General features: G+C 67.6%; 100 protein-coding genes, 2 tRNA genes and 5 pseudogenes (1 of these 107 only partly in view). 45 read left to right on the top strand and 62 right to left on the bottom strand.

From position 1 onward, the window contains the following. Both pth and ACQ860_RS21510 read right to left on the bottom strand, forming a co-directional pair. Positions 1–502, bottom strand: partial view of an aminoacyl-tRNA hydrolase gene (pth, locus tag ACQ860_RS21515; RefSeq protein WP_431305801.1) — the 5' portion only. It extends 71 nt beyond the left edge of the window; 502 of the gene's 573 nt are visible here — the first part of the coding sequence; the start codon lies at positions 500–502; its stop codon lies off the left edge, out of view. A gap of 12 nt (positions 503–514) precedes the next feature. Further along, positions 515–1,186, bottom strand: coding sequence for a 50S ribosomal protein L25/general stress protein Ctc (locus tag ACQ860_RS21510; RefSeq protein WP_431305357.1), 672 nt, complete (start codon positions 1,184–1,186; stop codon positions 515–517). A gap of 202 nt (positions 1,187–1,388) precedes the next feature. Between ACQ860_RS21510 and ACQ860_RS21505 the strand changes: the two genes are divergently transcribed. Both ACQ860_RS21505 and ACQ860_RS21500 read left to right on the top strand, forming a co-directional pair. Next, on the top strand, positions 1,389–2,558 hold the full coding sequence (locus ACQ860_RS21505) for a zinc-dependent alcohol dehydrogenase (protein ID WP_431305356.1): 1,170 nt from the start codon (positions 1,389–1,391) through the stop codon (positions 2,556–2,558). Positions 2,559–2,573: 15 nt separating this feature from the next. Continuing rightward, on the top strand, positions 2,574–3,356 hold the full coding sequence (locus ACQ860_RS21500; RefSeq protein ID WP_431305355.1) for an SDR family NAD(P)-dependent oxidoreductase: 783 nt from the start codon (positions 2,574–2,576) through the stop codon (positions 3,354–3,356). Here the strand turns inward: ACQ860_RS21500 and ACQ860_RS21495 are convergent. Together ACQ860_RS21495 and ACQ860_RS21490 are read right to left on the bottom strand one after the other, a co-directional pair. Beyond that, positions 3,353–4,246, bottom strand: coding sequence for a hydroxymethylglutaryl-CoA lyase (locus tag ACQ860_RS21495; RefSeq protein WP_431305354.1), 894 nt, complete (start codon positions 4,244–4,246; stop codon positions 3,353–3,355). The two genes, ACQ860_RS21500 and ACQ860_RS21495, sit on opposite strands and share 4 nt — an antisense overlap. Beyond that, complete coding sequence (locus ACQ860_RS21490) at positions 4,243–5,412, bottom strand: CaiB/BaiF CoA transferase family protein (protein WP_431305353.1); 1,170 nt, start codon at positions 5,410–5,412, stop codon at positions 4,243–4,245. Before ACQ860_RS21490 ends, ACQ860_RS21495 begins: the two co-directional genes overlap by 4 nt. A gap of 263 nt (positions 5,413–5,675) precedes the next feature. Between ACQ860_RS21490 and ACQ860_RS21485 the strand changes: the two genes are divergently transcribed. The 4 genes from ACQ860_RS21485 to ACQ860_RS21470 are packed head-to-tail and all read left to right on the top strand — an operon-like array spanning position 5,676 to position 8,848. Continuing rightward, entirely contained in the window at positions 5,676–5,852 is a 177-nt protein-coding gene (locus ACQ860_RS21485; protein WP_431305352.1) for a hypothetical protein, read from the top strand. After that, complete coding sequence (locus tag ACQ860_RS21480; protein ID WP_431305351.1) at positions 5,849–7,213, top strand: amidase; 1,365 nt, start codon at positions 5,849–5,851, stop codon at positions 7,211–7,213. The genes ACQ860_RS21485 and ACQ860_RS21480 overlap by 4 nt, the downstream gene beginning before the upstream one ends. After that, complete coding sequence (locus tag ACQ860_RS21475) at positions 7,206–7,859, top strand: hopanoid-associated phosphorylase (RefSeq protein WP_431305350.1); 654 nt, start codon at positions 7,206–7,208, stop codon at positions 7,857–7,859. Before ACQ860_RS21480 ends, ACQ860_RS21475 begins: the two co-directional genes overlap by 8 nt. Positions 7,860–7,885: 26 nt before the next feature. Further along, positions 7,886–8,848, top strand: a complete 963-nt coding sequence (locus ACQ860_RS21470) for a Bug family tripartite tricarboxylate transporter substrate binding protein (RefSeq protein WP_431305349.1) — start codon at positions 7,886–7,888, stop codon at positions 8,846–8,848. Positions 8,849–8,924: 76 nt separating this feature from the next. Here the strand turns inward: ACQ860_RS21470 and ACQ860_RS21465 are convergent. From ACQ860_RS21465 to thrS, 11 genes are all read right to left on the bottom strand, one after another. Then, positions 8,925–9,000, bottom strand: a tRNA-Arg gene (locus tag ACQ860_RS21465). A gap of 113 nt (positions 9,001–9,113) precedes the next feature. Then, positions 9,114–10,226, bottom strand: coding sequence for a 3-isopropylmalate dehydrogenase (gene leuB / locus ACQ860_RS21460; RefSeq protein ID WP_431305348.1), 1,113 nt, complete (start codon positions 10,224–10,226; stop codon positions 9,114–9,116). Beyond that, positions 10,223–10,849: a 3-isopropylmalate dehydratase small subunit gene (leuD, locus tag ACQ860_RS21455; RefSeq protein WP_431305347.1), complete on the bottom strand. Its 627-nt coding sequence runs from the start codon at positions 10,847–10,849 to the stop codon at positions 10,223–10,225. Before leuD ends, leuB begins: the two co-directional genes overlap by 4 nt. 1 nt (position 10,850) lies before the next feature. Further along, positions 10,851–12,281 carry a 3-isopropylmalate dehydratase large subunit gene (gene leuC / locus ACQ860_RS21450; protein WP_431305346.1) on the bottom strand — a complete coding sequence of 477 codons (1,431 nt, stop codon included), beginning with the start codon at positions 12,279–12,281 and terminating at the stop codon, positions 10,851–10,853. A 66-nt stretch (positions 12,282–12,347) separates the two neighbouring features. Further along, positions 12,348–12,749 carry a 50S ribosomal protein L19 gene (gene rplS, locus ACQ860_RS21445; RefSeq protein ID WP_431305345.1) on the bottom strand — a complete coding sequence of 134 codons (402 nt, stop codon included), beginning with the start codon at positions 12,747–12,749 and terminating at the stop codon, positions 12,348–12,350. Positions 12,750–12,775: 26 nt separating this feature from the next. Next, positions 12,776–13,489, bottom strand: a complete 714-nt coding sequence (trmD, locus tag ACQ860_RS21440) for a tRNA (guanosine(37)-N1)-methyltransferase TrmD (protein WP_431305344.1) — start codon at positions 13,487–13,489, stop codon at positions 12,776–12,778. Further along, positions 13,486–14,013, bottom strand: a complete 528-nt coding sequence (gene rimM, locus ACQ860_RS21435; protein WP_431305343.1) for a ribosome maturation factor RimM — start codon at positions 14,011–14,013, stop codon at positions 13,486–13,488. Before rimM ends, trmD begins: the two co-directional genes overlap by 4 nt. An 8-nt stretch (positions 14,014–14,021) precedes the next feature. Further along, positions 14,022–14,354 carry a 30S ribosomal protein S16 gene (rpsP, locus tag ACQ860_RS21430; protein WP_431305342.1) on the bottom strand — a complete coding sequence of 111 codons (333 nt, stop codon included), beginning with the start codon at positions 14,352–14,354 and terminating at the stop codon, positions 14,022–14,024. 48 nt (positions 14,355–14,402) lie between these two features. Then, positions 14,403–15,776, bottom strand: coding sequence for a signal recognition particle protein (ffh, locus tag ACQ860_RS21425; RefSeq protein ID WP_431305341.1), 1,374 nt, complete (start codon positions 15,774–15,776; stop codon positions 14,403–14,405). Between the two features lie 212 nt (positions 15,777–15,988). After that, positions 15,989–16,513, bottom strand: a complete 525-nt coding sequence (gene infC / locus ACQ860_RS21420) for a translation initiation factor IF-3 (RefSeq protein WP_318648093.1) — start codon at positions 16,511–16,513, stop codon at positions 15,989–15,991. A 72-nt stretch (positions 16,514–16,585) separates the two neighbouring features. Further along, entirely contained in the window at positions 16,586–18,544 is a 1,959-nt protein-coding gene (gene thrS, locus ACQ860_RS21415) for a threonine--tRNA ligase (RefSeq protein ID WP_431305340.1), read from the bottom strand. A 103-nt stretch (positions 18,545–18,647) separates the two neighbouring features. Here thrS and ACQ860_RS21410 point away from each other — a divergent pair, with 103 nt between their 5' ends. After that, positions 18,648–19,472 carry an NYN domain-containing protein gene (locus ACQ860_RS21410; protein ID WP_431305339.1) on the top strand — a complete coding sequence of 275 codons (825 nt, stop codon included), beginning with the start codon at positions 18,648–18,650 and terminating at the stop codon, positions 19,470–19,472. Here the strand turns inward: ACQ860_RS21410 and ACQ860_RS21405 are convergent. Further along, positions 19,442–20,356: a glycosyltransferase family 9 protein gene (locus ACQ860_RS21405; RefSeq protein WP_431305338.1), complete on the bottom strand. Its 915-nt coding sequence runs from the start codon at positions 20,354–20,356 to the stop codon at positions 19,442–19,444. The two genes, ACQ860_RS21410 and ACQ860_RS21405, sit on opposite strands and share 31 nt — an antisense overlap. Beyond that, complete coding sequence (locus tag ACQ860_RS21400) at positions 20,353–21,462, bottom strand: glycosyltransferase family 4 protein (protein ID WP_431305337.1); 1,110 nt, start codon at positions 21,460–21,462, stop codon at positions 20,353–20,355. Before ACQ860_RS21400 ends, ACQ860_RS21405 begins: the two co-directional genes overlap by 4 nt. A gap of 59 nt (positions 21,463–21,521) precedes the next feature. Between ACQ860_RS21400 and ACQ860_RS21395 the strand changes: the two genes are divergently transcribed. Next, the gene (locus ACQ860_RS21395) at positions 21,522–22,289 is read left to right on the top strand and encodes an alpha/beta hydrolase (RefSeq protein WP_431305336.1); all 768 of its coding nucleotides are present in this window, start codon (positions 21,522–21,524) and stop codon (positions 22,287–22,289) included. Here ACQ860_RS21395 and ACQ860_RS21390 read toward each other — a convergent pair. Together ACQ860_RS21390 and ACQ860_RS21385 are read right to left on the bottom strand one after the other, a co-directional pair. Then, positions 22,230–23,090: an SDR family NAD(P)-dependent oxidoreductase gene (locus ACQ860_RS21390; RefSeq protein WP_431305335.1), complete on the bottom strand. Its 861-nt coding sequence runs from the start codon at positions 23,088–23,090 to the stop codon at positions 22,230–22,232. The two genes, ACQ860_RS21395 and ACQ860_RS21390, sit on opposite strands and share 60 nt — an antisense overlap. Positions 23,091–23,112: 22 nt before the next feature. Then, positions 23,113–23,601 (bottom strand): VOC family protein, encoded by a 489-nt coding sequence (locus tag ACQ860_RS21385; RefSeq protein ID WP_431305334.1) that lies wholly within the window; start codon positions 23,599–23,601, stop codon positions 23,113–23,115. Between the two features lie 239 nt (positions 23,602–23,840). On the opposite strand from ACQ860_RS21385, the gene ACQ860_RS21380 reads away from it, so the two are divergent. Then, the gene (locus ACQ860_RS21380; protein WP_431305333.1) at positions 23,841–24,143 is read left to right on the top strand and encodes a hypothetical protein; all 303 of its coding nucleotides are present in this window, start codon (positions 23,841–23,843) and stop codon (positions 24,141–24,143) included. Between the two features lie 81 nt (positions 24,144–24,224). Further along, on the top strand, positions 24,225–24,431 hold the full coding sequence (locus ACQ860_RS21375) for a hypothetical protein (RefSeq protein ID WP_431305332.1): 207 nt from the start codon (positions 24,225–24,227) through the stop codon (positions 24,429–24,431). A 50-nt stretch (positions 24,432–24,481) separates the two neighbouring features. Here the strand turns inward: ACQ860_RS21375 and ACQ860_RS21370 are convergent, their stop codons facing one another. Continuing rightward, a complete protein-coding gene (locus ACQ860_RS21370) occupies positions 24,482–25,357 on the bottom strand; it encodes a DMT family transporter (RefSeq protein WP_431305331.1) in 876 nt (291 codons plus the stop codon). Between the two features lie 86 nt (positions 25,358–25,443). On the opposite strand from ACQ860_RS21370, the gene ACQ860_RS21365 reads away from it, so the two are divergent. Further along, entirely contained in the window at positions 25,444–26,166 is a 723-nt protein-coding gene (locus ACQ860_RS21365; protein ID WP_431305330.1) for a M48 family metallopeptidase, read from the top strand. Between the two features lie 31 nt (positions 26,167–26,197). Here the strand turns inward: ACQ860_RS21365 and rpoH are convergent, their stop codons facing one another. After that, complete coding sequence (rpoH, locus tag ACQ860_RS21360) at positions 26,198–27,079, bottom strand: RNA polymerase sigma factor RpoH (RefSeq protein WP_318648103.1); 882 nt, start codon at positions 27,077–27,079, stop codon at positions 26,198–26,200. Positions 27,080–27,306: 227 nt separating this feature from the next. Then, on the bottom strand, positions 27,307–28,320 hold the full coding sequence (locus ACQ860_RS21355; RefSeq protein ID WP_431305329.1) for an RluA family pseudouridine synthase: 1,014 nt from the start codon (positions 28,318–28,320) through the stop codon (positions 27,307–27,309). Between ACQ860_RS21355 and ACQ860_RS21350 the strand changes: the two genes are divergently transcribed. The 3 genes from ACQ860_RS21350 (at position 28,321) to ACQ860_RS21340 (ending at position 28,878) form a co-directional block, all read left to right on the top strand. Continuing rightward, positions 28,321–28,611, top strand: a complete 291-nt coding sequence (locus ACQ860_RS21350) for a DUF6476 family protein (RefSeq protein WP_431305328.1) — start codon at positions 28,321–28,323, stop codon at positions 28,609–28,611. It begins immediately after the preceding gene. Continuing rightward, positions 28,611–28,784, top strand: a complete 174-nt coding sequence (locus ACQ860_RS21345) for a DUF2256 domain-containing protein (RefSeq protein ID WP_431305327.1) — start codon at positions 28,611–28,613, stop codon at positions 28,782–28,784. The genes ACQ860_RS21350 and ACQ860_RS21345 overlap by 1 nt, the downstream gene beginning before the upstream one ends. Before the next feature lie 18 nt (positions 28,785–28,802). Beyond that, positions 28,803–28,878, top strand: a tRNA-Glu gene (locus tag ACQ860_RS21340). A 391-nt stretch (positions 28,879–29,269) separates the two neighbouring features. Here the strand turns inward: ACQ860_RS21340 and ACQ860_RS21335 are convergent. The 8 genes and pseudogenes from ACQ860_RS21335 to ACQ860_RS21300 form a co-directional block, all read right to left on the bottom strand. Beyond that, the gene (locus ACQ860_RS21335; protein WP_431305326.1) at positions 29,270–29,554 is read right to left on the bottom strand and encodes a hypothetical protein; all 285 of its coding nucleotides are present in this window, start codon (positions 29,552–29,554) and stop codon (positions 29,270–29,272) included. 20 nt (positions 29,555–29,574) lie between these two features. Continuing rightward, positions 29,575–29,973 carry a hypothetical protein gene (locus ACQ860_RS21330; RefSeq protein WP_431305325.1) on the bottom strand — a complete coding sequence of 133 codons (399 nt, stop codon included), beginning with the start codon at positions 29,971–29,973 and terminating at the stop codon, positions 29,575–29,577. Next, entirely contained in the window at positions 29,970–30,536 is a 567-nt protein-coding gene (locus ACQ860_RS21325) for a hypothetical protein (RefSeq protein WP_431305324.1), read from the bottom strand. The genes ACQ860_RS21330 and ACQ860_RS21325 overlap by 4 nt, the downstream gene beginning before the upstream one ends. After that, positions 30,533–32,974 carry a DUF927 domain-containing protein gene (locus ACQ860_RS21320; RefSeq protein WP_431305323.1) on the bottom strand — a complete coding sequence of 814 codons (2,442 nt, stop codon included), beginning with the start codon at positions 32,972–32,974 and terminating at the stop codon, positions 30,533–30,535. The genes ACQ860_RS21325 and ACQ860_RS21320 overlap by 4 nt, the downstream gene beginning before the upstream one ends. Further along, on the bottom strand, positions 32,964–33,422 hold the full coding sequence (locus ACQ860_RS21315) for a hypothetical protein (RefSeq protein ID WP_431305322.1): 459 nt from the start codon (positions 33,420–33,422) through the stop codon (positions 32,964–32,966). Before ACQ860_RS21315 ends, ACQ860_RS21320 begins: the two co-directional genes overlap by 11 nt. Next, complete coding sequence (locus tag ACQ860_RS21310; RefSeq protein WP_431305321.1) at positions 33,419–33,562, bottom strand: hypothetical protein; 144 nt, start codon at positions 33,560–33,562, stop codon at positions 33,419–33,421. The genes ACQ860_RS21315 and ACQ860_RS21310 overlap by 4 nt, the downstream gene beginning before the upstream one ends. A gap of 130 nt (positions 33,563–33,692) precedes the next feature. Continuing rightward, the gene (locus ACQ860_RS21305; protein WP_431305320.1) at positions 33,693–33,860 is read right to left on the bottom strand and encodes a hypothetical protein; all 168 of its coding nucleotides are present in this window, start codon (positions 33,858–33,860) and stop codon (positions 33,693–33,695) included. Between the two features lie 866 nt (positions 33,861–34,726). Next, positions 34,727–35,242 (bottom strand): annotated as a pseudogene (locus ACQ860_RS21300) (integrase core domain-containing protein); the annotation flags it as partial. Between the two features lie 90 nt (positions 35,243–35,332). Between ACQ860_RS21300 and ACQ860_RS21295 the strand changes: the two are divergent. Continuing rightward, a protein-coding gene (locus tag ACQ860_RS21295; RefSeq protein WP_431302838.1) for an IS630 family transposase occupies positions 35,333–36,291 on the top strand; the annotation gives its coding sequence in 2 pieces (ribosomal slippage) (positions 35,333–35,684 and positions 35,684–36,291; 960 coding nt in all). A gap of 18 nt (positions 36,292–36,309) precedes the next feature. Here the strand turns inward: ACQ860_RS21295 and ACQ860_RS21290 are convergent. Both ACQ860_RS21290 and ACQ860_RS21285 read right to left on the bottom strand, forming a co-directional pair. Next, positions 36,310–36,927, bottom strand: a complete 618-nt coding sequence (locus ACQ860_RS21290; RefSeq protein WP_431305319.1) for a hypothetical protein — start codon at positions 36,925–36,927, stop codon at positions 36,310–36,312. A 59-nt stretch (positions 36,928–36,986) separates the two neighbouring features. After that, entirely contained in the window at positions 36,987–38,369 is a 1,383-nt protein-coding gene (locus ACQ860_RS21285) for a tyrosine-type recombinase/integrase (protein ID WP_431305318.1), read from the bottom strand. A 364-nt stretch (positions 38,370–38,733) separates the two neighbouring features. Between ACQ860_RS21285 and ACQ860_RS21280 the strand changes: the two are divergent. The 3 genes and pseudogenes from ACQ860_RS21280 to ACQ860_RS21270 form a co-directional block, all read left to right on the top strand. Beyond that, a pseudogene (locus ACQ860_RS21280) lies at positions 38,734–38,784 on the top strand (hypothetical protein); the annotation flags it as partial. A 58-nt stretch (positions 38,785–38,842) separates the two neighbouring features. Beyond that, positions 38,843–39,067, top strand: a complete 225-nt coding sequence (locus ACQ860_RS21275; protein ID WP_431305814.1) for a hypothetical protein — start codon at positions 38,843–38,845, stop codon at positions 39,065–39,067. Positions 39,068–39,085: 18 nt separating this feature from the next. Continuing rightward, positions 39,086–39,580: a DNA methyltransferase gene (locus tag ACQ860_RS21270; protein ID WP_431305317.1), complete on the top strand. Its 495-nt coding sequence runs from the start codon at positions 39,086–39,088 to the stop codon at positions 39,578–39,580. Between the two features lie 208 nt (positions 39,581–39,788). Here ACQ860_RS21270 and ACQ860_RS21265 read toward each other — a convergent pair whose 3' ends face one another. Beyond that, positions 39,789–40,160: a hypothetical protein gene (locus tag ACQ860_RS21265; protein ID WP_431305316.1), complete on the bottom strand. Its 372-nt coding sequence runs from the start codon at positions 40,158–40,160 to the stop codon at positions 39,789–39,791. 574 nt (positions 40,161–40,734) lie between these two features. Here ACQ860_RS21265 and ACQ860_RS21260 point away from each other — a divergent pair. The 5 genes and pseudogenes from ACQ860_RS21260 to ACQ860_RS21240 all read left to right on the top strand — a co-directional run bounded on the left by ACQ860_RS21260 (position 40,735) and on the right by ACQ860_RS21240 (position 49,269). Beyond that, positions 40,735–41,713, top strand: a pseudogene (locus tag ACQ860_RS21260) (transposase). Between the two features lie 18 nt (positions 41,714–41,731). Then, positions 41,732–41,956: pseudogene (locus ACQ860_RS21255) on the top strand (transposase); the annotation flags it as partial. A gap of 166 nt (positions 41,957–42,122) precedes the next feature. Then, positions 42,123–42,693: pseudogene (locus ACQ860_RS21250) on the top strand (IS3 family transposase); the annotation flags it as partial. 318 nt (positions 42,694–43,011) lie between these two features. Then, entirely contained in the window at positions 43,012–48,633 is a 5,622-nt protein-coding gene (locus ACQ860_RS21245) for a peroxidase family protein (RefSeq protein WP_431305315.1), read from the top strand. A 453-nt stretch (positions 48,634–49,086) separates the two neighbouring features. Beyond that, positions 49,087–49,269 (top strand): hypothetical protein, encoded by a 183-nt coding sequence (locus tag ACQ860_RS21240; protein ID WP_431305314.1) that lies wholly within the window; start codon positions 49,087–49,089, stop codon positions 49,267–49,269. A gap of 11 nt (positions 49,270–49,280) precedes the next feature. On the opposite strand, the gene ACQ860_RS21235 is transcribed toward ACQ860_RS21240, so the two are convergent. From ACQ860_RS21235 to ACQ860_RS21205, 7 genes are all read right to left on the bottom strand, one after another. Then, a protein-coding gene (locus tag ACQ860_RS21235; protein ID WP_431305313.1) for an IS630 family transposase occupies positions 49,281–50,308 on the bottom strand; the annotation gives its coding sequence in 2 pieces (ribosomal slippage) (positions 49,281–49,862 and positions 49,865–50,308; 1,026 coding nt in all). Between the two features lie 208 nt (positions 50,309–50,516). Then, positions 50,517–56,474, bottom strand: a complete 5,958-nt coding sequence (locus tag ACQ860_RS21230; protein WP_431305312.1) for a beta strand repeat-containing protein — start codon at positions 56,472–56,474, stop codon at positions 50,517–50,519. Positions 56,475–56,484: 10 nt separating this feature from the next. Beyond that, a complete protein-coding gene (locus ACQ860_RS21225; protein ID WP_431305311.1) occupies positions 56,485–57,141 on the bottom strand; it encodes a hypothetical protein in 657 nt (218 codons plus the stop codon). A 10-nt stretch (positions 57,142–57,151) separates the two neighbouring features. After that, entirely contained in the window at positions 57,152–57,475 is a 324-nt protein-coding gene (locus ACQ860_RS21220) for a hypothetical protein (protein ID WP_431305310.1), read from the bottom strand. Between the two features lie 10 nt (positions 57,476–57,485). Next, complete coding sequence (locus tag ACQ860_RS21215; RefSeq protein WP_431305309.1) at positions 57,486–57,809, bottom strand: hypothetical protein; 324 nt, start codon at positions 57,807–57,809, stop codon at positions 57,486–57,488. 10 nt (positions 57,810–57,819) lie between these two features. Beyond that, entirely contained in the window at positions 57,820–71,301 is a 13,482-nt protein-coding gene (locus ACQ860_RS21210) for an Ig-like domain-containing protein (protein ID WP_431305308.1), read from the bottom strand. A 29-nt stretch (positions 71,302–71,330) separates the two neighbouring features. Continuing rightward, positions 71,331–71,888 carry a transposase domain-containing protein gene (locus ACQ860_RS21205; protein WP_431305307.1) on the bottom strand — a complete coding sequence of 186 codons (558 nt, stop codon included), beginning with the start codon at positions 71,886–71,888 and terminating at the stop codon, positions 71,331–71,333. Here ACQ860_RS21205 and ACQ860_RS21200 point away from each other — a divergent pair. Then, positions 71,847–72,386, top strand: coding sequence for a hypothetical protein (locus tag ACQ860_RS21200; RefSeq protein WP_431305306.1), 540 nt, complete (start codon positions 71,847–71,849; stop codon positions 72,384–72,386). The genes ACQ860_RS21205 and ACQ860_RS21200 overlap by 42 nt on opposite strands. A 304-nt stretch (positions 72,387–72,690) precedes the next feature. On the opposite strand, the gene ACQ860_RS21195 is transcribed toward ACQ860_RS21200, so the two are convergent. The 10 genes from ACQ860_RS21195 to ACQ860_RS21150 all read right to left on the bottom strand — a co-directional run bounded on the left by ACQ860_RS21195 (position 72,691) and on the right by ACQ860_RS21150 (position 82,464). After that, positions 72,691–73,200 (bottom strand): DUF4167 domain-containing protein, encoded by a 510-nt coding sequence (locus ACQ860_RS21195; RefSeq protein WP_431305305.1) that lies wholly within the window; start codon positions 73,198–73,200, stop codon positions 72,691–72,693. A 149-nt stretch (positions 73,201–73,349) separates the two neighbouring features. Then, positions 73,350–74,183: a peptide chain release factor N(5)-glutamine methyltransferase gene (prmC, locus tag ACQ860_RS21190; RefSeq protein ID WP_431305800.1), complete on the bottom strand. Its 834-nt coding sequence runs from the start codon at positions 74,181–74,183 to the stop codon at positions 73,350–73,352. Between the two features lie 178 nt (positions 74,184–74,361). Continuing rightward, on the bottom strand, positions 74,362–75,414 hold the full coding sequence (gene prfA, locus ACQ860_RS21185; protein WP_431305304.1) for a peptide chain release factor 1: 1,053 nt from the start codon (positions 75,412–75,414) through the stop codon (positions 74,362–74,364). Beyond that, positions 75,411–76,664, bottom strand: coding sequence for a histidine--tRNA ligase (gene hisS / locus ACQ860_RS21180; RefSeq protein WP_431305303.1), 1,254 nt, complete (start codon positions 76,662–76,664; stop codon positions 75,411–75,413). The genes prfA and hisS overlap by 4 nt, the downstream gene beginning before the upstream one ends. Before the next feature lie 47 nt (positions 76,665–76,711). Next, positions 76,712–77,206 carry a VOC family protein gene (locus ACQ860_RS21175; RefSeq protein WP_431305302.1) on the bottom strand — a complete coding sequence of 165 codons (495 nt, stop codon included), beginning with the start codon at positions 77,204–77,206 and terminating at the stop codon, positions 76,712–76,714. Next, complete coding sequence (locus ACQ860_RS21170) at positions 77,206–77,871, bottom strand: glutathione S-transferase family protein (RefSeq protein WP_431305301.1); 666 nt, start codon at positions 77,869–77,871, stop codon at positions 77,206–77,208. The genes ACQ860_RS21175 and ACQ860_RS21170 overlap by 1 nt, the downstream gene beginning before the upstream one ends. Before the next feature lie 23 nt (positions 77,872–77,894). After that, positions 77,895–79,040 (bottom strand): flavodoxin-dependent (E)-4-hydroxy-3-methylbut-2-enyl-diphosphate synthase, encoded by a 1,146-nt coding sequence (gene ispG, locus ACQ860_RS21165; RefSeq protein ID WP_213612565.1) that lies wholly within the window; start codon positions 79,038–79,040, stop codon positions 77,895–77,897. A gap of 88 nt (positions 79,041–79,128) precedes the next feature. Then, positions 79,129–80,100: a helix-turn-helix domain-containing protein gene (locus ACQ860_RS21160; protein WP_431305300.1), complete on the bottom strand. Its 972-nt coding sequence runs from the start codon at positions 80,098–80,100 to the stop codon at positions 79,129–79,131. Positions 80,101–80,200: 100 nt separating this feature from the next. Continuing rightward, a complete protein-coding gene (locus ACQ860_RS21155; protein WP_431305299.1) occupies positions 80,201–81,244 on the bottom strand; it encodes an NAD(P)H-dependent flavin oxidoreductase in 1,044 nt (347 codons plus the stop codon). After that, entirely contained in the window at positions 81,244–82,464 is a 1,221-nt protein-coding gene (locus ACQ860_RS21150; RefSeq protein WP_431305298.1) for an aspartate kinase, read from the bottom strand. The genes ACQ860_RS21155 and ACQ860_RS21150 overlap by 1 nt, the downstream gene beginning before the upstream one ends. A gap of 72 nt (positions 82,465–82,536) precedes the next feature. Here ACQ860_RS21150 and ubiG point away from each other — a divergent pair, with 72 nt between their 5' ends. Continuing rightward, positions 82,537–83,250, top strand: a complete 714-nt coding sequence (gene ubiG, locus ACQ860_RS21145) for a bifunctional 2-polyprenyl-6-hydroxyphenol methylase/3-demethylubiquinol 3-O-methyltransferase UbiG (protein ID WP_431305297.1) — start codon at positions 82,537–82,539, stop codon at positions 83,248–83,250. 2 nt (positions 83,251–83,252) lie between these two features. Further along, positions 83,253–84,032: a fumarylacetoacetate hydrolase family protein gene (locus ACQ860_RS21140; protein WP_431305296.1), complete on the top strand. Its 780-nt coding sequence runs from the start codon at positions 83,253–83,255 to the stop codon at positions 84,030–84,032. 58 nt (positions 84,033–84,090) lie between these two features. On the opposite strand, the gene ACQ860_RS21135 is transcribed toward ACQ860_RS21140, so the two are convergent. Next, entirely contained in the window at positions 84,091–84,495 is a 405-nt protein-coding gene (locus ACQ860_RS21135) for a RidA family protein (RefSeq protein ID WP_431305295.1), read from the bottom strand. 248 nt (positions 84,496–84,743) lie between these two features. Here ACQ860_RS21135 and rplU point away from each other — a divergent pair, with 248 nt between their 5' ends. The 3 genes from rplU to obgE all read left to right on the top strand — a co-directional run bounded on the left by rplU (position 84,744) and on the right by obgE (position 86,514). Beyond that, complete coding sequence (gene rplU, locus ACQ860_RS21130; protein ID WP_431305294.1) at positions 84,744–85,058, top strand: 50S ribosomal protein L21; 315 nt, start codon at positions 84,744–84,746, stop codon at positions 85,056–85,058. A 15-nt stretch (positions 85,059–85,073) separates the two neighbouring features. Beyond that, positions 85,074–85,343 (top strand): 50S ribosomal protein L27, encoded by a 270-nt coding sequence (rpmA, locus tag ACQ860_RS21125; protein WP_431305293.1) that lies wholly within the window; start codon positions 85,074–85,076, stop codon positions 85,341–85,343. A 178-nt stretch (positions 85,344–85,521) separates the two neighbouring features. Further along, positions 85,522–86,514, top strand: coding sequence for a GTPase ObgE (gene obgE / locus ACQ860_RS21120; RefSeq protein ID WP_431305292.1), 993 nt, complete (start codon positions 85,522–85,524; stop codon positions 86,512–86,514). A 68-nt stretch (positions 86,515–86,582) separates the two neighbouring features. On the opposite strand, the gene ACQ860_RS21115 is transcribed toward obgE, so the two are convergent. From ACQ860_RS21115 to ACQ860_RS21105, 3 genes are all read right to left on the bottom strand, one after another. Continuing rightward, positions 86,583–87,335 (bottom strand): hypothetical protein, encoded by a 753-nt coding sequence (locus ACQ860_RS21115; protein WP_431305291.1) that lies wholly within the window; start codon positions 87,333–87,335, stop codon positions 86,583–86,585. 67 nt (positions 87,336–87,402) lie between these two features. Beyond that, positions 87,403–88,134 carry an ABC transporter ATP-binding protein gene (locus ACQ860_RS21110; RefSeq protein ID WP_431305290.1) on the bottom strand — a complete coding sequence of 244 codons (732 nt, stop codon included), beginning with the start codon at positions 88,132–88,134 and terminating at the stop codon, positions 87,403–87,405. Between the two features lie 5 nt (positions 88,135–88,139). Continuing rightward, on the bottom strand, positions 88,140–88,973 hold the full coding sequence (locus ACQ860_RS21105) for an ABC transporter permease (RefSeq protein ID WP_431305289.1): 834 nt from the start codon (positions 88,971–88,973) through the stop codon (positions 88,140–88,142). Between the two features lie 130 nt (positions 88,974–89,103). Here ACQ860_RS21105 and rfbB point away from each other — a divergent pair, with 130 nt between their 5' ends. From rfbB to ACQ860_RS21070, 7 genes are all read left to right on the top strand, one after another. Then, positions 89,104–90,210, top strand: a complete 1,107-nt coding sequence (gene rfbB / locus ACQ860_RS21100; protein ID WP_431305288.1) for a dTDP-glucose 4,6-dehydratase — start codon at positions 89,104–89,106, stop codon at positions 90,208–90,210. A 139-nt stretch (positions 90,211–90,349) separates the two neighbouring features. Continuing rightward, positions 90,350–91,231: a glucose-1-phosphate thymidylyltransferase RfbA gene (rfbA, locus tag ACQ860_RS21095; RefSeq protein ID WP_431305287.1), complete on the top strand. Its 882-nt coding sequence runs from the start codon at positions 90,350–90,352 to the stop codon at positions 91,229–91,231. Then, positions 91,228–91,794: a dTDP-4-dehydrorhamnose 3,5-epimerase gene (gene rfbC, locus ACQ860_RS21090; protein WP_431305286.1), complete on the top strand. Its 567-nt coding sequence runs from the start codon at positions 91,228–91,230 to the stop codon at positions 91,792–91,794. Before rfbA ends, rfbC begins: the two co-directional genes overlap by 4 nt. Continuing rightward, entirely contained in the window at positions 91,794–92,684 is an 891-nt protein-coding gene (gene rfbD / locus ACQ860_RS21085) for a dTDP-4-dehydrorhamnose reductase (protein WP_431305285.1), read from the top strand. The genes rfbC and rfbD overlap by 1 nt, the downstream gene beginning before the upstream one ends. A 34-nt stretch (positions 92,685–92,718) precedes the next feature. Next, entirely contained in the window at positions 92,719–93,753 is a 1,035-nt protein-coding gene (locus tag ACQ860_RS21080) for a hypothetical protein (protein WP_431305284.1), read from the top strand. 96 nt (positions 93,754–93,849) lie between these two features. Further along, positions 93,850–95,586: a glycosyltransferase family 2 protein gene (locus tag ACQ860_RS21075; protein ID WP_431305283.1), complete on the top strand. Its 1,737-nt coding sequence runs from the start codon at positions 93,850–93,852 to the stop codon at positions 95,584–95,586. A 171-nt stretch (positions 95,587–95,757) separates the two neighbouring features. Next, a complete protein-coding gene (locus ACQ860_RS21070) occupies positions 95,758–97,803 on the top strand; it encodes an FG-GAP-like repeat-containing protein (protein ID WP_431305282.1) in 2,046 nt (681 codons plus the stop codon). Positions 97,804–97,910: 107 nt separating this feature from the next. On the opposite strand, the gene ACQ860_RS21065 is transcribed toward ACQ860_RS21070, so the two are convergent. The 4 genes from ACQ860_RS21065 to trpD all read right to left on the bottom strand — a co-directional run bounded on the left by ACQ860_RS21065 (position 97,911) and on the right by trpD (position 101,566). Then, a complete protein-coding gene (locus ACQ860_RS21065; RefSeq protein ID WP_431305281.1) occupies positions 97,911–99,113 on the bottom strand; it encodes a molybdopterin molybdotransferase MoeA in 1,203 nt (400 codons plus the stop codon). Beyond that, positions 99,110–99,592 (bottom strand): cyclic pyranopterin monophosphate synthase MoaC, encoded by a 483-nt coding sequence (gene moaC / locus ACQ860_RS21060; protein ID WP_431305799.1) that lies wholly within the window; start codon positions 99,590–99,592, stop codon positions 99,110–99,112. Before moaC ends, ACQ860_RS21065 begins: the two co-directional genes overlap by 4 nt. Positions 99,593–99,725: 133 nt before the next feature. Next, positions 99,726–100,547: an indole-3-glycerol phosphate synthase TrpC gene (gene trpC / locus ACQ860_RS21055; protein ID WP_431305280.1), complete on the bottom strand. Its 822-nt coding sequence runs from the start codon at positions 100,545–100,547 to the stop codon at positions 99,726–99,728. Next, on the bottom strand, positions 100,544–101,566 hold the full coding sequence (trpD, locus tag ACQ860_RS21050; RefSeq protein ID WP_431305279.1) for an anthranilate phosphoribosyltransferase: 1,023 nt from the start codon (positions 101,564–101,566) through the stop codon (positions 100,544–100,546). Before trpD ends, trpC begins: the two co-directional genes overlap by 4 nt. Positions 101,567–101,775: 209 nt before the next feature. On the opposite strand from trpD, the gene ACQ860_RS21045 reads away from it, so the two are divergent. Beyond that, positions 101,776–102,624, top strand: a complete 849-nt coding sequence (locus ACQ860_RS21045) for a tetratricopeptide repeat protein (RefSeq protein ID WP_431305278.1) — start codon at positions 101,776–101,778, stop codon at positions 102,622–102,624. Positions 102,625–102,683: 59 nt separating this feature from the next. Here ACQ860_RS21045 and moaB read toward each other — a convergent pair whose 3' ends face one another. The 3 genes from moaB to ACQ860_RS21030 form a co-directional block, all read right to left on the bottom strand. After that, positions 102,684–103,211: a molybdenum cofactor biosynthesis protein B gene (gene moaB / locus ACQ860_RS21040; RefSeq protein WP_431305277.1), complete on the bottom strand. Its 528-nt coding sequence runs from the start codon at positions 103,209–103,211 to the stop codon at positions 102,684–102,686. 5 nt (positions 103,212–103,216) lie between these two features. Beyond that, positions 103,217–104,851: a transglycosylase SLT domain-containing protein gene (locus tag ACQ860_RS21035; protein ID WP_431305276.1), complete on the bottom strand. Its 1,635-nt coding sequence runs from the start codon at positions 104,849–104,851 to the stop codon at positions 103,217–103,219. Between the two features lie 269 nt (positions 104,852–105,120). Continuing rightward, positions 105,121–105,936 (bottom strand): uracil-DNA glycosylase, encoded by an 816-nt coding sequence (locus ACQ860_RS21030; RefSeq protein WP_431305275.1) that lies wholly within the window; start codon positions 105,934–105,936, stop codon positions 105,121–105,123. Positions 105,937–106,027: 91 nt separating this feature from the next. Between ACQ860_RS21030 and ACQ860_RS21025 the strand changes: the two genes are divergently transcribed. From ACQ860_RS21025 to ACQ860_RS20995, 7 genes are all read left to right on the top strand, one after another. Then, positions 106,028–107,632, top strand: a complete 1,605-nt coding sequence (locus ACQ860_RS21025; RefSeq protein WP_431305274.1) for a 4Fe-4S dicluster domain-containing protein — start codon at positions 106,028–106,030, stop codon at positions 107,630–107,632. 3 nt (positions 107,633–107,635) lie between these two features. Continuing rightward, a complete protein-coding gene (locus ACQ860_RS21020; RefSeq protein ID WP_431305273.1) occupies positions 107,636–107,911 on the top strand; it encodes a hypothetical protein in 276 nt (91 codons plus the stop codon). Further along, complete coding sequence (locus ACQ860_RS21015) at positions 107,911–108,291, top strand: DoxX family protein (RefSeq protein ID WP_431305272.1); 381 nt, start codon at positions 107,911–107,913, stop codon at positions 108,289–108,291. The genes ACQ860_RS21020 and ACQ860_RS21015 overlap by 1 nt, the downstream gene beginning before the upstream one ends. 10 nt (positions 108,292–108,301) lie before the next feature. Further along, positions 108,302–108,505: a hypothetical protein gene (locus ACQ860_RS21010; RefSeq protein ID WP_431305271.1), complete on the top strand. Its 204-nt coding sequence runs from the start codon at positions 108,302–108,304 to the stop codon at positions 108,503–108,505. After that, a complete protein-coding gene (locus tag ACQ860_RS21005; protein ID WP_431305270.1) occupies positions 108,502–109,113 on the top strand; it encodes a glutathione S-transferase family protein in 612 nt (203 codons plus the stop codon). Before ACQ860_RS21010 ends, ACQ860_RS21005 begins: the two co-directional genes overlap by 4 nt. After that, complete coding sequence (locus ACQ860_RS21000) at positions 109,110–109,733, top strand: class II aldolase/adducin family protein (RefSeq protein ID WP_431305269.1); 624 nt, start codon at positions 109,110–109,112, stop codon at positions 109,731–109,733. The genes ACQ860_RS21005 and ACQ860_RS21000 overlap by 4 nt, the downstream gene beginning before the upstream one ends. A gap of 102 nt (positions 109,734–109,835) precedes the next feature. Then, on the top strand, positions 109,836–110,174 hold the full coding sequence (locus tag ACQ860_RS20995; protein ID WP_431305268.1) for a hypothetical protein: 339 nt from the start codon (positions 109,836–109,838) through the stop codon (positions 110,172–110,174). 43 nt (positions 110,175–110,217) lie between these two features. Here the strand turns inward: ACQ860_RS20995 and ACQ860_RS20990 are convergent, their stop codons facing one another. Continuing rightward, positions 110,218–111,300 (bottom strand): alpha-hydroxy acid oxidase, encoded by a 1,083-nt coding sequence (locus ACQ860_RS20990; RefSeq protein ID WP_431305267.1) that lies wholly within the window; start codon positions 111,298–111,300, stop codon positions 110,218–110,220. 114 nt (positions 111,301–111,414) lie between these two features. Here ACQ860_RS20990 and ACQ860_RS20985 point away from each other — a divergent pair, with 114 nt between their 5' ends. Further along, positions 111,415–112,272 (top strand): isocitrate lyase/PEP mutase family protein, encoded by an 858-nt coding sequence (locus ACQ860_RS20985; RefSeq protein WP_431305266.1) that lies wholly within the window; start codon positions 111,415–111,417, stop codon positions 112,270–112,272. Positions 112,273–112,277: the final 5 nt, after the last annotated feature.

The raw sequence follows: 112,277 nt of genomic DNA, 5'->3' as shown, positions 1-112,277 counted from the left end.
GCGCGGCATCGGCCAGCGCATCAAGCAGTGGGCCGACCCAGTTCTCGTCCTTGGCGAAGCCGCCCAGCACGTAGCCGCTCACGCGGTCCTTGTGGCCCGGATGGCCGATGCCGAGGCGCACGCGGCCGAATTCCGGCGTACCGAGGGCGCGCTGCATGTCGCGCAGGCCGTTGTGACCGGCCGTGCCGCCCCCCTGCTTCACGCGCATCTTGCCGGGCGCGAGGTCGAGCTCGTCATGCCAGGCGGTGATGGCCGCGGCGGGGATCTTGTGGAAGGCGCTGGCGGGCTTCACCGCCTCGCCACTCAGGTTCATGTAGGTCTGCGGCTTGAGGAGGAAGACCTTCTCGCCGCCGAGATTGCCCTCGGCCAGCTCCGCCTTGAATTTGGACCGCCACGGGGAGAACCCGTGGCGGCGCTGAATGGCGTCGAGCGCCATGAAGCCGATATTGTGGCGCTGCCTTGCGTGTTCGGGGCCGGGATTGCCGAGCCCCACCCAGAGCAGCGCCAAGCCGGCTTACTTCTTCTTCGCAGGGGCCTTGGCGGCGGCAGCGGCGGCGGGCGCCTTCTGCTTGGTCGCCTGCACCTCGGCCGGAGCCGCGGCCACCACATCCTCGACCACGGTCGGCGCGGCGATGGTCGCCACCACGAAGTCGCGGCCGGTGATCACGGGCTTGGCGCCGAAGCTGTCCTTCACGGCGGACCAGCGCAGGCTGTCACCGATCTTGGCTTCCGCCAGGTCCACTTCGAAGCGCTCGGGCACCGTGTCCACGTCGGCCATCACCTCGATCTCGCGGCGGACGACGTTGAGCACGCCACCCGCCTTGATGCCGGGGCAGGTCTCTTCGTTGAGGAAGCTGACGGGCACCTTCACGCGGATGCGGGCGCCGGGGGCGAGACGCTGGAAATCGATGTGCAGCGGGCGATCCGTCACCGGATCGAACTGCACATCGCGCATCAGCGCGCGTTCCGTCGGGCCATCCTTCACCGCCACCTCATAGAGGTGCGACTGCCAGCCGCCCTTGTGCATTTCCTTCATGATGTCGCGGGGATCGAAAGCGACCAGCGTCGCCTCCTGCTTCGCCCCATAGACAACACCGGGGACCAGCCCCTCTCGCCGGGTCGCGCGCGCCGCCCCCTTACCGGCACGCCCGCGCGCCGCGGCCTCGATCCTGATGGTTTGGACCATGCCACTTGCTCCTTAACGGGTGTGATTCCACGCGGCGCGATGGGCGCGCGCATGGAGGCGGCCTCCAGGGGTGCCACCGTGCGAGGGGGTTTAGGGGATGCGCGGCCCGCCGCCAAGCCCTGATGGGCCGCGATTTGTGGTGGGGCACGCAACCCAGCCATCCACCGCGCGCTCCCCCAGCAGGAACAGGGGAAGCACGACCATGAAGGCCCTCACCTGGCACGGCAAGAGCGACATCCGCTGCGAGAGCGTGCCCGACCCGCGCATCGAGGATGCGCGCGACGCCATCATCCGCGTCACCGCCTGCGCCATCTGCGGCTCGGACCTGCACATCTTCAACGGCGTGATGCCGGGCATGCAGCGCGGCGATGTGCTGGGCCACGAGACGATGGGCGAGGTGGTCGAGCTCGGCAGCGGTGTCGGCAACCTCAAGGTGGGGGACCGCGTGGTCGTGGCCTTCACCATCTCCTGCGGCGAGTGCTTCTTCTGCCAGCGCGGCCAGTATTCCGGCTGCGAGCGCAGCAACCCGGACCACAAGGCGGCCGAGAAGCTCTGGGGCCATTCGCCCGCCGGGCTCTTCGGCTACACGCATCTGCTGGGCGGCTATGCGGGCGGCCAGGCGGAATATCTCCGCGTGCCCTTCGCGGATTTCGGCCCGATCAAGATCCCCAGCCACATCCCGGACGAGCAGGCGCTCTTCCTCTCCGACATCTTCCCCACCGGCTACATGGCGGCCGAGTTCTGCGACATCCAGCCGGGCGACACCATCGCCATCTGGGGCTGCGGGCCGGTCGGCCAGTTCGCCATCCGCAGCGCCTTCCTGTTGGGTGCCGAGCGCGTCATCGCCATCGACGCCGTGCCGGAGCGCCTGGCCATGGCGCGCGAGGCCGGTGCCGAGACGCTGAACTTCCGCGAGGAGGACATCTTCGACCGGATCCAGGACCTCACGCAGGGGCGCGGCGCCGATGCCTGCATTGATGCGGTGGGCACCGAGCCCGACACGACCTCTGGCTTCGATGCAGTGGTGGACCGCGTGAAGGTCGCGACCTTCATGGGCACCGACCGGCCGCATGTGCTGCGCCAAGCCATCCATTGCTGCCGCAACTTCGGCACCGTCTCCATCGTGGGCGTCTATGGCGGGCTGCTGGACAAGATCCCGATGGGCTCGGCCATCAATCGCGGCCTCACCTTCCGCATGGCGCAGACGCCGGTGCAGCGCTATCTGCCCGGCCTGCTCCGCCGCATCGAGGAGGGCGAGATTGATCCCTCCTTCGTCATCACGCACCGCGCCTCCCTCAGCGAGGGCCCGGGTCTCTACAAGACCTTCAGGGACCGCAAGGAGGGCTGCGTGAAGGTCGTCCTGAAACCCTGAGCGGGAGTGCTTCCCATGCCCACCAAAACGCTCGCGCTGGTCACCGGCGCCTCCTCCGGCATCGGCTATCACCTGGCGCGCCTCTGCGCCGAGGACGGGCATGACCTGCTGGTCGCGGCCGACGACGCGGACATCCACGACGCCGCCGAGAGCTTCCGCCGCGAGGGGCAGCGCGTGGATGCGGTGGAGGTGGATCTCTCGACGACGGAGGGCGTGGACGAGCTGCTGTCCGAGCTGGAAGGCCGGCCCGTCGGCCTTCTCTTCGCCAATGCCGGGCGCGGCCTGGGGCGCGCCTTCCTGGACCAGCCCTTCCGCGAGATCCGGCATGTGATGGACACCAACATGCTGGGCACCATCTACCTGCTGCATCGGGTGGTAGGGCAGATGCGAGAGGCGCGGCAGGGCCGCGTGCTGATCACCGGGTCCGTCGCCGGCTTCACGCCCGGCGCCTACCAGGCGGTCTACAACGCGAGCAAGGCCTTCCTCGACAATTTCTCCTTCGCGCTGCGGCATGAGGTGAAGGAGCACGACATCAGCGTCACCTGCCTGATGCCGGGTGCGACGGAGACCGAGTTCTTCGACACCGCGCATCTTCAGGACACGAAGATCGGCCAGTCGAAGAAGGCTGACCCGGCCGAGGTCGCGCGCGCGGGCTATGACGCGATGATGCGCGGCGATGGCGACATCGTCACGGGCTGGATGAACAAGCTGCAGTCCGCCATCGCCAACATCACGCCCGCGCAGTGGCTCGCCGCCGGGCATGCGAAGGGTGCCGCGCCCGGCAGCGGGAAAGCCTAGGCCGCGGCCCGCGCCCCCGGCACGCCGCGCACGCGCCCGCCCGGCAGCGCGCCCGCGATGCCGGCGGCGAGGTCGGCCGCTTCCAGCAGCTTGCCCCACTGGATGCCGGTCTCCACACCCATGCGGTGGAACATCCAGACCGCATCCTCCATCGCCGTGTTGCCCGTGGCCCCCGGCGCATAGGGGCAGCCGCCGATGCCGCCCGAGCCCGCGTCAAACACCCGGCAGCCCGCCTCCCAGGCGGCGGCCATGTTGGCGAGGCCGAGGCCATAGGTGTCATGACCGTGATAGGCGAAGCGGTCGCCGAAATTTGCGATGGCCTGGCGCATCATCCGGCGCACCTGGTCGGGCGCGGCATTGCCCGTGGTATCGCAGAGCGAGATCTCCATCTCCGGGTTCAGCGCGGCGACCCGCTCCACCCAGGAGAGCGCGTCAGCCTCATCCACCACGCCCTCGAAGGGGCAGTGGAAGGTGCAGGAGAGGTTGAAGCGGATTTTCTGGCCGCGCGGCGCATCGCGCACGATGGCGGAGAGGTCATCGAAGCTCGCCTGGCGCGAGCGGTTGAGATTGGCCTGGTTGTGCCCCTCGGTGAGCGACATGAAGAGGCCGAGGCGATCCGCACCCGCCGCGATCGCCGCGTCGAAGCCGCGGCGATTGGGCACCAGCACGGTGCATTCCAGGCCGTCGAGCTGCTTCGCAGCCTGCAGCACCTCGCCCGTATCGGCCATTTGCGGGATGGCCTTGGGGCTGACGAAGCTGCCCACCTCCATGCGGCGGATTCCGGCGGCGTGCAGCGCGCGGACGAGGGCGATCTTCGTCTCGGTCGGCACGAATTGCTTGATGGGCTGCAGCCCGTCGCGCGGGCTCACCTCGGAGAGGGTGACGTTCATCGGGCTTCTCCCAACAATTCGTGGAACACGTGGTCATTATCGGCGCCGGCCGCGCGGCCCGTCCAGCGCACCATCTCCGCCGGGCTGACACCATCCAGGCGGAAGGGCGGCGCGGGGTGCAGCACCTCGCCCAGCAGCGGGTCCTGCACCGGCAGCACCGTACCGCGCGCGCGGAAATGCGGGTCATTCGCGCAATCGGCCATGTCGTAGAGGCGCGAGCAGGGAACCTCGGCCTTCTCCAGCAGCGCCTCGGCCTCGCGCGCGGGCAGCGTCTTCGTCCAGGCGGCGATGGCGGCGTCGAGCTCGGCCGCATGTTCGCAGCGGCCACCATTGGTGGCCATGCGCAGATCGGCGGAGAGATCCTCGCGGCCGATCAGCGTCATCAGCCGGCGGAAGATCAGGTCCGAATTGCCGGCGACGCACAGCCATTTCCCGTCGGCGCAGGGGTAGGTGTTGGTGGGCGCGGCGGTCGGGATCGCGGCCCCCGCCGGCTGCCGGATGGCGCCGGTCAGGCCGTATTCCGGCAGCATGCCCTCCATCAGCGAGAAGACGCTGCTGACGAGGTCGAGATCGAGGATGCGCCCCTTCCCGTCGGGGCTGCGGTCGCGCCCCCAGCAGGCGGAAACCAGGGCGAGCGCGGCATACATGCCGGCCAAATCATCGCTGATGGAAACGCCGCAGCGCGGCGGCGGATATTCGCTCTGGCCGGGGTTGGCCGTCAGGTGGCGCAGGCCGCCCATCGCCTCGCCGATGGCGCCGAAGGCTGGCTTGTCGCGATAGGGCCCGTCCTGCCCATAGCCGCTGATGCGCGCAATGGTGAGGCGCGGATTCTCCGCCTGCAGCACGGCGGGGCCGAGGCCGATGCGCTCCAGATAGCCAGGGCGGAAATTCTCCACCATCGCATCGGCGCGCGCGCAGAGCGCCTTCACGCGGCGCTGCCCCTCGGCGCTCTTCAGGTCGAGTGTCACGGAGAGCTTGTTGCGGCCATGCACGCTGAACCAGACGGAATGCCCGTCCTTCTTCGAGCCCCAACCGCGGAAGGGGTCGCCATCGGGCGGCTCCACCTTGATCACCTCGGCGCCGAGATCGGCCAGCAGGCGGGTGCAGAAGGGGGCGGCGATGTAGTGCCCCAGCTCGACGATCTTCAGGCCTTGCAAGGGCAGCATGCGTATTCCCCGTGATGACGGGTGTGGGTGTAGCGCGGGCCGGTGCCGGGGCGGAACCCGGGCAAGGGTTTGTTCACCGGTGGGGCTTATGCCTGGGTTTCGGGAGCGGTTCCCCTGACCCTCCCGTCTCTCCCGGATGCCGCCTGCCCCCCGCGGGCGCGCGACCCAACTCCGGGGGCGGGTGCTGCCGCATCCGCCCCCATCTTTGCCCCGCTTCCGGCTTGCGCCACTCTCGCGCGCATCACGCTGGAGGAATCCCCCACATGGATGACCGTACCAAGACCCTGGCCGAGGCCGCCGGCCTCGCCGCCACGGCCGCCCGCTTCCCCGCCGATGTGGAGGAGGCGCTGGCAACGCTCGCCAAGCACAAGGCCGCCCTGCCCCGCACGAGCGACCCGGCGCTGGAGCCGACGCCCGCCTATCAGGGACCGCGCGCATGACCGCGCCGCATGAGATGACGCTGGCCGAGGCCTCGGGCCTCATCGCGGCCGGCAAGCTCTCGCCGGTGGAACTGCTGGCCGATTGCGCGGCACGCATCGCGGCGCTGGAGCCGCGCATCAACGCCTTCATCCGCCAGACCCTGCCCGAGGCGGAGGTTGCGGCGCGCGAGGCCGAGGCCGAGATCAGGCGCAATGGTCCGCGCTCGGCGCTGCATGGCATCCCCATCGGCATCAAGGACATCATCGATCTGGCGGGGCATCCCACGACCTGCCATTCGCGCCTGCGCCTGGATCATATGGCCAAGGAGGATGCGGCGGTGGTGGCGCTGATGCGCGCCGCGGGCGCGGTGTTCCCGGGCAAGCTCGCCACGCATGAATTCGCCATCGGCGGGCCCGCCTTCGACCTGCCCTTCCCGCCCGCGCGCAATCCCTGGAACACGGCGCACCACCCGGGCGGCTCCTCCTCGGGCTCGGGTGCGGCCGTCGCCGCACGCATGCTGCCGGCCGCACTTGGCACGGATACGGGCGGCAGCGTGCGGCACCCGGCATCCCATTGCGGCATCGTCGGCCTGAAGGCGACCTATGGCCTCGTGCCTCGCGAAGGCGTGTTTCCGCTGGCCTTCTCGCTCGACCATGTGGGCCCGCTGACGCGCACCGTGCGTGACGCCGCACTGATGCTCAACGTGATGTCGGGCGGGCGCGAGGACTACACGCGCGATCTGGGCCTCGGCCTGAAGGGCCTGCGCATCGGCTTCGTGCGGCATTTCCACGAGACCGACATGCCGGCCGATCCGGAGATGGCGGCGGCGCTGGAGGAGGGTGCCCGCCTGCTGGCCGCCGAGGGCGCCATCGTCACCAACGTGACCCTGCCGCGGCTCTCGGAATTCGCCGCCGTGAATCGCACCGTGCTCTACGCCGAAAGCTCGGCCGTGCATGAGGAATGGCTGACCACACGGCCGGATGAATACGCGAACGTCACGCGCCGTCGCCTCCTGCCCGGCCTCTTCCTGCCGGCGGTGGACTACATGCACGCCGCCCGGCGCCGCACGCAGCTCATCGCCGCCATCAACGCCGCCTTCGAGGAGGTGGACGTGCTGCTGACGGCAAGCAGCATGGACCCCGCCTGCCGCATCGACGACACGGAGGCGGTGGAGCGCACCTATCCGCGCCAGGCGCGCACGCCCTTCAACGTGAGCGGCCATCCGGCCATCACGGTGATGTCGGGCCTGTCCTCCGGCGGCCTGCCACTCTCGCTGCAATTCGTCACACCCGCCTTCACCGAGGCGCTGCTGCTGCGCGTCGCCCATGGCTTCGAACGCGCGGCGCCCTGGAAGGACCGCGCGCCGCCGCTGGATGGTTGAGGCGATCTTCCCGCCCGGCTGCGTCGTCGTCGTCGGGCTGAAGAGCGAGGCGGCGCTGCTGCCGCCGGCGGTGCACTGCGTGGTCTCGGGCGGCGATCCTGCGCGGCTCGCGGCGCTGTGGCCGGAGGATGCGACGGCCGTGCTCTCCTTCGGCATTGCGGGCGGGCTCGCGCCCGATGTGACGACGGGCCAGGTCATGGTGGCCTCCGCGCTCTGGGAGGCCGGCGTGGCGCGGCCGGTGGATGCGGGATGGGCCGCGCTGCTGCGATCGCGCTTTGGCGCGCGTGGCGGCGTGCTGGCGGCCAGCGACGCGCTGCTGGCCAGCGCCGCCGCCAAGGCCGCGCTGCACCGCGCGTCCGGCGCGCTGGCGGTGGATATGGAAAGCGGCGCGGCCTGGCGCTTCGCCCAGGCGCGCGGCCTGCCCTTCGCCGCGCTGCGCGCCGTGGCCGACGGGCCAGAGGACGTGCTGCCCGAAGCCGCTTCCGTGGGGCTCAATCCGGATGGCTCACCCGCGCCCTGGCGCGTGCTGGCGGCGCTGCTGCGCCGCCCGCAAGACCTCCCTGCCCTGCTGCGCCTGGCACGCGCCAGCGCCGCCGCCCATGCCGCGCTGCGCCGCGCGCTTGCCTCGGCCGCCCCCCCACTCTAAGTGCCGCGCAAACTGGAGGACCCCTCATGCTTCGCCGCACGCTTCTCACCGCAGCGCCCGCCACTCTCGCGCTCCCCGCAACCGCCCAGGAGTGGCCGACCGGGCCGATCCGCGGCGTCGTTCCCTTCGCCGCCGGAAGTGCCACCGACATCGTAGCCCGCCTCTTCGCCGAGCGCATGCGCGAAGGGCTGGGTCAGCCCGTCGTCGTCGAGAACCGGGCCGGCGCTTCGGGCCTGATCGGCGCCGAGGCGGTGGCACGCGCCACGCCCGACGGCAACACGGTGCTCTTCGGCACCAACTCCACCAACGCCGCCGCCAATGCGCTGTTCCGCCGCGTGCCCTTCGACATGGAGCGTGACTTCGCGCCCATTTCCCTGCTCGCTTCCGTGCCGCTGCTGGTCGCCGTCGCGGCCAACAGCCCGCACCGGACGCTGAATGACCTGTTGACGGCGGCGCGCGCGCGGCCCGAGGCGATCACCTTCGCCTCCGCCTCCTCCTCGCAGCGTGTGGCCACCGAGATGCTGGCCAGCATGGCGCAGGCGCGCATGTTGCATGTGCCGTATCGTTCCTCGCCGGCGGCGGTGCAGGACCTGATCGCGGGCCGGGTGGACCTCTTCGTGGCGGACCAGGCGGTGATCCTGCCCGCGGCTCAGGCCGGCCAGCTCCGCGTGCTGGGGGTGACGACGCGCGGCCGCTCGCCGCAGCTGCCCGAGATCCCGACAGTGGCCGAGGCCGGCAACCTGCCGAATTACGAGCTCTTCGCCTGGTTCGTGCTGGTGGCGCCGGCCGGCACGCCCGCGCCGCATATCGCGCGCCTCAACGCCGCGGTGCGCCAAGCCACCGCGAATCCGGAGCTGCGCCAGCGGCTGGAGCAGGTGCTGGGCATGACGGTCACGCCCTCCACGCCGGAGGAGGCGCAGGCCTTCATGCGCAGCGAGACGGTGAAGTGGACCAATGCGATCCGCGCCGCCGGCATCGAGCCCGAGTAAGGCGCGCATGGCGCCAGACGCGAAAAGGGCGAGCCGCGAGGCTCGCCCTTTTTTCGTGCCTGATGATCAGGAAAAGTGGCGCACCCGGAAGGACTCGAACCTCCAACCCCCAGATTCGTAGTCTGGTGCTCTATCCATTGAGCTACGGGTGCTTGCCGTGGGCCGGGAGATACCCTTCGCGGCGGTGCCGCGCAACCCCCCGTCCCTCAGCTTTATGACGATCCCGTTCAGCGTTGCGTCGGGGCCGCCATGCGTGCCGCGCGGATCAACCGGCGAGCTTGTTCAACTCCCGCACCACACTCTCGCCCATCACGGAGCAGCTGATGCGCGCCATGCCGGGCTGCATGATGTCGGCCGTGCGCAGGCCGCCGGCCAGCACGCGCTCCACCGCCTGCTCCACCAGCTTCGCCTGCTCTTCCATCCCGAAGGACCAGCGCAGCAGCATGGCGAAGGAGAGGATCTGCGCCGACGGATTCGCGATGCCCTTGCCCGCGATGTCCGGCGCCGAGCCATGGATCGGCTCGTAGAGCGCATGGCGGCGGCCATCGGGCTGCACGGCGCCGAGCGTGGCCGAGGGCAGCATGCCGAGCGAGCCGGTGAGCGCCGCCGCGAGGTCGCTCAGCACATCGCCGAACAGGTTGGAGGCGAGGATCACGTCGAACTGCTTGGGCCGCGAGCAGAGCTGCATCGCCGCATTGTCGGCGTACATGTGCTCGAGCTCGACATCCGGGAATTCGGCCTTGTGGACCTCGCTCACCACGGCGCGCCAGAGGCGGCCGGACTGCATGACATTGGCTTTCTCGGTGCTCGTCACCTTGTTGCGGCGCTTGCGGGCCAAGTCGAAAGCGACGCGCGCGGCGCGGGCGATCTCCTCTTCGGAATAGACCTCGGTGTCGATGCCGACGCGCTTGCCATTCGCATCCGTGTGGATGCCGCGCGGCTCGCCGAAATAGATGCCGCCGGTGCTCTCACGCACGATCATGATGTCGAGGCCGCGCACCACGTCGGGCTTGAGCGAGGAGGCGTCCACGAGCGGATCGAGCACGATGGCCGGGCGCAGATTCGCGAAGAGCCCCAGCTCCTTGCGCAGCCGCAGGATGCCGAGTTCGGGCCGCTGCTCGAAGGGCAGCTTGTCCCATTTGGGGCCACCCACGCTGCCGAAGAGCACGGCATCCGCGTCGCGCGCAGCTTCCAGGGTGCGGTCCGGGCAGGGCACGCCCTCGGCGTCGATCGCCGCACCGCCCACCAGGCCCTCGCCGATTTCGAAGCGCACCATGCGGCGGCTTTCCATCCAGTCGATGACGCGGCGGACCTCGTGCATCACCTCGGGGCCGATGCCATCCCCCGGCAGGACGAGGAGCTTCTTGTTGGCGATCACAGGCGGTTCTCCGCGGCATGCAGCCAGGGCTGGGCCTGGCGCTGCTTGTCTTCGTAGCTGTCGATGGACTGGGTGTGCTGCATGGTCTGGCCGATGTCGTCCAGGCCGTTCAGCAGGCAGTGGCGGCGGAAGGGGTCGACGGAGAAGGGGATCTCCTCGCCATTGGGGCGCACCACCACGTTGCGCTCCAGATCCACCGTGATGCGCGCATTGCCGCCAAGCTTGGCGTCTTCCATCAGCTTCTCGCAGATCTCGCGCGGCAGGCGGATGGGCAGCAGGCCGTTCTTGAAGCTGTTGTTGTGGAAGATGTCGGCGAAGTCGGGCGCGATGACGCAGCGGATGCCGAAATCCAGCAGCGCCCACGGCGCATGCTCACGCGAGGAGCCGCAGCCGAAATTCTCGAAGGCGATGAGGATCTCGGCCTTGCGATAGGGCTCCTGGTTCAGCACGAAATCCGGCTGCTCGGAGCCATCCGGATTGTAGCGGAAATTGGCGAAGAGGTTCTTGCCGAAGCCCGTGCGCGCGATGGACTTCAGGAAGCGCGCAGGGATGATCTGGTCGGTATCCACATTGGCCTTGGGCAGGGGGGCCGCGATGCCGGTCAGCATGGTGAAGGCTTGCATGTCACAGGCTCCCCTTGGGCTGGTAGTCGCGCACATCGGCCAGATGGCCGGCGATGGCGGCCGCCGCCGCCATGGCGGGCGAGAGCAGGTGCGTGCGCCCACCCGGGCCCTGGCGCCCTTCGAAATTGCGGTTGCTGGTGCTGGCGCTGCGCTGGCCCGGCGTCAGCTTGTCCGGGTTCATGCCGAGGCACATCGAGCATCCCGCCTCGCGCCATTCAAAGCCGGCTTCCTGGAGGATGCGATCCAGCCCCTCCTCCTCGGCCTGCGCCTTCACGAGGCCGGAGCCCGGCACCACCATGGCGCGCACGCCATCGGCCACGCGGCGGCCCTTGGCGATGGCGGCGGCGGCGCGGATATCCTCGATGCGACTGTTGGTGCAGCTGCCGATGAAGGCGACGTCGATCTTGAGGTCCGTCAGCTTCTGCCCCGGCGTCAGGCCCATATACTCGACCATGCGGCGGAGCTGGGCGCGGCGCGCCTCGTCCTTCGCCTCTTCCGGGTTGGGCACCACGCTGGTGATGGGCAGCACATCCTCGGGGCTGGTGCCCCAGGTGACCTGCGGCGCAATCTCATGCGCGGCGAGCTTCACCACCGTATCGTAATGCGCGCCGGCATCCGTCGGCAGCGTGCGCCAATATTCGATGGCGCGCTCCAGCGCCTCACCCTTCGGCGCCAGGGGGCGGCCCTTGATGTAGTCGAAGGTCGTCTGGTCGGGCGCGACCATGCCGGCGCGCGCCCCACCCTCGATGGACATGTTGCAGAGCGTCATGCGCCCGGCCATGTCCAGCGCGCGGATGGTGTCGCCGCAATACTCGATCACGTGCCCCGTGCCGCCCGCCGTGCCGATCTTGCCGATGATGGCGAGGGTGATGTCCTTGCCCGAGCAGCCGATGGCGAGGTTGCCCTCGACCAGCACCTGCATGTTCTTGGCCGGCTTCTGCAGCAGCGTCTGCGTCGCCAGCACATGCTCCACCTCGGAGGTGCCGATGCCGAAGGCGAGCGCGCCCATCGCGCCATGCGTCGAGGTGTGGCTGTCGCCGCAGACGATCGTCATGCCCGGCAGCGAACGGCCCAGCTCCGGCCCGATGACGTGGACGATGCCCTGGCGCTGGTCGAGCAGCGGGATGAGCGGCATGCCGAATTCGGCCGCGTTCTTCTCGAGCGTCTCCACCTGCAGGCGGCTCTCGGGGTCCACGATGCCGGTGTAGCGCGAGGCGTCGGTGGCGATGTTGTGATCAATCACGCCGAGCGTCAGATCCGGGCGGCGGATCTTGCGGCCGGCCATGCGCAGGCCCTCGAAGGCCTGCGGCGTCGTCACCTCATGGGTGAGGTGAAGGTCGATGTAGAGAAGGGCCGTTCCGTCCGGCAGTGTCTCGACCACATGCGCGGCCCAGATCTTGTCGAACAGCGTGCGCGGCTTTCCAGCGCTCATTGGCGGCTTCTCCCTCTTGGTCGTGATAGTCAGGCGGGGGGCCGAAGAGCCCCCCGCAACCGGGCTTCAGGCCTCGGCGGCGTCCTTCGCGGCGCCGGCCGGCGCACGCAGGCCGAGCTTCTCGGCGATGCGCGCCGACTTGCCCGTGCGGCCACGCAGGTAATAGAGCTTCGCGCGGCGCACCTTGCCGCGACGGACCACGGAGATCTCCGCGATGGCCGGGGAATGCAGCGGGAAGACGCGCTCCACGCCCTCGCCGTAGGAGAGCTTGCGCACCGTGAAGTTGCTGTGCAGGCCGCGGTTGGACCGCGCGATCACCACACCCTCATAGGCCTGGACGCGCGTGCGCTCGCCTTCCACCACCTTCACCATGACGCGCACGGTATCACCGGCGGCGAATTCGGGAACGGGGCGCGCCTCGGTCAGGCGGGCCTTCTGGTCGGCGTCGAACTGCTGCAAGAGGTTCATGGTCAAGTCCTTTCGAAGAAATTGCTTTAGGCCGGGGCTTGCGCGCCCGCAACCTGCATGCGGTTCCAGAGATCGGGCCGCCGCTCGCGCGTCGCGGCCTCGGATTGATTGCGCCGCCAGCGCGCCACCTCGGCATGGTGGCCCGAGAGCAGCACGGGCGGGACGGCGCGGCCCTGCCATTCGGCCGGCCGCGTGTAATGCGGGTATTCGAGCAGCCCCGCGCTGTGGCTTTCCTCCACGGCGCTGTCAGCACCCCCCATGACGCCCGGCAGCAGCCGCACGCAGGCATCGAGCAGCGCGAGAGCCGCGACCTCGCCCCCCGAGAGGACATAGTCGCCGAGGCTGACCTCGCGCATGCCGCGCGCCTCGATCACGCGCTGGTCCAGCCCCTCATAGCGGCCGCAGAACAGCACGATCCCGGGCCCGGCCGCGAAGTCGCGCACCATCGCCTGGTCGAGCAGACGGCCGCGCGGCGTGAGATAGATCAGCGGGCGCTGATCCCCCTCCGGCATCGCGGCCGAGATGGCCGTATCCGCCACATCGGGGCGCATCACCATGCCGGCGCCGCCGCCGAAGGGCGTGTCATCCACCGTGCGGTGCTTGTCCGTCGCGAAGCTTCGGATATCCAGCGCCTCGCAGCGCCAGATGCCCTCGCGCAGGGCGCGACCCGCCAGCGAGACGCCGAGTGGCCCCGGGAACATCTCCGGGAAGAGGGTCAGGATGGTGGCGTGCCAGCTCATGCCGCGCCCGCCTCCTGCTCGCCCGGCTGGGGTTCCACCAGGATTTCCTCGGGCAGCACCACGGTGATGCGGCGGGCAGCCACATCCACCGCCGGCACAGCCGCGCGCGTGAAGGGCACCAGCCGCTCGGGCGGCCCCTCCAGCACGAGGAAAGCCCCCGCCCCGTGATCCTCGACCGAGCGCACACGACCCAGCGCCTCGCCCGCCTCGGTCAGCGCCGCCATGCCCTCGAGGTCCGAGAGGTAGAACTCCTCCGGGTCCTCGGGCGGCGGCAGGGCTTCGCGCGGCACGTAGAGCTTCGTCCCGGTCAGGCGCGCGGCCTGGTCGCGGTCAGTGACACCTTCGATGCGGGCCAGGTCGGGCGCCAGCATCTCCAGCACGAAGCGCTGCGTGCCCGAATGGTCGCTCAGCGGGCCATAGGCGGTCAGATCCTCGGGCTCGGCGGTGAAGCTGCGGACGCGCACCAGGCCCCGCACACCGTGCGGCCTCCCGATTTCGCCCAGCAGGATCATCGCCGAGGACATGGATCAGCTCAGCGCGCGGCGGCCGCGGCGCGTTCCTGCGCCTTCTTCTTCGGCGCGGACTGGACCGGCTGCGTCGGGATCGCGGGCATCGCGATCAGGCCGGCGCGGCCCAGGAACTTCGCCACGCGGTCAGTCGCCAGCGCGCCCTGGGAGAGCCACTCCTTGATGCGCTCCTCCTGCAGGCGGATGCGGTCGGCGTGCTCGGCCGGCAGCATCGGGTTGTAGCTGCCCACCTTCTCGATGAAGCGGCCATCGCGCGGCGAACGGCTGTCGGCCACCACGATGTGGTAGTAGGGGCGCTTCTTCGCACCGGCGCGGGCAAGGCGGATCTTCAGGCCCATCGGGCTCTCTCCTTCACTGAAGTCAAAAGGGTCTACGGTTGGAAGCCATCAGAACGGCCTCCGGCCTTGGGGGAGGAGGCTGGCGAGGCCACCGCGCATCATCCCCTTCTGGCCCATCTTGTTCATGCGCTTCATCATGTCGCGCATGTCCTCGAACTGCTTGAGCAGGCGGTTCACCTCCTGCACGGAGGCGCCGGAACCGGCCGCGATGCGCCGCTTGCGCGACGCCTTGATGATGTCGGGCTGACGGCGCTCCTGCACCGTCATGCTGCCGATGATGGCGGCCTGCTTCTTCAGGATGCCCGTATCCAGGTTGGCGTCCTGCAGCTGCGCCTTCACCTTGGCCACACCAGGCAGCATGCCCATCAGCCCGGTCATGCCGCCCATCTTGCCGATCTGCTTGAGCTGCTGGGCATAGTCCTCCAGCGAGAACTGGCCCTTCTGCATGCGCGCGGCGAGCTTCTCGGCCTCCGCCTGGTCGATATTCTCGGCCGCGCGCTCGACGAGCGAGACGATGTCGCCCATGCCGAGGATGCGGTTGGCGATGCGGTCCGGGTGGAAATCCTCGAGCGCATCGAGCTTCTCACCCGCGCCGAGCAGCTTGATCGGCGCGCCGGTGACGGCCCGCATGGAGAGCGCCGCGCCACCGCGCGCATCGCCGTCCACGCGCGTCATCACGATGCCGGAGATGCCCACGCGCTCGTTGAAGATGCGCGCCGTGTTCACCGCGTCCTGGCCGGTCATGGCGTCCACGACCAGCAGCGTCTCATGCGGCGTCACCGCCTGCTTCACGGCCGCGACCTCGGCCATCAGCGCCTCGTCGATCGAGAGCCGACCGGCGGTGTCGAGGATCACCACGTCATAGAGTTCGCGGCGGCCCAGATCCATCGCACGCTCGGCGATCTGCAGCGGCGTCTGGCCGGCGATGATGGGCAGGCTCGTCACCTCCGCGCGCTCGGCGAGCTGCGCCAGCTGGAGCTGCGCGGCCGGGCGGTGCACGTCGAGGCTGGCGAGCAGCACCTTCTTGCGCTCGCGCCCCTTGAGGCGCAGCGCGATCTTGCCCGAGGTGGTGGTCTTGCCCGAGCCCTGCAGGCCCACCATCAGGATGGCGACAGGGGCGGCGGCCTCCAGGCTGATGCCGCGGGGGCCCGGATCATTGCCGCCCAGCGCCTCGACCAGCGCGTCATTGACGATCTTGACGACCTGCTGCCCGGGCTGGATCGAGCGGATCACCTCCTGCCCCACGGCGCGCTCGCGCACGCGGGCGGTGATGTCCTTCACCACGGGCAGCGCGACATCGGCTTCGAGCAGGGCGACGCGGACCTCGCGCAGCGCGTCGGAGACATCGGCCTCGGACAGGGCGCCGCGGCCGCGCAGGCGGTCGAACACTCCCTGCAACCTGTTGCCCAACGTCTCGAACACGAAAAACCCTCTCCAACGTAAAATGCGCCGCTGCGCGAAACTCGCGGAGCGACGGAGATCCCACAGATCGCGGGACCCATGTCAGAGGCGCCTGACGGCCCTGCCTTTAGGCCTTCGCGCCCGGGGCGTCAATCATCCGGGACGCCGCCCGCCCGCCCGACATGAAAATGGCGGCTCGCGCCGCCATTTCTGCTCAGCTCTGGAGGCCGGCGCTATTTCGGCGCCAGCACCATGATCATCTGGCGGTTTTCCAGGCGCGGCATCTGCTCGACCTTCACGAGTTCGACCAGCTCGGTGCGGATGCGCTCGAGCAGCTTCACGCCAAGTTCCTGGTGCGCCATCTCGCGGCCGCGGAAGCGAAGCGTGACCTTCACCTTGTCGCCCTCGCCGATGAAGCTCTTCGCCTGGCGCATCTTCACGTCGTAGTCGTGGTCATCAATGTTCGGACGAACCTTGATTTCCTTGATCTCGACGACCTTCTGCTTCTTGCGGGCCTCGTTGGCCTTCTTCTGCTGCTCGTACTTGAACTTGCCGTAGTCGGTGATCTTGCAGACAGGCGGGACGGCGTTCGGGCTGATTTCCAGCAGATCGAGCCCCGCCTGGAACGCCTTGTACAGGGCGTCGCGGATGCTCATCACGCCAAGCATTTCGCCATTCTCGTCAATCAGACGAACCTGCGGAACGCGGATCTCCTCGTTCACGCGCGGCCCCTCGCGGGAGGGGGGCGAAGGGGGCATGGGGCCTCGTGCTATGGTCGTCTCCTGTCTCAGTTCCAGTAGGCTTCAGCCCGTCTTATGGGGCGGTCTGCGTCAGGCCGCAACTGTCTGCAACGATTCCGTCCGCATGTCGGGGGGCGTTGCCTCTTTTGCAAGCAGGGCGACCGCCTCGGCGAGCGGCAGGGTCTCCTGCTCGCGGCCCGGCAGGCGGCGCAGCACCAGCATCCCCTCCTCCGCCTCGCGCCGGCCGACCACGGCCAGCACCGGCACCCGGGTCTCGATGTGGTCCACCACCTTGCGGTTGATCTTCTCGTTGCGGATATCGGCTTCGGCACGGATTCCCGCGGCCTTCAGCGCGGCCACCACCTGCTCGGCATAGGGGGCCGCGTCGTCCACGATGCTGGCCACCACCACCTGGCGCGGGGCGAGCCAAAGCGGGAATCGGCCGGCATATTGCTCGATCAGCATGCCGATGAAGCGCTCGAAACTGCCGAGGATCGCCCGGTGCAGCATGACGGGGCGGCGGCGCGTGCCGTCTTCGGCCGTGTATTCGGCGTCCAGCCGCTCGGGCAGCACGAAATCCACCTGCAGCGTGCCGCATTGCCAGTCGCGGCCGATGGCGTCGCGCAGGACGAATTCGAGCTTGGGGCCGTAGAAGGCGCCCTCGCCCGGGTTCAGCTCATACTCGACGCCGGCGATGGCGCAGGCCTCGCGCAGCGCGCCCTCGGCGCGGTCCCAGGTGGCGTCGTCTCCGGCGCGCGTCTCGGGCCGGTCGGAGAACTTCACGCGGAATTCGGGGAAGCCGAGGTCGCGGTAGATGTCGGAGAGCAGGGCCACGAACTTCACCGTCTCGTCGGCGATCTGGCTCTCCTCGCAGAAGATATGCGCGTCATCCTGCGTGAAGGCGCGCACGCGCATGATGCCGTGCAGCGCGCCAGAGGGCTCGTAGCGATGGCAGGCGCCGAATTCGGCCATGCGCAGCGGCAGGTCGCGATAGGAGCGGATGCCCTGGTTGAAGATCTGCACGTGGCAGGGGCAGTTCATCGGCTTCAGCGCGTTGATCTTGTCCGCCTCGGCCTTGTCCTCGACGGAGGCGAGGAACATGCCCGCGCGGAACTTCTCCCAGTGGCCCGATGCCTCCCAGAGCTTACGGTCCACGAGCTGCGGCGTCTTCACCTCCTGGTAGCCCGAGGCATCCAGGCGGCGGCGCATGTAGTCCTCCACCGTGCGGTAGAGCTTCCAGCCATTGGGGTGCCAGAAGACGGAGCCCTGCGCCTCTTCCTGCATGTGGAAGAGGTGCATTTCGCGGCCGATGCGGCGGTGGTCGCGCTTCTCGGCCTCTTCCAGCATGTGCAGGTGGGCGTCCAGCTCCTTCTGGTCGCGCCAGGCGGTGGCGTAGATGCGGCTCAGCATCGCGTTGCGGTGGTCGCCCCGCCAATAGGCGCCGGCGACCTTCATCAGCTTGAAGGCGGCGCCCACGCCGCCCGTGGTCGGCATGTGCGGGCCGCGGCAGAGGTCGAGCCAATCGCCCTGGCGGTAGATGGAGATGGGCACGTCCACCGGCAGGTCGCGGATGAGCTCTGCCTTGTAGCGCTCGCCCTTCTTCTCGAAGAATTCGATCGCCTGCTCGCGCGGCCAGACCTCGCGCGTGAAGGCCGCGTTGCGCGCGATGATCTCGCGCATCTTCGCTTCGATCTTCGGGAAGTCCTCCGGCGTGAAGGGCTCGTTGCGCGCGAAGTCGTAGTAGAAACCGTTCTCGATGGCGGGGCCGATCGTCACCTGCGTGCCGGGGAACAGCTCCTGCACGGCCTCGGCCAGCACATGGGCGGCGTCGTGGCGGATCAGCTCCAGCGCCTCGGGGTCCTTGCGGGTGATGAAGCGGAGATTGGCATCGGCCGTGATCTCGCGGCTCAGGTCCATCGTCTCGCCATTCACCACCATGGCGAGCGCGGCCTTGGCCAGGCCCGGGCCGATGGAGGCGGCCACCGTCGAGCCGGTCACCGCGCCGTCGAACTGGCGAAGGGAACCGTCAGGGAGGGTGATCGCGGGCATTGCATTCTCGTGCTGCTGAAAGGGAGGCGGACCATGGGCAGCGCGCCCGCGCCGGTCAAGCGCTTCCCTTTGCACAGCTGGGCCGCGCGGGCCAATATATGTCATGTCCGAGCTTCGCAGCGCGATCTTCCTCGATTTCGACAACCTCCTCTCCGGCCTGCGCGACGGGGCGGGCCCCGAATTCGCGCTGCGCTTCGCCGAGCAGCCGGAGCTCTGGCTCACGCCGCTCCTGGCCGATCGCCCGCGCCGCGCCCTGCTGCGCCGCTGCTACCTGAACCCGGCCGGCGCGCTGGAGGATGGCGCCGGCTCCCGCCTGCGCTTCGCGGAGTTCCGCTGGGCCTTCATGGCGGCGGGGTTCGAGGTGGTGGATTGCCCGCGGCTGACGCGCCTCAAGAACGCGGCCGACCTCAGGATCGCGCTGGATGCGATGGAGGCCATGCTCTCGCCGCTGGCGCGGCTCGACGAGTTCATCCTGCTCTCCACCGATTCCGACTTCGTGCCCCTGCTCCAGCGCCTGCGCGCGGCGGACCGGCGCACGCGCCTGGTGGCGCATCCCGAGGTGGGACGCGTGGTGCGCGCCGCGGCGGATGAGGTGATCGGGCTGGATGAGCTGGCCGGCTGGCTGGGCTGGCAGCCGGCGCGGGAAGCCGGCGAGGCCTTTGGCGCACCGGACGCGGCCGATCTGCTCGCCGTGGTGCGGGACATCCTGCTGGAGGCCGAGGCGCCGGTGCATGTGCCGCATCTGGGCCAGATGCTGCGCAACCGCACGGGGGCCACGCTGCGGGGCAGCGATTTCGCGGGGACGGGTTCGCTCGATGCGCTGCTGACGGCCGCCGGCGGCTTCATCCGGCGCGAGGGGCCGGGCGGCGGGCATGTCTGGCGCCCGGAATGGCTTGATCAGCCGCCGGCCAGCGCCGAGGCCTCCTGAAGCACGGCATCCACGGGCAACGCCGCCAGGGGGTGGTGGCGCAGCACCCGCACGGCCTGGCCACGCGGGGCGCAGAGGGCGGGGTCGCTATCATCGCCGAAGAGGGCGAGCGTCGGGCAGCCGGCGGCGGCGGCCATGTGGGTCGGCCCGCTGTCATTTCCGATGCAGAGCGCGGCCCGGCGCGCCACGGCCGCCAATTGGCGCAGGTCGGTGCGCCCGGTGAGGTCGAGCGCGCCGGGCAGCCGCGCCTGGATCTCCCGTGCCAGCGGCGCTTCCGCCGGGCCGCCGCCGATCACGATGGGCCGGTCCAGCGCGGCGGCGAGTTCGGCGAAACGCGCGATGGGCCAGCGCTTTGCCGGGCGCAGCGGCGAGGCGCCGGGCAGCAGCAGGGCGAAGCCCTCCGGCAGGCCGAAGCCCGCGACATCGGAGTCCAGCCAATCCAGCGCGGGCGCGGGGAAGTCCGCGATCCCGGCGGCGCGCAACTGCCCGCGCTGGCGCTCCACCGTGTGCAGGAAATCCCGCCGCGGATCGGCATCGGGGTGCGAGGCGCCGCGCGCGATGCCGGACCATTCGGCCGCCGCGCCCACGAACCAGCGATAGCGCGAGGAGCGTGAGGAGGTCTGCAGGTCATAGACCCGCGCGAAGCCGGCGCGCCGCAGCCGAAACGCGAGGCGCAGTACGGCGGGGATGTTCGTCCAGTCGGGGCGGCCATCGCTCCAGACCTCGTCGAACCAGGGCGCGGCCTCGGCCAGCGCGCGGAAGGGCGGCGTGGTCAGCAGGGTGATGTGCGCGCCGGGGTGATGCGCCCGGATGGCGGCGAAGGGGCCGAAGGCCTGCACGACATCGCCCAGGGCCGCGAGCTTGATGACCAGGATGCGCGTCACGCCAGCAGCTCGCGATAGACGCCGAGGGTCGCCGCCTGCATCGCCTCCATGGTCGGCACATGCTGGCGCGCCGCCGCGCCCAGCGCGGCGCGCGCCTCGACCGGCAGGGCCAGCGCCGCGCGGATCTGCGCGGCGAGCGCGGCGGCGTCGCCGGGCGGTGTCAGCCAGCCGGTCACGCCATGCTCCACCGTCTCCCGCGGGCCGCCCAGTTCGGCGGCGATGACGGGGCGGGCCATGGCCTGGGCTTCGATGACGCTGCGGCCGAAGGCCTCGGGCTCGACGCTGGCATGCACCACCACATCGGCGGCCAACAGCGCGGCGGGCATGTCGGCGACATGGCCCGGGATGCGCAGACGGTCGGCCACGCCCTGCGCCTCAGCCAGGCTTCGCAGCTCGGCCACATAGGCGTCCCTGCCCTGCGGGTCGCCGGCCAGCACGGCGATGGTGCCGGGGAGCGCGGCCAGCGCCTTGATCAACACCGCCTGGCCCTTCCAGCGGGTGAGGCGCGCGGGCAGCAGGATCACGGGCGCGCCCTCGGGCACCTCCCATGCGGCGCGCAGGGCGGCGACGCGCCCCGGCGGGACCAGGGAGGGCTCGAAACGGCGCAGATCCACGCCGCGCGGGATCACCCGGCTCTCCACCCCATGCGTCGCGCGGATGTGCTCCGCGATATGGCGGCTGATGGCGATGACACGGTCGCCGCGGGCCATGATGGAGTTGTAGAGGCGCTTGCCCGGGAACCCTTCGCCATAGGTGCCGTGATAGGTGGTGACCAAGGGCACGCCGCGGCGCCGGGCGGCGAGCCAGGCCGACCAGGCCGGCGCACGGGACCGCGCATGCAGGATGGAGACCTGCTCGCTTCGCACAAGATCGGCCAGCGCCGCCGCGTTGCGCCAGATGCCCAAGGGCGCCTTGGTGGCGAGCGGCAGGGTGATGTGGCGCGCGCCCAGCGCCTCCAGCGCCGGCACCAGCCGGCCACCGGCGGAGGCGACCAGCGCGCGCCAGCCCGCCGCCTGGATGGCCTCGGCGATTTCCAGCGTGCCGCGCTCCACGCCGCCCGCATCAAGGGCGGGCAACACCTGGAGGATGGCGGGCGGAAGCGGCATGGGCCTCCCTGCTATCCTTCCGCATGGACGGCGTCCACTCCGCGTGCGATTCTGGGGGGATGAACGAAGAACACGGCACCATCGGACACCTGGCGTATCGGCGGCTCAACGGGCGCGGCCCCAAGGCGGGACCGGGCGTCGTCTTCCTGGGCGGCTTCAACAGCGACATGACGGGCAGCAAGGCGGAATACCTCGCCGCCTGGTGCGCCGCGCGGGGCCAAGCCTTCCTGCGCTTCGACTATAGCGGGCACGGCGCCTCGGGCGGGCGCTTCGAGGAGGGCTCAATCGGCCAATGGGCGGCGGATGCGGAGCGCGTGCTGCTGGAGCTGACCACCGGGCCGCAGATCCTGATCGGCTCCTCCATGGGCGGCTGGATCTCGCTGCTGCTGGCCCGCCGCCACCCGGAGCGGCTGGCCGGCCTGATCGGCATCGCGGCCGCGCCGGATTTCACCGAGGATCTGATGTGGGCGCAGTTCCCGCCCGAAATCCGCGCGCAGATCGAGCGCGAGGGGCAATGGCTGCGACCGTCCGAATACGGCGCCCCCTACCCCATCACGCGCCATCTCATCGAGGATGGGCGGCGGAACCTGGTGCTGCGGGAGCCACTGCCGATCGCGGCTCCGGTGCGGCTGCTGCAGGGCCAGGCGGACCCGGATGTGCCCTGGGAGACGGCGATCCGCCTCGCGGCCCACATCACCGGCGAGGATGTGGAGGTGACGCTGGTGAAGGCGGGCGACCACCGCCTCTCCAAGCCTGCCGAGCTGGCGCTACTCGGCCGGACGCTCGGCGCGCTCCTCGCCCCCTTCTGCGGCGAGAATGCCGGCTAGCCCCTCGCGGTAGCTGGGATAGGCCCATTCGATTCCCAGCGCCTGCCTGGTGCGGCGGCTGGAGACCAGGCGGCTTTCGTCCCAGAAGCTGCGGCCCATCTCGCTCATCCGCGCATAGGCCTCGGCGAAGGGCGTGGGCGGCGGTGGCGTCATGCCCAGCAGGCGGCAGGCCTCCAGCGTGACATCGGCCTGGGTGCTGGGCGTTTCATCCACCAGATGCAGCACGCGCACGCCCGGGCCGGGCGGGCGCGCGGCGGCGGCCAGCACCGCGCGGGCGATGTCGTCGCGATGGATGCGGCTGAAGCTATGGCCGGGCTTCACCACGCGGCGCGCGGTGCCGGCGCGGACGTCATCCAGCGCCGAACGGCCGGGGCCATAGATGCCGCCGGTGCGGAACAGGTCCACCGCCGCGCGCGGCGAAAGCTCACGCCATTGGTTTTCGGCGTCGAGGCGGCGCTGGCTGCGCTCCTGCCCTGGCGCGGGGGGCGTGTCCTCCTCCACCCAGCCGCCCTGGCGGTCGCCATAGACGCCGGTGGTGGAGATGTAGCCGACCCATTGGAGGGGGGCGGCGCGCAGGGCTTCGGCATGCCGCGCCCAGACCGGATCGCCCGTCGGGCCGGGCGGCGCGGTGATGGCGAGATGTGTGACGCCGTCCAGCAGCGCCGGGTCGTCGAAAGCGACGACATTGGGGCCGCCTGCCTTGCGCGAGGTGATGCGGGCGCGCCAGCCCGCGCGGCAAGCGAGGTCCAGGATGGCCTCGCCTGTGTAGCCCTTGCCGATGATGAGGAGGTTGCGATTCATGGGGCTCATTCTGCCCCGCGGCTCACGCCTCGGCCAGAAGGGCGGCGACGTCGAGGCGGCGGGTGAACATGGTCATCGCGCCCGCCTCGTCGCGCGGCCACTCCTCGCGCGGGCGGTCGCGATAGAGTTCGACGCCATTGCCGTCCGGGTCGCGCAGGTAGATCGCCTCGCTCACGCCATGGTCGGAGGCGCCGTCGATCCGCATGCCGGCCTCCACCACGCGCTTCAGCACGGCGGCCAGCGCCGCGCGGTCCGGATAGAGCAGCGCCACATGATACAGGCCCGTGTGGTGCGCCGGCGGGGGCGAGCCGCCCTCGCTCTCCCAGGTGTTGAGGGCGATGTGGTGGTGGTAGCCGCCGGCCGAGAGGAAGGCGGCGCCGGGCCGCTCCAGCATCACGGCCAGGCCCAGCACGTCCCGCCAGAAGGCAAGCGCGCGGGGGATGTCGGCCACCTTGAGGTGGACATGGCCGATGCGGGTTTCGGCTGGGGCTGTGTAGGGGTTCGGTTCCATGGGCGCATCCTGGCAGCCTGCCCCGCCGCCGCGCCAATCACGATGCGCAATGACGCTCATCAGGGCGGCGCCAACTCTCCAGCCTCCCGTGTCGAAGGATTTGATATCTGATGGAGCGCATGCGGCATCACGGCAAATAGTTCAATAAAAACAATATTATGATCCATGTCACGTTTCATGCTCAGCGTCCTGGGAGGCACAGCGCATCACAGTTCCTCGCCAACACGGGAACACAAGCCATGCAGCTCAAGACCCTTCTCCTGGCCGCGGTCGCGACCGTAGCCCTCGCCGCCCCCTCCATGGCGGTGCCGATCACCGATGGCAGCCGGATCAACATCGGCGGCTTCGTCCGTGGCAGCGGCGGCCAGATCTCCACTGCCACGTCGGTCGACTTCACCTCCGGCGCGGGCCCGACGCCGGGCACCCCCGGCGTGCTCGAGACGGCGAATGGCACGGGCTCCTTCGCGGGCCTCGCCTGCGTCGGCAATTACGGGACCATCAACGGCATCCCGAACCTCGCCACCTTCACGGGCACGGTCTAACCGCTGACCAGCGGCCTTTCCTTCGCGCTGAGCAGCCCGGCCACCATCACGCGGATCGCCCAGACGCCGACCACGCTCTCGATGCTGATCCTGAGCGGGACCGCCACCTTGCCCGGCGGCGGCTTCGACTTCACCTCGGCGGTCTTCACGCTGACGGCCCAGGGCAACAACGTGACCACCTTCTCGGCCTTGACCATCGGCACCGTGCCGGTGCCGGTCTCGGCCGCGCTGTTCGGGATGGGGCTGCTCGGCCTCGGCCTGGCGCGCGCCCGGGGCAAGGCGGCCTGAGGGCGAGGCAAAACGCGCGAGCGGCCGGAGGTGCCGGCCGCTCGCGTCCCTCACCGCCGCGCCGTCACCAGCCACAGCCCGGCGAAGACGAGCAGCGCGGCGGGCAGCGCGAGCCAGCCCATGCGCTCGCCGAAGAGAGCGGCCCCCCAGAGCACGCCGGCGATGGTGACGATGTAGCCCGTCTGGCTCGTGATCACGCTGCCGGTCGCCGCGATCAGGCGGAAATAGAGCAGGTAGGCGAAGGCGGTGAGCGCGGCCTGGAAGGGCATGAGCCACTCCACGCGCCAGCCGATGGCACCGGGCAGATGCACCTGCCCCATCAGCCCGCCGAAGATGGCGATGAAGAAGGCGGCCGCGTAGAGCGCCCCGGTCGCCAGCACCAGCGCATCCGTGCCGCGCGGCGCCAGGCGCGAGGCCACGATGTTGGAGATGGCGAAGCCGACCGGCGTGATGGCCGCGAGCAAGGCCCAGCCCAGCAGGCTGGGGTCTGGCAGCGCGGCCCCCGGCGCCATGGCGAGTGCCACGCCCGCGAAGCCCAGCAGCGTGCCGGCGATGCGGCGCGGCGTCAGCCGGTCCATCCCCAGCACCGCCGCCCCGAGGACGGTGAGGATGGGCGAGAGCGGCACCAGCAGCGCGAAGAAGCCGGCCGGGATGTATTGCAGCGCCGTGTAGCCGGCGAAGTTCGCCAGCGCGAAGCCGGAAAAGCCGGAGGCCGCGTATTGGATGAGGTGTGGCCGGTCGAGCGGAATGGCCAGCCGCCGCTTGGCACAGAGCACCGAGAGGATCAGCGCCGAGCCGAAGGCGCCCCAGAAGGCGAAGCCGAGCGGGGCGAAGCCGCCGGCCATGGCCGCCTTCACGATGGAGGGCGTCAGCCCCCAGACCACGCCGAGGATCAGCAGCGCGGGAATATGGCGGGCGAGCGACATGGGCGGCAAAGGCGATAAGCCGCACACTCTGTCAACCAGGGGTGGCAGACGTTGAACCGCGCCGCGGAATCCCGACATGCTGCCCCATGCCGGAACTGCCCGACTCCGAGATCATCCCGCTGCGGCGCGACCCGCTGCTGCCGCCCGAGCCCTGCCCGGTGCGCTGGCGGCGCTCACCCCGCGCGCGGCGCGTCTCGCTGCGGATCGACCCCGCGCGCGGCGATGTGGTGGTGACGCTGCCCAGCCGCGCCGCGAAGCGGCATGGCGTGGCCCTGCTGACCGAGCATGCCGGCTGGATCATGCAGAAGCTCGGCAATCTCGCGCCCGAGCGGCCCTTCGAGCCGGGCGGCAGCGTGCCGATCGGCGGCGTGGAGCACCCGATCCGACACGAGCCCGGCCGCCGCGGCGGCGCCTTCCTGGAAGAAGGTGCGGTGGTGGTGACGGGCGAGGCGCCCTTCGTGGCGCGCCGCGTGCGCGATTTCCTGAGGGCCGAGGCGCTGCGCCGGATCGTCGCCGCCGCCCGCCCGCATTGCGAGGCGCTGGGCGTCGCCCCCAGCGCCATCCGGCTGAAGGACACGAAGAGCCGCTGGGGCAGCTGCGCGCCCAACCGCACCCTCGCCTTCTCCTGGCGGCTCGTGCTCGCCCCCGACTGGGTGCTGGACTACGTGGTGGCGCATGAGGTGGCGCATCTGCGCGAGATGAACCACTCCGACCGCTTCTGGGCGCTGGTCGAAAGCCGCTCGGAACACCGGCACGCCGCAACCGAGTGGCTGCGGCGGCACGGGCCGTCCCTGCAACGGATGGGATGAGGGCGGCCTACACCAGCCGCCCCCTGGGCCCTTAGCCGACGCTGAGGCGCCGCTCGGTGATCTGCTGCTTCATGCTCTTCTGCAGCTTCTCGAAGGCGCGGACCTCGATCTGACGGACGCGCTCGCGGCTGATGTTGTATTGCTGCGAGAGCTCCTCGAGCGTGGTCGGCTCGTCCTTCAGGCGACGCTCGATCAGGATGTGGCGTTCGCGCTCGTTCAGCGTGCGCAGCGCGCCGTTCAGCATGTCCTTGCGGTTGGACATGTCCTCGCGGTCGGCGAGCTCCGTCTCCTGGCTCTCGGCGTCATCCACCAGCCAATCCTGCCACTCGCCCTCGCTGTCGGCGCGGACGGGGGCGTTCAGGCTGTTGTCCGGGCTGGCGAGGCGGCGGTTCATGCTCACCACGTCCTGCTCGGGCACGGCGAGCGTCTTCGCGATCTTCGCCACGACCTCGGGCTGCAGGTCGCCATCCTCCAGCGCGCCGATCTGCCCCTTGAGGCGGCGCAGGTTGAAGAAGAGCTTCTTCTGCGCGGCGGTCGTGCCCATCTTCACGAGCGACCAGCTGTGCAGGATGTATTCCTGGATGGCGGCACGGATCCACCACATGGCGTAGGTGGCCAGGCGGAAGCCACGGTCCGGATCGAACCGCTTCACCGCCTGCATCATGCCGACATTGCCCTCGGAGATGAGCTCACCCACGGGCAGGCCATAGCCGCGATAGCCCATCGCGATCTTCGCCACGAGGCGCAGATGCGAGGTGACGAGCTTGTGCGCGGCGGCCTCATCACCGGCATCGCGCCAGCGCTTGGCGAGCTCCAGCTCCTCCTCGGGGGCGAGCATGGGGAATTTCCGGATGTCCTGGAGGTAGCGCGACAGGTTGCCTTCAGGGGCAAGCGGGATACTCAAAGACGCCATCGGATTCGACGAGCCTTCCATTTGCGCCGTGCCCCACCCCGTGACGGCGGCGGGCACACGGCCTTTCTGGCCTAACGCGTCCAGGGCCCTCCCGGATGCATCCGCCCCGGTCACGGAAGGGGCGGTGGCAGCAGCCGGGGGTGTAGCGGCACCCCGTAGCGAAGTTCCAGCGAGAAATTACCGAAGCGAACAGGTTTGCGCAAGCAAAACCGACCAAACTGGTCCGGTTACTCGGTGTTACAGGCCAGCAGCGCCTGGAGTTTCCGGAAATCCTCCGGCGGGTCGGATCGGAAGGAGAGATGTTTCTTGGTGATCGGGTGCGCGAAGCCCAGGCTCGCGGCATGCAGCGCCTGGCGCGGGAAGGCGAGCAGGGCTTCGCGGAGCCCCTCCGGGAGGGTCCGGCTGACCGCCGGGATACGTCGCAGATACACGGGATCCCCCACCAGGGGGTGGCCGATATGGGCCATGTGGACTCGGATCTGGTGCGTGCGGCCCGTCTCCAGCTTGCAGCGGACCAGGCTGACCGCGCCGTGGAAGACCTGTTCCGTGCGGTAATTCGTGATGGCGTGCTTGCCGGCGCTCGCACCCGCCATCGCGCCGCGCTGCACGCCGCGGCTGCGGCTTTCCACCACGGCCATCCGCTTGCGGTCGGTGGTGTGGCGGCCGATCGCGGCGTCGATCACGCCCGCGGCCGGGTTGGGCACGCCCCAGGCCAGGGCCAGGTATTCGCGGTCGAGGTCGCGCGTGACAAAGGCGTCGGAGAGGATGCGGTGCGCCTGCTCGCTCTTCGCCACCACCATGATGCCCGAGGTGTCCTTGTCGAGCCGATGGACGATGCCGGGCCGCTTCTCGCCGCCGATGCCCTCCAGCTCCTCCCCCGCATGGGCCAGGAGGCCGTTGACCAGCGTGCCTTCCATATTGCCCGGCGCCGGATGGACGACGAGACCCGCAGGTTTGTCGAGCACGATGAGGTGCTGATCCTCGAAGAGGATGTCGAGCGCCATCGCCTCGGCCTGGGGCTTGGCGGGCGCGGGCGGCGGGGGGGCGACGCAGTAAAGGCTGCCGGGGCGGACGGGCTGGGCGGGTTCGGTCAGCGGCGCGCCGTCGCGCGTGACGTGGCCTTGCTCGATCAGCGCCTTGACGCGGGAGCGCGAGAGACCGCCTATCCGCTCCGCGAGGAATCGGTCCACGCGCTGTCCGTGATCGGCTTCGGTCGCGGTGATCTCATGGGTCTGGGGCAAATGCAGGCACTCAAGTTCCTGGTTGTGGCGATGGGCGTGCTGATCGTGGCGGGCACCGTGACGCTGGTCGTGCTCCTCGTCCAGCGCGCCGGGGGGCGGGGCGAGGCGCCGCTGCCCGCGATGAGCCTGAACCTGCCCGCCGGCAGCCGCATCATGGGCGTGGCCGGCGCGGGCGACCACTTCGCCGTGCATGTGCAGCGGCCGGATGGCGACCGCATCCTGCTGCTGGATTCGCGCAACGGCCGCGTGGTGGGCGAGGTGATGCCAGGGGCGGCCGTGCCGGTCCGTTGATGGCGCACAAGAAGCCGAACCTGCCCGAGAAGACCTGCGCCGCCTGCGGGCGCCCCTTTGCCTGGCGCAAGAAATGGGCGCGAACCTGGGACGAGGTGCGCTTCTGCTCCGATGCGTGCCGGGATGGGAGATATGCAAAGGCCCGGCTTGCCCTCCCCCGCCGGGGCGGCTAAGACCGCCGCACTGGCCACGTCCCTTTCGTCTAGAGGCCTAGGACACCGCCCTCTCACGGCGGCAACAGGGGTTCGAATCCCCTAAGGGACGCCAAAATTTGGCGCCAAGAACTTGATTTAGCGCAATTTCTTCGCCGCTAAATTTCCCATCCCCCACGATATCCCCCACAGTCGGCAAAGGCTTCGGCCAATCGAGGGTCGCGCCGCGGCCCCCGGCTAGACACGCCCCCGGTGGCGATACCTACCCCATCCGACAGGCCGCGGCGGCCGCAACCATGCCAAGACGTTCGGGGCCACCTTCCCACCCCTACCGCCGTCGAGCACATCCAGAACGCGCATCAGGCAGCGCACCTCGCGCGCTTGCTGAACGCCCTCGCGGCTCCGCCCCCCATGCCTCCAATTTCCGTGCAGCTTCGGTCGGTGCGGGGTGGGTGTCTGGCGCAAAGCGCGGAACGCGGCCCACCCGGCTGGGACGTTGGGCCTTGTCACTCGGCAGCCTCCGGCCAAATGGCATCTCCCACCGCGGCCAACGGCGCGGCAGCCTGAACGAAGCGCGCCACCGCCTCCGAAACAGCCTCAAGGCCACGCTCGCCCGGCGGCAGCAGCGCCAGCCGCTCCAGCCCAGCCAAGGCGCGTGGCTCAATCTCAATCCAAGCCCACACCACACCGCGCCGCCGCCGGCTCCGATAGGCACGGGCGCGCTCCCGGTTCCGCGCCCGCCGTTCCTCCGCACGCTCCGCTGCCGTCATCGGCTCATGCATATCCGTCATTTCCGCCCCTGTTGCTCCGTTCAGCGTGACGCGCCGCCACCAAAGGCCCGGCGCCAAAGATCATCGAGGAACGCGACACACTCTGCCGGAAGGCGCGCCGCCACCGGCCTGCCGTGGAGCCATTCGCGCATCTGTTCCATGCGGGTGCGCTGCGCTGGCGTCAGTTCCAGCGACCGCGCCAGCAACGCAATTTGCTTGCGTGCCGTCCGCGGCGGCAGGCTCCCAAAGGTGAAGGCCGGCGCGGCCTGTCGCTCTGCCTCTGACGCCACCGCCGCGGCCAGCGCGTGCCAATCAAGCCCCGCGCCCTTGAGCGTCCGCGTGATGGCGGCGGCGGCGGCAGTCACTTCGCCCGGCCGGTCGCTCGCCAACACCGGCAGCAGCTTGGCGAGACGCCCCCCAATCCGGGAAAGCTCGCTCATGTCCGCACCTCATGAATGTTATCGGTCGCCAAATGCACCGGAGGATGACAAGCCCAGCAGCGCCAGCCGGTCGGCTCCTTCGCCTCCCGCCACCACCGCCCCCCGCTTTGCGGCGTGTGCCGCCCACAGCAGCCACACCAGGCACCGGGCGGCGGCGCCCATGTCACGTCCGACCATGCGGGCGGCCTTTGCAAACCGGAGAGGCGCAGAGCGGCCAAATGCGCCCGGTGCTCGGCCTCCGGCTTGATGGGATATTCGCCGCGCGCTTCCGCCTCACGCGCGGCCTGGATTTCCGCACGCTCCGCGGCGAGGTCGGCATCTGGCGCAGCAAGTGCCTCTAGCGCCCGCTCAGATGCGGTGACGTAAAAGGCCACCCGCGCCGCCATATCATCGCCAAGGCCGGCATTTTCATTGGCAACGGTGGCGACGCTGGCAACCTCGGCGGACTTCCGCGGCTCACCCGCGGTTGCCACCACCGCCGCCGCATCGGCAACGGTGGCGACGTTCAGGGCAGCGCGGGTCGCGCGCCACCCGGCCAGCCGGTCGGCACGGGCGCCACTCATTGCAGCATCTCCCCGGCCAGGATGGTGTCGCGGATGACATAGACCCGCACCGGTTTTGACAGCCCCACCCGCTCGGCACGCTGCAACCGGCCATGCTCCTGCGGGATGAGAAAGTCGGCGCGCTTGAGCGCATTTGCGGCCGCCTGCGGGTCCATGCCCGGCACCACCTCGCTGCGCCACGCCTCCGGCAAGATCAGGAATTGCCAGCCGGTGCCGTCGCGCTTGCGCCACCCGGCGCGGTTTACAACAAGCCCCGCTGCCGCATCCCCTTCGGTGCCGAGTGTCTGGAAGCGGCTCTCTGCATGCGCCCCGATAAAGGCACGCACAGCAGCCACCGCCGCGGCATCCTCAGCAGCACCATCCCCACCCTGCCGCGCGCCGCGCCATGCTGCGAAGCAAGCCGCCGCGGCCTTCTCGGCCTCACCCGGCGGCCAGGGCAGCAAGTCGCTCGCAGCGGCGAGTTCTCCGGCTGCCGCCGCCAGCGCGAAGCGCCCGGCCGCCCGCCGCACTTGCCCGGCAGCGTCCTTCGGCACGTTCGCGGCCAGGAAGGCGGCCACCACCTCCCGCGCATCCCGCGCCATGCCCTCAGGGTCATCGGCCAGGATTTGCAACCAAGCCCGGCCCGCAGTGCCGTAGCAGCGCGCCACCGCCGCCTTGAGCGCATCCGCCAAGGCACCCGCGCCCGGATGGTCATGCAGCGTCTCAAACAATCCGTGCGGCCCGGCTGCCGCGGGAATGTCGAGCACCCGCACTTCCTGCCCGGCCCGCGTTCGCTTGGCACCGCCGCGCGCCTCGGCCATTCGGTCGGCAATGCCTTCCTCGCCCGTCGAGAGGAAAAGCGTCCGCCACTCCGCCACACGCCGCGCGCTGCCATCCCGCCCGGCTCGGCCTTTGCCGGCACCGTTCGCCAGCATGTAGGCCGCACTCGCCACCGTCTCGGCTCCGGCCTCGCCCATCTCATCGAGGCACAGCAGCAAGTCGCAATGCGCTGCGGCCACCGCTTCCAGGGAATTGTCGGTGGTGCGCCAGCTTCGGCACCACCCACGCAAACCGCCACCGCCCCACACGCTGCCGGCCACGTGCAGCGCCGTGGATTTGCCGACACTGGAAGGCCCGCGCAGATGAAAGCCGCCACCTTCGGCACCGATGAGTGCGGCCAGCGGTGCGGCAAAGGCCACCGCCAGCGAGAAGCCCAAGCGAGAGTTCCCCACCGCCAAAGCGGCCAGTTCGCTTTGCCATTCGGCCAGCGTGCCGGATTGATGGAGCGGCGGCAGCGCGTCGGGGCGCTCGGTTTGGAGCATCACACGTTCGCCGACGAGGCGCCCCATGGTCGCATCGGGCAGCACAAACACGCGGCGGCCTTCGGCACCGTGCCAGCCGATGCGCGAAACTACCCGCACCCGGTCGGGCGGATTGGCGCGGGTCAAATACTCGGCCAGCTTCTCGCGGGCCTTGCGTCCGGAACCCAGGAACAAGCCACCGTCGAGAAGATGGGAGCGCACCTCCTTCCCATCGCCCGCCAGCATGGCGCGCGGCATCGCCCATTGGTGCTGGCGACCGTCCGCGTCCTCCCATTCCAGCAAGGCGCCCCAGGCTTGCCCGCTCCCGTTATTGGTGGCGGCCACCACGCGGAGCGGCCCGCAGACATGCACGGGCGGCGGCGGTTCCCGGCCGCCTTCCGTCGCCTCCGCCTGCCACCACACGCCACTGTCGCGCATGTGGAAAGGCCGCGGCAGGCTCGGCACATCGGGCGCCTTCATCTCCGCCGCAGCATCGGCCAGCATCAGCCGCAGCGTCTCTGCCGTCGCGGCGGGCGGCAGCGCATCGGCTAAGTCCCATTTCTCGGGCCAGTCGGCCGGGATAACCACCACCGCCACAGAGGCCGCTCCGGCCTCCACCAGCGCCTTGCGGAGTTTGCCGGCTGCCTCCGCACCCGGCGCGTCATGATCGGGCCAGATAGCGACGCGGCGGCCTTCCAGCGGGCGCCAATCCACCTTGTCGGTCGCGCCGCTGCCACCCTGCCAACTCACGGCGACATGCTCCGGGAAAAGCGCCGCAGCAGCATCCGCGGCCTTCTCGCCTTCGCAGATGATAACAGGCGCCTCAGGCCGCGCGGCAAGTTCCGCCAAGCCATAGAGCGGGCGCGGTGCCGCTGGCGCCTTCCAGTGCCAGCGCCGTTGCCCTTTTGAGGTGCCGTATGTCAGCGGCAAAAACTCTTTGCCGCCATCGGTCGCATTGAAGCGGAAAACGCGGCACAGCGGGCGCCCCGCGGCATCTCGATACGTCCACCCGCAGACGGGCAAGCCCAGCCTCGGATGCCGCCACACCTTCGGCGGTTCCTCCGGTGCCGGCATTTCCGGTTGCCAAGTCGCCGCGGCCTCCGGCACGTCCTGCACCTCAGGCGCATCACCAAGCGGAGCAAAGGGATTAGCGGCCATGGTGCGCGCCTCCCATGCCAAGCATCTGCGCCACCCGCTCGGCCGCCTCGGCTTGCGTCAACCGATGGATCGCCGCAGCCAGGCTCACCACATCGCCGCCCTTGGCGCCCGTTGCGAAATCCGCCCACTCACCCGTGCGGAGGTTGATCTTGCAGGACGCGCCCGCCTCGCCGGCCAGGCTGCCGCAGACCCATTCGCGCCTGATCTCTTTCCCGCCCGGCAACCACCGCCGGCAGAGTTCCGGCAGATGCGGCAGCGCAGCCCGCGCCACCGCGGGAATATCCGGCGCTTGGGCGATGCGCTGCACTGCCTCCCGCTGCCGCGGCGTCAGCGCCCAATGGGCGGCCTTTCGCTGCACATCGAGAAGGAAAGCACGGGCGCCCAGCGAGAGGTCCGGGCGAGCGAGTGCCGCCTTGAGCATGTCGAGTTCGTCTTGCGGTGCACTCATCGCTGCACCTCCGGCCGCAGCGCGGCGGCAAGAGTGCGGGCGGCCAGAACGGCAGCGAGTTCAGCGGCTAGCGCAGCCGCCAAGTCGCCACGGCGGCGCGCCTCGGCCGCCTCACTGAGAAGATTGAGAATGTCAGTCATCGTTTGGTTCCTTCTCGGAACCGGGCGATTGGTGCTGGCGTCGGGCACGCTGGCGCATTATTTTGCGGGTGTTGAGAGGCCGCTTTTTCCTGCACCGCCGCCGGGCCGCACACGCTGCGCCCGGCGGTTTTCATTCAGCGCCCAGCATCCGACGCAGGGATGCGCCATCGGCCAGGGTGCGCCCGCCACAGCGGAACAGCCGGAGCGCACCATCCGCAGCTCGGCGCCGCAGTGTGGCAACGCTCAGGCCGCTCAGGCGCGCGGCATCGGGCAGGGTGTAGGACAGCGCATGGCGCATCGGCGCGGGCCGCTCATCGGGGCGCCGCTTCCGGCGCGGTTCGGATTTCTGGGAAGCCAAGGTGGCACCTCATGACGCTCGGCGGAGCGGGATGCTCGGCCGTGCGTCAGGGGGTGCCGGACTGGAATTTCGCGGGCCAAATCCGCGTGTATTGCGGCTGCCGCCTGAATTACCGCTTCGGCCTAGGCCCGCGTTTCCGCCAGCTTTCAGGCGTCTTCTGTTGGCGAATTTCGCGGATTACGTCGCGGCCCGGCGGGTCCGCGAAATAGAGTTTTGCGGCGGCGATGCATTCGGCCTCGCTCGGCGGCGGCTCACCCTTCGGCCAAGTCTTCACACGTAGGTAGAACCATCCCCCAAGTGCTTCGCGGCTGTAAGCTTGCCCAGGACCGGCGCTGCCCTGAAGTCGTTCGGGAGCCATTGCAGGCTCAGCCGACATGGGAGGCGCGGGTCCAGGCTCGCCCGGTTCCGCCAAATCGAAAGGCGGCCACTCCCGCGCCACGTCATCCCGCGCCCGCTCAGCCGGCTCAGGCTCCGGCGGTCCGCCGCACCATCGAGCAAGATCAGCGCGGGCAATGATGGCACGCCCCCAGGCGGTGGGAGTGCCGCTCCCATTGGCAGTTGTCGGCACCGTCCGGTCTTCCAGCGCCTCCACGAACGGATCAAGGCCCGCGACGCGCGGCCGCTCGAAAGTCGCCCGCCACCGCGCGGGCAGCATGGTAACGAGGTCGCCGTCTTCCCCAATCGCAGTCGCGCGGACACTGCCAGAAACGAGTGCCCGGCGAAGATCAGAACGGGCGCCGTCCCGCGCTGCGGCCAATTTCTGCCGCGCCTCGGTCCACAGCCTCAATTGGGCGTCGGCTTTCGCCTTAGCTTCGGGTGACAGTTCGACGGGCGCGGAACCCGCTGGCGCCGCGGATGTTTAGTCCCGGCATTTGGTGGTGCGGATTTTTGTTGAATCGTTCGGGCGTTTCTGCCCACGTCCTGCAGATGAACTCGTAGGGTGTGAGGCCGCGGAGGCGCTTAAGGCGGCGGGCGAAGTTGTAGGCGGCGACGAAGTCGTCGAGGTGTCGTCGCAACTGCTCGTGGTTGTCGTAGTGGAAGCGCTTGACTGTGGCGTCCTTGATGGTGCGGTTCATCCGCTCGACCTGACCATTCGTCCAAGGATGATTGATCTTGGTGAAGCGGTGCTCGATGCCGTTTTCCTGGCACCGCATGGCGAACATGTGGGTCATGTAGCGCGCCGTCGGGCCGTCGGCGTAGCGCGGGGCAAAGCGGAATTGGATTCCGTTGTCGGTGAGTACCGTATGGATGCGGTAGGGCACGGCGGCGATGAGGGCCTCTAGGAAGGCGGATGCCGTGACGCGCGTGGCGCTCTCGACTAGAGCGTCATCCGGTCTGACTGAATCGTGGGGATTCCCGGAACGGCTGTTTTCTGATTCACGCTGTCTTCCGGAGCGTGGAGGCCGGGCTGGATGTCGAAGGCGCTCTCACTGGATCTACGGCAGCGCACGCTGGCTGCGGTGTTGGAAGAAGGCCTCACGCACCGCCAGGCGGCCGAGCGGTTCAAGGTCAGCGCAGCCAGCGTCAGCCGCTGGCGTACCCTTGCCGCCGAGGGTGCGGTGCCGATGCACGGTCCGCTTGGTGGTGATCGGCGCAGCCATGTTGTGGAGGCCGAGGCTGAGACGATCCTCGAAGTGTTTCACGCGCAGCGCGACATGACGCTGCTGGAACTGCGCGTAGCCCTTGCCGAACGGGGCCTGCGCTTCGGCTACGGCACGCTTTGGCGCTTCTTCGACCGTCGCGGCTACACGCGCAAAAAAAGACCGCGCACGCAGCCGAGCAGCAACGCCCCGACGTCCTGAGCCGGCGCGAAGCCTGGTTCGAGGCGCAGCTCGACCTCGATCCTGAGCGCCTGATCTTCGTCGACGAGAGCTGGGCCAGCACCAACATGGCCCGACGCCATGGCCGCTGCCCGCGTGGCGAGCGCCTGCGCATGGCAATCCCCCACGGCCATTGGAAAACCACCACGCTGATCGCCGGGATGCGCAGCAGCGGCGTGGTCGCGCCCTTCGTGATCGACAGCCCAGTCAACCGGCTCATCTTCGAAGCCTGGGTGGAGCAAGCGCTCGTGCCGGAACTGCGGGCCGGCGACATCGTGGTGATGGACAACCTCAGCAGCCACAAAGGCCCGGCCGTGCGGGCCCTCATCGAGGCCAAGGGTGCGCATCTGCTCTACCTGCCGCCCTACAGCCCGGACTTCAATCCAATCGAGAACCTGTTCGCCAAGCTGAAGGCGCTGCTGCGCCGCGAGGCTGCGCGGACCATCGACACCCTGTGGAACGCCATCGGGCGCATTCTCGACCGCGTCACCCCGCGCGAGTGTCAGCGCATGTTCGCCGCAGCAGGGTATGATCCAGATGGATGGGATTAAGCTCTAAGTGGCGCAGTTTCACGTACCAGCAATTTTGGCGGCGGCAGCCGCCCTCAACTTCTCCACACCCTCGGCGAATTCGGCCTTGCTGATCTCTTCGTAAAGCGCGTCGCTGAAAGGCGGGAGCTCTACGCCCGCGATCTCAAAATAATGTCGATCTGACTTCGTTATAGTGCTGTAAACGTCCGACGCTCGCATCTCAACGTAATGATCACCAGGGCGATTATACCTCAAGTGCATAGGACGACCCTTGTCAAAATTTTGCCAGTCAGTCGCCCTTCGACCAATCACAGCAAGAAGCCTACGAGCAGCGTGCCGTTCAAACTCATCCTTTGCATCAACCAGAAGCTTGACGAGAATAACTCCCTCCCTCAACACTTCTCTACACTCAATCAAGTCTGCACGTGCGATGGATGCAAGCGGCTCATGTAAAAGGTACCAAATTTTTTCTTCATAAGACCACCACCACACAAGACCTTCGTCCGATATAGAGTGCATGGTGAAATTGGCACATCTCCACGTGATGCTCTCAAGCCCTTCCTCATCCTTATTCCAGCGATCAATACCATAAAGATATCTCTTATCTGGATCTCTAGAATTTTCTGTGGCGTTTGAATTCTGCAATTTATTCTCCATTATTTTATTTTTTCAGATTGCTGACAAAAGAGTACTTCGCAGCTGAGAGCTCTCACTAGTCAAAGTCGCGCGGCGCGGGCTCCAGCCTTGGCCTCAAGCTGAGCGCGCCCTTTACATATCGGCGTGACGGCCCCGACCCGGCAATGCTCCGCCCAATCACGCATGAGAGGCTGCCGCCGATCAAACAAATCGGAGCGCCGATAGGCACCGCTCACCTTGTTCGCCACCTCATGCGCCAGCGCCTTCTCGGCCGCCTCACGCTCATGCGGCCGCGTGTCATCCACCCACGTCGAGAAGGTCGCGCGAAATCCGTGCGGCACCGCCACGCGCCCGTCAGGATCACGCCAGGGTGCCGGCGCATCCTCCGGCTTGTCGGCATTCATGCGCCGCATGACAGCGCTCAAGGCCATATCGGAAAGCGGCGTGGTCCGCGTGGCACTCGGGAATATCAGCGCCTCTCGCGCCAGCGCTGCCAGCTTCGGAAGATCGGCCACGGTGGCGGTGGTGCCGTTCGCCTCGGCATAGGCCCGCGCCAGCGCCTCAAGAGCGGCAGCAGAAAGCGGCACGCGATGCGGCAGCACCTCGCCCGTCTTTTTGCCTTTCATCACTTCGCCCGGAACCGTCAGCGTCGGGACACCATCGAAGGAAAGCCAGGACCAACGCGCATTCCGCACCTCACCGGAGCGCAGCGCCGTCAGCACCACAAGGCGCAGTGCCAACGCCCCAAGGCCCGGCATGGTATCGAGCGCCGCCATGAAGGCCGGCATCCGCGCCCAGGGGAGAGACGGTTGCTTGCGGCCACCCGGCAGCGCGGGCAGGCCCAAATGCCGGAGCATCTTCACATCGGCAGCATTGTCATTCGCACGCCAGCCATGGGCGGCGGCATAGCGGAGAACGGCGGCGATGCGGCGCAGCACCTTGCGGCCGGTCGCCGGCCGGGTGCGCCACACCTCTCCGATTGCACGATGCACCGCAGCCCGGTCCACCTCCGCCACCGGCATCTTGCCGAGTTCCGGGAACGCCCACCGCTCAAGGGACTTTTGCCAGAGAAGCGCCGTCCGCTCATTCTTCCAGCCCGGCGCCTCGGACTTGATGCAGTCCAGTGCCACCGTGCGGAATGTCCGCGTCTGCGCCTCCGCGGCCGCCTTCCGCTGCGCCGCCTGTTCCCGCTCAAGCCGCTCGCGCTCGACGACGGGATCACCACCGCCTTTTGCAATCTTGCGCGCTGCGGCCGCCTTCTCTCGCGCTTCCTTGAGGCTCACAGCCGGATACCCGCCCAGGCCCACATCGCGGCGCTTACCGTCCACCGTCACCCGGACCAGCCACATACGGGCGCCGCTCGGCCTCACTTCCAACAGAAGGCCATCACCATCCGAAAGGCGATAAGGCTTGGCGCGCTTCTTGGCAGCTTCCACCGTCTTCGCATCGAGATTGCCAGCCATTGCCGCAGCTCCATGTGAGGTTGCAGGGGAAGCACATCCCCCACAGTCCCCACACTATCCCCCACACTCGGCAGTCGCAATGTCATTCTGGATCAAGACGGAGCATATGAGCCAAAACGTAGGTTTTATCAGGCTTTTCTGGCGCATTATAAACTCGTCTTGCGCCTATATGGTTCTGCCTGATCCGCACCAACGGCGGCCCTAAGGGACGCCATCCGTCTCCCAAGGCGTTGATCGGCCAGGATTTCGAGGATGTTCAAGGCATTGAGAGCTGTCCGGTGGTAGAATCGGGTGGTCCAAACGGTCCTCGCCATGTCGCGTCCGCACAAGCACCCCCAAGACAGGCGTCTACTGCACACGGAAGGTGGTCCCGGCTGACCATCGCGCGGTGGTCGGAAAGCGGGAACTCCTCGAGAGCCTGAGGACGAGAGACCCCGCCGGAGCACGCACCCGGCATACGGAGGTGCTGGCGCGTGGAGCGCACGGACCTCTGGCTGCTGGGCGCGGATCGCGCCGCGCTGCTGTTAATCTGCCCGCCCTATGGGAACCACTGGGACTATACCACCGGAGGCAGCACCGATTGGGACGCCCTGATGCAGGGGGTGTTCCAGCATCTCGATGCGGCCATGCAGCCCGACGGCCAGGTGCTGGCGAACCTCGGCCTGAACCACCGCGGCAATGAATGGCAGCCCTATTGAGGCGGCTGGCTCGAGCGGATGCGCGCCCGCGGCTGGCGCCGCTTTGGGCTCTACACCTGGGACCAGGTGCCCGGCCTGCCGGGTGACTGGAACGGACGCCTCGCGCCCGCCTTCGAGTTCGTCTTTCACTTTAACCGTCAGGCCCGGCAGGCGAACAAGATCGTGCCCTGCAAATGGACCGGCACGCCGAACAAGGGCAGCGGCCTGCGCGCGGCCGGCGGCACCATCTCGGAATACCAGCATTTCGGACTGCCTGTGCAGGACTTCCGCATCCCGGACAACCTGCTGCGCCTCACCCGCCATAAGGGGCGTGGAATTGGGACCGAGCACCCCGCGGTGTTCCCTGTGGTGCTGCCGGATTTCCTGATGCGGGCCTACACTGATAATGGCGAGGTGGTGGTCGAGCTCTTCACTGGTTCCGGCACCACGATCCTGGCGGGCCAACGAACCGGCCGTCGCGTGCGCGCGATCGAGGTGGCGCCCGCCTATGTCGACCTGGCAATCTCCCGGTAGCGCATGCTGCACCCCGACCTGCCCGTCACTCTGACCGACGATCGCCGCGACTACGACGCCGTTGTCGCAGCGCGGATGGAGGCCACCGCCGATGCAGCCTGATCTTCAGATGGAAATGATGCCGGTGGCATCGCTCGCGCCCTATGCCGCCAATGCACACATGGGCCCCGCCGAGCTGGTGGCGCAGCTGGCGGCGTCCATCGCCGAGTTAGGCTTCAACGTGCCGGTGCTGGTGGATGATGCCGGCGTGCTGATCGCTGGCCATGATTTCGCGGTCGTGGGTGTCGATGGCGAATGCGATACGAACGATTTCGCCATCCCAGCAAGGGATCTCGAACCCGTCCGAGGCCCAACGCTGATTGGAGGCCAGAGCAATGACGAGGCCCTCATGCGCCCGGATGACCCGCCTGCCGGTAAAGGGCGGCAGCAGGAGGGAGGCCATGCGCATCGGACGAGAGGTGCGCTTGTAGCTGAGCGGTGGCCGCCCGAGGCTCGGTCTGGCCCGAAGCAGCAGGGCGGTGACGCGGCGATAGCCATAGGTGGGTCGGGCGCCGATGATGCCGCGGATCTCGGCGAACATCTCGTCGTCCCCGGCGCGGACAAGCCTAGCCAGCCGAGGACCCGTCGTCGCGTTCCAGGTCGGCAGTTCTGTCAGGCCCCGCGTGGCGCCGTTCACAAATCGCCCACGCCAGCATCGCGTCCATCGCTGCACTCAAATCGCCACACGCCGCAGCCTTGAGTACCGCAGCGCGCTGCGAAGCAGTTCGATCACCAGAGCGTGAAAGCAAGAAAGCAGTAGACTGCGCCAAAAGACTCGTGCTTGTCAGTCCTATCATCCCGTTCGAGGCGCCGCCCTTCGTCGCTAACGCGGTGACGTGAGATGTGGCTGCACGCATAGTATGCTCAACTCCGGAAGATATATACTTAGCCGCCCGATTGGCGAGCGAGCCAACGTCGATGATTGTCTACTGATTTCCAATAATCTAGCAGATGGAAATAGAGAATCATCTGATATAATTGTATATTAAAGTCGACTATCTATCTTCGGTTTGGCCCTCCCTCCCCTCCTCCAGCCAAGATGCGGACTCCTCCGGAAACCCCCTGGCGTTGCTTTGGCTGACATGATTCGCTTTGCCTTGGGCGAGACGACGCTGATGTCATCAGGCCAACCCGGTTTCCGGGACATGCAGGAGCGGCTGCGTGAACTCTCTGCCCAGGGCGACCCGCTGGAGAAGCTCGCCAGGACCATGGATTTCGAGCTGCTCCCTCCCGAACTGACGGCGCCGCTGGGCACGCGACACATGCGCAAAGGTGGCCGCCCTGCCTTTGATCCGGTACTGAAGTTCCGCGCGGTGCCGGATGCCAACACGCTGTGGGATTTCCGTGAGGCACTGATCGCCAGCGGAGCACTGGAGAGGCTGTTCACCCGGCTGGACGAGGCCATCACCGCGGCGGGCTATTTGCCCATGGCCGGCCAGATCGTGGACGCGACCCTGCTATCCGCCCCTGCCAGCGCAACACGGATGAGGAGAAGGCCCGCATCAAGGCCGCTGAAAAGGCGGAGCAAATCTGGCCCGACAAGCCAGCCCGCGCGCGCCAGCAGGATACCGATGCGCGCTGGAAGGTGAAGTTCAGCAAGGCCAAGTCCGGCCCGGATGGAAAGCCGCAGATCGACCCCGCGATCCCGACCTATGGCTACAAGTCGCATATCTCGATCGACCGCCGGCATAGCGTGATCCGGCAGGGCAAGACCACGGATGCGGCCGCTCATGACGAAGCCCGGCTGCGCGAGGGGCTGCTCGACCCGAATAACACCGCCTCCGGGTCTGGGCCGGCACGGCGTACCGCTCGGCGGAGAACGAGCGGTACCTGGAGGCGACGGGCCGCATCACCCGGATCCACCGGCGCAAGCCGAGCGGGTAGCCGATGCCACGGCACCATGCGCGCGCCAATGCGGCCAAGTCCGGGGTGCGGGCGCATGTGGAGCCCCCCCTTTGCCTAACAGAAGGGGTGATGGGTCTTGTGATCCGAACCATTGGCCTGGCGCGGGCGCAGGCCGCGATCACCCAGGCCAACATGGCCTGCAACATGAAGCGATGGTGCTGGCTGGACAGGCTGCGGGCCGTTGCGTGAGGCAGAACGCCCCCGGCGCGCGAATTGATCGCCAAGCGCGGCATCGCCCCGTGCATCCCGCCAAAGAAGAACCGCAAGCAGCAGATCCCCTACGACAAGGCGCCCTACCGCCAGCGGCACCGCATCGAGATCGCCTTCGGCCGCATCAAGGACTGCCGCCGCATCGCCACCCGTTACGACCGCTGCGCCAACACCTTCTTCGGCGCTATCACCCGCGCCGTCATCTTCTGGCTTGGACAATGAGTCCTGAGCCCAGGTCGCGTGGACCAACTGGCGACTTGGGGATTCCCATGGGGCCTCGGGCGTGATTCCAGGCTGATCTCAGGCATGGAGATCGGCGTTGATCCGCGGGCTGCTGACGGACGAGGAGTGGTCTTTCTTCGAACCTTTTGTGGTGTCGGCCGGATAGCGGCGGCCGAACACGTCCAAACCGGCACCTGGGCACAAGCTCTACCCTTATCCGCCGCGCAACCTGGTGGTGGATCGGCCCAACCAGGTCTGGGGGATGGACATCACGTTCACAGAGATGACCCGCAGCTTTGTTTATCTGGCCGCGGTGGTGGATTGGTTCAGCCGCTGGGTGTTGGCATGGCGGCTGTCGATCACGTCGGAGACGGAGGTGCGCCTCGACGCTGTGAATGAAGCGCTGGGCCGGCACGGCAAGCCTGAGATTTTCAACACGGACCAGGGCAGCCAATTCACCTCCGTGGCAGTCACGGGGCTGCTGCAAGAGCAGAAGATCGCGATCAGCATGGATGGGCGCAGGCTCTTGGCGGGGCAACGTGTTCGTCGAGCGGCATTGGCGTTCGGTAAAATACGAGGAAGTCAATCTGCGGGCCTATGACAGCGTGAGCGATGCGCGCGCGTCGCTGGGCCGGCATCTGGCTTTCTACAATTCCAAAAGGCCGCATTCCTGCCTGGGGGCGCGGACGCCAGAGCAGGCCTATCTCGACCATCTGCCGCAGGTGCGGGCGGCATGAGGAAGCCGCCGGCGCCGTGGCATCACTCCGGTCGGGCTGCGCCCTCCCTGCGTGAGGCCACGGCACCCGCACGACGTGCGTATCAGCCGGCAGGGGATCAAGTTATCGGAACCGAAACGCTGTAACGAGAAGCCGAGTCACTTCTCCGGCGCGTCGCCCATCGATAATTCTCAAACGGACCCTCACGCACCCCAAAATAGACAAATATCTTCTTGATTGCAGTGTAATTTCTTAATTTAAATTACTGTGCGAGTAGTGGGCGAAGCAGCCCAGAACCACAACATTGCAAAACAAGTTTGCGCTTGGAAGATCAAAGTAATGCCGACACTTAGTCTCGCCGATATTCGGTTCCTTCTCGCCCGCTCCAGGGGCGAGTGGCTCCCTGAGGAGTTGAACGGGCTTGCGCCGCTTGGCCCGACGGGCATTCGCGATGTGCAGGGCGTCGGCAACAACACGCTGGATGCCGCTGCGCCGGGCTTCTGGTTCGGCGCTGCCGATACCCTGTTCACGCGCGACACCTTCAACCGGCTGGTTGAGCCTTCGACGAAGAACGACATCATCTCGGCGCCCTTCGCGAATTCCCCGCGCGGTGCGACCAGCGTCGTGACCATCGGCGACACGACCAACGTCGGCGGCAAAATCGCTGATGCGCTCAACCCGCGCAACATCAGCAACCTGATCGCGGACAGCAGCGCGCCGGTCGGCTTCCAGAGCCTCGACCCGGCTGACCCGAACTACGCCCTCAAGCTTGAACTTAGCCTGCAGGACAACCCGGTGGGGCGGATCTCGCCGGTCTCGGGCGCCATCAATCCGCTCGCCTACAGCAACTGGATGAGCCAGTTCGGGCAGTTCTTCGACCATGGCCTCGACTTCGTGTCGAAGGGCAAGGATGGCCGGGTCTCGATCGAACTCCTGCCGAGCGATGGTCTGTATACGGCTGGCCGGGCGACCACGATCGCCGCCTCGCGCAACAACACCACCAACGTCACCATCGGCGAGGGTTCGACCGATGCCTTGCTGAGCAAGCTGGGCATCCTGGCGGACCAGGGCAAGGCGAGCTGGGCGATCAAGTCGACACTGACCACGCCGGACGCTGGCGCTGTCGTCGATGGCTTCACCTACGCCTATGTCGGCACGCTCGTCCTGAACAACACCCTGATCGAGATCCAGGCCCTCGACGAGGCGGATCTGGTGGCCCAGATCAACGCCTTCACGCCGACGACGGGCGTGGTCGCATCGGCCGCGCCCTTCCCCGCGATCGGCAACCTGGTGCCGGCGGGCTCCTTCAACTTCACGCTGACGCCGGCGCGTGCGGAGAGCTTCAACCAGATCTCGCCGTTCATCGACCTCAGCCAGACCTACGGCTCCGATAAGAGCAAGACCTTCTTCCTGCGCGAATACCAGACGCTCAATGCCGGCCAGACGATCCACGACGTGACGACCGGCCGCCTGGTCAATGCGGGCGCCACCGTCAATGGTGAAGTTGCATCGGGCATTGCGAATTGGGCCCAGATCAAGGCGAACGCGGCCAAGGTCGGGATCACCCTGCATGACGCCGACATCACGGCCGTCCCCATGCTCGCGATCGACCAGTTCGGTCAGCTGATTCTCAGCGCCGATGGCCGGCCGCAGCTGGTGGCTCTGGACAAGGTCACGGGCGAGACCGTCTACGTCACCGACACCACGGTGGCCGAGGGCCTCGTGCTGATGACGACGCAGCATGCCTTCCTGAATGACATGGGAGTTCGGCTGCCCGCCCTGACGGATACGACGGTCTGGGCTGGGCGCGACCTGATCGGCCCCACCAAGGCCGCGCTGGAGGCGCATTACGTCGCGGGTGACGGGCGCCTCAACGAGAATATCGGCCTCACCGCCGTCCAGGAAGTGTTCGTCAACGAACACAACCGCGTCCTGACCGATTTGAAGGCGGTGTACGGCTTCGAGGGTGACCAGCCGGCCGGTGGCTGGACCTGGACGGATCCCCTGACGGGCGTGGCCACCAAGGTCACCGCCGAGGAGCTGTTCCAGCAGGCGAAGCTGTTCAACGAGATGACCTACCAGCATCTCGTCTTCGACCAGTTCGTGCGGAAGCTGAGCCCGAACATCGCGGGTTTCGCCGGCGTGGACCCGCTGATCGACGCGCGCATCTCCTCCGAATTCGCCAATGCCGTGTACCGCCTGGGCCATTCGATGCTGCCCGAGACGGTCGGCATGCGGAAAGTGAGCGGTGCGGAAAACATCAGCACGGTCGCGAATTCCGACGTCGTCACCGTGACGATGGTGAACCATGGCCTGGCCGACCAAGCCAACATCACCCTGTCCAGCGTGGACAACGACATCGGGGGCCTTGCGGCGAACCTGCTGAACGGAACCTTCGCCATCACCAGGATCGATGCGAGCCAGTTCAGCATCACCGTCAACGGCACAGCCACCGCAACCGCGACGGGCTTGGTTTCGGACAAGGTTCAGATCGACATCAACAAGGGGTTGATCGAGGCCTTCCTGAGCCCGACCTCCTACATCCCGGGCTCCAGCGCCGCCCTGATCACGGATGGCAGCACCGCCCAGGTCGGCAACCGGATCGACGAGAAGGTCACGGATGCCCTCCGTGACAATCTGCTCGGCCAGCCGCTGGATCTGGCCACGCTGAACATCGTGCGTGGCCGGGATGCGGGCCTGCCGACGCTGAATGAAATGCGTGCTGCGATCCAGACGGTGGCGCCGCTCGCGCTGCAGGCGACGCTGAACCCCTACACCAGCTGGACCGGCTTCCGGGACAACCTGAAGGGCAGCCCGCTCGACCAGGCGGCGACGGTCAAGAATTTCATGATGGCCTATGCCAGCGATGACATTCTGACGAAGTTCGCGAGCACCAAGACGCTCACCCAGTGGTACGCCCTCCGTGAGTTTGTCGATGCCGTCGACCAGGCCCTGTATATGGCCACGCTCAAGAACGCGACCGAGGCGGCCTATGCCGACACGGCCTGGATGAGCACCACCGGCAACCGCGACTTCAACCGCATCGACGCCTGGATGGGTGGCCTCGCCGAGCGGGAGGTCCTGGGCGGCATGCTCGGGTCCACCTTTGACGCGGTCTTCGCCATGCAGATGATGAAGCTGCAGAATGGCGACCACTTCTATTACCTGGGCCGCGTGCCGACGACCGAGTTCTTCATCGAGAACATGGAAGGCGTCCAGCTCGCCGATATCGTGATGCGCTCGACCGGCGCCACAAATGTCTATGCCGATATCTTCTCGGTGGCCGACAAGTATGTGCTCATCGACGACGCGGACGGCCAGCCGAGCGTTGGCACTTTCGACGAGCTGTTGGAGTCGACCACCACGCAGCAGGTTTTTGACACGGCCGGGAACATCATCACGGCCTCGATCGGCCGCGCCGGCTACGTCAACGGGGTCTTCTACGGCAATCCGGGTGACTATGTGGATGCCCGCAATGTGCTGAACCCGAACGGCATCGGCAATGCCAGCGAGCGGATCACCGGCACGGCCGTCAACGATACCGTCTTCGGCCTTGGCGGCAATGACGACATCCGCGGCGAGGATGGAGACGACTCCCTCGTTGGCGACGCCGGCGTCGACTTCCTGTATGGCGATGGCGGCAACGATACGCTCGACGGCGGCATCGACAACGACTTCATGTATGGTGGCGCGGGTAACGACAGCATGCTGGGCGGCCTCGGGGCCGATATCATGTTCGGCAATGCCGACAATGACATCATGTTCGGCGGCGCCGAGGCCGATGTCATGCAGGGCGGCGCCGGCGACGATGTCATGTATGGCGGCGACGGCGTCGTCGACCTGAACGGTGTCCTCGATCCGGATGCGCCGCTCACCGCGGCCCTGCTGGATGATGGACTGAATGGCGGCGCGGGTAACGACACCCTGTATGGTGGCGGAGGCTGGGATAATCTCGCCGGCGCCAGCGGCCATGACATGCTGGTTCCCGGCGCAGGTGGCCTGGTGATCGGTGGGCGCGAGGTGATGAATGGCGGCGAAGGCGATGATATCTACATCATCGAGGACAGCCTGGCCTTCGTTCACCATGACATCGCCGATAACGGCCTGACCCAGCTGCAACTGGTCAACAAGGGCCCTGGTTTCCGCGTGGCGAATGGCCTTGGCATCGACGAGGTCCGCTTCACTCAGACCGTCGCGGACTCCATCATCCTGGGCGGCACCAACGCGCTCGGCATCGTCTCGGCCTTCAGCGGCATCGAGCGTGTGGTGATCGGCACCGGGACGGCGAACGCGGCCGACCGCACCGGCACGGCGGCCATCAACATCGACGCCTCGCTGGCTGTTCCTGGCCTGAATGTCGGCCTGGAAATGCTCGGCAATGCCGGTGCCAACATCTTTGTCGGCACGGCCTTTAATGACACGCTCGATGGTGGCGCCGGGATCGACATCCTCGAGGGCGGCCTCGGCAACGACACGTATATCATTGACGTGACGACCGACACCGTGGTCGAGGGGCTGCTCGGGGCGGGCACGGACACCGTCATCGTGAACGGTGCCTTCAACTACACGCTCGCGGCCGATCTCGAGAACCTGACGCTGCGCAGCACGGCCCTTGAAGGGACAGGCAACGCCCAAAGCAACATCATTCTCGGCAATGCCAGCAACAACATTCTGCTCGGCCTTGGCGGCAATGACTCGATCGATGGTGGAGCCGGTGCCGATCGCATCAATGGCGGCGCTGGCGTCGATAGACTGACGGGCGGTGCCGGCAACGACACCTTCGTATTCGGAAGCGTCGCGGAGATCGGCAACAACGCCGCGTTCCGGGAAACCATCACCGACTTCGCCGCCGGGGATGTCCTCGACTTCACCGCGATCGACGCCAATACCGGGGTCGCGGGCACGCAGGGCTTTACGCTGGTGCAGGGCGCTGCGCTGGCGCAGACCGCGGCCGGGGCTGGTCAGCTCCGCTACGCCAATGGTGTGCTGCAGGGCTTCGTCAACGCCGACGCGATTGCGGATTTCAGCATCAACCTGACGGGAGCGCCGACCCTGACCGGCAGCAGTTTCATTCAGAGAATGTCGGTTGCAGGGCCGGTGGCGGCAGTGGCCGAAGGCAGCACCGGTGTGTCGCAGCATGTGTTCACCGTTTCGGTTCCGACCGTGGTGGGGACCAACACCACCGTCAACTGGGCGGTGACCGGCAGTGGGGCCAATGCGGCCAACGCGGCCGACTTCCAGGGTGGGGTGTTGCCCACGGGGACGCTGACGATCCAGGCTGGCCAGAGCAGCGGCACCATTACCATCTCGGTGGTGGGTGACACGACCGTCGAGGCCAACGAGACCTTCACGCTCACCCTGTCCAACCCCTCGACCGGGATTGTGCTCGGAACGGCGACGGCGACTTCGACCATCCTGAATGATGATGTCGCTGGCTTGCTCCTGAACGGAACGGCCGCCGCCAACGCGCTGAGCGGTGGGGCTGGCAATGATACCATCAACGGACTGGCCGGGAACGACTTGTTGTCCGGGCTTGGCGGTGCCGATCAGCTGTTCGGTGGCGATGGCAATGACATCCTGGATGGCGGCGCCGGCAATGATACGCTGGACGGCGGGGCCGGGGTCGACTTCCTGACCGGCGGCGCCGATGCCGACGTCTTCGCCTTTGGCGCTGCGATCGCGGAGATCGGCCTCGCGGCTGGTTCGCGTGACACCATCACCGACTTCGAGTCTGGCATCGACAAGATCGACCTGAGCTTGATCGACGCCAACGCGAATGTTGCGGGGAACCAGGCGTTCACCTTTGTGAACGGTGCTTTCACCGGGCTCGGTCAGGTTCGCTTCGTGAACCAGGGCGGCGTGCGGACGCTGGAAGGCAACACGACCGGAAACAACAATGCCGATTTCGCGATCTTGATCGGCAATGTGGCCACGGTCCTGGGCACCGACATCATCCTGTGACCCCCGTGAGGTCGGCCGGACGTTCCGGCCGACCTCAACGAATGGCAACGGCGGCGCGCACGCCGCCGTTGCGACTGCCCCGTCATGAATGCGGTAAACGGTTCTTCGCGACGTGGCTGGCTTAACGTCCGGCCTTTGCTCCGGATGTGTTGACGTAGGCTGTGGGGGCCGCCCGGCGGCAGCTACCATCCCCCCCTATCCGCGTGGCTCTGGTCTCGCCTGAGTCCGCCGCGCCCTGGCGTGTCACGCCGATGTGGCGAATCCCGCATCAATGAGATTGCTCGATATTGGGAAACACGCCCTGCGGCGCTCCTTCCCGGCATCCGTCCGGTCTGACGGCAGGAACGATCGGCCGATGGTCTGACCGCGGCGAGTTCCGCCTGCTGCTTCTCCCGTCACCCGCGTGCCGCCGCACCAATTCTGGTTGGCCTGGGCCAGCCGTGACTCAAGCGCATGAGCGTCTTCGGCTCGAACGGCTTCGGGATCTTTGGCATGAATGGCAAGCCGCTGCGCGTTGCGTCTTCCATGCACATCCAAGACCGCGAGATCATCGCCTGGGTCACTGGGTCATGCGCGACGATGAACAGCGCCGGTTGGGTGCCCCCGGGCATCCCACCAGGCGCAGTGGCCAACTGATACCAACCGCACTATGGTTTGTTGCCTGCGATCCAATCGAGATCGGTCAGTGATCGGACGCGTCCCTCCTCTTCGAGTAGGCGGTTCCAGGCTTCGCAGCAGGCGTCGATGATGGCGCGGGTGCCCTCGAACAGGCGTCCCGGGAGATAGCGGTCTCTCAGGTACTGCCAGACCCGCTCGATTGCATTCAGCTCGGGGCTGTAGGGCGGCAGGTTCAGCAGGCTGATGTTCGGCGGCACGCGGATATCGCCGGACGTGTGCCAACCCGCATTGTCGATCAGCATCACCGCGTGGGTACCGGGCGGCAGTTGGGCTGCGACCTCCTCCAGCAGGAGGTTCATGGCCCCGACCGACACATGGGTGATGACCACGGCCGCGCCGGTATCACGCGCGGGACAGACCGCGCCAAAGATGTAGGCGGAGCGGTAGCGCTGGTCATTCACCATTCGTGGCCGCATGCCGCGTTGATACCAGCGGCGCACCATGCGGCCCTTCTGGCCTACTCGGGCCTCATCCGGGAACCAGACCTCGAAGCGCTCGGCGTGCGGGTACTCGGCGATGATCTGGGCGAAGGCGGCCGGAAAGCCCTTTTTTCGAAGCGCTCCTGCGCCGCAGGATCGGTCTCGGCGTGCCGCGGCCGTGGCGTCTGCCAGGACAGGTCCAGGCTGCGCATCAACCGCGCCATCCCAGTTTCGGCGTAGCTGACGCCAAACCTCTCCCGCACGATCCGGGACAGATCGATCAGCAGCCAGGTGGAGACGCCCTCCACTTCCGGATCCGGCCCCGCCAGCACGATGGCCTTGAGCGATGCCTGCTGACCCTCCGTCAGGCGGCAGGGGCGGCCGGATCCCCAATGGTCCGACCGCGCAGCGGGGCCAGCCCGATTGTTGCGGATCACCCAGTCCCGCAGCGTCTGACGGTCCATCCCGGCCAGCCGAGCCGCCGCCTCGCGGCTCAGCCCGTCCAGTGCCCCGGCGATCGCCAACAGGCGCCGCAAATCCTGCGGCGCCATATCGTCCCTGATCCACAGCCCAGCCATGTCCCGCTCCGCGCAGCCATGCTCAGCGATCAATCACGCCTCGCCGCGTCGGAGCAAAACAAGAGTCAGAACTTCACGCGCCGGGTATCACTTCCTTTCCGCGTTTATGAGTATAGCACATGTCCCGTCGGATTGGGGGGCGCTCCAATCAGCGGTGGGCAAAGACATCCTCTACCCACCGCAGCCCTAAGATGCCTTTCAACCTAACTCATGGAATAAACATAAGCCCAAAGTCCCCGAAGCGCGCGGGCGCCAAGATCAAATCCGCGTCGGAAACATTCGCGAAGGTCACCAACAACTCCGCCTCGTCAACACCGTTTGCAGCATTGCTGTCAGTGTCCGCCACCCTAAACAAAGCCGAGTTGGTGCCATTGTCGAACACGAGGTAAAACTGATCGCCAGCCGCCAATCCCACCAGACCATCTGCAAGCCCCAAAGCGGTAGCAACGTCGATGGCCCCCTGCGACGAGCTTATGACGGCTATACCAGTATTAGCACCCAAAGCACCTCCGGCGGCCAGCACCTGATAATCAGTACCATTACCGCGCAAATCTTGCTGATCGAGTTCACCGGTGCCACCGAAATTGAAAATAACGCTGTCTGTCGTCGAGAAATCCAAGACGATATCGGAATTATTCAGCGCAAGCGTCGTGTTCACGATGATTGTATCGTTTCCACTTCCCGATGAAATACGGTCGGCACCCTGCCCTCCCGAAATAACATCATTCCCACCGAAAGAGTTGATGACATCGTCGCCAGAGCCGCCAGAAATATTGTTAGCCAAAGCGTTGCCATTGATGATCAGATCGACCTCATTAGCACCACTGAAGCCAGACATGTTGATCGCAGTAGATGCTGTTGCTGCATTGACCGTGACGCTTGCCGCCCCCTGCAGGGCCGCCACCAACCCAACGGTCGTCGCGGCCGATTGCAGCGTCCCATCTTGATCCGCCACATGGTAGGTCGTCAGCCCAGTATTCGTGGCGTTATAGATCGTCAGTGCCTGTGCAACGTTCGCCGTACCCGTGATGACGATGTTGATCGCACCATCCCGGACGACGTCGGTGGTGCCGACTACAGCGGCCGCAGTATCAGTGATGCTATAAAATGTGTTGGCCGATGTCGGTGTCGCCGCCTCGATGATCTCTGCCTGCTGCACGTTCGCAACACCCGTAACGGTGATTTGGGTGGCGCCGTTGAGGTAGGTCGAAGCAACGTTGGCTGGAACCAGGTTCGCTGCCGTATCGCTCAAGCTGTAGGTCAGTGTACCCGTGCCATTCAGGGCATCGATCGCAGTCATCTGCGCAACCGTTGCAGTGCCTGTGACCGTCACGTTGATATTGTCCGGCAATACGATAGTGGTCGGTGTTTCCGCCGCGATCAGCGACTGGAACTGGGCCGCCGTACCGGACAGCGTCGTCAACGCCGTAGCATTGACGATGGCATTCGTTGCCAAGTCAAGCGACAACAAGTCTGCCACTTGCAGTGTCGTATTGGACAGTGACAGCGTACCCGGCCCTTCGATGCTGGCCCAGCCGGTACCGCCCACACGGGTGATTTGTTCCTTGGTTACCACAACCGTGGATTCCCCCGCGATCGACAGCGTGTTGGTGCCCAGCCCAAAGTTGGGGATGGTCACAGCGGTCAGATTCAGCGTGAAGGCACCCGTCACTGCGAGGCTTTCGTTGCCGATCGTCGCGGCGTTGGTCAGCGTCGCATTAGCCGACAGTGCCACCGTCACGCCCGCGCTCGGGACAATGCCATCCAGGTCAGCGCCCAAGGTGGCGTGGATGTTCGTGATGACCGCCGAACCGGTGCCGGTGATGCTCAGGCCACTGGCCTGGTCAGCAGACAAACGCACCGCGGCATCGCTTGCCAGGGTAATGGAGGCAGGCTTGTTCGTGAGGGCCCCCACGATGTCGAGTTCGGCCGCCCCCGTCACGGTCAAGGGCTGCGTGGTATCGAAGGTGCCATTGAAGTCCACGTTCGAACCAGTCCCGAGAACGATCGTAAGCGGAACGTCAATATGCGAGAAGTCGCTTGTATCTGTGGCGGACAGCGAGGTGACCTCAACCCTGCTAGAGGGATCGCCAGAGATGCTACCGATCACCGTGGCCTGAGCCGCCGTAAGCCGCAGAACCGCGCCGGCCCCAAGCGTCAGACTAGCAGCGGCCGTGCCATTGAACGTCAGCAACGTGGTGACACCTGACAGATCGGTCGACGTCGATGGGCCGAAGGTGGTCGCAGCGATGTTCAACGTACCGCGGTTCGCTAGCGAGCCGACGTATTCCACCGACTTCCCGGAGACCTGCGCGGCATTGGCCGTCAGCACCTCGTTATCCGCCACCCGAATGGTCTCGAAACCGGAGAAACCAGACAAACCAGTGATACTCACCGTATCCGCAGCCAAGAATATGTCGGTCCCGCTGCCGCCGTTGAGGGTGCCGGTAAGGGCGGTGAAGGTGCTGGAGTTGATAGTGTCATTGCCGGAGCCGCCGGTCACGTTCTGAGCAGCAGTACCCAGCGTGAACGTCTGCGTGCCAGACGCCAGAACGTAGCTCTCAATCGACGTATTGCCGGTCAGGTCCTGCACCGTGCCGCTCAGGGTCACGATGTTGGTATCCGTGCCCGTGCCCAGCAGAGCGTGCTGCACATAGGTCAGCGTCAGGTCAACGCCGCTATCAAGATCAATCACAACATCGGTCAGCGTCGCGTTCGCCACGCTGCTGTCAGCCGTGACTTGCAGCGTCACCGTGCCAGCCGTGCCGTCGATCGCTCCCGTCAGGGATGCAAAATCGTTGCTGTCGATCGTCACCGTGCCGCCACTCGTCGTCACGTTCTGAGCAGCAGTACCCAGCGTGAACGTCTGCGTGCCAGACGCCAGAACGTAGCTCTCAATCGACGTATTGCCGGTCAGGTCCTGCACCGTGCCGCTCAGGGTCACGATGTTGGTATTCGTGCCCGTGCCCAGCAGAGCGTGCTGCACATAGGTCAGCGTCAGGTCAACGCCGCTATCAAGATCAATCACAACATCGGTCAGCGTCGCGTTCGCCACGCTGCTGTCAGCCGTGACTTGCAGCGTCACCGTGCCAGCCGTGCCGTCGATCGCTCCCGTCAGGGATGCAAAATCGTTGCTGTCGATCGTCACCGTGCCGCCACTCGTCGTCACGTTCTGAGCAGCAGTACCCAGCGTGAACGTCTGCGTGCCAGACGCCAGAACGTAGCTCTCAATCGACGTATTGCCGGTCAGGTCCTGCACCGTGCCGCTCAGGGTCACGATGTTGGTATTCGTGCCCGTGCCCAGCAGAGCGTGCTGCACATAGGTCAGCGTCAGGTCAACGCCGCTATCAAGATCAATCACAACATCGGTCAGCGTCGCGTTCGCCACGCTGCTGTCAGCCGTGACTTGCAGCGTCACCGTGCCAGCCGTGCCGTCGATCGCTCCCGTCAGGGATGCAAAATCGTTGCTGTCGATCGTCACCGTGCCGCCACTCGTCGTCACGTTCTGAGCAGCAGTACCCAGCGTGAACGTCTGCGTGCCAGACGCCAGAACGTAGCTCTCAATCGACGTATTGCCGGTCAGGTCCTGCACCGTGCCGCTCAGGGTCACGATGTTGGTATTCGTGCCCGTGCCCAGCAGAGCGTGCTGCACATAGGTCAGCGTCAGGTCAACGCCGCTATCAAGATCAATCACAACATCGGTCAGCGTCGCGTTCGCCACGCTGCTGTCAGCCGTGACTTGCAGCGTCACCGTGCCAGCCGTGCCGTCGATCGCTCCCGTCAGGGATGCAAAATCGTTGCTGTCGATCGTCACCGTGCCGCCACTCGTCGTCACGTTCTGAGCAGCAGTACCCAGCGTGAACGTCTGCGTGCCAGACGCCAGAACGTAGCTCTCAATCGACGTATTGCCGGTCAGGTCCTGCACCGTGCCGCTCAGGGTCACGATGTTGGTATCCGTGCCCGTGCCCAGCAGAGCGTGCTGCACATAGGTCAGCGTCAGGTCAACGCCGCTATCAAGATCAATCACAACATCGGTCAGCGTCGCGTTCGCCACGCTGCTGTCAGCCGTGACTTGCAGCGTCACCGTGCCAGCCGTGCCGTCGATCGCTCCCGTCAGGGATGCAAAATCGTTGCTGTCGATCGTCACCGTGCCGCCACTCGTCGTCACGTTCTGAGCAGCAGTACCCAGCGTGAACGTCTGCGTGCCAGACGCCAGAACGTAGCTCTCAATCGACGTATTGCCGGTCAGGTCCTGCACCGTGCCGCTCAGGGTCACGATGTTGGTATTCGTGCCCGTGCCCAGCAGAGCGTGCTGCACATAGGTCAGCGTCAGGTCAACGCCGCTATCAAGATCAATCACAACATCGGTCAGCGTCGCGTTCGCCACGCTGCTGTCAGCCGTGACTTGCAGCGTCACCGTGCCAGCCGTGCCGTCGATCGCTCCCGTCAGGGATGCAAAATCGTTGCTGTCGATCGTCACCGTGCCGCCACTCGTCGTCACGTTCTGAGCAGCAGTACCCAGCGTGAACGTCTGCGTGCCAGACGCCAGAACGTAGCTCTCAATCGACGTATTGCCGGTCAGGTCCTGCACCGTGCCGCTCAGGGTCACGATGTTGGTATTCGTGCCCGTGCCCAGCAGAGCGTGCTGCACATAGGTCAGCGTCAGGTCAACGCCGCTATCAAGATCAATCACAACATCGGTCAGCGTCGCGTTCGCCACGCTGCTGTCAGCCGTGACTTGCAGCGTCACCGTGCCAGCCGTGCCGTCGATCGCTCCCGTCAGGGATGCAAAATCGTTGCTGTCGATCGTCACCGTGCCGCCACTCGTCGTCACGTTCTGAGCAGCAGTACCCAGCGTGAACGTCTGCGTGCCAGACGCCAGAACGTAGCTCTCAATCGACGTATTGCCGGTCAGGTCCTGCACCGTGCCGCTCAGGGTCACGATGTTGGTATTCGTGCCCGTGCCCAGCAGAGCGTGCTGCACATAGGTCAGCGTCAGGTCAACGCCGCTATCAAGATCAATCACAACATCGGTCAGCGTCGCGTTCGCCACGCTGCTGTCAGCCGTGACTTGCAGCGTCACCGTGCCAGCCGTGCCGTCGATCGCTCCCGTCAGGGATGCAAAATCGTTGCTGTCGATCGTCACCGTGCCGCCACTCGTCGTCACGTTCTGAGCAGCAGTACCCAGCGTGAACGTCTGCGTGCCAGACGCCAGAACGTAGCTCTCAATCGACGTATTGCCGGTCAGGTCCTGCACCGTGCCGCTCAGGGTCACGATGTTGGTATCCGTGCCCGTGCCCAGCAGAGCGTGCTGCACATAGGTCAGCGTCAGGTCAACGCCGCTATCAAGATCAATCACAACATCGGTCAGCGTCGCGTTCGCCACGCTGCTGTCAGCCGTGACTTGCAGCGTCACCGTGCCAGCCGTGCCGTCGATCGCTCCCGTCAGGGATGCAAAATCGTTGCTGTCGATCGTCACCGTGCCGCCACTCGTCGTCACGTTCTGAGCAGCAGTACCCAGCGTGAACGTCTGCGTGCCAGACGCCAGAACGTAGCTCTCAATCGACGTATTGCCGGTCAGGTCCTGCACCGTGCCGCTCAGGGTCACGATGTTGGTATTCGTGCCCGTGCCCAGCAGAGCGTGCTGCACATAGGTCAGCGTCAGGTCAACGCCGCTATCAAGATCAATCACAACATCGGTCAGCGTCGCGTTCGCCACGCTGCTGTCAGCCGTGACTTGCAGCGTCACCGTGCCAGCCGTGCCGTCGATCGCTCCCGTCAGGGATGCAAAATCGTTGCTGTCGATCGTCACCGTGCCGCCACTCGTCGTCACGTTCTGAGCAGCAGTACCCAGCGTGAACGTCTGCGTGCCAGACGCCAGAACGTAGCTCTCAATCGACGTATTGCCGGTCAGGTCCTGCACCGTGCCGCTCAGGGTCACGATGTTGGTATTCGTGCCCGTGCCCAGCAGAGCGTGCTGCACATAGGTCAGCGTCAGGTCAACGCCGCTATCAAGATCAATCACAACATCGGTCAGCGTCGCGTTCGCCACGCTGCTGTCAGCCGTGACCAGCAGCGTCACCGTGCCAGCCGTGCCGTCGATCGCTCCCGTCAGGGATGCAAAATCGTTGCTGTCGATCGTCACCGTGCCGCCACTCGTCGTCACGTTCTGGGCATCATGTACCCAGCGTGAACGTCTGCGTGCCAGACGCCAGAACGTAGCTCTCAATCGACGTATTGCCGGTCAGGTTCTGCGCCGTGCCGCTCAGGGTCACGACGTTGGTACCCGTGCCCGTGCCCAGCAGAGCGTGCTGCACATAGGTCAGCGTCAGGTCCACGCCGCTCTCAAGATCAATCACAACATCGGTCAGCGTCGCGCTCGCCACGCTGCTGTCAGCCGTGACCAGCAGCGTCACCGTGCCAGCCGTGCCGTCGATCGCTCCCGTCAGGGATGCAAGATCGTTGCTGTCGATCGTCACCGTGCCGCCACTCGTCGTCACGTTCTGGGCATCATGACCCAGCGTGAACGTCTGCGTGCCAGACGCCAGAACGTAGCTCTCAATCGACGTATTGCCGGTCAGGTTCTGCGCCGTGCCGCTCAGGGTCACGACGTTGGTACCCGTGCCCGTGCCCAGCAGAGCGTGCTGCCCATAGGTCAGCGTCAGGTCCACGCCGCTCTCAAGATCAATCACAACATCGGTCAGCGTCGCGCTCGCCACGCTGCTGTCAGCCGTGACCAGCAGCGTCACCGTGCCAGCCGTGCCGTCGATCGCTCCCGTCAGGGATGCAAGATCGTTGCTGTCGATCGTCACCGTGCCGCCACTCGTCGTCACGTTCTGGGCATCATGTACCCAGCGTGAACGTCTGCGTGCCAGACGCCAGAACGTAGCTCTCAATCGACGTATTGCCGGTCAGGTTCTGCGCCGTGCCGCTCAGGGTCACGATGTTGGTATCCGTGCCCGTGCCCAGCAGAGCGTGCTGCACATAGGTCAGCGTCAGGTCCACGCCGCTCTCAAGATCAATCACAACATCGGTCAGCGTCGCGCTCGCCACGCTGCTGTCAGCCGTGACCAGCAGCGTCACCGTGCCAGCCGTGCCGTCGATCGCTCCCGTCAGGGATGCAAGATCGTTGCTGTCGATCGTCACCGTGCCGCCACTCGTCGTCACGTTCTGGGCATCATGTACCCAGCGTGAACGTCTGCGTGCCAGACGCCAGAACGTAGCTCTCAATCGACGTATTGCCGGTCAGGTTCTGCGCCGTGCCGCTCAGGGTCACGACGTTGGTACCCGTGCCCGTGCCCAGCAGAGCGTGCTGCACATAGGTCAGCGTCAGGTCCACGCCGCTCTCAAGATCAATCACAACATCGGTCAGCGTCGCGCTCGCCACGCTGCTGTCAGCCGTGACCAGCAGCGTCACCGTGCCAGCCGTGCCGTCGATCGCTCCCGTCAGGGATGCAAAATCGTTGCTGTCGATCGTCACCGTGCCGCCACTCGTCGTCACGTTCTGGGCATCATGTACCCAGCGTGAACGTCTGCGTGCCAGACGCCAGAACGTAGCTCTCAATCGACGTATTGCCGGTCAGGTTCTGCGCCGTGCCGCTCAGGGTCACGATGTTGGTATTCGTGCCCGTGCCCAGCAGAGCGTGCTGCACATAGGTCAGCGTCAGGTCCACGCCGCTATCAAGATCAATCACAACATCGGTCAGCGTCGCGTTCGCCACGCTGCTGTCAGCCGTGACCAGCAGCGTCACCGTGCCAGCCGTGCCGTCGATCGCTCCCGTCAGGGATGCAAAATCGTTGCTGTCGATCGTCACCGTGCCGCCACTCGTCGTCACGTTCTGGGCAGCATTACCCAGCGTGAACGTCTGCGTGCCAGACGCCAGAACGTAGCTCTCAATCGACGTATTGCCGGTCAGGTTCTGCACCGTGCCGCTCAGGGTCACGATGTTGGTATCCGTGCCCGTGCCCAGCAGAGCGTGCTGCACATAGGTCAGCGTCAGGTCAACGCCGCTATCAAGATCAATCACAACATCGGTCAGCGTCGCGTTCGCCACGCTGCTGTCAGCCGTGACTTGCAGCGTCACCGTGCCAGCCGTGCCGTCGATCGCTCCCGTCAGGGATGCAAAATCGTTGCTGTCGATCGTCACCGTGCCGCCACTCGTCGTCACGTTCTGAGCAGCAGTACCCAGCGTGAACGTCTGCGTGCCAGACGCCAGAACGTAGCTCTCAATCGACGTATTGCCGGTCAGGTCCTGCACCGTGCCGCTCAGGGTCACGATGTTGGTATTCGTGCCCGTGCCCAGCAGAGCGTGCTGCACATAGGTCAGCGTCAGGTCAACGCCGCTATCAAGATCAATCACAACATCGGTCAGCGTCGCGTTCGCCACGCTGCTGTCAGCCGTGACTTGCAGCGTCACCGTGCCAGCCGTGCCGTCGATCGCTCCCGTCAGGGATGCAAAATCGTTGCTGTCGATCGTCACCGTGCCGCCACTCGTCGTCACGTTCTGAGCAGCAGTACCCAGCGTGAACGTCTGCGTGCCAGACGCCAGAACGTAGCTCTCAATCGACGTATTGCCGGTCAGGTCCTGCACCGTGCCGCTCAGGGTCACGATGTTGGTATTCGTGCCCGTGCCCAGCAGAGCGTGCTGCACATAGGTCAGCGTCAGGTCAACGCCGCTATCAAGATCAATCACAACATCGGTCAGCGTCGCGTTCGCCACGCTGCTGTCAGCCGTGACTTGCAGCGTCACCGTGCCAGCCGTGCCGTCGATCGCTCCCGTCAGGGATGCAAAATCGTTGCTGTCGATCGTCACCGTGCCGCCACTCGTCGTCACGTTCTGAGCAGCAGTACCCAGCGTGAACGTCTGCGTGCCAGACGCCAGAACGTAGCTCTCAATCGACGTATTGCCGGTCAGGTCCTGCACCGTGCCGCTCAGGGTCACGATGTTGGTATTCGTGCCCGTGCCCAGCAGAGCGTGCTGCACATAGGTCAGCGTCAGGTCAACGCCGCTATCAAGATCAATCACAACATCGGTCAGCGTCGCGTTCGCCACGCTGCTGTCAGCCGTGACTTGCAGCGTCACCGTGCCAGCCGTGCCGTCGATCGCTCCCGTCAGGGATGCAAAATCGTTGCTGTCGATCGTCACCGTGCCGCCACTCGTCGTCACGTTCTGACCAGCAGCACCCAGCGTGAACGTCTGGTTGCCATCAGCCAGAACGTAAGTCTCAATCGACGTATTGCCGGTAACACTCCCGGAATCCACGAACACAACGGTTTCACCAGGTCCGCCGGCCGTGATGACACCCGCCCCATTGTGCTGCGCCACACTCATCGACACGGACGCACTATCCGCGATGCTCAGGTCATACCGAGCTGGCACCAACACATTCAACGCACCCGCGCTGATGTTGTCCGCGGTCTCCAGCTCAATCACGAACTTGTTCGCGCCAGTCACGCCCGTCGTCGTGAGCGTCTTACCGCCAACCTGCTGGGCAGCCACCACCAAGGTTACGGCAGCCTCAGCGGTCAGGGCGGTTGCGTCCATGTCGCCGCCAGTGCCCGTCAAATCCAATGTTGCCGCACCGCCGGTACTAATGACGGTCAAGCCGGTCGCACCGATCTTGCCCGCCCCCATCGTCAGGGATGTTGCAGCCAAGTCGATCGACACGCCACCGCTCACCGTCACGCCGGACAGGTCGGTGGTGGCGCCCAGCGCGGTCACCGTCACGCTACCAGGCCCATTGACCGTCTTGCCTGTCAGCACAGAGGCTGCCGCCGTCAGCGTCAGGCCGGTGTCCACCGTGGTGGCCACCGCATCGTCAAGCGTGCCAGTAAAGGTCACGTTGTCCGTGACCGTGACGCTATCCAGCGCATTGCCTGCGATGCTGCTCACGTTGGCTGTCGCATCGCCCGCGCCGATGGTGACGGCCAGCTTACCGGTAGCGATTTTGTTGATCGTCTCGCTCGCCACCCTGCTGGCGGCCGCGGTCATCGTGAATCCATCACCCACGGTGACCACCGCACCATCCAGCGTGCCGATGAACGTGCCGTTCCCGTTAAAGGCTGCCGTCGTCGTCGTGGCGTCCAAACCGCTCAGATCAGCACCAAGCGTGGCATGCAGATCCGTCACTGCCACCGTGCCGGCGCCCGTCGCGACCTTACCCGTAAGCTTCGCCGCGGTGCCCTGCAGCACAGCGTTCGCAGTCACAGTGAACGTCGCTGTGCCCAAGTTGGCGGCATCGATGTTAAAGATGTCCAGCGCGCCGCCCGCAGTGCCAAGAATAAAGACCTGCGCCTTCCCGAGATTCCCCGTGAAGTTGACAGTCTGGTTCGTCAACTGGGCCGTAGCGGTCAGCCCGCCCGTGTCAATCGACGCCAAATCCGCATTAAGCGTGGCATGCAGTTCCCTCACCGCCACCGTGCCCGCACCCGTAGCGTCTTTGCCCGTGATCTGAGCCGCCGTGATAGTCAGTGTGCGGGCGGAATCCACCTCATATGTATCGACGTTGCCGAGATTGGCGTTACCAGTGACGTTGATATCACTGCTGACCGTAGCAGTGACGCCCGTATCCGGGTTCACGTTGGCCAAATTCGTATTGGCTTCCAGCGCCTTGACGGAAATAGCGCCGAGGCCGTCCACCGTTCGTCCCGTGACCTGCGCAGCGTTCGCAGTCAGGGTGAACCCACCGTCAACTGTGTACGTATCGACGTTGCTCAGGTTGTTGTTCGCAGTGATGTCGATGCTCGTGGACACCCACGCCGTTACCCCTCCCGAGGGGTTCACGTTGGCCAAATTCGTATTGGCTTCCAGCGCCTTGACCGAAACAGCGCCGAGGCCTTCCACCACTCGTCCCGTGACCTGCGCAGCGTTCGCAGTCAGGGTGAACCCACCGCCAACGGTGTACGTGTCGACGTTGCTCAGGTTGACGTTCGCAGTGACGTCGATGTTCGCGGTCACCGACGCCGTTACCCCTCCTGCAGGGTTCACGTTGCTGAGGTTAGTATCTGCCTGAAGCGAGGTCACAGAAACCGCGCCACTGCCCGTAACCGTTTGCCCCGTCAGCTGGGCGGCTGTGGCGGTCAAGGTTGCGCCGGTACTGATCGTGATCGTCCCGAGGTTTGTCAGGTTCACGCCAACCAAGCTGACCGGACCTGCAACCGTGATTTGGTGCGATTGAGCATTGATCGAATCGGGCTGCTCAGCCGTCTCGTCTGGCAAGGTGGTTGCCCCTGTCAGCGTGAGCGATACCTTATCGAGATTCTGCGACATAAGGTTGCCCGAAGCCGAGACGGCAACAGAGCCAGTACCGTTCAACGTAATACCGCCAGCATTGTTGAAACTGGTGGCCTGATTGGCCGTCATCGCCAGTGTGACGCCGGTATTGACTGTGAGAGCGCCGACATTCGCCAGGGTGACTGCGGCAAGAGTAACGCCTGTGTCTGCCGCGGTCAGGCGGTAACCCCTGGCATCAATCGCTAGCGGCAAGAATGCGGTGCTGCTGGGCAAAATGGCATCGGCGTTCAAATCGAGCCTGGTGAGACCCGACAAATCAGACACGGACAGTGCACGAAGGTCACCCCCGGCCACCAAGGTGTTGACCACCTCGATCAATCGTTTCGTTTCTGCGCTGATGTTGCCTGCTGCATCCGTCTGCGTCACGGTGATGAGCTCGTCGCCGTTCTTGAAGAACGTGCCTGCCTCACGGCTGGCAACGGCGAAGGACCAAACGCCGCCAGTGACCGTGGTGGTGTTGCCCGCCGTCAGCGTGCGGCCGCTCGAGAGCGAGAGCGTGATCGTCGCACCGTTCTCACCGGTCCCAGCGATCGTGAAACCAGAGACGTTCTCAAGAACATCAACAATGTCGTCGTTGGCCACGATGTTGATGCCGGGGGCGGTCGGCACCACGCTGTCGATGACCACACCGGTTTGGGTGGTGGCCGCGCTGGTCAAGCCGGCGGCGTCGGTTGCCGTAACGCTGATTGTGTAGGTGCCATCGGCCGGCAAAGTGACGGAAGAATACGGCAGAGACCAATTGCCGAACTCGTCAGCCCTGACGGAACGCGTCGAAACCACGGCGCTGCTTGCATTTTCATCCAAGAAGCGAATGGTGACTCGCGCGTTAGCCTCAGCCGTGCCTGTCAACCAGGTTGTGCCATCATGCTCAACCTTATTGATCAGATTGTTCGAGGCCACTGGATCCAGCACGGGCGCATCCGGCCCGTTGATATCTGCTGGATGAAGAGTAAAGAACAGTCCAGGGCTTGCGTTGCTGGTGACTGCACCGGACACAATTTTGGCGGTGAGTGCTTTAAGACCATCTACGCCGAGATCAGCCCTGGTTACCGTGAAATCAACATAGCCATTCCCGACTTCGGTGCCATCGAGCGTGTTTGTCTTGGGGGTACCGAACGGCTGGCCACCCAGGAACAATTGAACCACATCGGTCGTCGCCACCACAGACGGCAAGCTAACGCGCACGACCAAGTCGCCCTCATGGGTCTCGAGGACGCTGTCGATAAGATCAGTGCCGACGATCGAGAGTGTCGGAGTCAGAGAGACGGCTTTGAGATCAGCGTCCAGGCGCGTCGCAAGGGCGGTGATCAGACCTTCCACAGCCGTCTTGGCCGTCAGCACCTGCTCCTTCACAGAACCAGGCACAGTGGCAAGGCCGTCGAGACGCGTGACCGCCGTCTCCAGCGTCGTCACGCGACCGGTCAGCGCAGCAATATCAGTCGTGTTCGACGCAACATCCGCCTGCAGGTCCGCAATATCAGCGTCCAGGCGCGTCGCAAGGGCGGTGATCAGACCCTCCACAGCCGTCTTGGCCGTCAGCACCTGCTCCTTCACAGAACCAGGCACAGTGGCAAGGCCGTCGAGACGCGTGACAGCCGTCTCCAGCGTCGTCACACGACCGGTCAGCGCAGCAATATCAGTCGTGTTCGACGCAACATCCGCCTGCAGGTCCGCAATATCAGCGTCCAGACGCGTCGCAAGGGCGGTGATCAGACCTTCCACAGCCGTCTTGGCCGTCAGCACCTGCTCCTTCACAGAACCAGGCACAGTGGCAAGGCCGTCGAGACGCGTGACCGCCGTCTCCAGCGTCGTCACGCGACCGGTCAGCGCAGCAATATCAGTCGTGTTCGACGCAACATCCGCCTGCAGGTCCGCAATATCAGCGTCCAGGCGCGTCGCAAGGGCGGTGATCAGACCTTCCACAGCCGTCTTGGCCGTCAGCACCTGCTCCTTCACAGAACCAGGCACAGTGGCAAGGCCGTCGAGACGCGTGACCGCCGTCTCCAGCGTCGTCACGCGACCGGTCAGCGCAGCAATATCAGTCGTGTTCGACGCAACATCCGCCTGCAGGTCCGCAATATCAGCGTCCAGGCGCGTCGCAAGGGCGGTGATCAGACCTTCCACAGCCGTCTTGGCCGTCAGCACCTGCTCCTTCACAGAACCAGGCACAGTGGCAAGGCCGTCGAGACGCGTGACCGCCGTCTCCAGCGTCGTCACGCGACCGGTCAGCGCAGCAATATCAGTCGTGTTCGACGCAACATCCGCCTGCAGGTCCGCAATATCAGCGTCCAGGCGCGTCGCAAGGGCGGTGATCAGACCTTCCACAGCCGTCTTGGCCGTCAGCACCTGCTCCTTCACAGAACCAGGCACAGTGGCAAGGCCGTCGAGACGCGTGACCGCCGTCTCCAGCGTCGTCACGCGACCGGTCAGCGCAGCAATATCAGTCGTGTTCGACGCAACATCCGCCTGCAGGTCCGCAATATCAGCGTCCAGGCGCGTCGCAAGGGCGGTGATCAGACCTTCCACAGCCGTCTTGGCCGTCAGCACCTGCTCCTTCACAGAACCAGGCACAGTGGCAAGGCCGTCGAGACGCGTGACCGCCGTCTCCAGCGTCGTCACGCGACCGGTCAGCGCAGCAATATCAGTCGTGTTCGACGCAACATCCGCCTGCAGGTCCGCAATATCAGCGTCCAGGCGCGTCGCAAGGGCGGTGATCAGACCTTCCAAAGCCGTCTTGGCCGTCAGCACCTGCTCCTTCACAGAACCAGGCACAGTGGCAAGGCCGTCGAGACGCGTGACCGCCGTCTCCAGCGTCGTCACGCGACCGGTCAGCGCAGCAATATCAGTCGTGTTCGACGCAACATCCGCCTGCAGGTCCGCAATATCAGCGTCCAGGCGCGTCGCAAGGGCGGTGATCAGACCCTCCACAGCCGTCTTGGCCGTCAGCACCTGCTCCTTCACAGAACCAGGCACAGTGGCAAGGCCGTCGAGACGCGTGACCGCCGTCTCCAGCGTCGTCACGCGACCGGTCAGCGCAGCAATATCAGTCGTGTTCGACGCAACATCCGCCTGCAGGTCCGCAATATCAGCGTCCAGGCGCGTCGCAAGGGCGGTGATCAGACCTTCCACAGCCGTCTTGGCCGTCAGCACCTGCTCCTTCACAGAACCAGGCACAGTGGCAAGGCCGTCGAGACGCGTGACCGCCGTCTCCAGCGTCGTCACGCGACCGGTCAGCGCAGCAATATCAGTCGTGTTCGACGCAACATCCGCCTGCAGGTCCGCAATATCAGCGTCCAGGCGCGTCGCAAGGGCGGTGATCAGACCTTCCACAGCCGTCTTGGCCGTCAGCACCTGCTCCTTCACAGAACCAGGCACAGTGGCAAGGCCGTCGAGACGCGTGACCGCCGTCTCCAGCGTCGTCACGCGACCGGTCAGCGCAGCAATATCAGTCGTGTTCGACGCAACATCCGCCTGCAGGTCCGCAATATCAGCGTCCAGGCGCGTCGCAAGGGCGGTGATCAGACCCTCCACAGCCGTCTTGGCCGTCAGCACCTGCTCCTTCACAGAACCAGGCACAGTGGCAAGGCCGTCGAGACGCGTGACAGCCGTCTCCAGCGTCGTCACACGACCGGTCAGCGCAGCAATATCAGTCGTGTTCGACGCAACATCCGCCTGCAGGTCCGCAATATCAGCGTCCAGACGCGTCGCAAGGGCGGTGATCAGACCTTCCACAGCCGTCTTGGCCGTCAGCACCTGCTCCTTCACAGAACCAGGCACAGTGGCAAGGCCGTCGAGACGCGTGACCGCCGTCTCCAGCGTCGTCACGCGACCGGTCAGCGCAGCAATATCAGTCGTGTTCGACGCAACATCCGCCTGCAGGTCCGCAATATCAGCGTCCAGGCGCGTCGCAAGGGCGGTGATCAGACCTTCCACAGCCGTCTTGGCCGTCAGCACCTGCTCCTTCACAGAACCAGGCACAGTGGCAAGGCCGTCGAGACGCGTGACCGCCGTCTCCAGCGTCGTCACGCGACCGGTCAGCGCAGCAATATCAGTCGTGTTCGACGCAACATCCGCCTGCAGATCCGCAATATCAGCGTCCAGGCGCGTCGCAAGGGCGGTGATCAGACCCTCCACAGCCGTCTTGGCCGTCAGCACCTGCTCCTTCACAGAACCAGGCACAGTGGCAAGGCCGTCGAGACGCGTGACAGCCGTCTCCAGCGTCGTCACACGACCGGTCAGCGCAGCAATATCAGTCGTGTTCGACGCAACATCCGCCTGCAGGTCCGCAATATCAGCGTCCAGACGCGTCGCAAGGGCGGTGATCAGACCTTCCACAGCCGTCTTGGCCGTCAGCACCTGCTCCTTCACAGAACCAGGCACAGTGGCAAGGCCGTCGAGACGCGTGACCGCCGTCTCCAGCGTCGTCACGCGACCGGTCAGCGCAGCAATATCAGTCGTGTTCGACGCAACATCCGCCTGCAGGTCCGCAATATCAGCGTCCAGGCGCGTCGCAAGGGCGGTGATCAGACCCTCCACAGCCGTCTTGGCCGTCAGCACCTGCTCCTTCACAGAACCAGGCACAGTGGCAAGGCCGTCGAGACGCGTGACCGCCGTCTCCAGCGTCGTCACGCGACCGGTCAGCGCAGCAATATCAGTCGTGTTCGACGCAACATCCGCCTGCAGATCCGCAATATCAGCGTCCAGGCGCGTCGCAAGGGCGGTGATCAGACCCTCCACAGCCGTCTTGGCCGTCAGCACCTGCTCCTTCACAGAACCAGGCACAGTGGCAAGGCCGTCGAGACGCGTGACCGCCGTCTCCAGCGTCGTCACGCGACCGGTCAGCGCAGCAATATCAGTCGTGTTCGACGCAACATCCGCCTGCAGGTCCGCAATATCAGCGTCCAGGCGCGTCGCAAGGGCGGTGATCAGACCTTCCACAGCCGTCTTGGCCGTCAGCACCTGCTCCTTCACAGAACCAGGCACAGTGGCAAGGCCGTCGAGACGCGTGACCGCCGTCTCCAGCGTCGTCACGCGACCGGTCAGCGCAGCAATATCAGTCGTGTTCGACGCAACATCCGCCTGCAGGTCCGCAATATCAGCGTCCAGGCGCGTCGCAAGGGCGGTGATCAGACCTTCCACAGCCGTCTTGGCCGTCAGCACCTGCTCCTTCACAGAACCAGGCACAGTGGCAAGGCCGTCGAGACGCGTGACCGCCGTCTCCAGCGTCGTCACGCGACCGGTCAGCGCAGCAATATCAGTCGTGTTCGACGCAACATCCGCCTGCAGGTCCGCAATATCAGCGTCCAGGCGCGTCGCAAGGGCGGTGATCAGACCTTCCACAGCCGTCTTGGCCGTCAGCACCTGCTCCTTCACAGAACCAGGCACAGTGGCAAGGCCGTCGAGACGCGTGACCGCCGTCTCCAGCGTCGTCACGCGACCGGTCAGCGCAGCAATATCAGTCGTGTTCGACGCAACATCCGCCTGCAGATCCGCAATATCAGCGTCCAGGCGCGTCGCAAGGGCGGTGATCAGACCCTCCACAGCCGTCTTGGCCGTCAGCACCTGCTCCTTGACCGAGCCGGTCACAGAGGCCGTGTTGTTGAGCAGCGTGACCGCCGTCTCCAGCGTCGTCGCACGACCGGCCAGCGCGGCAATGTCGGTGCCATTCGTCGCGACCTGCGTCTGCAGAGCATCAATCTCGGCCTGCAGGCCCGGGATACCCGGATAAGAGACACCCGCAATGCCCGCAAAAGCGCCCTGCAGCGCCGCAAAATTCGCGTCAGCGTTGGTCACCGGCACATAGGAGATGTTGCCGCCATTGATGACGAGCTGAGAAATCTGCCCGCCCTCGACCTGGTAGATCGTCCCACCGACACTGAGGCCCACCGTCATGCCGATCAGCGTGAAGCTGGCCGGCGCCGTGGCGAGGAAGCTCGTCAGGCTGGTCAGCTCCGCGGCCGTCAGATTGATCAGAAGCGAGCCGGTGTCGTTAATGCTGAGGAACGAGTTGGAGGCAATGAACTGGCTGTAGCTCAGCACGACCGTCGATTGGACATCGAAGGCGATGCCGGCGGGGATGGTCGCCAAGGACGCATCGAGCGAGCCGGTGCGCACCTTGATGGTCGTGAAGCTGTTGGAGATGACGCTGTCGCTGGTGAGCTTCACCGCGTCATTGTCAAAGGGATTGACGGTATTGGCTGCGGTCGAATCAAAGATGAAGCTGATGATCTCGCCGCCCGTCACAGCGGATGTGTCGACCTTGAGGTTACGGACGTTGTAGCCGGCCACGGTGTCCCGCACCCGGACGGCCAGCTCATCACTGCCCGTACCCAGGGCGCCTGAGAACGAAATCGCGCCAGCATTGGGCGCATTGATCGTGAACACATCATCGCCGGTCGTACCCTGAACCGCCACGGACAGCACGGATGCAGGGTCAACATCGAGGCGCTTCGTGCCGAAGCTTGCTACGCTCCCGCTTGCGGAAACCCCTTCGCGAACGAAGGTGGCAGCCCCCGAGGAATTGATGCTGATGGAAATGTCACCTGTGGCATTGCCGCCAAGTGTGACCACGCCGGCGGCTTCGCTCAGCGTGAAGACCGGGGTCGATGCCGCCTCGACAGCGGCGTTCAGCTGCTGAAGCTGGCTCCCACTGGGCGTATAGCCGTTCGAACCGGTAAAGCTGACCTCAGAGCCCAGGAAGAAATCGGCCGGCTGCGTCGCCAGGAAAGAGAGGAAGGCGGACAGCTCAGCGTCGGAACCAATGCTGACCGAGACGGAACCCAGCCCCGTCGCGCTCTGAACGGACGACACATTCGAAATCTGGGAAACCGAGAGAACGACGGAGGAATTGATCTCCAACGCCAAACCGGTCGGCAAACTGGCTTGGGTTGTGTCAACGGTCCCGCGCTTGATCTCAAGCGTATTGAACGCGGAAGAGATGACACTCCCGCTGCTCAAGACAACCAGATCGAGCGTGTCGGCAAAGTCGAATACCAGACGGTCAGCCGTGCTGGTCATGGCACTGGTGACGACCTTCAAGGTCCGCGTATCGGCGGTATTTGCCGAAACGTCGTTCACGACGATCACGAAACTGTCGACGCCGGCGCCCAGGCTGCCCTGCAGCACCAGCTCCGCGGCCTTCGGCGCGTTGAGGGTGAAGGTCTCGGCCGTGCCCGTTCCCTGCAAATCAACGACGAAGGCAGTCCCTGCCGCAACGTCAATCAGCTTCCCACCAACACCGGCCACGGTGCCGGTCGCATTGACACCCTGACGCGCGAAGGTGGCCGAACCATCAGCGGCGATCGTTACGGTGATGGCGCCCGTCGCCGTTCCGCCGAAAGTAACGGTACCTGCCGCTTCCGCAAAAGTGAACGTAACAGGCGGGACGATCTGAATTTGGTTCAGGAATGCCGCATTGGCACTCACATTACCGGCGGCATCCGTCTGCCGCACAAGCACGGCACCGGCGGCATAAGTCCCCACAGGGACCGAGAAACTGGTCCCCGAACCCGAAGTCCAGTTGTTTCCGCTATCGAGGCTGTACTGCCAGGTTGCGAGCGCTTCGAGACTCCCGACATTGACCGAACCGTCCGTCGTGATGTTGTCCCCCGCGACGCCGGTATCATTCGCCAGGGCCACCGTCGGCTTGGCCACAGTGGCATCGATGGTCGTGCTGACAACATTGCTCGTCGAAGAATTGCCGGCGGCATCGGTCACCACCGCGCGGAACTGGTAGCTCCCGTCAGCGATGCTCGACTGTTGCGCCGTGGTCGTCGACCAATTTGCACCACCATCCGTCGAACGCTGCCAGACGACGGTCGCGCCAGCCTCCTGACCCGCCAGGGACAGGGTGAAGGTGCTGTCGTTGGACAGGAAATCGCTGCTGGAGGTGCCGGAATCCGTGAAACCCGAGAGCGACAAAACGCCAGCCGCAGGAGCGGCCGTGTCGATGGTCGCGCTGACAACATTGCTCGTCGAAGAATTGCCGGCGCCATCCGTCACCACCGCGCGGAACTGGTAGCTCCCGTCAGCGATGTTCGACTGTTGCGCCGTCGTCGTCGACCAGTTCGCGCCACCATCCGTCGAACGCTGCCAGACGACGGTCGCGCCAGCCTCCTGACCCGCCAGGGACAGGGTAAAGGTGCTGTCGTTGGACAGGAAATCGCTGCTCGAGGTTCCGGAATCCGTGAAATTCGAGAGCGACAAAACGCCAGATGCGGGCGCACTCGCAGTCACAGTCATGCTGATGACATTGGTGGTGGTGACGTTGCCGGCCGCATCACTCACCAATGCGCGGAACTGGTAGCTCCCGGCCGCAATCGCCGACTGCGCCTGGGTCGTGGTCGACCAATTTACGCCACCATCCGTCGAACGCTGCCAAACGATGGTCGCGCCGGCCTCCTGGCCAGCGAGGGCCAGAGAAAATGTATTGTCGCTCGACACAAAGTCAGATGCCGAAGCCCCCGTGTCCGTGTAGCCCGAGAGCGACAGAACGCCGGATGCCGGCCCAGTCAGGTCGACGACAGTGACGCCGGCCAGCGCCGTTGTGACGCTCGTATTGCCAGCCAGATCCGTTTGCCGGACCAAAACCCTGCCGGCGGCATAGGTCCCCTCCGGCAGCGCGAAGGATGAACCCGAACCCGTCGTCCAGGTCGAACCGGCATTGGTGCTGTACTGCCAGGTAGCGCCCTGCTGCAGGCCACCAACATTCACCTGAGCAATGTTGGTGATCCGATCCGTAGACGACGCGCCGGTGTCACTTGCCAGCGTAACCTGGGTAGCGGGCGCGGCGACCCGATCCAACGTCATGGTGACAACATTCGATGTTGCCACGTTTCCAGCACCATCCGTCACTCGCGCGCGGTACAAATAGGTACCGTCAGCCGTCAGAGACTGCGCGGCCGTCGTATTGGTCCACGTTGCGCCACCATTGGCCGACCGCTGCCAAACCACCGTGGCACCAGCCTCCTGGCCGGCCAATGACAGGGAGAAGACATTATCAGTGCTGACGAAATCTGCCGCACTCGCGCCGGTATCCGAGAACCCCGCCAGGGAGAGCGTGCCAGCCGTGGCCGCCGTATCGACCGTAAGACGAAACGAGTTGCTGAGAAGACTCGGGAGCCCATTGTTGACGACGGCGGCCGAGATGAGATGAACGCCATCGGCGAGCAAGGGAGACGTCCAGGACCAATTTCCCTGAGCGTTCGCCGCCGTCGTACCAATCAGAACACCGCCGTCAAAAATCCGCACCGTGGCGTTCGCTGCCGCGGACCCGGTGATGGAGAGGGTTCCATCATTGGTCACATCGCCCGAGGCGAGAACACCAAACTTCCCACCAACGACATTGTCGCGCACGGACGCGATTGTCGGCGCCCCTGGCAAGACCACGCTGCTCGCGACCGTCGCCATGAAAGGATCGCTGTTGGCGCTTACACCCGCGGGGATAGATACCGTCGCGGAAAGCGAATGAGCCCCCAACACCAGCGCGGGCGTGTTGAACGACCAGGCCCCTGACGCGTTGGCTGTGGCAGTGCCCAGCACCACCACCCCGTCGAATATCGTCACCACCCCGCCTGGGACTGCCTCACCCACCAAGCTCAGGGTGGCATCGTCCGTCGTCGCACCGTTCGCCAGGAAACCTCTTTGCGCGCCGACACCATCCTGGACGGACAAAATGCGCGGGGGACGAACGAGAGCCATATAGAGCAGCCTTATGTCTGAATGGGCGGTTAAGGGCACGACATCAGACTGAGTTGCGAGGGAAATTGCCAACCGCTTTTTGAGTGCTTTTGTTGACTTAAAGCGCTGTTTCTACTCCCTTCTCGTGACAGCTTTCTGACAGCTTGCGGCTCTGCCATTTTTGTTGATGCCCCGTTCCAGGGCATGAGCGCGTCGATGCGGCTCTCCATCCGGCCATTCACCGGGCGCTTCATTATCTCAGTGAAATACCGCTGCGGATCGAGACCGGTCAGCTTGCAGGTTTCCATCAGCGCGGCGGTGCAGGCCCAGCCCTCGCCGCCATCGCCGCCCGAGGGGAATAAGGCGTGCCTCGGGCTGAGGCAGCTCGACCTGATGGCCCTCTCCACCACGCTGGGGTCCATGTCGAGCCTGCCATCGTCGAGGAGCCGCTCGAGACCCGCGCGATGGTCCAGCGCGTGGCGAATCTTCTCCGCCTTCGAGGCGCCTCTTGGCGGGCGCGGCAGCTGTTCTTCGAGCCAGGCGAACAACGCCTCGACGCGCGGCAGATGCGCACGCAGGTTGCCGCACGCTTTCCTCGGCTGCTCCATGCCTTTGGTGCGCAATGGCGGGGATGTCTTCCCCGCCTCACCGTCACCAACGTCAATGAGGGGCCCAGCGTCAGCTCCAGCGCGACGGCGAGCTTCGCGGAGAATGGCAGCGGCACCGTCTACACCGCCACCGGGACCGACCCTGAGAACAACGCCCTGACCTGGGTGCTGGGCGGGGACGATGCCGCGCTGTTCAACATCGACGCCGACACCGGCGTGGTGACCTTCATGACGGCGCCGAACTTCGAAGCCCAGGCCGATGCCGGCGCTGACAATGCGTACGACATCACCGACACCGCCTCCGATGGCAGCAACTCCAGCGCAGCCCAGCCCGCTGCCATCACGGTGACGAACGTGAATGCTGCCACCTCAGTCAACGCCCTATCCGCCTCAAACTCCGAGGGGCAGGCTGGGGCGTCCTGGCGTAAGTCAGGTTCAGTGGGTCGACAGCAGTGGCGCCCCGGGCTGGACCGGCGTGACCATGCGCGCCGACCTTGATGGGAACGGTGCCATCAACAGGTCTGGCACCTGGACGGGCCTGACGCGCGCGCAACTCCCAACGCCGCTGCAGTTTGATGGTCTGCTCGGGTTCGCGTGAGTTGCGCCTGACCGGCCATGCGCGCTTTGCCGATTTGACCGGGCAAAGCGGGCAAGCGCCGCAAAGAAGCAGCTTAACATGACGGCAGGGCCAGGAGACTGTTCGGTAACGGCCCCTTTCCCACGCCATCTTCCCTACACAATCGGTGCAGCGAACGGCGCATGGGCCGGGTGGCCGCGCTGTGCCCAGCGCAGCCCCAGGCGTTCAGCGCGCGGCTTCGGGTGCCGCGTCTTCCGCCGGCGGCGCCACATGGCGCGGCTGCGGCATAGGCAGGGTCTCCGCCTCGCCGGCCAATTCGGCCTCCAGGCTCGCCGTGATGTTGCTCTCCGCCGGCTCGGGCCCCTCGGCGGGCTGCGTCTCGCCCTGGTAGCCCTCGGCATTCTGCTCGCGGTAGCGGCGTTCCTGCTGCGGCTGGTTCTGCTGCTGCACGGCGGCCATGGCGCCCAGGATGCGGAAGTAGTGCTCGGCGTGTTGGAAATAGCCCTCGGCCCCCACGCGGTCGCCGCTGCTGGTCGCGTCGCGGCCGAGCTGGAGGTATTTCTCGAAGAGCTGCTGGGCGGTGCCGCGCAGCCGCACATCGGGGCCGCTCGAATCGAAGACGTGGTTGCGGTTCAGCGGCTGGTTGCCGTTCCCGCCGCCGCCGCCGCCGCCGCCCGCCGAGCGAAACTGCCCGCCACTGCCACCACCGCCGCCATGGCGATGGCCACGGCGCATGCGCTTCATGTTCATTCGTGTCTGTGCTTCTGCTGTCTGTGCTGCCGCGGAGGTTTCAACTGGCGCCGCTGGCTGGGTGTCGTCCGGGGCAATGCCCTTGCGGGTGGTGCCCATCGGCGGGCCAGGGGCCTGCGCTGACGAGTATCACCTTAGACACAACGCGCCGCCCCGCCAACCGGTTTCTCAGAGAATTTCAGGATCAAGGCGCGATCAATGCCACCGAGATCGGCCTTCAGGCCCGCAACGGGCAAGCCTTGCTCATCGGCCAGCGCCGAGACGGCCGGTCCCTGCCCCTCGCCCAGCTCCAGCACGGCCAGGCCGCCCGGTGCGAGGAGGCGCGGCAGGTCACGGATGATCCGCCGGTAGGCGTCGAGGCCGTCCGGGCCGCCATCCAGCGCGCTCGGCGGCTCGTGCTCGGCCACTTCGGGCATGAGGCCCGGGATCACGGCGCTTTCGATATAGGGCGGGTTGGAGAGGATGAGGTCGAAACGGCCGTTGAGCGCCGAGGCCCAATCGCCCGCCGCGAAGGCGGCCCGCCCCGCCAGGCCGTTCCGCGCCGCATTACGCGCGGCGAGCGCAGCCGCATCGGGCCGAAGGTCGAGCCCCAGGCCCCAGGCGGCCGGGAATTCGCTCAGCGCCGCCAGCAGCAGGCACCCCGTCCCGGTGCCGAGGTCCAGGATTCGGCGGGGGGTGATGCCGGAGGCCAGCGCCGCCTCGATCAGAGTCTCGGAATCGGCGCGGGGGATCAGCGTCTCGGGGCCTACTTCCAGCTCGAGCGTCCAGAAGCAGGCCTCGCCCAGGATGCGCGCCATGGGCAGGCGCGCGAGCCGCTGGCCGAGGGCGGCGCGGAAGCGCCGAATGGCCTCAGGCGGGACGGGGGCGCGCGGGTCGCGCAGCAAAGCCTCGGTGCTGCTGGACATGGCATGGGCCAGCAGCAGCCGCGCCTCCAGCCGCGGATTTTCGATGGCGGCGGCGCGCAGCATCTGGCCGGCCTGGCAGAGAAAGGCGCCGACGCTCTCCCCCGGCTCGCAGGTCACGACCCGAACCCAAACCGCGCCACGAGGATCCGGCCGCAAAGCGGCCGGCGCGCCCAGACAGACTTGACCGTCCGCGCACCCGCCACAGCGCGAAGCCGAGCGCGCGCCCGGCGCTTGAGGGCGTTCAATTATCCTCCGCCAGGCGCTGGGCTTCGTCCTCGCTGATCAACGCGTCGAAGATCTCGCCCATTTCGCCCATCATCACGCGATCCACCTTGTGCAGCGTGAGGCCGATTCGGTGATCCGTCACGCGGCCCTGCGGAAAGTTGTAGGTGCGGATTCGCTCGCTGCGGTCGCCCGTGCCGACCTGGCCCTTGCGGTCCGCCGCGCGCGCGGAATCGAGCGCCTGGCGCTGCGCGTCATAGATCTTGGCGCGCAGCATCTTCATGGCCTTGGCCTTGTTCTTGTGCTGGCTCTTCTCTTCCTGCATCGCGACCACGGTGCCGGTCGGGATGTGGGTGATGCGGACCGCGCTGTCGGTCTTGTTCACATGCTGCCCGCCCGCACCCTGGGCGCGGTAGGTGTCGATGCGCAGATCCTTCTCGTCGATGCGCACATCCACCTCCTCGGCTTCCGCCAGCACGGCGACGGTCACGGTGGAGGTGTGGATGCGGCCCTGGGTTTCCGTCGCCGGCACGCGCTGCACGCGGTGCACGCCACTCTCGAACTTGAGCCGGGCAAAGACCCCCTGCCCCTCGATCTCGCCCGAGGCGCCCTTGATGCCGCCCAGCTCGTTCTCGTCATATTCGAGCACGGTGAAGCGCCAGCCCACGCTCTCCGCGTATTTCTGGTAGGCACGGAACAGCTCGGCGGCGAAGAGACCCGCTTCGTCGCCGCCCGCCGCGGGCCGGATTTCCAGGATGGCGCTGCGCTCATCCGCCGCGTCCTTGGGCAGCAGCATGAGGCGGATCTCGCGCTCCAGCCTGGGCAGGCGGTGCTTGGCGTCCAGCAGCTCGGCCTCGGCCAGCTCGCGCATCTCCGGGTCGTCGAGCAGCGCCTGCGCCTCGGCCTCGGCGGCTTCCAGCGCGCGATATTCGCGCACCTTCTCGACCAACGGATCGAGGCCGGAGAGCTCCTTGGAGATGGCGCCGATCTGTGAGCCATCAGCAGTCTCGAGCTGCGCGCGCAGCTCCTCCGCCCGCAGCATCACGCGCTCCAGCGAGGCGGGGAGACTCACTTTTTCAGCCGCTCCGTGAGCGCGGCGAAGGGCACCTGCTCCTGCGTGCCGGCATCGAGGTCACGGAGTTGCGCGACTCCTTGCGCGGCCTCCGTCTCACCGATGATGAGCGCCACGCGGGCACCCTGCTTGTTGGCGCGCTCCATCCGGCGCTTGAGGTTGCCGCGGTAGCCCATCTCGGCGCCGATCCCGGCCGCGCGGAGCGATTGCAGGAGGTTCAGCGCCACGCCCTCCTCCGCCTCGCTGACAGGGATGACGGTGACCAGCCGCGGCGCGGGCGGCGTCAGGCCGGCCTTCTCCATGAGCATCGCCAGCCGCTCCACGCCCGCCGCCCAGCCGACCGACGGCGTGGGCGGGCCGCCCATCTCCTCCACCAGGCCGTCATAGCGGCCGCCGCCCATGACCGTGCCTTGCGCGCCCAGTCGCTCGGTCACGAACTCGAAGGCGGTGTGGCTGTAGTAGTCGAGGCCGCGGACGATGCGCGGATTCTCGCGGAAGGGCACGGCGAAGGTCGTCAGGTGCCGGCGCAGCGCGTCCCAATGGGCGCGGGCGGCCTCCGTCAGGAAGGGCTCGATGGTCGGCGCATCCGCGACGAGCGCCCGATCCTGCGCCTCCTTGCTGTCGATGATGCGCAGCGGGTTCTTTTCCAGGCGCCGCTGGCTGTCCTCGCTGAGCTGCTCGCGATGGGCGGTGAAATGGGCGATGAGCGCCGCGCGATAGGCGTCACGGCTTGCGGCATCGCCCAGCGTGTTCACCTCCAGGATCACGCCCTCATCCAGGCCGAGTTCGCGGATGATGTGGTAGCCGCAGGCGATCACCTCGGCATCGGCCAGCGGCTCGGCGGCCCCCAGGATTTCCGCGCCGATCTGGTGGAACTGGCGGTAGCGGCCGGCCTGCGGGCGCTCGTAGCGGAACATGGGCCCGGCGTAGAAGACCTTGCGCGGCAGGGATTGCGTGAGGCCGTTGGAGACCAGGGCGCGGCAGACGCCGGCCGTGTTCTCGGGGCGGAGTGTCACGCTCTCGCCGCCGCGATCCTTGAACTCGTACATCTCCTTGCTGACCACATCCGAGGTCTCGCCCAGGCCGCGGGCGAAGACGCGCGTGTCCTCGAAGATGGGCGTCGCCCATTCCTCGAAGCCGTAGAGCGCCGAGATGCGGCGCGCGGTCTTGATGACGCGGTGGTGACGGCGGAATTCCTCGCCGACGAGGTCACGCGTGCCGCGCGGGGGCTGGAGCTTGATCTGGGACATGATGGGGATGGCGGGTAACGCCTGACGCGCGGCCCCGCAAGGGCAGGCTAATGCGCCTTGCGGGCGGTCCAGGCGTCCAGCGTCGCCCGCGCCTTGTTGCGCGTGGGGTCCATCTCCGCCGCGTGGCGATCGGTCTTGGCCGCCAGCTCGACGACATAGCCGTTCGGGTCGCGCAGGTAGATGGAGCGGATGATGCCGTGATCGGCGGGGCCGCGCGCCTCGATGCCGGCCTCCCGCGCCTTGGCGAGCACCGCCGCCAGCTCCTCGGGCGAGGTCTCCATGGCGACATGCAGGTCGAAATCATGCTGCTGCTTGAAGTCGAAATCGCTGCCCGGCACCTCGAAGAAGGCGAGGAAGCTGCCATCGCCGAGCTTGTAGAAGCTGTGCAGGACGGAGGCGTCATGCCCCGTGGCGGTGCGCTCGATCACGAAGGCCTGGGCCAGCTCCATGCCGAGGAAATCCTCGTAGAAGGCGCGCGTGGCCTCGGAATCGCGGCAGCGATAGGCGACATGATGGAACATGTGGGCGGGGTTCGCGGCCATCAGGCGGCCCCCCGCAGCATGCCGCGCCAGGCGTTGAAGCCGCCAATGGCCGCATCCCAGCCCGGCCGCGCCTTCATCGCCGCGATCCAGCGCCGCACGCGGGGCCAGGGCGAGAGGTCGAAGCCGATCAGCTCGCCCAGCGTCACATAGGCGGCGCCCAGATGGTCGGAGAGGTCGGGCTCGGCGCCGCCCAGGAAGGGCGCGGCGTCGCTCAGCATGTGGTCGTTCAGCACGGTCAGCAGGGCGCGGGACTTGGCTGCGCCCTGTTCCAGGGCGGCGGCCTGCATCGCCGGATCGGACCAGATGTAGTCGGGCAGGATCTGCCCATAGACCAGGCCATAGCCGAAGACGCGGTAGAAGCCGGTGTTGAACCAATCCATCCGCGCATTCACCGCCGCACGCGCCCGCTTGTCGGCCGGCCAGGCGGGATGATCGGCGAGATCGGCCAGATATGTCAGGATGGCCGAGCATTCGATCAGCCGATGACCATCCGCCTCCTCCAGTACGGGGACGAGCTGGTTGGGATTGATGCTGGTATAGGCCTCGCCCTTGTGCTCGCCGGTGAAGAGGTTCACCGGCACGAGTTCCAGGGGCAGCCCGGCCTCATGCGCGAACATGACGATGGGCCGGCAGGTGGTGGAGCCGTCGAAGTAATGCAGCTTCAAAGCCTTGGCTCCTTGCCGGTGCCTTATTCCGCGGCGATCTTGGCCTTCGCTTCCTCGGCTTTCTTGGCATCCGCCTCGGCCTGGAGCAGGGCGGCGCGCGCCTCGACCATCTCGACCAGGTGGTCGATCATGGCCTCCGTGTCGGTGGTGTGGTCCTGCTTGCCGGTGGAATAGACCATGTGCCGCCCGGCGCCGCCCCCGGTCAGGCCGATATCGGTCATCAGCGCCTCGCCCGGGCCGTTCACCACGCAGCCGATGATGGAGAGGCTGACCGGCTGGGTCACATGGGCCAGGCGCTCCTCCAGCTTCTCCACCGTGCGGATCACGTCGAAGCCCTGCCGCGCGCAGGAGGGGCAGGAGATGATCTTCACCCCGCGATGGCGCAGATGGAGCGACTTCAGGATGTCCCACGCGACGGCCACCTCCTCCTCAGGCTCGGCGCTGAGGGAGACGCGCATCGTGTCGCCGATGCCGGCCCAGAGCAGGTTGCCGAGGCCGATCGCGCTCTTCACCGTGCCCGCGCGCTTGCCGCCGGCTTCCGTGATGCCGATATGCAGCGGGTGGTCGCACTGCTCGGCGAGCTGCGTGTAGGCGGCGACGGCCATGAAGACGTCGCTCGCCTTCACGCTGATCTTGAACTCGTGGAAGTCGTTCTGCAGCAGGTGGTCGGCGTGCCAGAGCGCGCTCTCGACCAGCGCTTCCGGGTTGGGCTCTCCGTATTTCTCCAGCAGGTGCTTCTCGAGGCTGCCGGCGTTCACGCCAATGCGGATGGCGCAGCCATGGTCGCGCGCGGCCTTCACCACTTCCTTCACGCGCTCGGGCGAGCCGATATTGCCGGGGTTGATGCGCAGGCAGGCGGCCCCCGCCTCGGCCGCCTCGATGGCGCGGCGGTAGTGGAAATGGATGTCGGCCACGATGGGGACATTCACCTCGCGCACGATCTCGGCGAGTGCAGCGGTGCTCTCCTCATCGGGGCAGGAGACGCGGACGATGTCCACGCCGGCCAGTTCGGACTTGCGGATCTGCGCGATGGTGGCGGCGGCGTCCGAGGTCAGCGTATTGGTCATGGTCTGCACGCTGATGGGGGCATCCCCGCCCACCAGGACCTTGCCCACGCGGATCTGGCGCGACTTGCGGCGCGCGATGTGCTGATAAGGCCGGTAGCTCATGCATTCCCTCGGAAACGGCGTTCGGCCCGCAATATAGGCGCGGCCGCGGGAATGCCCAAGCTTGCTGTTGGCGCGGGACGGGCGCTCGTTACTGCCGTTGGGGCGGGTTCGGCCGGGCAGGCGCGGAGGGTGCGGCTGGGGCCGCCGGGGGCTGCGCGCTGGGGGCCGGGCGCGGGCGCAGCTGGTCCGGCACAAGTGGCACGTCGCGGCGGACGCCGGGGGTGTTGCCGAAGAGGGGCGAAGGCTGCCCATCCACCAGGACCTCGATCACCGCCGCATTCCCGACGGAGAGCAGCAGCCCCTCACGGTTGGGCACCACGAAGGTCTCACCAGGGCGCATGTTGCGGGAGATGAGGGTCTGGTTCGCACGCGTGTCGCGCACCTGGGTCCAGATCTCAGCCTTGGCGCGCAGCGTGATTCGCGGCTGGTCGGCGGGCGGCGCGGCGGCGACGGGCGGCGCGGGCGTGGGCACCTGGACCGGCACAGGGGTGGGCACCGGCAAGGCGGGGACGATCACGGCGGCGCCGGGTGGCGTGGCGGCGGCTGGCGCGCTGGGTGCGGGGGCGGTGCCAGCCGGGGCCGGCGCCGGTGTCGCGGTGGGCGTCGCGGGGCGAAGCGCCTCGCCCGTGCGGGCCGCGGGTTCGAGACGGGCGGGTACGGGTGGCACGGCATCCACCGTGCGATTGCCGGTCCCGGCCCAATTGTACCAGGCGACATAGGCGCCGATCGCGACCACCGCGCCGGCCAGCACCAGAACGCCAGCGGGGAAGCCGCGCTCAGGCACCGGCTCGGGGAAGACGAGGTCGGTCTTGCGGGGGCCGGCCGCCACCGCATCCCGCAGGCGGCGGACCATCTCGCTGGGGTCGAGGCCGAGGGCGCCGGAATAATTCCGCACGAAACCAACCGCATAGGCCGGCGAAGGGAGGTCCTTCAGGCGGCCTTCCTCCAGGGCGATCAGGTAGACGCGCCGGATGCGCAGCTCGGCTGCCACGTCCTCGATGGAGAGGCCGAGGGCAAGCCGCGCGTCACGCAGTTCCTCGCCGAGGCGGGCTGCATCCACGGGTTGGGCCTCCTGGGGGCGGAAGCGTTTCATGTCGTCGAACACGCACCCATGGTTAGCGCCTTCCGGGCGGGGGCGCAAAGCCCCCTTCCCCGATTCTTCAAGCGAGGCCGCGCCGCGCCGCCACCGCGGCCGCCGCCTGGCCGATCAATTCCGCCACGATTTCAACGGCCGGCTGCTCGCGCGAGACCATGCCGACCGACTGGCCGGCCATCAGCGAGCCCTGCTCCACATCGCCATCCACCACGGCCCGGCGGAGCGCGCCGGCCCAGAAGTGCTCGATGTCGAGCTGCGCCTCTTCCTTGCCCAGTTCCCCGGCCTGGAAGCGCTTCAGGACCGCCGCCTGGTGCTCCATGAAGCGCTTGGTGCCCTCGTTCTGCAGGGCGCGGACCGGGATCACCGGGAAGCGCTCATCCAGCTGGACGGTGGGCAGCGCGTCGCGCGCATTGCCGCGGATGAAGGCGCGCTTGAAGTTGGGGTGCGCCACGCATTCGGTGGCGCAGACGAAGCGCGTGCCGAGCTGGGCGCCCGCCGCGCCCATCTCCAGGTAGGACAGGATCGCCTCGCCCCGTCCGATGCCGCCGGCGACGAAGACGGGAACCTCGGTGATGTGGGGCAGGATTTCCTGCGCCAGCACGTTGAGGCTGACCGGGCCGATATGCCCGCCTGCCTCGCTGCCCTCGATCACCAGGGCATCGGCGCCGGAGCGGATCAGCTTCTTGGCAAGCGCCAGGGCCGGCGCGAAGCAGACGATCTTCGCCCCGCCCTCCTTGGCGCGCTTGATCGCGGCCGTGGGCGGGATGCCACCCGCGAAGACGATGTGGCTGACACCATGCGCGAGGCAGGTGTCCACCAGCTGCTCGAGCCGCGGATGCATGGTGATCAGGTTCACGCCGAAGGGCTTGCTGGTCAGCGCCTTGGTGCCCGCGATCTCGGCATCCAGGTGGTGCGGCTCCATGGCGCCGCAGGCGATGACGCCGAAGGCGCCGGCATTGGAGAGCGCCGCCACCAGGTTGCGCTCGCTCACCCAGGACATGGCGCCGCCCAGCAGCGCGTAGCGCGAGCCGAAGAAGGCGGCGCCGCGCGCCATCAGACGATCCACCTCGGCGAAGGCGGCGGGCGGCGGAGCGGCAACAGCGTCCATCAGGCGGCGTCCAGCCCGTAGGCCGTGTGCAGCGCGCGCACCGCGAGTTCGGTGTAGTCGGCCGCGACCAGCACGCTCACCTTGATCTCGGAGGTCGAGATCACCTGGATGTTGATGCCCTTGTCGGCCAGCGTCTTGAACATGGTGGAGGCGACACCCGCATGGGTGCGCATGCCGATGCCGACCACGCTGATCTTGGCCACGTCGGGGTCCGCGATCAGCGCCTCGTAGCCCAGCTCGGCCTTGGCCTTCTCCAGGATGTCGGTGGCGCGCGGCAGGTCGGAGCGGCCGACGGTGAAGGTCATGTCCGTGCCGCCATCGGCGCCGATGTTCTGGACGATCATGTCCACGTTCACATTGGCGGCCGAGAGCGGGCCGAACACGCGGGCGGCGACACCCGGGCGGTCGGGCACGCGGCGCAGGGTGACCTTCGCCTCGTCGCGCGAATAGGCAATGCCGGAAACGATCGGCTTCTCCATGATCTCGTCCTCATCCACGACCAGGGAGCCTGGCTTGTCTTCAAAACTGGAAAGCACCTGCACGCGAACCCGCGCCTTCATGGCGAGTTCGACAGAGCGGGTCTGCAACACCTTGGCGCCCACCGACGCCAGTTCCAGCATCTCCTCGTAGGAGATGCGCTCGAGCTTTTTCGCGCGCGGCACGATCCTGGGGTCGGTCGTGTAGATGCCGTCCACGTCGGTGTAGATGTCGCAGCGATCGGCCTTCAGCGCCGCGGCCAGCGCGACCGCCGAGAGGTCGGAGCCGCCGCGGCCGAGGGTCGTCACGCGGTTGCGCGTGGGCTCCAGCCCCTGGAAGCCGGCGACGACGGGGACCTGGCCCTGCTCCATCCGGCGGATCAGCTCATCGCCCTCGATGCGGTCCACGCGGGCCTTGCCATGGGCGTTGTCGGTCAGGATGGGCACCTGCCAACCCTGCCAGGAGCGGGCCTCCACGCCGATCGCCTGCAGCGCGATGGCGGTGAGGCCGATCGTCACCTGCTCGCCGGTTGCGACCACGGTGTCATATTCGCGGGCGTCATGCAGGGGCGAGAGGTCCTGGCACCATTTCACCAGCTGGTTGGTGGCGCCCGACATGGCGGAGACGACGACGGCGACCTGATGGCCGGCATCCACCTCGCGCTTCACGCGGGCGGCGACGTTTCTGATGCGGTCGAGATCGGCGACGGACGTGCCGCCGAACTTCATCACGATACGGGACATGCGAGTTCCTGGCCTGCCACTCCGGAGGGGGCAGGCCTTGCGGTGGGCCTGAGGGCGGGTCAGATACCGTTCATGACGCGGATGGGCAACATGTCGGGCAGCGCAGACCTCCAGGAAGTGGCGAAGTTCGACGCCCTGGCTCAGGATTGGTGGAAGCCGACGGGCCCCATGGCGCCGCTACACGCCATGAACCCGGCCCGGATGGGCTGGATCGCCGAGCGGCTGGGGCCTTTGGAGGGCCTGCGCATCCTGGATGTGGGGTGTGGCGCGGGCCTGGCCTCGGAATGGCTGGCGCGACGCGGCGCCATCGTCACCGGGCTGGATGCCGCGGGCGGCGCGCTGGAGGCGGCGCGCGCCCATGCCGCCGCCCAAGGCGTGCAGGTGGATTACCGCGAGGGCACGCCCGAGGATTTCGAAGCTGGCGGCTTCGACGCCGTGATCTCGCTGGAGGTGATCGAGCATGTGCCTCCGGCCGAGCGCCCGGCCTTCTGCGCGGCGCTGGCGCGGCTGGTGCGGCCGGGCGGGCAGGTCTTCCTCTCCACGCTGAACCGCACCCGCCGCTCCTACCTCTTCGCCATCCTGGGTGCCGAGCAGATCCTGCGCTGGCTGCCGCGCGGCACGCATGACTGGAAGCAGTTCGTCACACCCGAGGAGCTGGGCCGGCTGCTGCGCGCTTCGGGCCTCGCGGTCACCGACGTGGCCGGCATGGTGCCCAGCCTGCGCACGGGCTTCCGCATCGCCCGTGACACGGGCGTGAACTACCTGATGGCGGCACGAAAGGTCTGAGGATGGTCAAGCATTGGGTCCGCTTCCGCACGCCGGACGGCGCGGAGGGCTTCGGCACGCTGGCGGGCGAGCGCGTCACGCAGCATGACGGTGACATGTTCGGCGCCAATGCGGCCTCGGGTGCGGCCCTGCCGCTCGCTTCCTTGACGCTGCTGGCGCCGGTGCGGCCGCTGCGCTTCGTCGGGCTCTGGAACAACTATCATGAGCTGGCGACCAAGCAGGGCAATGCCATCCCCGAGACGCCGCTCTGGTTCCTGAAATCGCCGGGCAGCGTGATCGGGCCGGGTGCCGCGATCCGCCCGCCCGCGGGCTATGCCGGCAAGACGTTGTATGAGGGCGAGCTGGGGCTGGTGATCGGCCGCCGGGTCTCGGGCGCCGACGAGGCGGAGGCCGAGGCCGCCATCTTCGGCCTGACCTGCGTGAACGACGTGACGGCGCTGGACATCCTGACCGCCGACCCCTCCTTCCCCCAATGGGCGCGCGCCAAGTCGCCAGACGGCTTCGGGCCGATCGGGCCCTGCATCGCCCAAGGCCTGGATTGGCGCGAGCTGCGCGTGCAGGTGGCGCTGAACGGCCGCGTCCGGCAGGACTACCCTTGCGCGGACATGATCCTGGCGCCCGCGCGCATCGTCTCGCTGCTCTCGCAGGAGATGACGCTGGAGCCGGGCGATGTGATCGCCTGCGGCACCTCGGTGGGCGCCCTGCCCATGCGGCCGGGCATGGAAGTGGCGGTGACGATCGCGGGAATCGGCACGCTGACCAATCCGTTCGCGCCGGAGTGACCTTCTGGGCGGATGATTCACCGCTTCGGCGTGACGCCGCAGCGGATCATGCGCCTGGCTAACCCCGGCTGGCGCCGAGATGCGCCACGCCTTCGATCTCGACCAGGATGCTGGGCTCGGCGAGCGCCGAGACCTCGACCAGCGAGCAGGCCGGGAAATCGCCGGTGAAGAATTCGCGCCGGGCCTTCCAGACGGCCTCGCGCTGGGTGATATCGGTCACGAAGATCGTCAATTTCACCATATCGGCCATGCATCCACCGGCGGCCTCCAGCAGGGCCTGCATCTTGCCGAAGATGATGCGGGCCTGCGCCTCCATGCTGGCGCCCTCCGGCGCGCGCAGCGCCTGATCCCGTGCCGTGAAGCCGGAAAGATAGGCGATGCCGTCCACCACGCGGCAATTGGACCAGAGGCCGGGCGGCGGCTCGGGCACGGCGGGGCTGGTGACGCGGCGGATTCGGGACATGGCGGGCTCCTCCTGTTGCGCGGAAGGCTGCCAGCTTGGCGCGGATTGTCACCCCCGCCGGGAGCGCGAGGTGGCGGTTGCGACTTGACGCGCGGCCCCGCCCCGCACTACACGCCCTTCTCCCGGGCGGCGCATGCGTGTCGCCCGTGGTCGTTCATGGGGCGCCCCCCGGCGCTCCGGCCAGCGGCCATAACCATTCAGTATCACGGGCAGCGTCGCCTCGCGCGGCAGCCCGAAGGGCGCGTGTGATGAGCTTCGCAGTGATCCGCACTGGCGGAAAACAATACCGGGTGACGCCGAACGCCGTCGTCATCGTCGAGCGCCTGGAGGCTGAGCCTGGCGCGACCGTCACCTTCCACGAGGTGCTGGCCCTGAGCAACGATGCCGGCCTGCAGCTTGGCGCGCCGACCGTGCCGGGTGCGACGGTCACCGCCACGGTGGTGGACCAGAATCGCGGCGACAAGGTGCTGATCCTGAAGAAGCGCCGCCGCAAGAACAGCCGCCGCAAGCGTGGCCACCGCCAGGAACAGACGGTCCTGCGCATCGCCAGCATCGCGGCGTAAGAAGGAGCAAGACAGATGGCACACAAAAAGGCAGGCGGCTCCTCTCGCAACGGGCGTGACAGTCCCGGCCAGCGGCTTGGCGTGAAGAAGTTCGGCGGCGAGCACGTGCTGGCCGGCAACATCCTCGTCAAGCAGCGCGGCACCAAGATGAAGGCCGGCACCAATGTCGGCGTGGGCCGCGACCACACGCTCTTCGCGCTGGTCGAAGGCCATGTGAAGTTCGCTCGCAAGGCCGAGGACCGCGTCCATGTCTCGGTCGAACCGACCAAGCTCGCGGCCGAGTGATTTGACGCCCTCGATGGCGTGACCAGCGGGGGCCCTCGTGGCCCCCGTTTTTGTTTCAGACAGCCCTCACCCCCAAACGCTCCCCTCACGAAAAGGGGGGGTCTAGGGGGGGCCCTGCCCCCCCTTGCCGCCATGCGAGTAGGGTTGGTGTCGCGGCTACTCGCATGGCGGCACAGATATGAAATTCCTCGACGAAGCCAAGGTGTTCATCAAATCGGGCGATGGCGGCAATGGCGTCATCGCGTTCCGGCGTGAGCGCTTCATCGAATATGGCGGCCCCGATGGCGGCAATGGCGGCCGCGGCGGCCATGTCTATGTCGAGGCGGTGGAGGGGCTGAACACCCTGATCGACTACCGCTACGCCCAGCATTTCAAGGCACGCAAAGGCGGCAATGGCGCGGGCAGCGACCGCACGGGTGCGGCCGCCCCCGACGTGACGCTGAAGGTGCCGGTCGGCACCCAGATCATGGACGAGGACCGCGAGACGGTGATCGCCGACCTCGATGTGGTGGGCAAGCGCGTGCTGCTGGCCAAGGGCGGCGATGGCGGCTTCGGCAACGCGAACTACAAGACCAGCACCAACCGCGCGCCACGCCGGGCCGATCCGGGCTGGCCGGGCGAGGAGAAATGGGTCTGGCTGCGCCTCAAGCTCATCGCCGATGCCGGGCTGGTGGGGCTGCCGAACGCGGGGAAATCCACCTTCCTGGCGGCGGCCAGCGCGGCGCGCCCGAAGATCGCCGACTACCCCTTCACCACGCTGCACCCGCAGCTCGGCGTCGTGCGCCTGAACGCGACGGAGGAATTCGTCCTCGCCGACATCCCGGGCCTGATCGAGGGCGCCAGCGAGGGGGCCGGGCTTGGGACGCGCTTCCTGGGGCATGTGGAGCGCTGCCGCGTGCTGCTGCACCTGATTGACGGCAGCCAGGCGGACCCCGCGGGCGCCTGGCGGATGATTCGGGGCGAACTGGAGGAATATGGCGGCGGCCTCGCGGATAAGCCCGAGATCGTCGTCCTCAACAAGCTCGATGCGATGACGCCGCAGGCCCGCGCCTCCCGAGTGAAGGCGCTGGAGCGCGCGACGGGCCGGCCGGTGATGCTGGCCGCCGGGGCGACGGGCGAGGGCGTGCCCGAGGTGCTGCGCGCCGTGATGGACGTGGTGCGCGCGAAGTAAGCCGGCGGAGCAGGCTCAGATGCGAGGCCGGTTCACGCCTTTGGTGAAGAGACCAAAGGCGATCGGGCTCAGCGCCGCTCCTGCCAGGGCTCTCGGCGCGGGCCGCGCTCGAAGGCCACGATGCTGTCGAAGAAGGAGATGGCCCGCGTGGTGCGGGTGAATTCCGGCACCTGCGCTTCCGGCCCCACCCGCTCGCTCGGATGCGTATGGTAGCGGCGGAAATTGGCGTGGATGCCGCTCCAGGCGTGCAGGTCCTTCACGCGCTCGGCCGCGTAGTCGAGGAAGGTCATGCCGGGCCGGTCATCCCATTGGCCGCCCCAAAGGGCGGTGTGGGTGTCCTCCACGATATAGACGCCGTCGGGCGTCATCGCCGGGTAGAAGACCTCGAAGCTCTCGATCTGCTGGTTGCTGGTGTGGCCGCCGTCATCCACCACGATGTCCGGCGTGCCGATCTCGGCCAGCACCTGGCGCAGGAAGGCCGGGTCCGCCTGGTCGCCGATGAAGACCTTCACGCCGGGCGGCGCGAGTTCCGCCGATTTCGGGTTGATGTCCATCCCGAAGATGCGCGCACCCGGGCCGAGCCACTCGCGCCAGATCTCGAGCGAGCCGCATTCGTCCACGCCGATCTCCAGCAGCGTGGGCGATTGCCCGCGATAGCGCGCCAGGAAGGCGTCGTAGATGTCAAAATAGTGATGCCATTTCGCCGTCTTGTGGGCGCGCGATCCGCGCTCCAGGAACAGGCGATAGAGCTCGTTCGCGGGGTCCGACTGCAGGAGGCTGTCGGGGGTGGCCGGCTTGCGGCGGCGGAAGGGCCAGATCATGCCGCACACCTAGCGAGGGCGCGGCCGTGGCGCAATCGGCCTCAGGCCAGGCCCAGCACCTCCGGCCTCAGGTCGGGCCAAGCACTTCTTCCACCGTGCCGTCCTGGAGGATGACGCCGCCCTCGATGCGGATGGCGCGCGTGCACCAGCGGCGCACCACGGCCATGTCATGTGTGGCGAGCATCAGGATGTCGGCCCCGGTGACGAGCTGCTTCAGGCGTTCCTCCGCGCGGGCCATGAACTCCGCATCGCCGGCCAGGAACCATTCATCCATGAGCAGGATCTCGGGCATCATGGCGGTGGCGAGCGCGAAGGCGAGGCGCACCTGCATGCCGGCGGAATAGCCGCGGATCTGCACGTCGATGAACTCGCCGAGATCGGCGAAGGCGACCACCTCCTCCGCCATCGCCTCGGCCTCGGATTCCGACATGCCGCGATAGAGGCCGCGCAGGACGATGTTCTCCCGCCCCGTGGCCAGCGCCTCCATGCCCGCGCCCGGGTCGATGAGGGAGCCGATCTCGCCCTCCACGCGCAGCCGGCCCGCGACGGGCTCATAGATGCCGGCCACGGTGCGCAGCAGGGTGGACTTGCCAGCGCCATTGGGGCCGACGAGAGCCACGCGCTCGCCGCGCTCGATGGTGAAGGTCAGGTTCCGCAGCGCGGCCACGACGACGCGGTGCGAGGGGTCCTCCTTCAGGCGGCGCGGGGTCGCGCCCATCAGCCGCCGCTTCAGCGAGCGCGCATTGTGGTGGTAGAGCGGATATTCGATCGCCAGGCCCTCGGCCTCGATGCGTGCCATGTCGGTCAGACCCAGAAAGCGACGCGGTTGCGGAACCGCGTGAAGAAGGCCTGGGACACGGCCCAGACGATGCCGGTGTAGAGGATCGCCGCGATCCAGACGGTGGCCGAGGCGCCGGTGCCCATGAGCGGCGCGCGCATGGTTTCCATGACGGCGAAGAAGGGGTTGAGCGGCAGGTAGACCTGCGCCCCCTCGATCAGCTCCGGCTTCCAGATGACGGGCGTCAGGAAGAAGGCGATCTGCATGACGGAGGCCACGATGGGCGGGATGTCGCGGAAGCGCGCGCAGAGCAGGCCGAGCAGGAGCGAGCCCCAGAAGACGTTGATGGCGAGCAGGGCCAGGCCCGGAAGCGCCCAGAGCGCGCCCCAGCCCGGCTGCACCCCGAAGATCAGGAAGACGACGAGGATGAGCGGCAGGTTGTGCGCGGCCACCACCGCGTTGCGGAACACCGTCCTCAGCGCATGCACCGAATAGGGCAAGGGCATCTGGCGGACGATGCCCTCGGCCGAGGTGATGGTGGTGCAGGCCTCGGTCACGGCCTGGCCGATCATGGCCCAGATGATCAGGCTGACAGCGAGCCAGGGCAGGTAGACCCCGACCTCGAGCTGGAAGAGCTTGGCATAGAGGAAGCCGAGCGCGATCAGCATCACCGCCGTCGAGATCGTCACCCAGAGCGGGCCCAGCACCGAGCCGCGGTAGCGGTGGGTGATGTCCGTCCGGGCCAGCACCCAGGCGAGGCGCCACCGCTGGAAGCCCTCCAGCAGGTCGGCGCGGGCACGGGCGCCGCGCTCGGGGTGGGCGGCGTCATGTTCGAAGGAGCGGGGCGAAAGGCTGGCCATGCGGGCGGCTATACACGCAGGGCCCCCGGGCTGAAAGCCGAGGAAGGCTTCCGTTCGTCATCGCTGCCATCGTATTGACAGGCCCCGGTCCTGTGTTAGGGCCCCTCGGTTTTCCAGGAGACGCGGTACCTTGCTCTTCCTCATCACCGGCGGATACGGCTTCATCGGCTCGGCCGTCGTCCGCCGCCTTCTGACGACCACCGGCGCCACGGTCGTCAACGTGGACAAGATGACCTATGCGGCGAGCCCGGCCGCGCTCGGCATGCATGCGGGCGAGGCGAGGCACATCCATGTGCAGGCCGATATCTGCGACGTGGAGGCGATGCGCGCCGCCTTCGCCACGCACAAGCCGACGGCCGTGATGCATCTGGCGGCCGAGAGCCATGTGGACCGCTCGATTGACGGGCCGGCCGAGTTCATCCGCACCAATGTGGTCGGCACGCAGGTGCTGCTGGAGGCGGCACGGGAATATTGGAACGGGCTGGAAGGCGCCGCGAAGGCCGCGTTCCGTTTCCACCACGTCTCGACCGACGAGGTCTTCGGCAGCCTCTATCCCGGCGATCCGCCCTTCACGCCCGAGACGCCCTATGACCCGCGCAGCCCCTACAGCGCGAGCAAGGCGGCCTCCGATCACCTGGTGCGGGCCTGGAACCACACCTATGGCTTCCCCTCCTTCGTCTCGAACACGACGAACAATTACGGGCCCTGGCAATTCCCGGAGAAGCTGATCCCGCTCGTCACGCTCAATGCGCTCGAGGGCAAGCCGCTGCCGGTCTATGGCGAGGGCGCCAATATCCGCGACTGGCTGCATGTCGAGGACCATGCCGAGGCGCTGGTGCTGGCGCTGATGCACGGCCAGCCAGGGGCGACCTATTGCATCGGGCCCCGGCAGGAGCGCACGAACCTGGAGGTGGTGAAGGCGATCTGCGCGACGCTGGATCGGCTGCGGCCTGACCCCGCCGGCCCGCGCGAGCGGCTGATCACCTTCGTGCGCGACCGGCCCGGCCATGACTTCCGCTACGCGATGGATCCCTCGGGCGCCGAGGCGGCGCTCGGCTGGAAGCCGCGCTACGACTTCGAGGCGGGCCTGGAGCAGACCATCCGCTGGTACCTGGACCACGAGGCCTGGTGGCGGCCGATCCGCGAGAAGGCCTATGCCGGCCAGCGGCTTGGGACCGACGCCGCTCCGCGGCTTGGGACCGACGCCGCTCCGCGGCTGGGCGGCGTGAAGTCGTGACGCCGCCGGCTGCCCGCGCAGCCATCGAGACCATGGCATCCTCCCTCCGAGGATGCGAGACGAACAGCCGAGCCGAAACGCTTCAGCGTTTCGAGCCAAGCGCGCGGAGCGCGCGCCCGGCGCATGAGGGCATGAAGACATGAAGGGCATCATCCTGGCCGGGGGTTCCGGCACGCGGCTGCATCCGATGACGCTGGCGGCGTCCAAGCAATTGCTGCCGGTCTATGACAAGCCGATGGTCTATTACCCGCTCGGCACGCTCATGCTGGCGGGGATCCGGGACATCCTGGTGATCTCGACCCCGCAGGACCTGCCGGCCTTCCGGCGCCTGCTGGGCGACGGTTCGGCCTTCGGGATCAAGCTTTCCTATGCGGAGCAGCCCTCGCCCGATGGTCTCGCCCAGGCCTTCCTGATCGGCGAGACGTTCATCCAGGGCCAGCCCTGCGCGCTGGCGCTCGGCGACAACATCATCTACGGCGAGGGCCTGTCCGAGCGGCTCCGCGCGGCGAAGGGCCGCGCCGAGGCGGGTGGCGCGACCGTCTTCGGCTATCGCGTGGCGGACCCCGAGCGCTATGGCGTGGCGGAGTTCGACGGCGCGGGCCGCGTCATCTCCATCGAGGAGAAGCCGGTCAAGCCGAAATCGGACTGGGCCGTCATCGGCGTCTATTTCTACGACAGTCGCGTGGTGGAGATGGCCAAGCGCGTCACGCCCTCGGCCCGCGGCGAGCTGGAGATCACCGACCTCAACCTGCTCTACATGCAGGCGGGCGACCTCTCCTGCGAGCAGCTGGGCCGCGGCTGCGCCTGGCTCGATGCGGGCACGCCGGCCAGCCTGCTCCAGGCGGCGACCTTCGTGCAGACGGTGCAGGAGCGGCAGGGCCTGGTGGTGGGCTGCCCGGAGGAGATCGGCTTCCGCCGAGGTTTCCTGACGGCCGATGAGCTGCGCGCCCGTGGCAAGGCGCTGGGCAAGACCGCCTATGGGCAATATCTCGTGCAGCTCGCAGATGGCGTCCACGCATGAAGATCACGCCGCAATCCATCCCCGATGTGCTGCTGATCGAGCCCAATCGCTTCGGCGACGCGCGCGGCTTCTTCAGCGAGGTGTGGAAGCGCAGCGCGCTGGCCGCCGCGGGGCTGACGGCCGATTTCGTGCAGGACAACCACTCGCTCTCGCGCGAGGCGGGGGTGGTGCGCGGCCTGCATTTCCAGCGGCCGCCCACGGCGCAGGGCAAGCTCGTGCGCGTGGTGCGCGGGCGCATCCTCGACATCGCGGTGGATATCCGCCAGGACAGCGCGACCTATGGCCAGCATGTGGCCTGCGAGCTCTCGGCCGAGAACTGGCAGCAGCTCTGGGTGCCGCGCGGCTTCGCGCATGGCTTCATGACCCTCGAGCCCGACACCGAGGTGCTCTACAAGGTGGATGCCGAGTATGACCGGGCGACGGATGCGGGCATCCTCTGGGACGATCCGGCGCTGGGGATCAAATGGCCGGTGCTGCCGGGCGGCGTGATCCTCTCCGACAAGGACCGCAACGCGCCGCGCCTGGCCGAGATACCGCCCCCCTTCCCCGCGGGTTCGGTCTGATGCGGCGCATCCTCGTCACCGGCCAGGGCGGGCAGCTGGCGACGGGCCTGGCGGACAGCCTGCCCGCCCAGGGCTTCGAGGCACTGCTGGTCGGCCAGCCGGATTTCGAGTTCGACAAGCCCGAGACGGTGGTCGCTGCCTTCGCGGCGCTGAAGCCGGAGGCGGTGGTGAACTGCGCCGCCTGGACGGCGGTGGACGCGGCCGAGGAGGACGAGGCCGGCGCCTTCCGCGCCAATGCGCTGGGCCCCGCGCTGCTCGCGAAGCTCTGCGCCGAGGCCGGCGTCCCGCTGATCCAGATCAGCACCGACTACGTCTATGACGGGATGAAGGGTGCACCCTATCTGGAGAGCGACCGGCCCAACCCGCTTGGCGCCTATGGCCGCACCAAGCTGGCCGGCGAATGGGCGGCGCTCGCCGGCAACCCGATGACGAGCGTGCTGCGCACCGCCTGGGTGTTCAGCCCGGTGGGCAAGAACTTCGTCCGCACCATGCTGACCGTGGGCGCCACGCGGCCCGAGCTGCGCGTGGTGGCGGACCAGCATGGCCACCCGACGGCCGCCCCCGACCTGGCGGACGCCATCGCCGCCATTCTGGCGCGCATCCGGCAGACCGGCTGGCGGCCGGAGTATCGTGGCGTGTTCCACGCGCGGGCGGAGCAGGCCACGCATTGGCACGCCTTCGCCGAGGCGATCTTCGCCGGCGCCGCCCCCCATGGCGGCCCGCAGCCGCGCGTCGTCCCGATCGCCACCCACGAATACCCGGTGAAGGCGGTGCGCCCGGCCGATGGGCGGATGGACGGCACGAAGCTGGCCGAGACCTTCGGCGTGACCCTGCCCAGCTGGCAGGCCGGCCTGGACCGCGTGCTGCGCGCCCTGCACGCGGGCGGCTGATGCCGCCCGCACATCCCGAACAGGGGGGCGGCTGATGCCCCCCTACACGCTCAGCGAGCTTGCGCACCCGGAGGGTGGCGCGCCGCGCATCCTGCACGGCCTCGCCGCCCGCGCGCCGCTCACCTTCCTGCGCCGCGCGGCCGAAGTGGCCTTCGAGATCGCCCAGGCCGCCGTGCTGGACCGCATCGCCCCCCTCAAGGCCGGCCTGCGCGAGGTCTCGGCCGGGGAGGCGCCGCGCCAGGGGCGCTCGCTGGCGCTCTACCTGCATTGGTCGCCCGATGGGCGGGTCTCGCCGATGGTCTTGCGGCAATTGGCGCTCTGGCGGGAGGCGGGCTTCGACCTCGTCTTCGTGACCAACGCGCCGAACCGGCCGCCGGAAGCCGACTGGGCCGCGGTCGGTGCGCGATGCTGGCGGCGCATCCATCGCGAGAATGTCGGGCGCGACTTCGGCGGCTGGCGCGATGCGGCCGCGGTCGCGCTCGCCGAGTTCGGCACGCCCGAGGAGCTGCTGCTGGCCAATGACAGCGTGCTCGGCCCTTTCCTGCCGCTGGCGCCTTTGGTGGAGGCCTGGCGGGCGGGGGGCCATGGCCTGTTCGGCATGACCGAGAGCGAGGGCGGCGGGCCGCACCTGCAATCCTATGCCCTGCTCGCGCGCGGCGAGGCCGCCGTCACCCTGCTCGCCGCCCATCTCGCCGCCTTCCGGGACAGCCGGAGCAAATGGCGCGTGGTGCAGCAGGGCGAGATCGGCCTCTCGCGCCGCGCGCGCGCGGCTGGGCTGCGCTGCGCCGCCCTCTTCGGCTATGCGCGCCTGACCGCCCTGGTGGATGACGCGACGCGCGCGAGCCTCGGCCCACGCTTCGAGAACGCCGAGGCTTTCGCCCGCTATCCGCTCAACCCCTGCCATCACCTCTGGCGCGTGCTGGTGGCGCGCATGGGTTTCCCCTACCTCAAGACCGAACTCATCCGGCGCAATCCGGGCCGCCTGCCCGGGGTGGAGGAATGGCCCGCGCTGATGCCGGCCGAGGAAGCCGCGCTGATCCGCGAGCACCTCGCCATGATGGGCCCCTGATCGCGACGCTCGCGGCTCGATTGACAGGGCCCATGCGGAACGGCAGAGGTTCCGCGCCCTGCAGGCCCCACCTTTTGCCGAAAGTCGCAGCCCTCCATGGCCTCGCCTGATCAGGAACCCCGCATTCACCCGCTGCGCCGTGCCGTCCGCCGGCTGCCGGCGGTCCGCAAGGCCCTGCTCAAGGCGCTCAAGCCCATCATGCCGCAGGTCGGTCAGTTCGTGCGCTGGCTGGAGGCGGCCGAATACACCACCTGGTTCAGGCGCTGGCAGGCCAGCACGCCCGCCGATGACGCCGCCATCCTGGCACTGCTCGGCCCCGCCCCCGCGTCCTTCCTGGTGACGCTGCCCCGCGCCGAGGCCGAAACGCGCGCCAGCATCGCGGCCCAGCTCGGCGTGCCGGTCGAGGTCCTGGAGGGCGGCGCGCTGACGCCGGCCCAGGCGCTGCGCAGCCGCTTCGTCCTGCATCTCGAGCCGGGGGACCTGCTGCCGCGCCACGCCCTGGCGGAGTTCGCCATCGCCGCCGAGGCCGCGCCCGCGCCCCTGATCATCTTCGGCGATGAGGACACGCAGGTGATCGGCGGCCGGCGCCGCGCGCCCTGGCTGAAGACCGCCTTCGACCCCGACCTGCTGCTGCAGCAGCCCGCCCTGGGGCGGGCCGTCGCCTATGACACGGGGCTGCTCGCGCGGCATGGGCTGCTCGACCTGCGCGGCCATGCGCTGATGGTGGCGGCAACGCGCGCCGCGCTGGCCGAGGCCGGGCCGGCGGCGATCCGGCACATCCCCGCCATCCTGCTGCACCGCGCCGCGGGGCGCATGCCCGCCTGGCGCGAGGGGCTGGACCTGCCCGGGGTGTCGTTGATCCTCGCCGAGGCGGGCGAACGCGTCACGCTGGAGCCGCCGGGCGGCGGCCGCCCCGTGCCGCGCGCCACCTGGCCTCTGCCAGACCCCGCGCCGCAGGTCACCATCATCATCCCGACGCGGAACGGGCTGCCGCTGATGGAGGCCTGCCTCGACGGCCTCCTGAAGCGCACCGACTACCCGGCCTTCGACATCATCGTCTGCGACAATGACAGCGACGACCCGGCGCTGCTGCGCCGCTTCGAGGAATGGTCGCGCGATCCGCGCTTTTCCGTGCTGCCCTGCCCGGGGCCCTTCAACTACTCGGTGATCAACAACCGCGCCGCGCGCGCGGCGAAGGGCGAGATCCTGCTCCTCCTCAACAACGACACCGAGGTGCGCCACGACGGCTGGCTGCGCGAGATGGTGAGCCATGCGGTGCGGCCGGAGATCGGCGCCGTCGGCGCGCGCCTCCTCTTCCCGAGCCTGCGCGTGCAGCATTCGGGAACGGTGCTGGGCCTCGCCGGCATCGCGGGGCACGACATGCTGCACACGCCGGAGAAGAGCCACGGCCCCTATGACCTGCTGCGCCTGACGCGGCGCGTCTCGGCGGTGACCGCCGCCTGCCTCGCCGTCCGGCGCGAGGCCTTCCTGGCGGTGGGCGGCTTCGACGAGGAGGGGTTGCGCGTCGCGTATAACGACGTGGATCTCTGCCTGAAGCTGCGCGCCTCGGGCCTGCAGAACCTCGTCACGCCCCAGGCGGAGCTGCTGCACAAGGAGAGCGCCACGCGCGGCGACGACATGTCGCCCACGCACAAGGCGCGCTGGCTGACCGAGCGCGCCACCATGCGCGCCCGCTGGGGGGAGCAGCTGGTGAACGACCCCTATTACAGCCCGCTTCTCTCCCTCGATCCGCCGACCCGCATCCTCACGGCCGCGCCGCGGCGCCTCGCCCCCTGGCGCCCCCCCGCCGAGCAACCGCCGCTGCCGGAGTGAACCAGGACGACGGGGATGTCCCGATTGATTTGAGTTTTTCCAACATGACTCGGACCTGAATTCACTTGCGGCGACCGGCAGTCGCATCCGAACCTTCCTGCCGCCGCCCAGGGCCGCGCCGCGACATGACCGACGCGGTTCCCGGGCGCGGCCTCAGGGAGGTGCCCCGCCGTGATCCACGGCCTGAGCGACGTTGCAGTGCAGGAAGCCGAGGATTTCGAAGGCTTCTACGAATTCGCCTGGCAGGTGCCCGCTGATCACGCGCGCGAGGTGGCGCAGGAGACGGCCGGTCCCTCCCCCTTCAGCACCTTCGGCACGAAATGGGGCGCTTCCCAGGCTGCCGGCACGCCGGGCGGCACCGTCACCTGGAGCCTCGTGGGCGCCGGGGTCTCCACCACCGCCTTCGGCTTCTACTACGGGGCGAGCGTGGCGCTCGGCAGCTTCCTCGGCTTCGACTACGCCACAACGCTGAGCCGCGCCTTCAACGTCTGGTCGGCGGTCGCCAACATCAACTTCGTGCAGGTCTTCGACGGCGGCGGCGCCGTCGGGCGCGGCACGGTCGGAACCATCCGCATCGCCGCTGGCTATATCGACGGGGATTCCGACACGCTGGCCCAGGCCTATTCCCCCGGTTTCAGCGCGCTGGGCGGCGACATCGTGTTCGACAGCTCCGAGCGGGACTTCTGGAATCCGAACAGCTTCCTCGCGGTCGCGACGCATGAGATCGGCCACGCGATCGGGCTGAACCACACGACCACCCCCAACCAGTTGATGAACGCCGCCTACAACCCGGCCATCTCGACCCCGCAATGGGACGACATCGCCGGCGCGCGCCACATCTACGGCTACGCCGACGTATCGCTGCGCATCAATGACGTGACCCTCACCGAGGGCGATTTCGGCGTCACCATCCTGGGCTTCACGGTGAGCCGGGTCTCGACGGCGCTCGCGGTCTCGGTGGATTACCGCAGCCACGACGGGAATGCCTTGGCCGGGCTGGACTACGGCGCCGTGGCGGGGACGCTCTTCTTCGGGATCGGCGAGGCGTCCCGGCGCATCGAAGTGCCGGTGTTCAACGACACCAGCCACGAGCGCACCGAATGGCTCACCATCGAACTGTTCAATGTGACCGGCGGCGCCACCCTGGGCGATGCGGTCGGCATCGGCATCATCGCGGACAATGACCCGCCCTTCACATCCGCCAATCTCTGGCTGGCCGGCTTCGGCACGCAGGGGAGCTGGGCCAGCAACGAGCTGACGCCGCGCCGCCTGGCCGATGTGAATGGCGACGGCATGGCCGACATCTTGGGCTTCGCCCATGGCGGCGTCGTCGTCTCGCTCGCCACCGGCGGGGGCACCTTCGGGCCGGCGCGGCTGGCGGTGGAGGGCTTCGGGGTGAATGGCGGCTGGCTGAATAATTCGCTGACCCCGCGGCAACTGGCCGATGTGGACGGCGACGGGCGGGCCGATATCGTGGGCTTCGCCCATGGCGGCGTCGTCGTCTCGCTGGCGGATGGCGCGGGGGGCTTTGGCGCCGCGCGCCTCGCCGTCACGGGCTTCGGCGTGAATGGCGGCTGGGCCAATGACAACCTCACGCCGCGCCACCTGGCGGACGTGAATGGCGACGGCATGGCCGACATCCTCGGTTTCGGCAGTGCGGGCGTCTATGTCTCGCTGGCGACCGGCGGCGGCGCCTTCGGCGCGGCGCGGCTGGCGGTCGGGGGCTTCGGTCTCAATGGCGGCTGGCTCAGCGACCATGCGGCGCCGCGCCGCCTCGCCGATGTGAATGGCGATGGCATGGCCGATATCGTCGGCTTCGGCGGGGCCGGCGCCTATGTCTCGCTCGCGCTGGGCGGCGGGAGTTTCGGCGCGGCGGCGCTGCGCCTCGGCGCCTTCGGCTCCAACCCCTCGGCCGGCGGCTGGACGCAGGATGACGCGACGCCGCGCCGGCTGGGCGATGTGAATGGGGATGGCCGGGCCGACATCGTGGGCTTCGGCGGGGCCGGCGCCTTCGTGGCGCTGGCCAGCGGCGGCGGCGGCTTCGAGGCGGCGGAGTTGCGCCTGGCCGCGCTCGGCTCCGCGCCGGCGGCGGGCGGCTGGCGCAGTGACGACATCTTTCCGCGCCACGTGGCCGACACCAATGGCGACGGCAATGCGGACCTGCACGGCTTCGGCCATCTCGGCCTCTACAGCGCCTTTTCGAACTACCCGCTCTGAGCCGCGCCTGGGGTATGATGCGTTGAGGCGTAATCGCCGAAACGCTGAATCATCCACTCAGCAACGGCTGGAACGCGCGGCGTGAACGCATGTGAACACAGCGCGGTCTAGACGCCCAGCGCCGCCAGCGGGATCACGTCCACCACGCCGCCCTTGGGCAGCGGCGGCGCGAAGGGTGCGCGCAGGATCAGGCCGTCGGCCGAGGCGAGCACGGCCAGCATGGAGCTGTCCTGCCGGCTGGCGGGGGTCGCCACCATCATGCCTTCCGGGCCGGGGGTGAGGCTTGCGCGCAGGTGGTCGGCGCGCTTGTCATTCTCCGCCAGGTCCAGCCCCGCGAGGGCCTGGATGGTCCGCGGCCCGGCATCGGGCAGGCCCTGCATGCGGGCCAGCCCGGGCAGCAGGAAGACCACGGCGCAGACCAGCGCCGAGACCGGATTGCCCGGCAGGCCCAGCACCGGCATCGCACCCAGCCGCCCCCAGATCAGCGGCTTGCCCGGCCGCATGGCGATCTTCCAGAAGTCGAGCGCGAAGCCGTCCTGGCCGAGCGCCTTCTGCACCAGGTCATGCTCGCCCACGCTGGCGCCGCCCGTCGTCACCAGCAGGTCATAGCCGCCGGAGCCCGCAAGTGCGGCGATGCTGCCCGCGTCATCCGGCGCGATCGGCAGGATGCAGCCCTCGCCCCCGGCCGAGGCGATCACGGCGGCCAGGGCATGCGCGTTGGAACTGACGATGCCGCCCGCCGGCAAGGGCTCGCCCGGGAGCGCGATCTCATCGCCGGTCGCGAGGATGGCGATGCGCGGACGGCGATGCACGGTGAGCCAGGGATGGTTGGCCGCGGCGGCGAGGCCGATGTCGCGCGCCGTCAGCCGGCGGCCGGCGGGCAGCAATTCGCCGCCCTCGGCGAAGTCGAGGCCACGGCGGCGGATCCAGCGGCCGGCGGCGACCCCCTCGGTCACGGTCAGGCGCGGCCCTTCGGCCTTGGCGTCCTCCTGGATCAGGATGGCGTCGGCGCCGGCCGGCACGAAGCCGCCGGTGAAGATGCGGACCGCCTCGCCGGGCCCCACCTCGCCCGCGAAGGGGTGGCCCGCGGGCGCGGCGCCGGTCACGGTGAGCGTGGCGCCCGTCACCGCATCGGCCGCGCGCACCGCATAGCCGTCCATGGCCGAGACATCGGCGGGCGGCTGTGTGAGGCGCGCCACTACGGGCCGCGCCAGCACGCGGTTCCAGCCGGCGGCGAGCGGCACCGTCTCCGGCCCCGTGGGCCGGATGGCCGAGAGGATGCGCTGGCGGGCTTCCTCGAGCGGGATCACGGCGCTGCTTCGAAGCGGCCCGACTTGCCGCCCTCCTTCAGCGCCAGGTGGATGCCCTCGATCCGCATGCCGCGATCCACCGCCTTCACCATGTCATAGACGGTGAGTGCGGCGACGCTGACGGCGGTCAGCGCCTCCATCTCCACGCCGGTGCGGCCGGTGACGCTGACCTGCGCCTCGATCTCGACCGTGTCCGGCCCGGCGATGGTCAGGTCCACGCGGACCTTGGTGAGCATGAGCGGGTGGCACAGCGGGATCAGGTCGCTGGTCTTCTTCGCCGCCATGATGCCGGCCAGCCGCGCGACGCCCAGCACGTCACCCTTGCCCGCCTTGCCCTCGGCGATCAGCGCCAGCGTCTCGGGCGCCATGACGATGCGGCCGCGCGCGATGGCGAGGCGCTCCGTCTCCGGCTTTCCGGCCACATCCACCATGGCGGCGCGGCCGGCTTCGTCGAAATGGGTTAACGAAGACATTTTTATGCCCTCAAACGGCGGGCGGCGGCCCTGCCGCCTTGCCTTCGCCGCGCGGCGCTTGCGCCAGGTTGAAAGGTCGGTCGGGCGGCGCCGGCCGCCGTCGCGGCCGGATTCTCCGGGCGAGCGTGCGTGTTGCGGGTCACGGCCCGAGCAAGGCGCGCGTCGCTTCCGCCACGTCCGGCTGGCGCATCAGGTGCTCACCCACCAGCACGCAATAGGCGCCGGCGGCGGCCATGCGGCGGAGATCGGCCGGCGTACGCAGGCCGCTCTCGGCGACCGGGATGCGGTCGGCCGGGACCATGGGGATGAGCGCCTCGCTGGTCGCGAGGTCGGTCACCAGGGTCTTCAGGTTGCGGTTGTTCACGCCGATCAGGCGCGTCTGCAGGCCGAGCGCGCGCTCCATCTCGCGCGCGTCATGGACTTCCGCCAGCACCGCCATGTCGAGGCTGCGGGCGATGTCCTCCAGCTCATGCGCCTGGTCGTCGCTCAGCGCCGCCATGATGAGGAGGATCGCATCCGCGCCCATGGCCCGGGCCTCGAAGACCTGGAAGGGATGGATCATGAAATCCTTGCGCAGCACGGGCAGCTGGCAGGCGGCGCGCGCCGCGATCAGGTCCTCCGGGCGGCCCTGGAACCACTTGGCATCCGTCAGCACGGACAGGCAGGCGGCACCCGCGCTCTCATAGGCCTGGGCGAGCGCCGCGGGCTCGAAGGGGTCGCGGATCAGGCCGCCGGAGGGGGAGGCGCGCTTGATCTCGGCGATCAGGCCGGTGCGGCCCTCGCCGATGCGGGCGCAGAGCGCGCCGGTGAAGTCGCGCGGGCGCGGCTGGTCGAGCGCGCGCTTCTCCATCTCGGCGAGCGAGGTCGTGGCCATGCTGGCCGCGACCTCCTCCGCCTTGTCGCGCAGGATGCGCGCCAGGGTATCGGAGAGCCCCGCATCGGGGATCACATCAACAGTCATTCGGGAAGAGCCTCGGAGGTCGCACGGCGGAGACGGAGGAGAACATCCAGAGCGCGCCCGCTGTCAATGCTCTCGGCGGCGAGCGCGGCGCCGGAGCGCAGATCATGCGCGCGGCCGGCCACCACCAGCGCGGCGGCGGCATTGAGCAGCACCATGTCCCGGTAGGCGCCGCGCTGGCCCTCCAGCAATGCCACCAGCGCGGCCGCGTTCTCCGCCGGCTCGCCGCCCTTGATCGCCTCGATCGGCCAGTCGGGCAGGCCGGCATCCTCGGGGGTAACGGTGAAGCGGCGCGTCTTGCCGCCCGAGAGCTCCACCACCTCCGAGGGGCCGGAAATCGCCAGCTCATCCATGCCCTGGCCATGCACCACCCAGGCCACCTCGGTGCCCAGGCGGCCCAGCGCATCGGCCATCGGCTGCAGCCACTCGGCCGAGAAGGCGCCGGTCATCTGCCGCTTCACCCGCCCCGGATTCGCCAGCGGCCCCAGCAGGTTGAAGATGGTGCGCGTGCCGAGCTCGACGCGGGCGCCGCCCGCATGGCGCAGCGCGGCGTGATGGCGCGGCGCCAGCAGGAAGACCATGCCGGCGTCGCGGATCACCTCCGGCAGGCGCTCCAGCGGCACATCCAGGTTCACGCCCAGCGCGCCCAACGCATCGGCCGCGCCCGATTTCGAGGAGAGCGCGCGGTTGCCATGCTTCGCCACCGGCACGCCCGCGCCCGCCACCACCATGGCGGCCGTGGTCGAGATGTTCAGGCTGCCGGAGGAATCGCCCCCGGTGCCGACCACATCCATGGCGTCGTCGGGCACCTCCACCGGGATCATCCGGGCGCGCATGGCGCGCACAGCGCCGGTCATCTCGGCCACCGTCTCGCCGCGCACGCGCATGGCCATGAGCATGCCCGCGATCTGCGCGGGGGTCGCCTCGCCCGCCATGATGATGCCGAAGGCGGCCTCGGCCTCGCTCTCGGCCAGGCGTTCCCCCGCGGCGAGGCGGGCCAATACGGGTTTGAGGCCGTTCATCCGGACTGTGTGACCTTTGCTTCCTGGCGCGACGCGCCTCCCCTTATAGGGCGCATGGTCGCCCGTCCCAAAATGCGCCATAGAAGGGCATGGCGTCGAATCCGCTCCCTGATGCGACGGGCAGCCCCCGTTCGCGTGGCGGCGGCACATGCCCTGCTCCGCGCCGCTCGGCGATTCCCTCGCCTCGCCCTTTGCTGTAGGTTGGCCGCGTGCGGAAACTTATTCTGATCGGGCTGGGCGTCGTGGTGGCCGCGGGCGTGGGCGGCGGCGCCTATTGGATGCGCGAACCCGCGCCGCAGCCCGTGGGCGCCGGCCCGGCCGCCACGCTCACCCTGCCCGACAACCTGCCCCTGCCGCCCGAAATGCCGCGCCTGGCCGACGGCGCGGATTACGACCGCTGCCTCTCCCTCCTGCGCGATGACCCGGAGGAGGCGATGCGCTTCGCCCAGGCCTGGGACGCGACGGGCGGCGGCGATGGCGCGCGGCATTGCATCGCCCTCGCCCTGCTCGGCCTGGGTGAGCCCGACCGCGCGGCCGAACGGCTGGAGCGGCTGGGGGCGGCGAGCCGCGCGGGCGGCCTCGCGCGCGCGGCGGTGTTCGGCCAGGCCTCGCAGGCCTGGATGATGGCGGGCGACCCGAACCGCGCCTTCGCCGCCGTCACCATCGCGCTGACGCTGGCGCCGCAGGATGTGGAACTGCTGGTGGACCGCTCCGTCGTGCTGGCCTCGATGCAGCGCTACCGCGAATCCATCGAGGATCTCGATTCCGCCCTGGCGCTGGAGCCCGAGCGCGCCGAGGCCTGGGTGCTGCGCGCGGCGGCCCTGCGCCACCTGGAGCGCGTGGACCAGGCCTTCGTGGCAGTGGAGCGCGCCCTGGTGCTGACGCCCGACAACCCCGAGGCGCTGCTGGAGCGCGGCATCCTGCGCCAGCTGCGCGGCGACGTGACGGGGGCCCGCAACGACTGGCAACGCGCCATCCAGATCGCGCCGGACAGCATGGCGGCCGACCTGGCCGCGCAGAACATCCAGCTGAACGAATTGGGCCCGCAGCGGCGGTAGAATGCATCTGCGAGACCGATTCACGCCCCAGCGCAGGCGCCAGGGCGATCGGGCTCGGACTACTTCTCCATCAGCCGCGGCATGAGTTCGACCAGATTGCACGGACGGTGCCGCGCATCGAGCTGCCAGATCAGGATGTCGTCCCAGGCGTCCTTGCAGGCGCCGGTGCTGCCCGGCAGGGCGAACATGTAGGTGCCGTGCGCCACGCCACCCAGCGCGCGGGACTGCATCGTGGAGGTACCGATCTTCTGGTAGCTCAGCATGCGGAACAGCTCGCCGAAGCCCTCGATCTCCTTCTCCATGACGCGCTTGAAGGCCTCCGGCGTCACGTCGCGGCCGGTGATGCCGGTCCCACCCGTCGTGATCACGCAATCCACCATCGGGTCGGCGATCCAGGCGCGCAGCTGCGCCTCGATCAGGTCGGCCTCGTCGCGCAGGATCTCGCGCGCGATGCAGCGATGGCCCGCAGCCTCGATGCGCGATTGCAGGGTCTCGCCCGAACGGTCGGTGCTCAGGTCGCGCGTGTCGCTCACCGTCAGCACGGCGATGTTCACGGGCAGGAAGGTGCGGTTTGGGTCGATCGGCATGCCGATCAATTGGACCGGGCGGAGGTCATGCGCAACATGGCCGTGACCTCCTCCACGCTCGCGAAGGCCGGGAAGCCGCCGCCCGCGATCTGGTCGAGCGAGGGAGTCGGCAGGCCCAGGCGGTGGGCGTAGATCCAGCTGAAGGTCAGGACGCGGGTGACGAAGCTGCGGGTTTCGTGAACCGGGATGCTCTCGATGAAGAGCAGCGGGTCGGCCCGGCGCTGCGCGGCCGGCAGCCAGCGGTTGAGATTGCCCGGCCCCGCATTGTAGGCGGCGAGCAGCCGGATCAGATCGCCCCGCACCGCCTCGTGCCGGGCCAGGTAATGCATATAGCGCTGGCCGAGCTCGAGGCTCAGGCCCGGATCATGCAGGCGCTCCACCGCCTCGCCCCGGAGCGAGGGATCGTTGGCCACATAGCTGGCCGTGGCGGGCATGAGCTGCATGATGCCGCGCGCCCCGGCCCGGCTGACGGCGCTGGAATCGAAGCGGCTTTCCTGCAGCGCCAACGCGTAGAGCAGTGAGGGGTCCATGCGGAACCCGCCATTGGGCAGCAGGACGGGCAGAGGAAAGCGGGCGCCATCCCGCGCCCGGCCATCCTCAAGCTGCGCCGCCGTCGCCACCTGGGCCGCCGGGCCCGGCATATTGGCCTGCTGCGCGACGGCGAGGATGCCCTGCGTCACCGCCGGGTTGTTGCGGGTGCGGCGCTGCAACAGGCGCAGTTCCGCCTCGGCGCGGTCGCGCTGCCCGATCTGCAGCAGCGCCAGCGCGCGCCAGCCGCCGGCCGTCTCGGCCAAGCCCTGGGCGCGGGCCTCGTTGGCCACGTCGCGCTCCCAGACCAGGCCGGGCGGCAGGCCCAGGCTGCGGCGGGCGATCATGCCATGGAAGGTGCGCGGCTCCTGCGCCGCCTGGAGCATCCAGGGCACGTACTGGGCGGGCCGGCGGGCACGGACGGCGGCGCGGGCGGTCCAGAAGGCGGCCGCGGCGCGCAGGGTGGGCGGCGCCTGCTCGTTGCGGGCCGCGCGCTCGAAGGCGTGGTAGGCGCTCTCGTAATTCTGCATGCCCCAGGCCGAGAGCCCGGCCTGATAGGCCACCAGCGCATTCTGGGGCGCGAGGCGCATCCCCTCCTGCGCGATGGTCCAGGCCTCGGCGTCGCGACCCTGGCGGAAGAGGGATTGCGCCATCTCGGCCTTGAGTTGGCCGAGATAGGTGTTGGAAAGGCCGCGCCGGGCATGGATCAGGGCCAGCGCCGCATCAAGGTTGCCGTCATTGATGCGCGCCTGGACGGCACGTTCCAGGGCGGCATCGCGGGTAAAGCTGGTTTCGGCCGGGGCGCGATCCTCGGGGAGGAGATCCGCCATGGTGTCGGGCTGGCTGGGCGGGGGCGGGGCGGCGGCGCCGCGCGGGAGGAGGCGGAGCAGCGCCTCATGCAACAGCGGAGCGTCGGGCAGGTCGGCGAAATCGGCGAGCCAGGCCTGGAGTTCGTTGAGGCCGGGCTCGCCGCGATGATAGCGGTCGGCCAGCAGATGGCCCATCAGGCGGCGGTCATCCAGGCCCTCCGCCTCGCGGATGGCGGTGGCGATGTCGCCACTCGCCTGTGCCTCGAAGGCGCGGCGCATCCGCGCGGCATCGGCCTGCCCCATGGGCTGGGGCAGGCCCGGAGCCACGGCTGGGCCGGGGGGCGTTCGTGTCCGCACCTGGAAAGGGGCGGTCTGGTCTTGGGCCCGCTGGGCGGTGGCCGGGCTGAACCCGGCGCCGAGGCAGAGAAGGCCGGCAATAACGCCGGGCAAGGTGCGGGCCATGGGGCGCAGCGCTCGCATGACGCGGCTCCCCTAACCCAGGCTTCGCTGGCAAAGCAAGTGTTGATTTTCCGAGCCGTCCTTAATCGGTCACGCGGGTGGCAATCCTGACGTTAAGGTTTTTCCTGTGCCCCAATGCCGCCATCATTCATGGCGCGCCGCAACATCAGCAGATCGGCCCAGGCATCACGCTTGGCGATAGGGTTGCGAAGGAGATAGGCGGGATGGAGGGTTGGCAATGCCATCAATACTTCGCCGCCAAGTATTGATACTTGGTGCCAGCGACCGCGCAGGCGGGTGATCCCCTCCCGCGATTGAAGAACGCCCTTCGCCGCGACGCCGCCCGCCAGCACGAGGAGGCGCGGCTTCGCGAGCGCCACATGACGCAGCACGAAGGGCAGGAAGAGCGCGATTTCCGCATCCGTCGGCGTGCGGTTTCCGGGCGGGCGGAAAGGCAGGATGTTGGTGATGTAGAGGCTCTCGGCACGGCTGAGGCCGACGCTCGCGAACATGCGATCCAGCAGCTGGCCCGAGGCGCCGACGAAGGGCTTGCCCTGCCGGTCCTCCTCCGCGCCCGGCGCCTCGCCGATCACCATGACCGGCGCTCCCGGCACGCCATCGCTGAAGACCAGGTTCGTCGCGGTCTCGCGGAGCGGGCTGCCGGTGAAGCCGGCCATCGCCTCGCGCAGTTCCTCGAGCGTGTTGGCCGTCCCGGCCAGCGCGGCCGCGGCTTCGCCATGCGGGGTCGCCTTGCGGGGCGCGGCGGCGCGCGGCGTTGCCTCCGGGGCGGCCGCGGGCCGTTCCGGCTGGAGCGCGGCCGGCTTGCGCGCGCGGGGGGCCGCCGTCTCCAGGATCGCCTCGTCGGCGCCCATGGCGATCTGCCACCGCAGGGCGGCCAGCAGCGCGAGATGCTCGGAAGGGTTCGCCATGGCCTCCTTCTACCGTGTCATGCGGGTTCCGCGAAACCGGCGGTTCGTCTAGGTTCGCCCCCCACGGAATTTGCCGCGAAGGGTGGTCGGGATGAGCGAAGAACGCGAAGCGATGGAATTCGATGTGCTGATCATCGGCGCGGGTCCGGCGGGCCTCGCCGCCGCGATCCGCCTGAAGCAGCTCAACCCCGAGATGAGCGTCTGCGTGGTCGAGAAGGGCGGCGAGGTCGGCGCGCATATCCTCTCGGGCGCCGTGCTCGAACCCCGCGCGCTGGACGAGCTCCTGCCCGACTGGCGCGAGGACCCGCCGGCGCTGGCCACGCCCGCCGGCGAGGACCGCTTCATGCTGCTGACGGAGACCAAGGCCTTCAAGCTGCCGACGCCCCCGCAGATGCACAATGAGGGCAACTACATCGTCTCCCTCGGCAATGTGGCCCGCTGGCTGGGTGCCAAGGCCGAGGCGCTGGGCGTCGAGATCTATCCGGGCTTCGCGGCGTCGGAGACCATCATCGAGGATGGGGTGGTGAAGGGCGTCGTCGCCGGCGTCATGGGCATCGTGAAGGATGGCACCAAGGGTGCCGACTACCAGCCTGGGATGGAGCTGCGCGCCACCACCACGCTCTTCGCCGAGGGCTGCCGCGGCAGCCTGACCAAGAAGCTCTTCGACACCTTCAACCTCCGCGCCGAATGCGATCCGCAGACCTACGCGATCGGCATCAAGGAGCTGTGGGAAATCCCGAAGGAGAACCACAAGCCCGGCCTGATCTGGCACAGCGCCGGCTGGCCGCTGTCCACCGACACCTATGGCGGCTCCTGGCTCTACATGTTCGGCGAGAACCTGGTGAGCGTGGGCTTCGTCGTGGGCCTCGACTACCCCAACCCCTGGCTCTCCCCCTTCGAGGAGTTCCAGCGCTTCAAGCACCATCCGGCGGTCGCCCCCATGCTGGCCGGCGGCAAGCGCATCTCCTACGGCGCGCGCGCGCTGAACGAGGGCGGCTTCCAGTCCATCCCGAAGCTCACCTTCCCGGGCGGCGCGCTGATCGGCGACACGGCGGGCTTCCTCAACGTGCCCAAGATCAAGGGCACACACCTCGCCATGAAGTCCGGCATGGTGGCGGCGGAGGCCATCGCGGGCGAGGGGATCGAGGCCTATCCGGGCCTGCTGCGGCAATCCTGGCTCTGGTCCGAGCTGGAGGGGGTGCGGAACATCCGCCCGGGCTTCGCCAAGTTCGGCTTCTGGGGCGGCATGGTGAATGCGGCGCTCGACACCTACGTCTTCAAGGGCAAGGCGCCCTGGACCATGGGCCACCATCATGACCACAGCCAGCTCAAGGCCGCGGCTGATGCGCCGCGCATCGCCTACCCCAAGCCCGATGGGGTGCTGAGCTTCGACCGCCTCTCCTCGGTGTTCCTCTCGAACACGAACCACGAGGAGAACCAGCCCGCGCATCTCGTGCTGCGCGACCCGTCCAAGTGGCTGGGCGAGAACTGGGAACGCTATGCGAGCCCGGAGAGCCGCTACTGCCCGGCCGGCGTCTATGAGGCGGTCGGCATCGAGGAGGGCAAGCCCGCGCTTGTCATCAACGCGCAGAATTGCGTCCATTGCAAAACCTGCGACATCAAGGACCCGTCGCAGAACATCGACTGGAAGACGCCCGAGGGGGGTGGCGGCCCCAATTATCCCGGAGGGATGTAGCGCATGGCCGATGCCAAGACCGACGCACGCAGCGACGCGGAGAAGATCAACGCCTTCCTGCCCAAGCGCGGCGCGCAGGGGCCTTGCTCCGCCTGCGGGCAGAATGCCTGGACGCTGGTGGGCGGGCCGGGCTGGTCGGTCACGCTGCCGATGATCGACGAGGCCGGCACCATCCCCTCCGCGCCGCCGCATGTCCCGGTCTATGCGCTGGTCTGCAACAATTGCGGCAATCTCCGCCTGCATGCGCAGCGGGTGGTGGATGCCGAGGAGACGCCGTGATGCTCGACCGTTTCACCCCCTACATGCTGAGCATCCTGCGGATCGTGGCGGGGCTGCTCTTCTTCCTGCACGGGCCGCAGAAGCTGATCGGCTTCCCGCCCTCCCCCCGCCCCGCGCCCGAGCTCTTCTCCATGCTGGGGGCGGCCGCGACGCTCGAGGTGATCGGCGGCGCGCTGCTCATCATCGGCCTCTTCACGCGGCCGGTCGCCTTCGTGATGTCGGGGCTGATGGCCTTCGCCTATTTCATCGCCCATGCGCCGCGCAGCTTCTGGCCGACCAGCAATGGCGGCGATGCGGCGATCCTCTTCTGCTTCCTCTTCCTCTATCTCGTCTTCGCCGGCCCCGGCCCCTGGAGCCTGGACGCGCGCCGCAAGTCATGAAGCTCCGCGCATGAGCCTCATTTCCCTCCTGCGGCAGGGCATGGTGCTCTCGCTCGGCTGGGTGGTCTGCGCCGCCATGGCGCTGACGCATTACGGCTTCCTCTGGGGGCTGCTGCTGCTCATCATCTGGGCGGCGCTGCTGGTGCGCTTCCAGCGCAGCACCGTCGAACACGCCAAATCCATCGCCGCCAAACTGCAAGGTTCGAAGTCATGATCCGCATCCATGGCACGCCCAAGTCGCGCGCCTTCCGCTGCATCTGGGCCGCCGAGGAGGCGGGCCTCGCCTATGAGATCCTCCCCATCGGCTTCGGCCCCGGCATCAAATCGCCCGAGCATCTCAAGGTGAACCCGAACGGCAAGATCCCGGCGATGGAGGATGGCGCGCTCGTGCTCTTCGAGAGCCTGGCCATCAACCTGCACCTGGCCGCCAAGGCCGGCGCGCCGCTCATGCCCAAGGGCGACGATGCGAGCCGCGCCCTGCAATGGACGCTCTGGGCCGCGACCGAGGCCGAGCCGGCGGCGATGCAATGGGCCTACAACACCTATATCCGCCCGCCCGAGGAGCGCGACCCGGGCCAGGCCGCGGCCGGCGCCGCCGGGCTCAACGCGCGGCTCGACGTGCTGGAAGGCCAGCTCGGCGCCCATCCCTGGCTGCTGGGCGAGACCTTCACCATCGCCGACTGCAACCTGGCCGGCGTGCTCTACGGCGCCTGGGCGAACAGGTTCGACCTGGGCGGGCACACCCGCGTGAAGGCCTGGCTCGACCGCTGCTTCAACCGGCCCGCCGCACTTGCCGCGCGCGCCCTGCGCGAGGCGCCGTGACCATCATCGAGACGGCCCGGCGCCTCGACGCGCTGGGCTTCATGCCGAGCAAGTCCGGCAATGTCTCGACACGCATCGAAGGCGGCTTCCGCATCACCCCCTCGGGCCTGCCCTATGCGGCACTGGCCGAGGACGACCTCGTGGATGTGGCGCTGGATGGCGGCGTGCTGGCGGGCATGCGCCGCCCCTCCTCCGAATGGCGCCTGCATGCCGAGATCTACGGGGCGCGGCCCGAAGCCCAGGCCATCGTCCACACGCACAGCCCGCGCGCCACCGCGCTCTCCTGCGCGCGGCGCGGCCTGCCGCCCTTCCACTACATGATCGCGCTGGCCGGCGGCGAGGACATCCGCTGCGCCGCCTATGCCACCTTCGGCACGGCGGAGCTGGCGCTCTCCGCGATTCCCGCGCTGGAGGGGCGCCGCGCCTGCCTGCTGGCCAATCACGGCGTGGTGGCGCTGGGCAGCTCGCTGGCCGCGGCCGAGACCCTGGCGCGCGAAGTGGAGAACATGGCCGGCGAATACCTGGACCTGCTGGCGGCACGGCTGGAGCCCGTGCTGCTGACGCCCGCCGAGATGGCGGCGGTCACGGCCCAGTTCGGGGGTTATGGGCGGCTGCGCTGAGTTGCGGTTACATTCATTCAATAAATCGTAAATTCCGTTGACCTACCGCTTCACGCACTGAGAATTCGGGCTGTTTTCACGTCCACAACAACGGAAAAGAACATGGCCCTGCGTCGCTTCCTTCTCGCCGCCCTCCTCACCTCAGGCTTCGCCGGCGCGGCCAGCGCCCAATGCGACACCAGCTTCACCCTGGTGAACCGCTCGGGCGCGACGGTGCAGGAATTCTACTTCGGCAGCAGCGCCCAGCGCAGCTGGGGCGTGGACCAGCTCGGCAGCAACGTCCTGGTCAACGGGCAGAGCATGCGCTTCCGCGCGCGCAACGCCGGCGCCAATGACTTCAAGATCGTCTGGGCCAATGGCGACACGGCGGAGCTGATGCGCATCGACATCTGCGTGACGAGCGAGATCGTCGCCACGCGGCGCGGCATGGAAGCACGCTGAACCCGGCGCGGGCGCGCGACGAGACCGCCGCGCGCCCCCGCTCTCAATAGCCTTCCTTCAGCAGCGGGAAGGCGCTGTGCACATTCGGGAAGACCACCGGCGGCGCGCCCAGATGCACATGGCCGCGCGTGAGCTGGCCGAAATTGTTCACGCCCGTCAGGCCGAGCGCCTTGATCACCTCATCCTCCAGGATCTCGAGCAGGCGCTCGATCCCATCGGCGCCTTCGGCGGCCAGGCCATAGAGATAGAGGCGGCCGAGGCCGACCCAGTCGGCCCCCAGCGCCACCGCCTTCACGATATCCGTGCCGCGGCTGAAGCTGCCATCCACCATGATCTTCGCGCGGCCGGCAACGGCCTCCACCACCTCGGGCAGCACGTCGAGCGAGCCACGCCCGCCATCGAGCTGCCGCCCGCCATGGTTGGAGACATAGATCACATCCACCCCATGCTCGCAGGCGATGGCCGCATCCTCGCCCGTGCCGATGCCCTTCAGGATCAGCGGGATCTTGTGCTTCTCCTTGAAGCGCGCGACCTCGCGCCAGGAGAGCGCCGCCTGATGGTCCATGCCGGTGTTCGCGGCACGCCAGGTCTTCACGAAGCGCTTGGCGATGTCGCGCTCGCGGCGCGAGTAATGCGCCGTGTCCACCGTCATGCAGAAGGCGTCATAGCCGCTGTCCACCACGCGGCGGACATAGTCATCCACGAAGGCGTCGTCGCCGCGCACGTAAAGCTGGAACACCTTGGGGCCCTTCGACGCCTCGGCGCAGGCTTCCAGCCCCGGCTGACTCACGCTCGACAGCATGTAGGGAATGCCGAAGGCGCCGGCGCCCTTCGCGACGGAAACGCCGCCGCCCGGCTCGAAGCTCTCCAGCGAACCGACCGGCGCGCAGAAGACCGGCAGGCGGATGCGGTGGCCGAAGAAATCCACGCCGGCATCCACCTTCGACACGTCGTTCAGCACGCGCGGCCGCAGCGCCGCCGTGTCGATCGCCATGCGGTTGCGCGCGAGCGTGGTTTCCGTCTCGGTGCCGCCCACCAGATAGTCCCAGACATTGTGGTTCAGCTTGATCTTCGCGGCCTTCACGAATTCGTGCAGGACCTGATAGCGTTCCTCGAAATTGCGCATGGTTTTGCTCTCCGCCTTTGGCGCAAACCTAGCTTGTGCGGATGAATTCGGAACCCCCCCTCTCCCGCTTCGGCGCATCCGGCGCGACAATCCGCGCAACAGAGGGAAGTCCTGATGAACGCCACCGAACGCCGCCTCCGCGCCCGCGCCATTCTTGAGGGCGCGGCCTGCATCCATCCCGCCTCCGTGCATGATCCGCTTTCGGCCCGCATCGCCGAGGAGCTGGGCTTCGAGCTCGGCATGTTCGCGGGCTCCACCGCCTCGCTCGCCATCCTGGGCGCGCCGGACCACATCCTGATCACGCTGACGGAATTCGCGACCCAGGCGCGGCGCATCACCCGCGCCGGCACCCTGCCGCTGGTCGTGGATGCCGACCATGGCTACGGCAATGCGCTCAACGTGCAGCGCACGGTGGAGGAGCTGGAGGTGGCCGGCATCGCCGCCATGTCCATCGAGGACACGGAACTGCCCCGCCCCTTCGGCGCGCCCCAGCCGCGGCTCATCCCGATCGAGGAAGGCGTGGGCAAGATGCGCGCCGCCGTCGCCGCCCGCGTGGATGCGAGCCTCTGCATCTTCGCCCGCACGGGGGCGATGAACGTCACCAGCCGCGACGACTGCCTCGCCCGCATCAAGGCCTATAATGACTGCGGCACCGACGGCATCTTCCTGACGGGCGTGACCACCCGCGCCGAACTGGATGCGGCGGCCGAGGTGGTGAAGCAGCCCCTCATCCTCGGCACGCTCAGCCCCGAGATCACCGACAAGGATTATCTCGCCAGCCGCGGCGTGCGGATCGCGCTGCAAGGCCATGCGCCGAGCCAGGCGGCGGCCCAGGCGATCCATGCGACGCTGAAGGCGCTGCGGGAGGGGGTGCAGCCAGGCCAACTCACCGGCCTGCCGGAGAAGGGCGCCATGGCCCGCTGGACGCGCGAAGCGCCCTACAGCGAGGCCATGAAGCGGTTTCTGGACTAATTCGA

The sequence above is a fragment of the Sediminicoccus sp. BL-A-41-H5 genome (assembly GCF_050632405.1).
Classification (GTDB): domain Bacteria; phylum Pseudomonadota; class Alphaproteobacteria; order Acetobacterales; family Acetobacteraceae; genus Roseococcus.
The sequence above is the reverse complement of the archived record's forward strand: the minus strand, read 5'-3'. Positions and strand labels throughout refer to the sequence as shown.

What these genes read in the sequence shown, in the direction of transcription:
- ACQ860_RS21510 (WP_431305357.1), bottom strand. Translation starts at nt 1,186, where the DNA reads ATGGTCCAAACCATCAGGATCGAGGCCGCGGCGCGCGGGCGTGCCGGT.
- ACQ860_RS21505 (WP_431305356.1), top strand. Translation starts at nt 1,389, where the DNA reads ATGAAGGCCCTCACCTGGCACGGCAAGAGCGACATCCGCTGCGAGAGC.
- ACQ860_RS21500 (WP_431305355.1), top strand. Translation starts at nt 2,574, where the DNA reads ATGCCCACCAAAACGCTCGCGCTGGTCACCGGCGCCTCCTCCGGCATC.
- ACQ860_RS21495 (WP_431305354.1), bottom strand. Translation starts at nt 4,246, where the DNA reads ATGAACGTCACCCTCTCCGAGGTGAGCCCGCGCGACGGGCTGCAGCCC.
- ACQ860_RS21490 (WP_431305353.1), bottom strand. Translation starts at nt 5,412, where the DNA reads ATGCTGCCCTTGCAAGGCCTGAAGATCGTCGAGCTGGGGCACTACATC.
- ACQ860_RS21485 (WP_431305352.1), top strand. Translation starts at nt 5,676, where the DNA reads ATGGATGACCGTACCAAGACCCTGGCCGAGGCCGCCGGCCTCGCCGCC.
- ACQ860_RS21480 (WP_431305351.1), top strand. Translation starts at nt 5,849, where the DNA reads ATGACCGCGCCGCATGAGATGACGCTGGCCGAGGCCTCGGGCCTCATC.
- ACQ860_RS21475 (WP_431305350.1), top strand. Translation starts at nt 7,206, where the DNA reads ATGGTTGAGGCGATCTTCCCGCCCGGCTGCGTCGTCGTCGTCGGGCTG.
- ACQ860_RS21470 (WP_431305349.1), top strand. Translation starts at nt 7,886, where the DNA reads ATGCTTCGCCGCACGCTTCTCACCGCAGCGCCCGCCACTCTCGCGCTC.
- leuD (WP_431305347.1), bottom strand. Translation starts at nt 10,849, where the DNA reads ATGCAAGCCTTCACCATGCTGACCGGCATCGCGGCCCCCCTGCCCAAG.
- leuC (WP_431305346.1), bottom strand. Translation starts at nt 12,281, where the DNA reads ATGAGCGCTGGAAAGCCGCGCACGCTGTTCGACAAGATCTGGGCCGCG.
- rplS (WP_431305345.1), bottom strand. Translation starts at nt 12,749, where the DNA reads ATGAACCTCTTGCAGCAGTTCGACGCCGACCAGAAGGCCCGCCTGACC.
- trmD (WP_431305344.1), bottom strand. Translation starts at nt 13,489, where the DNA reads ATGAGCTGGCACGCCACCATCCTGACCCTCTTCCCGGAGATGTTCCCG.
- rimM (WP_431305343.1), bottom strand. Translation starts at nt 14,013, where the DNA reads ATGTCCTCGGCGATGATCCTGCTGGGCGAAATCGGGAGGCCGCACGGT.
- rpsP (WP_431305342.1), bottom strand. Translation starts at nt 14,354, where the DNA reads ATGGGCCTGAAGATCCGCCTTGCCCGCGCCGGTGCGAAGAAGCGCCCC.
- infC (WP_318648093.1), bottom strand. Translation starts at nt 16,513, where the DNA reads ATGCCCCCTTCGCCCCCCTCCCGCGAGGGGCCGCGCGTGAACGAGGAG.
- thrS (WP_431305340.1), bottom strand. Translation starts at nt 18,544, where the DNA reads ATGCCCGCGATCACCCTCCCTGACGGTTCCCTTCGCCAGTTCGACGGC.
- ACQ860_RS21410 (WP_431305339.1), top strand. Translation starts at nt 18,648, where the DNA reads ATGTCCGAGCTTCGCAGCGCGATCTTCCTCGATTTCGACAACCTCCTC.
- ACQ860_RS21400 (WP_431305337.1), bottom strand. Translation starts at nt 21,462, where the DNA reads ATGCCGCTTCCGCCCGCCATCCTCCAGGTGTTGCCCGCCCTTGATGCG.
- ACQ860_RS21395 (WP_431305336.1), top strand. Translation starts at nt 21,522, where the DNA reads ATGAACGAAGAACACGGCACCATCGGACACCTGGCGTATCGGCGGCTC.
- ACQ860_RS21390 (WP_431305335.1), bottom strand. Translation starts at nt 23,090, where the DNA reads ATGAATCGCAACCTCCTCATCATCGGCAAGGGCTACACAGGCGAGGCC.
- ACQ860_RS21385 (WP_431305334.1), bottom strand. Translation starts at nt 23,601, where the DNA reads ATGGAACCGAACCCCTACACAGCCCCAGCCGAAACCCGCATCGGCCAT.
- ACQ860_RS21380 (WP_431305333.1), top strand. Translation starts at nt 23,841, where the DNA reads ATGCAGCTCAAGACCCTTCTCCTGGCCGCGGTCGCGACCGTAGCCCTC.
- ACQ860_RS21375 (WP_431305332.1), top strand. Translation starts at nt 24,225, where the DNA reads ATGCTGATCCTGAGCGGGACCGCCACCTTGCCCGGCGGCGGCTTCGAC.
- ACQ860_RS21370 (WP_431305331.1), bottom strand. Translation starts at nt 25,357, where the DNA reads ATGTCGCTCGCCCGCCATATTCCCGCGCTGCTGATCCTCGGCGTGGTC.
- ACQ860_RS21365 (WP_431305330.1), top strand. Translation starts at nt 25,444, where the DNA reads ATGCCGGAACTGCCCGACTCCGAGATCATCCCGCTGCGGCGCGACCCG.
- rpoH (WP_318648103.1), bottom strand. Translation starts at nt 27,079, where the DNA reads ATGGCGTCTTTGAGTATCCCGCTTGCCCCTGAAGGCAACCTGTCGCGC.
- ACQ860_RS21350 (WP_431305328.1), top strand. Translation starts at nt 28,321, where the DNA reads ATGCAGGCACTCAAGTTCCTGGTTGTGGCGATGGGCGTGCTGATCGTG.
- ACQ860_RS21345 (WP_431305327.1), top strand. Translation starts at nt 28,611, where the DNA reads ATGGCGCACAAGAAGCCGAACCTGCCCGAGAAGACCTGCGCCGCCTGC.
- ACQ860_RS21335 (WP_431305326.1), bottom strand. Translation starts at nt 29,554, where the DNA reads ATGACGGATATGCATGAGCCGATGACGGCAGCGGAGCGTGCGGAGGAA.
- ACQ860_RS21330 (WP_431305325.1), bottom strand. Translation starts at nt 29,973, where the DNA reads ATGAGCGAGCTTTCCCGGATTGGGGGGCGTCTCGCCAAGCTGCTGCCG.
- ACQ860_RS21325 (WP_431305324.1), bottom strand. Translation starts at nt 30,536, where the DNA reads ATGAGTGGCGCCCGTGCCGACCGGCTGGCCGGGTGGCGCGCGACCCGC.
- ACQ860_RS21320 (WP_431305323.1), bottom strand. Translation starts at nt 32,974, where the DNA reads ATGGCCGCTAATCCCTTTGCTCCGCTTGGTGATGCGCCTGAGGTGCAG.
- ACQ860_RS21315 (WP_431305322.1), bottom strand. Translation starts at nt 33,422, where the DNA reads ATGAGTGCACCGCAAGACGAACTCGACATGCTCAAGGCGGCACTCGCT.
- ACQ860_RS21310 (WP_431305321.1), bottom strand. Translation starts at nt 33,562, where the DNA reads ATGACTGACATTCTCAATCTTCTCAGTGAGGCGGCCGAGGCGCGCCGC.
- ACQ860_RS21305 (WP_431305320.1), bottom strand. Translation starts at nt 33,860, where the DNA reads ATGCGCCATGCGCTGTCCTACACCCTGCCCGATGCCGCGCGCCTGAGC.
- ACQ860_RS21290 (WP_431305319.1), bottom strand. Translation starts at nt 36,927, where the DNA reads ATGGAGAATAAATTGCAGAATTCAAACGCCACAGAAAATTCTAGAGAT.
- ACQ860_RS21285 (WP_431305318.1), bottom strand. Translation starts at nt 38,369, where the DNA reads ATGGCTGGCAATCTCGATGCGAAGACGGTGGAAGCTGCCAAGAAGCGC.
- ACQ860_RS21270 (WP_431305317.1), top strand. Translation starts at nt 39,086, where the DNA reads ATGCGCGCCCGCGGCTGGCGCCGCTTTGGGCTCTACACCTGGGACCAG.
- ACQ860_RS21265 (WP_431305316.1), bottom strand. Translation starts at nt 40,160, where the DNA reads ATGTTCGCCGAGATCCGCGGCATCATCGGCGCCCGACCCACCTATGGC.
- ACQ860_RS21245 (WP_431305315.1), top strand. Translation starts at nt 43,012, where the DNA reads ATGCCGACACTTAGTCTCGCCGATATTCGGTTCCTTCTCGCCCGCTCC.
- ACQ860_RS21240 (WP_431305314.1), top strand. Translation starts at nt 49,087, where the DNA reads ATGAGCGTCTTCGGCTCGAACGGCTTCGGGATCTTTGGCATGAATGGC.
- ACQ860_RS21210 (WP_431305308.1), bottom strand. Translation starts at nt 71,301, where the DNA reads ATGGCTCTCGTTCGTCCCCCGCGCATTTTGTCCGTCCAGGATGGTGTC.
- ACQ860_RS21200 (WP_431305306.1), top strand. Translation starts at nt 71,847, where the DNA reads ATGCGCACGCAGGTTGCCGCACGCTTTCCTCGGCTGCTCCATGCCTTT.
- ACQ860_RS21205 (WP_431305307.1), bottom strand. Translation starts at nt 71,888, where the DNA reads ATGGAGCAGCCGAGGAAAGCGTGCGGCAACCTGCGTGCGCATCTGCCG.
- ACQ860_RS21195 (WP_431305305.1), bottom strand. Translation starts at nt 73,200, where the DNA reads ATGCGCCGTGGCCATCGCCATGGCGGCGGTGGTGGCAGTGGCGGGCAG.
- prmC (WP_431305800.1), bottom strand. Translation starts at nt 74,183, where the DNA reads ATGCTGCGCGCCGCCGCCATCGAAAATCCGCGGCTGGAGGCGCGGCTG.
- hisS (WP_431305303.1), bottom strand. Translation starts at nt 76,664, where the DNA reads ATGTCCCAGATCAAGCTCCAGCCCCCGCGCGGCACGCGTGACCTCGTC.
- ACQ860_RS21175 (WP_431305302.1), bottom strand. Translation starts at nt 77,206, where the DNA reads ATGGCCGCGAACCCCGCCCACATGTTCCATCATGTCGCCTATCGCTGC.
- ispG (WP_213612565.1), bottom strand. Translation starts at nt 79,040, where the DNA reads ATGAGCTACCGGCCTTATCAGCACATCGCGCGCCGCAAGTCGCGCCAG.
- ACQ860_RS21155 (WP_431305299.1), bottom strand. Translation starts at nt 81,244, where the DNA reads ATGGACGCTGTTGCCGCTCCGCCGCCCGCCGCCTTCGCCGAGGTGGAT.
- ACQ860_RS21150 (WP_431305298.1), bottom strand. Translation starts at nt 82,464, where the DNA reads ATGTCCCGTATCGTGATGAAGTTCGGCGGCACGTCCGTCGCCGATCTC.
- ubiG (WP_431305297.1), top strand. Translation starts at nt 82,537, where the DNA reads ATGACGCGGATGGGCAACATGTCGGGCAGCGCAGACCTCCAGGAAGTG.
- ACQ860_RS21140 (WP_431305296.1), top strand. Translation starts at nt 83,253, where the DNA reads ATGGTCAAGCATTGGGTCCGCTTCCGCACGCCGGACGGCGCGGAGGGC.
- ACQ860_RS21135 (WP_431305295.1), bottom strand. Translation starts at nt 84,495, where the DNA reads ATGTCCCGAATCCGCCGCGTCACCAGCCCCGCCGTGCCCGAGCCGCCG.
- rplU (WP_431305294.1), top strand. Translation starts at nt 84,744, where the DNA reads ATGAGCTTCGCAGTGATCCGCACTGGCGGAAAACAATACCGGGTGACG.
- rpmA (WP_431305293.1), top strand. Translation starts at nt 85,074, where the DNA reads ATGGCACACAAAAAGGCAGGCGGCTCCTCTCGCAACGGGCGTGACAGT.
- obgE (WP_431305292.1), top strand. Translation starts at nt 85,522, where the DNA reads ATGAAATTCCTCGACGAAGCCAAGGTGTTCATCAAATCGGGCGATGGC.
- ACQ860_RS21115 (WP_431305291.1), bottom strand. Translation starts at nt 87,335, where the DNA reads ATGATCTGGCCCTTCCGCCGCCGCAAGCCGGCCACCCCCGACAGCCTC.
- ACQ860_RS21110 (WP_431305290.1), bottom strand. Translation starts at nt 88,134, where the DNA reads ATGGCACGCATCGAGGCCGAGGGCCTGGCGATCGAATATCCGCTCTAC.
- ACQ860_RS21105 (WP_431305289.1), bottom strand. Translation starts at nt 88,973, where the DNA reads ATGGCCAGCCTTTCGCCCCGCTCCTTCGAACATGACGCCGCCCACCCC.
- rfbA (WP_431305287.1), top strand. Translation starts at nt 90,350, where the DNA reads ATGAAGGGCATCATCCTGGCCGGGGGTTCCGGCACGCGGCTGCATCCG.
- rfbC (WP_431305286.1), top strand. Translation starts at nt 91,228, where the DNA reads ATGAAGATCACGCCGCAATCCATCCCCGATGTGCTGCTGATCGAGCCC.
- rfbD (WP_431305285.1), top strand. Translation starts at nt 91,794, where the DNA reads ATGCGGCGCATCCTCGTCACCGGCCAGGGCGGGCAGCTGGCGACGGGC.
- ACQ860_RS21080 (WP_431305284.1), top strand. Translation starts at nt 92,719, where the DNA reads ATGCCCCCCTACACGCTCAGCGAGCTTGCGCACCCGGAGGGTGGCGCG.
- ACQ860_RS21075 (WP_431305283.1), top strand. Translation starts at nt 93,850, where the DNA reads ATGGCCTCGCCTGATCAGGAACCCCGCATTCACCCGCTGCGCCGTGCC.
- trpC (WP_431305280.1), bottom strand. Translation starts at nt 100,547, where the DNA reads ATGACTGTTGATGTGATCCCCGATGCGGGGCTCTCCGATACCCTGGCG.
- trpD (WP_431305279.1), bottom strand. Translation starts at nt 101,566, where the DNA reads ATGAACGGCCTCAAACCCGTATTGGCCCGCCTCGCCGCGGGGGAACGC.
- moaB (WP_431305277.1), bottom strand. Translation starts at nt 103,211, where the DNA reads ATGCCGATCGACCCAAACCGCACCTTCCTGCCCGTGAACATCGCCGTG.
- ACQ860_RS21035 (WP_431305276.1), bottom strand. Translation starts at nt 104,851, where the DNA reads ATGGGGCAGGCCGATGCCGCGCGGATGCGCCGCGCCTTCGAGGCACAG.
- ACQ860_RS21030 (WP_431305275.1), bottom strand. Translation starts at nt 105,936, where the DNA reads ATGGCGAACCCTTCCGAGCATCTCGCGCTGCTGGCCGCCCTGCGGTGG.
- ACQ860_RS21025 (WP_431305274.1), top strand. Translation starts at nt 106,028, where the DNA reads ATGAGCGAAGAACGCGAAGCGATGGAATTCGATGTGCTGATCATCGGC.
- ACQ860_RS21020 (WP_431305273.1), top strand. Translation starts at nt 107,636, where the DNA reads ATGGCCGATGCCAAGACCGACGCACGCAGCGACGCGGAGAAGATCAAC.
- ACQ860_RS21015 (WP_431305272.1), top strand. Translation starts at nt 107,911, where the DNA reads ATGCTCGACCGTTTCACCCCCTACATGCTGAGCATCCTGCGGATCGTG.
- ACQ860_RS21010 (WP_431305271.1), top strand. Translation starts at nt 108,302, where the DNA reads ATGAGCCTCATTTCCCTCCTGCGGCAGGGCATGGTGCTCTCGCTCGGC.
- ACQ860_RS21005 (WP_431305270.1), top strand. Translation starts at nt 108,502, where the DNA reads ATGATCCGCATCCATGGCACGCCCAAGTCGCGCGCCTTCCGCTGCATC.
- ACQ860_RS20995 (WP_431305268.1), top strand. Translation starts at nt 109,836, where the DNA reads ATGGCCCTGCGTCGCTTCCTTCTCGCCGCCCTCCTCACCTCAGGCTTC.
- ACQ860_RS20990 (WP_431305267.1), bottom strand. Translation starts at nt 111,300, where the DNA reads ATGCGCAATTTCGAGGAACGCTATCAGGTCCTGCACGAATTCGTGAAG.
- ACQ860_RS20985 (WP_431305266.1), top strand. Translation starts at nt 111,415, where the DNA reads ATGAACGCCACCGAACGCCGCCTCCGCGCCCGCGCCATTCTTGAGGGC.